At 48.0% G+C, this 113,934-nt stretch carries 108 protein-coding genes, 1 tRNA gene and 16 pseudogenes (2 of these 125 cut by a window edge); 51 read left to right on the top strand and 74 right to left on the bottom strand.

Translation table 11 applies throughout. The features are described from left to right. The 11 genes and pseudogenes from pyrC to QUE23_RS07770 form a co-directional block, all read left to right on the top strand. Positions 1-595, top strand: the 3' portion of a protein-coding gene (gene pyrC, locus QUE23_RS07820) for a dihydroorotase (protein ID WP_286348489.1). 413 nt of this gene lie to the left of the window's left edge; the window shows 595 of its 1,008 coding nt (coding positions 414-1,008); the start codon falls outside the window, past its left edge; its stop codon occupies positions 593-595. A gap of 106 nt (positions 596-701) precedes the next feature. Beyond that, on the top strand, positions 702-1,352 hold the full coding sequence (locus tag QUE23_RS07815) for an IS607 family transposase (protein ID WP_286348488.1): 651 nt from the start codon (positions 702-704) through the stop codon (positions 1,350-1,352). Next, positions 1,327-2,611, top strand: a pseudogene (locus tag QUE23_RS07810) (RNA-guided endonuclease InsQ/TnpB family protein). The gene QUE23_RS07815 and the pseudogene QUE23_RS07810 overlap by 26 nt, the downstream one beginning before the upstream one ends. A 123-nt stretch (positions 2,612-2,734) precedes the next feature. After that, positions 2,735-3,559: a hypothetical protein gene (locus tag QUE23_RS07805; protein WP_286348487.1), complete on the top strand. Its 825-nt coding sequence runs from the start codon at positions 2,735-2,737 to the stop codon at positions 3,557-3,559. Between the two features lie 4 nt (positions 3,560-3,563). Continuing rightward, positions 3,564-4,007 (top strand): sulfatase-like hydrolase/transferase, encoded by a 444-nt coding sequence (locus QUE23_RS07800; RefSeq protein ID WP_286348486.1) that lies wholly within the window; start codon positions 3,564-3,566, stop codon positions 4,005-4,007. 131 nt (positions 4,008-4,138) lie between these two features. Then, on the top strand, positions 4,139-4,582 hold the full coding sequence (locus tag QUE23_RS07795) for a hypothetical protein (protein WP_286348485.1): 444 nt from the start codon (positions 4,139-4,141) through the stop codon (positions 4,580-4,582). A gap of 37 nt (positions 4,583-4,619) precedes the next feature. Further along, on the top strand, positions 4,620-5,615 hold the full coding sequence (locus QUE23_RS07790) for a phosphoethanolamine transferase (RefSeq protein WP_286348484.1): 996 nt from the start codon (positions 4,620-4,622) through the stop codon (positions 5,613-5,615). Then, the gene (locus QUE23_RS07785) at positions 5,578-5,769 is read left to right on the top strand and encodes a hypothetical protein (RefSeq protein ID WP_286348483.1); all 192 of its coding nucleotides are present in this window, start codon (positions 5,578-5,580) and stop codon (positions 5,767-5,769) included. Before QUE23_RS07790 ends, QUE23_RS07785 begins: the two co-directional genes overlap by 38 nt. Positions 5,770-5,799: 30 nt before the next feature. Beyond that, positions 5,800-6,024 (top strand): hypothetical protein, encoded by a 225-nt coding sequence (locus QUE23_RS07780; RefSeq protein WP_286348482.1) that lies wholly within the window; start codon positions 5,800-5,802, stop codon positions 6,022-6,024. Between the two features lie 19 nt (positions 6,025-6,043). After that, positions 6,044-7,038, top strand: a pseudogene (locus tag QUE23_RS10230) (DNA adenine methylase). Next, a complete protein-coding gene (locus QUE23_RS07770) occupies positions 7,038-7,745 on the top strand; it encodes a TlyA family RNA methyltransferase (RefSeq protein ID WP_286348481.1) in 708 nt (235 codons plus the stop codon). The pseudogene QUE23_RS10230 and the gene QUE23_RS07770 overlap by 1 nt, the downstream one beginning before the upstream one ends. On the opposite strand, the pseudogene QUE23_RS10225 reads toward QUE23_RS07770, so the two are convergent. The 17 genes and pseudogenes from QUE23_RS10225 to rplU all read right to left on the bottom strand — a co-directional run bounded on the left by QUE23_RS10225 (position 7,728) and on the right by rplU (position 22,844). Then, positions 7,728-9,127, bottom strand: a pseudogene (locus QUE23_RS10225) (NAD(P)H-hydrate dehydratase). The gene QUE23_RS07770 and the pseudogene QUE23_RS10225 overlap by 18 nt on opposite strands. Then, positions 9,111-10,310, bottom strand: a complete 1,200-nt coding sequence (locus QUE23_RS07760) for a DNA translocase FtsK (RefSeq protein ID WP_286348480.1) — start codon at positions 10,308-10,310, stop codon at positions 9,111-9,113. Before QUE23_RS07760 ends, QUE23_RS10225 begins: the two are co-directional and overlap by 17 nt. Further along, on the bottom strand, positions 10,246-10,494 hold the full coding sequence (locus QUE23_RS07755; protein WP_286348479.1) for a hypothetical protein: 249 nt from the start codon (positions 10,492-10,494) through the stop codon (positions 10,246-10,248). Before QUE23_RS07755 ends, QUE23_RS07760 begins: the two co-directional genes overlap by 65 nt. A gap of 110 nt (positions 10,495-10,604) precedes the next feature. After that, complete coding sequence (locus tag QUE23_RS07750) at positions 10,605-11,087, bottom strand: hypothetical protein (protein WP_286348478.1); 483 nt, start codon at positions 11,085-11,087, stop codon at positions 10,605-10,607. A gap of 19 nt (positions 11,088-11,106) precedes the next feature. Further along, a complete protein-coding gene (locus QUE23_RS07745; protein WP_286348477.1) occupies positions 11,107-12,372 on the bottom strand; it encodes a RecB family exonuclease in 1,266 nt (421 codons plus the stop codon). A 56-nt stretch (positions 12,373-12,428) separates the two neighbouring features. Then, positions 12,429-13,406 (bottom strand): hypothetical protein, encoded by a 978-nt coding sequence (locus tag QUE23_RS07740; RefSeq protein ID WP_286348476.1) that lies wholly within the window; start codon positions 13,404-13,406, stop codon positions 12,429-12,431. Then, positions 13,403-15,314, bottom strand: a pseudogene (tkt, locus tag QUE23_RS07735) (transketolase). Before tkt ends, QUE23_RS07740 begins: the two are co-directional and overlap by 4 nt. A gap of 45 nt (positions 15,315-15,359) precedes the next feature. Continuing rightward, entirely contained in the window at positions 15,360-15,479 is a 120-nt protein-coding gene (locus QUE23_RS07730; RefSeq protein WP_286348475.1) for a riboflavin kinase, read from the bottom strand. Beyond that, positions 15,433-16,230 (bottom strand): riboflavin kinase, encoded by a 798-nt coding sequence (locus QUE23_RS07725; protein WP_286348474.1) that lies wholly within the window; start codon positions 16,228-16,230, stop codon positions 15,433-15,435. Before QUE23_RS07725 ends, QUE23_RS07730 begins: the two co-directional genes overlap by 47 nt. Continuing rightward, positions 16,230-17,195, bottom strand: coding sequence for a GTPase ObgE (gene obgE / locus QUE23_RS07720; protein WP_286348473.1), 966 nt, complete (start codon positions 17,193-17,195; stop codon positions 16,230-16,232). The genes QUE23_RS07725 and obgE overlap by 1 nt, the downstream gene beginning before the upstream one ends. A 14-nt stretch (positions 17,196-17,209) precedes the next feature. Next, entirely contained in the window at positions 17,210-17,980 is a 771-nt protein-coding gene (locus tag QUE23_RS07715) for an ATP-binding cassette domain-containing protein (RefSeq protein WP_286348472.1), read from the bottom strand. Next, positions 17,974-18,831, bottom strand: a complete 858-nt coding sequence (locus QUE23_RS07710; RefSeq protein WP_286348471.1) for an ABC transporter ATP-binding protein — start codon at positions 18,829-18,831, stop codon at positions 17,974-17,976. The genes QUE23_RS07715 and QUE23_RS07710 overlap by 7 nt, the downstream gene beginning before the upstream one ends. A 1-nt stretch (position 18,832) precedes the next feature. Then, positions 18,833-19,687, bottom strand: coding sequence for an ABC transporter permease (locus QUE23_RS07705; RefSeq protein WP_286348470.1), 855 nt, complete (start codon positions 19,685-19,687; stop codon positions 18,833-18,835). Continuing rightward, entirely contained in the window at positions 19,687-20,691 is a 1,005-nt protein-coding gene (locus QUE23_RS07700) for an ABC transporter permease (RefSeq protein WP_286348469.1), read from the bottom strand. Before QUE23_RS07700 ends, QUE23_RS07705 begins: the two co-directional genes overlap by 1 nt. 2 nt (positions 20,692-20,693) lie before the next feature. Beyond that, positions 20,694-22,256 (bottom strand): ABC transporter substrate-binding protein, encoded by a 1,563-nt coding sequence (locus QUE23_RS07695; RefSeq protein WP_286348468.1) that lies wholly within the window; start codon positions 22,254-22,256, stop codon positions 20,694-20,696. A 1-nt stretch (position 22,257) separates the two neighbouring features. Further along, complete coding sequence (gene rpmA / locus QUE23_RS07690; RefSeq protein ID WP_015106476.1) at positions 22,258-22,518, bottom strand: 50S ribosomal protein L27; 261 nt, start codon at positions 22,516-22,518, stop codon at positions 22,258-22,260. An 11-nt stretch (positions 22,519-22,529) separates the two neighbouring features. Then, positions 22,530-22,844, bottom strand: a complete 315-nt coding sequence (gene rplU, locus QUE23_RS07685; RefSeq protein ID WP_286348467.1) for a 50S ribosomal protein L21 — start codon at positions 22,842-22,844, stop codon at positions 22,530-22,532. A 125-nt stretch (positions 22,845-22,969) separates the two neighbouring features. Between rplU and flgL the strand changes: the two genes are divergently transcribed. Continuing rightward, the gene (flgL, locus tag QUE23_RS07680; protein WP_286348466.1) at positions 22,970-25,504 is read left to right on the top strand and encodes a flagellar hook-associated protein FlgL; all 2,535 of its coding nucleotides are present in this window, start codon (positions 22,970-22,972) and stop codon (positions 25,502-25,504) included. Between the two features lie 12 nt (positions 25,505-25,516). Here flgL and QUE23_RS07675 read toward each other — a convergent pair whose 3' ends face one another. From QUE23_RS07675 to QUE23_RS07635, 9 genes are all read right to left on the bottom strand, one after another. Further along, positions 25,517-27,622, bottom strand: a complete 2,106-nt coding sequence (locus tag QUE23_RS07675; protein WP_286348465.1) for an LTA synthase family protein — start codon at positions 27,620-27,622, stop codon at positions 25,517-25,519. Beyond that, the gene (locus QUE23_RS07670) at positions 27,622-28,377 is read right to left on the bottom strand and encodes an HpaA family protein (protein WP_286348464.1); all 756 of its coding nucleotides are present in this window, start codon (positions 28,375-28,377) and stop codon (positions 27,622-27,624) included. Before QUE23_RS07670 ends, QUE23_RS07675 begins: the two co-directional genes overlap by 1 nt. Before the next feature lie 67 nt (positions 28,378-28,444). Beyond that, positions 28,445-28,915: a cyclic pyranopterin monophosphate synthase MoaC gene (gene moaC, locus QUE23_RS07665; RefSeq protein WP_286348463.1), complete on the bottom strand. Its 471-nt coding sequence runs from the start codon at positions 28,913-28,915 to the stop codon at positions 28,445-28,447. Beyond that, positions 28,908-29,435 (bottom strand): molybdopterin adenylyltransferase, encoded by a 528-nt coding sequence (mog, locus tag QUE23_RS07660; RefSeq protein WP_286348462.1) that lies wholly within the window; start codon positions 29,433-29,435, stop codon positions 28,908-28,910. Before mog ends, moaC begins: the two co-directional genes overlap by 8 nt. Then, positions 29,432-29,869 carry a molybdenum cofactor biosynthesis protein MoaE gene (locus QUE23_RS07655; protein WP_286348461.1) on the bottom strand — a complete coding sequence of 146 codons (438 nt, stop codon included), beginning with the start codon at positions 29,867-29,869 and terminating at the stop codon, positions 29,432-29,434. Before QUE23_RS07655 ends, mog begins: the two co-directional genes overlap by 4 nt. Positions 29,870-29,871: 2 nt before the next feature. Next, on the bottom strand, positions 29,872-30,093 hold the full coding sequence (locus QUE23_RS07650; protein ID WP_286348460.1) for a MoaD/ThiS family protein: 222 nt from the start codon (positions 30,091-30,093) through the stop codon (positions 29,872-29,874). A 15-nt stretch (positions 30,094-30,108) separates the two neighbouring features. Further along, positions 30,109-31,299 (bottom strand): molybdopterin molybdotransferase MoeA, encoded by a 1,191-nt coding sequence (locus QUE23_RS07645; RefSeq protein ID WP_286348459.1) that lies wholly within the window; start codon positions 31,297-31,299, stop codon positions 30,109-30,111. Next, positions 31,299-31,874 carry a GTP cyclohydrolase II gene (gene ribA, locus QUE23_RS07640; RefSeq protein ID WP_286348458.1) on the bottom strand — a complete coding sequence of 192 codons (576 nt, stop codon included), beginning with the start codon at positions 31,872-31,874 and terminating at the stop codon, positions 31,299-31,301. Before ribA ends, QUE23_RS07645 begins: the two co-directional genes overlap by 1 nt. Positions 31,875-31,901: 27 nt before the next feature. Then, a complete protein-coding gene (locus QUE23_RS07635) occupies positions 31,902-32,510 on the bottom strand; it encodes a DUF3943 domain-containing protein (RefSeq protein ID WP_286348457.1) in 609 nt (202 codons plus the stop codon). Between the two features lie 202 nt (positions 32,511-32,712). Between QUE23_RS07635 and QUE23_RS07630 the strand changes: the two genes are divergently transcribed. Then, positions 32,713-32,868: a hypothetical protein gene (locus tag QUE23_RS07630; RefSeq protein WP_286348456.1), complete on the top strand. Its 156-nt coding sequence runs from the start codon at positions 32,713-32,715 to the stop codon at positions 32,866-32,868. A 116-nt stretch (positions 32,869-32,984) separates the two neighbouring features. Here the strand turns inward: QUE23_RS07630 and QUE23_RS07625 are convergent, their stop codons facing one another. Continuing rightward, positions 32,985-34,298, bottom strand: coding sequence for an NCS2 family permease (locus QUE23_RS07625; RefSeq protein WP_286348455.1), 1,314 nt, complete (start codon positions 34,296-34,298; stop codon positions 32,985-32,987). A 174-nt stretch (positions 34,299-34,472) separates the two neighbouring features. On the opposite strand from QUE23_RS07625, the gene tilS reads away from it, so the two are divergent. Continuing rightward, entirely contained in the window at positions 34,473-35,270 is a 798-nt protein-coding gene (gene tilS / locus QUE23_RS07620; RefSeq protein WP_286348454.1) for a tRNA lysidine(34) synthetase TilS, read from the top strand. Between the two features lie 105 nt (positions 35,271-35,375). Here tilS and ybeY read toward each other — a convergent pair whose 3' ends face one another. Then, positions 35,376-35,741 (bottom strand): rRNA maturation RNase YbeY, encoded by a 366-nt coding sequence (ybeY, locus tag QUE23_RS07615; protein WP_286349442.1) that lies wholly within the window; start codon positions 35,739-35,741, stop codon positions 35,376-35,378. Between the two features lie 128 nt (positions 35,742-35,869). Here ybeY and QUE23_RS07610 point away from each other — a divergent pair, with 128 nt between their 5' ends. From QUE23_RS07610 to QUE23_RS07560, 11 genes and pseudogenes are all read left to right on the top strand, one after another. After that, positions 35,870-36,862, top strand: coding sequence for an A/G-specific adenine glycosylase (locus QUE23_RS07610; protein WP_286348453.1), 993 nt, complete (start codon positions 35,870-35,872; stop codon positions 36,860-36,862). Between the two features lie 62 nt (positions 36,863-36,924). Then, positions 36,925-37,338, top strand: a complete 414-nt coding sequence (locus QUE23_RS07605) for a hypothetical protein (RefSeq protein WP_286348452.1) — start codon at positions 36,925-36,927, stop codon at positions 37,336-37,338. A gap of 86 nt (positions 37,339-37,424) precedes the next feature. Then, on the top strand, positions 37,425-37,982 hold the full coding sequence (locus QUE23_RS07600) for a hypothetical protein (protein WP_286348451.1): 558 nt from the start codon (positions 37,425-37,427) through the stop codon (positions 37,980-37,982). Positions 37,983-37,991: 9 nt separating this feature from the next. Next, complete coding sequence (locus QUE23_RS07595) at positions 37,992-39,833, top strand: AAA family ATPase (protein WP_286348450.1); 1,842 nt, start codon at positions 37,992-37,994, stop codon at positions 39,831-39,833. Between the two features lies 1 nt (position 39,834). After that, complete coding sequence (locus QUE23_RS07590) at positions 39,835-41,361, top strand: TrbL/VirB6 family protein (RefSeq protein WP_286348449.1); 1,527 nt, start codon at positions 39,835-39,837, stop codon at positions 41,359-41,361. A 205-nt stretch (positions 41,362-41,566) separates the two neighbouring features. Then, the gene (locus QUE23_RS07585; RefSeq protein WP_286348448.1) at positions 41,567-42,349 is read left to right on the top strand and encodes an alcohol dehydrogenase catalytic domain-containing protein; all 783 of its coding nucleotides are present in this window, start codon (positions 41,567-41,569) and stop codon (positions 42,347-42,349) included. A gap of 17 nt (positions 42,350-42,366) precedes the next feature. Continuing rightward, a complete protein-coding gene (locus tag QUE23_RS07580) occupies positions 42,367-42,666 on the top strand; it encodes an MDR/zinc-dependent alcohol dehydrogenase-like family protein (protein WP_286348447.1) in 300 nt (99 codons plus the stop codon). 9 nt (positions 42,667-42,675) lie between these two features. Continuing rightward, positions 42,676-43,356 carry an NAD(P)/FAD-dependent oxidoreductase gene (locus QUE23_RS07575; RefSeq protein ID WP_286348446.1) on the top strand — a complete coding sequence of 227 codons (681 nt, stop codon included), beginning with the start codon at positions 42,676-42,678 and terminating at the stop codon, positions 43,354-43,356. After that, positions 43,305-43,781: an NAD(P)/FAD-dependent oxidoreductase gene (locus QUE23_RS07570; RefSeq protein ID WP_286348445.1), complete on the top strand. Its 477-nt coding sequence runs from the start codon at positions 43,305-43,307 to the stop codon at positions 43,779-43,781. The genes QUE23_RS07575 and QUE23_RS07570 overlap by 52 nt, the downstream gene beginning before the upstream one ends. Before the next feature lie 76 nt (positions 43,782-43,857). Continuing rightward, a tRNA-Asn gene (locus QUE23_RS07565) sits at positions 43,858-43,932 on the top strand. 165 nt (positions 43,933-44,097) lie between these two features. Further along, a pseudogene (locus QUE23_RS07560) lies at positions 44,098-44,695 on the top strand (outer membrane protein). Positions 44,696-44,708: 13 nt separating this feature from the next. Here the strand turns inward: QUE23_RS07560 and hemE are convergent. The 3 genes and pseudogenes from hemE to QUE23_RS07545 all read right to left on the bottom strand — a co-directional run bounded on the left by hemE (position 44,709) and on the right by QUE23_RS07545 (position 47,688). After that, the gene (gene hemE / locus QUE23_RS07555) at positions 44,709-45,734 is read right to left on the bottom strand and encodes a uroporphyrinogen decarboxylase (RefSeq protein ID WP_286348444.1); all 1,026 of its coding nucleotides are present in this window, start codon (positions 45,732-45,734) and stop codon (positions 44,709-44,711) included. Continuing rightward, positions 45,721-46,404, bottom strand: a complete 684-nt coding sequence (locus QUE23_RS07550; RefSeq protein WP_286348443.1) for a 3-methyladenine DNA glycosylase — start codon at positions 46,402-46,404, stop codon at positions 45,721-45,723. The genes hemE and QUE23_RS07550 overlap by 14 nt, the downstream gene beginning before the upstream one ends. Then, positions 46,401-47,688 (bottom strand): annotated as a pseudogene (locus QUE23_RS07545) (M99 family carboxypeptidase catalytic domain-containing protein). Before QUE23_RS07545 ends, QUE23_RS07550 begins: the two are co-directional and overlap by 4 nt. Positions 47,689-47,787: 99 nt before the next feature. Here QUE23_RS07545 and QUE23_RS07535 point away from each other — a divergent pair. From QUE23_RS07535 to QUE23_RS07505, 7 genes are all read left to right on the top strand, one after another. Then, on the top strand, positions 47,788-48,294 hold the full coding sequence (locus QUE23_RS07535; RefSeq protein WP_286348440.1) for a flagellar FLiS export co-chaperone: 507 nt from the start codon (positions 47,788-47,790) through the stop codon (positions 48,292-48,294). A 296-nt stretch (positions 48,295-48,590) separates the two neighbouring features. Then, positions 48,591-48,842 carry a hypothetical protein gene (locus QUE23_RS07530; protein WP_286348439.1) on the top strand — a complete coding sequence of 84 codons (252 nt, stop codon included), beginning with the start codon at positions 48,591-48,593 and terminating at the stop codon, positions 48,840-48,842. A gap of 136 nt (positions 48,843-48,978) precedes the next feature. Beyond that, positions 48,979-49,161: a hypothetical protein gene (locus tag QUE23_RS07525; RefSeq protein ID WP_286348438.1), complete on the top strand. Its 183-nt coding sequence runs from the start codon at positions 48,979-48,981 to the stop codon at positions 49,159-49,161. Positions 49,162-49,400: 239 nt separating this feature from the next. After that, positions 49,401-49,613: a hypothetical protein gene (locus tag QUE23_RS07520; RefSeq protein WP_286348437.1), complete on the top strand. Its 213-nt coding sequence runs from the start codon at positions 49,401-49,403 to the stop codon at positions 49,611-49,613. Positions 49,614-49,990: 377 nt separating this feature from the next. Then, positions 49,991-50,602 (top strand): metallophosphoesterase, encoded by a 612-nt coding sequence (locus QUE23_RS07515; RefSeq protein ID WP_286348436.1) that lies wholly within the window; start codon positions 49,991-49,993, stop codon positions 50,600-50,602. 30 nt (positions 50,603-50,632) lie between these two features. Further along, positions 50,633-52,075 carry a glutamate decarboxylase gene (gene gad, locus QUE23_RS07510; protein ID WP_286348435.1) on the top strand — a complete coding sequence of 481 codons (1,443 nt, stop codon included), beginning with the start codon at positions 50,633-50,635 and terminating at the stop codon, positions 52,073-52,075. A 464-nt stretch (positions 52,076-52,539) separates the two neighbouring features. Next, positions 52,540-52,767 (top strand): DUF1104 domain-containing protein, encoded by a 228-nt coding sequence (locus QUE23_RS07505; protein ID WP_353622220.1) that lies wholly within the window; start codon positions 52,540-52,542, stop codon positions 52,765-52,767. Between the two features lie 414 nt (positions 52,768-53,181). Here the strand turns inward: QUE23_RS07505 and QUE23_RS07500 are convergent, their stop codons facing one another. The 7 genes and pseudogenes from QUE23_RS07500 to QUE23_RS07470 form a co-directional block, all read right to left on the bottom strand. After that, positions 53,182-53,730, bottom strand: a complete 549-nt coding sequence (locus tag QUE23_RS07500) for a YtfJ family protein (protein ID WP_286348433.1) — start codon at positions 53,728-53,730, stop codon at positions 53,182-53,184. Positions 53,731-53,909: 179 nt separating this feature from the next. Then, positions 53,910-54,122 (bottom strand): hypothetical protein, encoded by a 213-nt coding sequence (locus QUE23_RS07495; protein ID WP_434801984.1) that lies wholly within the window; start codon positions 54,120-54,122, stop codon positions 53,910-53,912. Positions 54,123-54,775: 653 nt separating this feature from the next. Continuing rightward, on the bottom strand, positions 54,776-54,937 hold the full coding sequence (locus tag QUE23_RS10220; RefSeq protein ID WP_434801972.1) for a hypothetical protein: 162 nt from the start codon (positions 54,935-54,937) through the stop codon (positions 54,776-54,778). 6 nt (positions 54,938-54,943) lie between these two features. Then, positions 54,944-55,279: pseudogene (tnpA, locus tag QUE23_RS07485) on the bottom strand (IS200/IS605 family transposase); the annotation flags it as partial. 347 nt (positions 55,280-55,626) lie between these two features. Beyond that, the gene (gene dnaK / locus QUE23_RS07480) at positions 55,627-57,495 is read right to left on the bottom strand and encodes a molecular chaperone DnaK (RefSeq protein ID WP_286348432.1); all 1,869 of its coding nucleotides are present in this window, start codon (positions 57,493-57,495) and stop codon (positions 55,627-55,629) included. Positions 57,496-57,520: 25 nt separating this feature from the next. Next, positions 57,521-58,090: a nucleotide exchange factor GrpE gene (grpE, locus tag QUE23_RS07475; protein ID WP_434801983.1), complete on the bottom strand. Its 570-nt coding sequence runs from the start codon at positions 58,088-58,090 to the stop codon at positions 57,521-57,523. Beyond that, positions 58,087-58,890: an HrcA family transcriptional regulator gene (locus QUE23_RS07470; protein ID WP_286348431.1), complete on the bottom strand. Its 804-nt coding sequence runs from the start codon at positions 58,888-58,890 to the stop codon at positions 58,087-58,089. Before QUE23_RS07470 ends, grpE begins: the two co-directional genes overlap by 4 nt. A gap of 267 nt (positions 58,891-59,157) precedes the next feature. Between QUE23_RS07470 and QUE23_RS07465 the strand changes: the two genes are divergently transcribed. Both QUE23_RS07465 and QUE23_RS07460 read left to right on the top strand, forming a co-directional pair. Further along, positions 59,158-59,421 carry a TrbC/VirB2 family protein gene (locus tag QUE23_RS07465; protein ID WP_286348430.1) on the top strand — a complete coding sequence of 88 codons (264 nt, stop codon included), beginning with the start codon at positions 59,158-59,160 and terminating at the stop codon, positions 59,419-59,421. Next, the gene (locus QUE23_RS07460) at positions 59,421-59,687 is read left to right on the top strand and encodes a competence protein ComB (RefSeq protein WP_286348429.1); all 267 of its coding nucleotides are present in this window, start codon (positions 59,421-59,423) and stop codon (positions 59,685-59,687) included. Before QUE23_RS07465 ends, QUE23_RS07460 begins: the two co-directional genes overlap by 1 nt. On the opposite strand, the gene murG is transcribed toward QUE23_RS07460, so the two are convergent. Genes murG through QUE23_RS07445 form a run of 3 tightly spaced genes read right to left on the bottom strand, consistent with a single transcriptional unit; the run spans position 59,678 to position 61,916 of the window. Continuing rightward, complete coding sequence (gene murG / locus QUE23_RS07455; protein WP_286349440.1) at positions 59,678-60,751, bottom strand: undecaprenyldiphospho-muramoylpentapeptide beta-N-acetylglucosaminyltransferase; 1,074 nt, start codon at positions 60,749-60,751, stop codon at positions 59,678-59,680. The two genes, QUE23_RS07460 and murG, sit on opposite strands and share 10 nt — an antisense overlap. A 5-nt stretch (positions 60,752-60,756) precedes the next feature. Further along, complete coding sequence (gene fliW, locus QUE23_RS07450; protein ID WP_286348428.1) at positions 60,757-61,161, bottom strand: flagellar assembly protein FliW; 405 nt, start codon at positions 61,159-61,161, stop codon at positions 60,757-60,759. 47 nt (positions 61,162-61,208) lie between these two features. After that, positions 61,209-61,916, bottom strand: coding sequence for an outer membrane beta-barrel protein (locus QUE23_RS07445; RefSeq protein WP_286348427.1), 708 nt, complete (start codon positions 61,914-61,916; stop codon positions 61,209-61,211). Between the two features lie 176 nt (positions 61,917-62,092). On the opposite strand from QUE23_RS07445, the gene QUE23_RS07440 reads away from it, so the two are divergent. From QUE23_RS07440 to QUE23_RS07430, 3 genes are all read left to right on the top strand, one after another. Next, complete coding sequence (locus tag QUE23_RS07440; protein ID WP_286348426.1) at positions 62,093-64,417, top strand: TonB-dependent receptor family protein; 2,325 nt, start codon at positions 62,093-62,095, stop codon at positions 64,415-64,417. Between the two features lie 110 nt (positions 64,418-64,527). After that, the gene (locus QUE23_RS07435) at positions 64,528-65,553 is read left to right on the top strand and encodes a pirin family protein (protein WP_286348425.1); all 1,026 of its coding nucleotides are present in this window, start codon (positions 64,528-64,530) and stop codon (positions 65,551-65,553) included. 79 nt (positions 65,554-65,632) lie between these two features. After that, complete coding sequence (locus QUE23_RS07430; protein ID WP_286348424.1) at positions 65,633-66,043, top strand: tetratricopeptide repeat protein; 411 nt, start codon at positions 65,633-65,635, stop codon at positions 66,041-66,043. Between the two features lie 129 nt (positions 66,044-66,172). Here the strand turns inward: QUE23_RS07430 and QUE23_RS07425 are convergent. Both QUE23_RS07425 and QUE23_RS07420 read right to left on the bottom strand, forming a co-directional pair. Next, a pseudogene (locus tag QUE23_RS07425) lies at positions 66,173-67,527 on the bottom strand (outer membrane family protein). 48 nt (positions 67,528-67,575) lie between these two features. Beyond that, positions 67,576-68,934 carry an outer membrane family protein gene (locus QUE23_RS07420; RefSeq protein WP_286349439.1) on the bottom strand — a complete coding sequence of 453 codons (1,359 nt, stop codon included), beginning with the start codon at positions 68,932-68,934 and terminating at the stop codon, positions 67,576-67,578. A gap of 52 nt (positions 68,935-68,986) precedes the next feature. Here QUE23_RS07420 and QUE23_RS07415 point away from each other — a divergent pair, with 52 nt between their 5' ends. Continuing rightward, positions 68,987-69,394 (top strand): hypothetical protein, encoded by a 408-nt coding sequence (locus QUE23_RS07415; RefSeq protein WP_286348423.1) that lies wholly within the window; start codon positions 68,987-68,989, stop codon positions 69,392-69,394. On the opposite strand, the gene mnmA is transcribed toward QUE23_RS07415, so the two are convergent. The 9 genes and pseudogenes from mnmA to QUE23_RS07370 all read right to left on the bottom strand — a co-directional run bounded on the left by mnmA (position 69,391) and on the right by QUE23_RS07370 (position 77,473). Continuing rightward, positions 69,391-70,428 (bottom strand): tRNA 2-thiouridine(34) synthase MnmA, encoded by a 1,038-nt coding sequence (gene mnmA / locus QUE23_RS07410; RefSeq protein WP_286348422.1) that lies wholly within the window; start codon positions 70,426-70,428, stop codon positions 69,391-69,393. The two genes, QUE23_RS07415 and mnmA, sit on opposite strands and share 4 nt — an antisense overlap. Next, a complete protein-coding gene (locus QUE23_RS07405) occupies positions 70,428-71,153 on the bottom strand; it encodes a MotE family protein (RefSeq protein ID WP_286348421.1) in 726 nt (241 codons plus the stop codon). The genes mnmA and QUE23_RS07405 overlap by 1 nt, the downstream gene beginning before the upstream one ends. After that, complete coding sequence (locus QUE23_RS07400) at positions 71,146-71,580, bottom strand: flagellar FliJ family protein (RefSeq protein ID WP_286348420.1); 435 nt, start codon at positions 71,578-71,580, stop codon at positions 71,146-71,148. Before QUE23_RS07400 ends, QUE23_RS07405 begins: the two co-directional genes overlap by 8 nt. Further along, positions 71,577-72,782 carry an adenylosuccinate synthase gene (locus QUE23_RS07395; RefSeq protein WP_286348419.1) on the bottom strand — a complete coding sequence of 402 codons (1,206 nt, stop codon included), beginning with the start codon at positions 72,780-72,782 and terminating at the stop codon, positions 71,577-71,579. The genes QUE23_RS07400 and QUE23_RS07395 overlap by 4 nt, the downstream gene beginning before the upstream one ends. A gap of 11 nt (positions 72,783-72,793) precedes the next feature. Then, positions 72,794-73,729 (bottom strand): ribose-phosphate pyrophosphokinase, encoded by a 936-nt coding sequence (locus tag QUE23_RS07390; RefSeq protein ID WP_286348418.1) that lies wholly within the window; start codon positions 73,727-73,729, stop codon positions 72,794-72,796. Beyond that, on the bottom strand, positions 73,730-74,224 hold the full coding sequence (locus QUE23_RS07385; protein WP_286348417.1) for an HIT family protein: 495 nt from the start codon (positions 74,222-74,224) through the stop codon (positions 73,730-73,732). 9 nt (positions 74,225-74,233) lie between these two features. Next, positions 74,234-75,699: pseudogene (locus tag QUE23_RS07380) on the bottom strand (Mur ligase family protein). After that, positions 75,693-76,430 (bottom strand): EstV family lipase, encoded by a 738-nt coding sequence (estV, locus tag QUE23_RS07375; RefSeq protein WP_286348416.1) that lies wholly within the window; start codon positions 76,428-76,430, stop codon positions 75,693-75,695. Before estV ends, QUE23_RS07380 begins: the two are co-directional and overlap by 7 nt. Beyond that, a complete protein-coding gene (locus QUE23_RS07370) occupies positions 76,430-77,473 on the bottom strand; it encodes a D-alanine--D-alanine ligase (protein WP_286348415.1) in 1,044 nt (347 codons plus the stop codon). The genes estV and QUE23_RS07370 overlap by 1 nt, the downstream gene beginning before the upstream one ends. A 225-nt stretch (positions 77,474-77,698) precedes the next feature. Here QUE23_RS07370 and prmC point away from each other — a divergent pair, with 225 nt between their 5' ends. Next, a complete protein-coding gene (gene prmC / locus QUE23_RS07365; RefSeq protein ID WP_353622248.1) occupies positions 77,699-78,532 on the top strand; it encodes a peptide chain release factor N(5)-glutamine methyltransferase in 834 nt (277 codons plus the stop codon). Here the strand turns inward: prmC and nspC are convergent. From nspC to QUE23_RS07315, 10 genes and pseudogenes are all read right to left on the bottom strand, one after another. Further along, positions 78,529-79,728, bottom strand: coding sequence for a carboxynorspermidine decarboxylase (nspC, locus tag QUE23_RS07360; RefSeq protein WP_286348413.1), 1,200 nt, complete (start codon positions 79,726-79,728; stop codon positions 78,529-78,531). The genes prmC and nspC overlap by 4 nt on opposite strands. Continuing rightward, complete coding sequence (locus QUE23_RS07355) at positions 79,728-80,699, bottom strand: chemotaxis protein (protein ID WP_286348412.1); 972 nt, start codon at positions 80,697-80,699, stop codon at positions 79,728-79,730. The genes nspC and QUE23_RS07355 overlap by 1 nt, the downstream gene beginning before the upstream one ends. A 38-nt stretch (positions 80,700-80,737) precedes the next feature. Then, on the bottom strand, positions 80,738-81,838 hold the full coding sequence (ychF, locus tag QUE23_RS07350) for a redox-regulated ATPase YchF (protein WP_286348411.1): 1,101 nt from the start codon (positions 81,836-81,838) through the stop codon (positions 80,738-80,740). Further along, positions 81,839-83,280 (bottom strand): annotated as a pseudogene (locus QUE23_RS07345) (leucyl aminopeptidase). Positions 83,281-83,292: 12 nt separating this feature from the next. Further along, complete coding sequence (locus QUE23_RS07340) at positions 83,293-83,892, bottom strand: DedA family protein (RefSeq protein ID WP_286348410.1); 600 nt, start codon at positions 83,890-83,892, stop codon at positions 83,293-83,295. Positions 83,893-83,895: 3 nt separating this feature from the next. After that, positions 83,896-84,444 (bottom strand): adenine phosphoribosyltransferase, encoded by a 549-nt coding sequence (locus QUE23_RS07335; RefSeq protein ID WP_286348409.1) that lies wholly within the window; start codon positions 84,442-84,444, stop codon positions 83,896-83,898. A gap of 8 nt (positions 84,445-84,452) precedes the next feature. Then, positions 84,453-84,785, bottom strand: a complete 333-nt coding sequence (locus tag QUE23_RS07330) for a hypothetical protein (RefSeq protein ID WP_286348408.1) — start codon at positions 84,783-84,785, stop codon at positions 84,453-84,455. Beyond that, positions 84,779-85,213: a ribose 5-phosphate isomerase B gene (gene rpiB, locus QUE23_RS07325; protein ID WP_286348407.1), complete on the bottom strand. Its 435-nt coding sequence runs from the start codon at positions 85,211-85,213 to the stop codon at positions 84,779-84,781. The genes QUE23_RS07330 and rpiB overlap by 7 nt, the downstream gene beginning before the upstream one ends. Position 85,214: 1 nt before the next feature. Then, positions 85,215-86,095, bottom strand: a pseudogene (lepB, locus tag QUE23_RS07320) (signal peptidase I). Between the two features lie 19 nt (positions 86,096-86,114). After that, positions 86,115-86,963: a bifunctional 5,10-methylenetetrahydrofolate dehydrogenase/5,10-methenyltetrahydrofolate cyclohydrolase gene (locus tag QUE23_RS07315; RefSeq protein WP_286348406.1), complete on the bottom strand. Its 849-nt coding sequence runs from the start codon at positions 86,961-86,963 to the stop codon at positions 86,115-86,117. A gap of 59 nt (positions 86,964-87,022) precedes the next feature. Here QUE23_RS07315 and QUE23_RS07310 point away from each other — a divergent pair, with 59 nt between their 5' ends. Continuing rightward, positions 87,023-87,391, top strand: coding sequence for a c-type cytochrome (locus QUE23_RS07310; RefSeq protein ID WP_286348405.1), 369 nt, complete (start codon positions 87,023-87,025; stop codon positions 87,389-87,391). Here QUE23_RS07310 and thiC read toward each other — a convergent pair. After that, positions 87,388-88,722, bottom strand: coding sequence for a phosphomethylpyrimidine synthase ThiC (thiC, locus tag QUE23_RS07305; protein WP_286348404.1), 1,335 nt, complete (start codon positions 88,720-88,722; stop codon positions 87,388-87,390). The genes QUE23_RS07310 and thiC overlap by 4 nt on opposite strands. Positions 88,723-88,888: 166 nt before the next feature. Between thiC and ispF the strand changes: the two genes are divergently transcribed. Then, positions 88,889-90,070 (top strand): 2-C-methyl-D-erythritol 2,4-cyclodiphosphate synthase, encoded by a 1,182-nt coding sequence (gene ispF / locus QUE23_RS07300; protein WP_286348403.1) that lies wholly within the window; start codon positions 88,889-88,891, stop codon positions 90,068-90,070. Next, the gene (locus QUE23_RS07295) at positions 90,063-90,980 is read left to right on the top strand and encodes a response regulator transcription factor (RefSeq protein ID WP_286348402.1); all 918 of its coding nucleotides are present in this window, start codon (positions 90,063-90,065) and stop codon (positions 90,978-90,980) included. The genes ispF and QUE23_RS07295 overlap by 8 nt, the downstream gene beginning before the upstream one ends. 12 nt (positions 90,981-90,992) lie before the next feature. Here QUE23_RS07295 and QUE23_RS07290 read toward each other — a convergent pair whose 3' ends face one another. Genes QUE23_RS07290 through tsaD form a run of 3 tightly spaced genes read right to left on the bottom strand, consistent with a single transcriptional unit; the run spans position 90,993 to position 94,220 of the window. Then, on the bottom strand, positions 90,993-91,550 hold the full coding sequence (locus QUE23_RS07290; RefSeq protein ID WP_286348401.1) for a ComF family protein: 558 nt from the start codon (positions 91,548-91,550) through the stop codon (positions 90,993-90,995). After that, a complete protein-coding gene (locus QUE23_RS07285) occupies positions 91,551-93,146 on the bottom strand; it encodes a methyl-accepting chemotaxis protein (protein WP_286348400.1) in 1,596 nt (531 codons plus the stop codon). A 54-nt stretch (positions 93,147-93,200) separates the two neighbouring features. Beyond that, the gene (gene tsaD / locus QUE23_RS07280) at positions 93,201-94,220 is read right to left on the bottom strand and encodes a tRNA (adenosine(37)-N6)-threonylcarbamoyltransferase complex transferase subunit TsaD (RefSeq protein ID WP_286348399.1); all 1,020 of its coding nucleotides are present in this window, start codon (positions 94,218-94,220) and stop codon (positions 93,201-93,203) included. Positions 94,221-94,281: 61 nt separating this feature from the next. Here tsaD and QUE23_RS07275 point away from each other — a divergent pair. The 4 genes and pseudogenes from QUE23_RS07275 (at position 94,282) to hypE (ending at position 98,473) form a co-directional block, all read left to right on the top strand. After that, a pseudogene (locus QUE23_RS07275) lies at positions 94,282-95,281 on the top strand (agmatine deiminase family protein). Positions 95,282-95,287: 6 nt separating this feature from the next. Beyond that, the gene (locus QUE23_RS07270; protein WP_286348398.1) at positions 95,288-95,950 is read left to right on the top strand and encodes an acylphosphatase; all 663 of its coding nucleotides are present in this window, start codon (positions 95,288-95,290) and stop codon (positions 95,948-95,950) included. Between the two features lie 17 nt (positions 95,951-95,967). After that, a complete protein-coding gene (locus QUE23_RS07265) occupies positions 95,968-97,473 on the top strand; it encodes a Kae1-like domain-containing protein (RefSeq protein WP_353622247.1) in 1,506 nt (501 codons plus the stop codon). A 10-nt stretch (positions 97,474-97,483) separates the two neighbouring features. Next, a complete protein-coding gene (gene hypE, locus QUE23_RS07260; RefSeq protein WP_286348397.1) occupies positions 97,484-98,473 on the top strand; it encodes a hydrogenase expression/formation protein HypE in 990 nt (329 codons plus the stop codon). A 181-nt stretch (positions 98,474-98,654) separates the two neighbouring features. On the opposite strand, the gene QUE23_RS07255 is transcribed toward hypE, so the two are convergent. After that, complete coding sequence (locus tag QUE23_RS07255; RefSeq protein ID WP_286348396.1) at positions 98,655-98,885, bottom strand: hypothetical protein; 231 nt, start codon at positions 98,883-98,885, stop codon at positions 98,655-98,657. Between the two features lie 162 nt (positions 98,886-99,047). Next, positions 99,048-99,441: pseudogene (gene tnpA / locus QUE23_RS07250) on the bottom strand (IS200/IS605 family transposase). A 35-nt stretch (positions 99,442-99,476) separates the two neighbouring features. Here tnpA (QUE23_RS07250) and QUE23_RS07245 point away from each other — a divergent pair. Continuing rightward, positions 99,477-100,754: pseudogene (locus QUE23_RS07245) on the top strand (RNA-guided endonuclease InsQ/TnpB family protein). Between the two features lie 1,282 nt (positions 100,755-102,036). Here QUE23_RS07245 and QUE23_RS07240 read toward each other — a convergent pair. The 5 genes and pseudogenes from QUE23_RS07240 to QUE23_RS07220 form a co-directional block, all read right to left on the bottom strand. Then, positions 102,037-102,279, bottom strand: coding sequence for a TdeIII family type II restriction endonuclease (locus QUE23_RS07240; protein WP_286348395.1), 243 nt, complete (start codon positions 102,277-102,279; stop codon positions 102,037-102,039). 71 nt (positions 102,280-102,350) lie between these two features. After that, positions 102,351-103,976 carry a LeoA/HP0731 family dynamin-like GTPase gene (locus tag QUE23_RS07235; protein ID WP_286348394.1) on the bottom strand — a complete coding sequence of 542 codons (1,626 nt, stop codon included), beginning with the start codon at positions 103,974-103,976 and terminating at the stop codon, positions 102,351-102,353. Next, complete coding sequence (locus QUE23_RS07230) at positions 103,964-105,946, bottom strand: GTPase (RefSeq protein WP_286348393.1); 1,983 nt, start codon at positions 105,944-105,946, stop codon at positions 103,964-103,966. Before QUE23_RS07230 ends, QUE23_RS07235 begins: the two co-directional genes overlap by 13 nt. A gap of 159 nt (positions 105,947-106,105) precedes the next feature. Continuing rightward, positions 106,106-107,178, bottom strand: a pseudogene (locus QUE23_RS07225) (DNA-methyltransferase). Between the two features lie 3 nt (positions 107,179-107,181). Further along, positions 107,182-108,393, bottom strand: coding sequence for a saccharopine dehydrogenase family protein (locus QUE23_RS07220; RefSeq protein ID WP_286348392.1), 1,212 nt, complete (start codon positions 108,391-108,393; stop codon positions 107,182-107,184). Positions 108,394-108,480: 87 nt separating this feature from the next. On the opposite strand from QUE23_RS07220, the gene gltS reads away from it, so the two are divergent. From gltS to QUE23_RS07200, 4 genes are read left to right on the top strand one after another with little or no spacing between them, the layout of a single operon-like run. After that, the gene (gltS, locus tag QUE23_RS07215) at positions 108,481-109,725 is read left to right on the top strand and encodes a sodium/glutamate symporter (protein ID WP_286348391.1); all 1,245 of its coding nucleotides are present in this window, start codon (positions 108,481-108,483) and stop codon (positions 109,723-109,725) included. After that, positions 109,726-110,748: a bifunctional diaminohydroxyphosphoribosylaminopyrimidine deaminase/5-amino-6-(5-phosphoribosylamino)uracil reductase RibD gene (gene ribD / locus QUE23_RS07210; RefSeq protein ID WP_434801982.1), complete on the top strand. Its 1,023-nt coding sequence runs from the start codon at positions 109,726-109,728 to the stop codon at positions 110,746-110,748. It abuts the gene before it with no gap. Further along, on the top strand, positions 110,745-111,452 hold the full coding sequence (locus QUE23_RS07205; protein WP_286348389.1) for a tRNA1(Val) (adenine(37)-N6)-methyltransferase: 708 nt from the start codon (positions 110,745-110,747) through the stop codon (positions 111,450-111,452). Before ribD ends, QUE23_RS07205 begins: the two co-directional genes overlap by 4 nt. Beyond that, on the top strand, positions 111,445-113,823 hold the full coding sequence (locus QUE23_RS07200; RefSeq protein WP_286348388.1) for a heavy metal translocating P-type ATPase: 2,379 nt from the start codon (positions 111,445-111,447) through the stop codon (positions 113,821-113,823). The genes QUE23_RS07205 and QUE23_RS07200 overlap by 8 nt, the downstream gene beginning before the upstream one ends. On the opposite strand, the pseudogene pseC reads toward QUE23_RS07200, so the two are convergent. Next, positions 113,798-113,934 (bottom strand): annotated as a pseudogene (gene pseC, locus QUE23_RS07195) (UDP-4-amino-4,6-dideoxy-N-acetyl-beta-L-altrosamine transaminase) (it continues 987 nt past the right edge of the window). The gene QUE23_RS07200 and the pseudogene pseC overlap by 26 nt on opposite strands.

Raw genomic sequence — 113,934 nt, 5'->3', positions numbered from 1 at the left:
CTTTGTGCTAGACAGAGAATTTGAGTTTGCCCCCACCATCCACACCCTAGCCCAAAGCTTTAAAAAACTCCCCATTATCTTAGAACACATGAGCGATAGACGCTCCATTGCCCTATTAGAGCAATACCCCAATCTCCACGCCACTTTGACCTTGCACCATTTAGCCCTAAACCTAGACGCTTTGGCTGGGGGTGCACTCTCCCCCCATCTCTTTTGTAAACCCCTTTTAAAAACCCCTAAAGACCAACAAGCCCTGCTAGAGCTTGCCCTAAAAGCCCATCCCAAAGTGTGCTTTGGCTCGGACAGCGCGCCGCATTTAGTTGACACCAAGCACGCCTGCGGCTGTGCGGCGGGGGTGTTTAGCGCGCCCTTGCTGCTTAGTGGGCTATGCACCCTCTTTGACAAACACAACGCCCTAGAACACTTACAGGATTTTGTCAGCACCAACGCCATGCGCATTTATGGACTCAAAGATTTGCCTCAAAAGAGCATCACCCTAGAGAGAAAACCGCCTAACTTGCCAAACTCTATTTTAGACGGACAACTCATCATCCCCCATTTCATGCCCCTAGAGTGGCGCGTAAAGACTATTTGAAGCCTACCCTTATGGGTTAGAAACAGCAAGATAAACCCTATAAAATCCTATAATTCTCTGTAAATTTTTTATATGTTTTTAAGTTTCTAGGTGCTACCATGTTGGCATGAGTAATTTACTATCCATAGGTCAAGCAAGCAAGGTTTTAGGTGTCAGTATCCAAACCCTAAGAAATTGGGAGAAAAAAGGCTTACTTAAACCCGATAACTACACAAAAGGTGGGGAGCGGAGATACAAGCTAGAGAGCCTTAAAAATATCAACAAAAACATTGTTTTTCATAACGATAACCGCAAGACTATTGCCTATGCCCGTGTTTCTAGTGCCGACCAAAAAGAGGATTTAATCCGCCAAGTGCAGGTTTTGGAGCTGTATTGTTCGAAACTGGGCTTTAATTACGAAGTGATACAGGACTTAGGCTCTGGGATGAATTATTACAAAAAGGGCTTAACCAAACTTCTTAACCTTATCCTAGAGAGCCAAGTCAAAAGGCTTGTTTTGACCCATAAAGACCGCTTATTGCGTTTTGGTGCGGAGCTGGTGTTTGCCATTTGTGAGGCTAAAGGTGTGGAGGTGATTATCATTAATCAAGGCGATGAGAATATCCGCTTCGAGGAGGAGTTAGCTAAAGATGTGTTGGAAATTATCACAGTATTCTCAGCTAGACTTTATGGAGCTCGTTCCAAGAAAAACAAACAGCTTTTAGAACAAATGCAGGCGGTGGTAGAGGACAATGTTACAACTGACCCACAAGATTGAATTAAACCCTAACAACAAGGCAAAGACCCATTTTAAAAAAGCCTTTGGGTGTGCTCGATTAGCCTATAATTGGGGACTAGCCAAGTGGAAGGAAAACTACGAAAAGGGCATTAAATCTAACCACCTTGCCCTAAAGAAAGAGTTTAACGCTCTTAAAAAAACGAATTATCCCTTTGTCTATGAGGTTACAAAATATGCCACCGCACAGCCTTTTACGCATTTAAACCTAGCGTTTCAAAAGTTCTTTAGAGATTTAAAGTTAGGGAAGGTGAGCTATCCTAGATTTAAACGCAAAAGAGAATATCAAGGGAGCTTTTATATTGGGGGCGACCAAATAAAAATTATTCAAGGTGGCACAAAAGACTATCTCAAAATCCCCAATTTGCCTAAAATCAAAATGACCGAAAGGCTAAGATTACAAGGCAAAATCAATGGAGCGACCATTAGCCAAAAAGGCGACAAATTCTATGTTTCAATCCAAACAGACATTACACAAGAGGAGTTTAACCGCACACATAAACCCATAGCAAACAACCACACTCTAGGCATAGATACAGGGATAAAGGCTTTTGCTAGTCTATCTAATGGCTTACAGATACAAGCACCCAAGCCCTTAAATAGGCTGACAAGACGGCTCAAAAGACTTAGCAGACAACTTAGCAAAAAACGGCATTCGAAAACCAAGAATGACGGAGTTAAGAAAGTCGCGCAATTATCTTAAAGCCAGCTTGCGGCTGAATCGATTGCATACCCGTATAGCCAACACCCGTAATAACTTTTTACACAAACTCAGCACCGCCCTAGTCAGGCACGCTAAAACCCTTTGTATGGAGAGTTTGAAAGTGTCTAACATGCTCAAAAACTCTAAACTAGCCAAAGCCCTTAGCGATGTCAGTATATCTGCCTTTAACACGCTCTTAGAGTATAAGGCAAAGTATTATGGGCGGAAAATTTTAAGAGCCGATGCCTTTTACCCGAGCTCTAAAACTTGCTCTAGCTGTGGCAGTGTCAAAAAAGACTTAACGCTTAGTGATAGGGTGTATCGGTGCGATGTGTGCGGTGTGGCGGTGGATAGAGATTTTAACGCAAGCGTCAATCTTGTAAAGCATTTAGTAAGTGGAGTTCCCACTGAATTTACGCCTGCGGACATGACGGCTCTATTGGTTGATTTGTCAAAAAGTCAGCTAATAACCAGCATGGTGGAAACAGGAATACAGCAAAAACCGCTAAAAATTTTTTCTATTGATAGAATTTTATAGAATTTTATGCGGTTTTATAGGTTTGTAGGAACGGATCGGACCAAACTCATGGCATCTTTATGGCGACTAACCTTTGCTTTAGTTTTGTTTGTCTAGAATTGTGGGCTTTTGCAAGGAAGTGTTATGCTTGTTTTAGACAATAAATTTTGGCTGATGGTCTTAGCCCCTATTGTGGGGGCATTCTTTGCCCCCGAAGTGCATAGCGTGCAAGAAAGTTTATGGCATGCGCTCAAAGTTGCCTTTTACAGCTTTTTGATCTTTTACGCCTATTATTTTCTCCTGAGTTTTCTTAAATACCCCCGTTTGGTGCGTGGGGCACAAAATTTTATGCTAGGGTTTAGCCTCATTCTTGCCTTCATAGATTTATTCGCCTCTTACTACTGCCAAATGGCTTTCACGCCCTCTTTAGTCGCCACCATTTTAAGCACGAATCCCAAAGAAAGTGCAGAGTTTTTTGAAAGCATGGTGCGCCCCCATTTAGGCTTTGTGGGGCTGTATTGGGGGGCTTGTGCGGTGTTTTTATATTTTGTGCGCTTGCAAGTGGCTTTAAATCGCTCTTACAGCCTTAAGACTTTTGGAGTGCTTTTTGGGCTCTTTTGGGTGCACAATGTCGGGGCGTTTTATTTGCAAGCGCGCCACAGCTTTTTAATCAACCCCAACATCCCCACAAGGGTGATGCCCGTGGTGAAGGAAGTGTACGCCATCGCCACTACTCTAAAGGTCTACAAGCAAAGAAAAGCGATTTACACAAGCTTAAAGCAGCGCATCCCCAAAGACTATCTCAGCGTGGATACCGACAGTGTGCCTAATGTGGTTTTAATTGTGGGGGAGAGCGCATCTAGGGATTTTATGCAACTTTATGGCTATGGCGTGCCTAATAATCCGGCGTTGCATGGGTTGCTAAGAGAGAGAGAGAGAGAGAGAGAAGGCAAACCTCTTCATCTTTGACAATGTGATTTCTCCCTTTGCCAACACTTACGCCGTTTTTCAAGTCCTCTTAAATTACAGCGATAGAGAAAATGCCAACATCCCCTGGCACCAACAAAAGAATTTAGGCAGTGTCTTTAAGGCAGCGGGTTATCAAACCTTTTGGCTAGACGCACAAGACGATTTAGAAAACAACCCTTCGTTTTCCCTTTGGTCCTACCCCTTTGATAAGCGTTATTGGAGCAATGGCCCGACAGATGTGCCCAACGCCAGCCTAGATGAGTGGCTCATCAAGGCATTTAACGAACGGGCAAAAAGCCAGCTGGGGGCTAAAAATTTCTTACTTTTTCATCTCTTTGGAAGTCATGCGGGTTACAAATTAGAGAACAAGGATTTATTTAGCCCCAAGTTTGGCACGCATAGAAAAAGGGGGTATTGCGGGGGGCAGACTTATCTTACATTGCACTAGATCACAGCTTAACTCTTGCCTCGCCTTAATCTTTTTGGCTTGGACAAACAACAAGCACCTAATCCCCAAACAGGCAAGACTCTGTCTTAAGCTCCCCTAGTTTAGAATAAAGATTTTTGCAAGGGAGTTTAATGGGTAAAGTTGTTTTAGACAATAAATTTTGGCTCATGTGGTTTGTACCAGTGGTGGCGAGTGTTTTTTCTGTCGCGGTACAAGAAAGGGGGGAGTTTGTGGGGCAAATGCTGTTGGTGGGTTTTTATGGCTTTGCCTTCTTTTATCTGTGTTATTGGCTCTTAAGTTTTATCCCTTTGCTTAGAATTGCGGATACTCTCAAAACGGCTCTATGTGTTTTGAGTCTTGTGCTGACAAGCATTGACCTTTTTTGTGCCTATTATCTGCATATGGGTTTTACCCCTGCTTTGGTGGGGACTTTACTAGCTACTAATTTTAGAGAAATCCACGGGTTCATACATGCGATGTTGTTGCCCCATTTGGGTTTTGTGTGCCTTTATGTTCTGTGTTGCTGTAGTTTCTTGTGGATAACGGGGGGGGGTAACCTTAAGCCGCAAATCTAGCCACTGGGTTTTGGCGGGGGTTTTTGGGATTTTTGGAGTGCATACGGGCGTTGGTTATTATTTGCAAGGCATGCACGGGGTTGTGATCAATCCTAACATCACCACACACAGCATCCCCGTGGTGAGAGAAATCCTTGCAACCCTCACCACCATCAAAGACTACACGACAAGTGCAACAATGTATAAAAATTTCAACCAACCCTTGGCCAAAGATTATTTAAGTGTGGATAAAGACAGCGTCTCCAATGTGGTTTTAGTGGTGGGCGAGAGCGCGTCTAGGGATTTTATGGGGATTTATGGCTATTCTGTGCAAAACACCCCTCTAGCCCATGCCCTGCAAAAAAGCCAAAATCTTTTCACCTTCACCGATGTCATCTCAGCCCAAGTCATCACGGCGGCCGTCTTCCCCACTTTGCTGAGCTATCAAGATTCTGAAGATAAAAACACTTCTTGGTACACCTATAAAACCATTGGAGCGGTGTTTAAACGAGCGGATTATGAAACATTTTGGATAGATGTGCAAGATGACTTGGCGAGAAATAATGTTTTTGCCCACCTAGCCCATCCTTTTGCCCATAAATATTGGACCAACGCCCCCCTAGACATTCCACAAGCTACGCAAGACATGTGGGCGTTTCGCATGTTAAAACACATACAGCCACAATGGCAACGCAAAAACTTCATCCTTTTACATCTTTATGGGAGTCATTTCATTTATAACCGGCGTTTCCCCAAATCTTACGCCAAATTCACCCCTAAAGACATTGACTATAAAAATCTCAAAGTCAAAAACGACAAGGATAAACAAATTGTGGCAGATTATGTCAATTCTCTTTACTACACTGACCATGTGTTAAGCGAAATTTTTAAGCTTTTTAAAGACAAGGACGCCATCATCTTTTATCTCTCGGATCACGCCCAAGACATTTTTCAAAGTGGCAACACCTACGGGCATAAGTGTTCTCAATATGGGGTAGAGATTCCCTTTATGATCTATGTTACAGGTAAAACTCATAGAACAAGCCGTGCATAAACCCTTCATGAGCGATGATCTCATCCACACACTTTTACCTATCGTGGGGATACACACCAAGGACAATTTAGAGAGCAAGGATTTATTTAGCCCCAAGTTTGACATAAAAAGAAAAAGGGTTTATTGCGGCCATTTGGAGTATAAAAAACCCTAGCCTATTTAATTTTTGCTACAATAGCCCCTTATGACAAAAGAAAATAAAGCAAAAATCGCAAGAGGGCTTGAAAGGCTGGCGGGGGGTTTAATGGGCGTGGCGTGTGTGAGTGCGCTCATTTGGGCGGTTGTGGTGCTTTTTAAGCCCATTAAGATCGACACCATTTTGCATGTGAGCTACACCTTGCCCCCTTTTATTTTGGCGCAATGTTGTTTGCATTTTGCAAGGGTGTTAAACCCCCCTAAAAGCCCCTAGTTTATGCTATTCTCTTGGCATGAACTACATAGGCTCAAAGCACAAATTATTAGGGTTTTTGCTTGCCGGCGTGCAAGAAAGTTTAAGGGCACGGGGCGTAGATTTAAAAGAATGTGTCTTTACAGATCTATTCTCAGGCACGGCGGTGGTGGGCCGACTCTTTAAAAACCACGCCAAACAAGTGATCAGCAACGACAAAGAGTTCTATAGTTTTGTGCTCGCCAAACACTACATAGAAAACACCAAACCTTTAAAGCGGGCACAAATGCTGATAGATGAGCTCAACCACTTACCCCCTTTGGCGGGTAAAATCTACCAACACTACGCTTTGGGGGGCGGAGAAGGCAGGCAGTATTTCAGCGACCACAACGCCTTAAAAATCGATGCCATGCGTACCCAAATCGACAAATGGCACACACAGGGGGCGACAAGTTTAGCCGAACATTATTTTTTACTCACTTCGCTTTTAGAAGTGGCGGATAAAGTCGCCAACACCGCTTGTGTCTATGGAGCATTCTTAAAGAAGCTCAAAAAGAGCGCACAGCAAGATTTGATCTTGACCCCCGCCCCTTCATCTTAAGCCCCAACCCCCATCATGCCTACCACACAGACGCTAAGGACATCATCTGTCAACTACAAACCGACATTTTATACTTAGACCCCCCCTATAACCAACGCGAATATGGGGCAAACTACCACATCTTAAACAGCATTGCCCTATATGACAACTTCACTCCACAGGGCAAGACGGGGCTTAGGGCGTATGACAAGTCTGCATGGTGTAAGAAATCTTTAGCCCCCCAAAGTCTAGAACATGTGATTAAACACACGCATGCCCGCTTTGTGTTTTTGAGTTACAACAATGAGGGCTTATTGGATTTACGCCATATACAAGAAGTGATGCGCCGCTATGGCGACTACACGCTTTTAAGCCAAGAGCACCCCCGTTTCACAAGCAGCCCCAACATTAAAGAGCACACCACGGAATATTTGCATGTGCTGGTGAAGGGCTGATGCGTTTGGATCAATTCTTAGTCAACAGGGGAGTCGCTGCAAGTAGAGAGCATGCCAAAAGCTTGATTTTACAGGGGCAAATCGGGTTGGGCTTGAAGCCTAGCTTGCAAGTTACGCAAGAATTAGCCCAAAAGTTGCAAGATTTAAAGCCACAGCCTAAACGCTTTGTGGGACGGGCGGGGGCGAAGTTGTGGGGCTTTTTAGAGCAACATCCCCTAGAGTGCCACAATAAAGTCGTTTTAGATGTGGGCTCAAGCACGGGGGGGTTCGCCCAAGTCTTGTTAGAAAAGGGGGCGGCTCGGGTGGTGTGCGTGGATGTGGGACAGGGGCAATTAGCCAAAGAGCTTAGGGCAAATCCTAAGATAGAATTGCACGAATCTTGCGACATTCGGGCGTTTCAACCGAGCCAAATTTACGATTTGCTGGTGTGCGATGTCAGCTTCATCTCTTTGTCTTTGTTGCTTGCCACACTTGCCCCCCTAAGCCCCTTGCAACTTTGGCTTTTTAAACCGCAATTTGAAGTGGGCTTAAGGGTTAGGCGTAATAAAAGGGGCGTGGTGCTCGATAAACAAGCCATAGCGCAAAACCTAGAAGGGTTTTTATTGCTGGTGCGAAACTTGGGCTTTAAGGTGCTGTGTGTGTGTCCTTCTACCCTAAAGGGCAAGGAAGGCAATACAGAGATTTTTATCTTAGGCGAGCGTGGCTAGGTTTTCTATGAGTTTTTGGGGGGTTAGGGCGTAGCTTGTGGGCTTTAGGCTACCAGCTAGAGCGTGGGCTAGGCTAGCGTGGATGCTGGCATCTAGTGAGCTGTAACCTTGTGCGAGTAAGGCGGCGATCATGCCGCTTAAAATGTCTCCACTGCCTGCCTTAGCCAAAGCACTAGAGCCCAAAGGGTTGAGATACATTTGTCCGCTGTAGACAATGAGCGGGTTTGCGCCTTTTAAAAGTAGGACAATGTGGGGGTAGGTTTGGCTAAACTCTAACGCCCATTTGAGCTTAAAGCGTAAAAGCTCAGGCATGGTGGTTTCATAGCCGAGCATGCTGAGTAGACTTAAGAACTCTTTAGGGTGTGGGGTCAGCACCATTTGGTAGGGCTTGTCTAAAATCTGCACCAAGCCCCTTTGGTAAAACACGCTGGCATCGAGCACACAAGGGGCAAGCTCTAGCATTTCTTCTAAATTTTTAGGCAAACTCTCTAGTCCCATGCCTAGAGCAAAGGCACTTGCATTCGGCGGGATTGTGGGCGCATACATAATCTCGTGGGGCTTGCTGTGCTGCAAGCTAGATTCGCCTAAAACGCTCACTAAACCTGCCCCAAAGGCTAGGGCACTTTGTGCGCTTAAAAAGCCCGCCCCACTTTGCCCCCCACCACCACGCCCACATGCCCAAAGTAGCCTTTGTGGGTGTTTTGTTTCAAACGCCAAGGCAACACCAAATCGCTTCTTTCTAGTAAGAAAAGCCCGCTCTCTTCTTCATACAAGCCCCGCCCCACGCCTAAATCCCCCACCACCACTTCGCCCACAAAGTCCTTGGCAAAGTCGCTAAACAAGCCGCTTTTTAACGCCCCCATAGACACGCTCATGTCCGCCCTAAAAGCAACGCTTTCGACAAAACCTTGCGCGTCTAAGCCGCTGGGGATGTCGCAAGCGATTTTCAAGGCTTTTAGGGCGTTTAGCTGGGCGATTAAATCTTGCAATTCAGGGCTTAGTGCCCCCTTGAGCCCCGAGCCAAACAAGCAATCCACGACAACTTCGGGCTGTTCGCACAATTCTAGGCGGGGCAAAATTTCTACACGGCTGGCTAGGGCTCTTTGGTATTGGATTTGGCACAAGGGGCTTTTAGGCTCTTTGACGCTCAAAACTTGGACGCTAAATTTTCCCCCTTGTAGCCGCCTTGCCAAAGCGTAGCCATCGCCCCCATTATCGCCCCCCCCACACACGACAAGCACCTTTTTTAAGCCCCCTGCCCTTTTTTCTAGCGCTTGGTGCAAGCTAGAAGCGGCGTTCTCCATAAGGATACTTGGCTCAAGCCCATAGAGCGCACAAGCGCGGTTGTCTAAATCTTGGGTGCTTTCATACAGATTTTGCATACTCTTGCCTTTCAATGAAATCCACAACTCTTTCTATTTCGTCCTCACCCACAAATGCCCCGTGTAGCCTAATGGGTGTGCTACTACCCGGGGCGATTAAAAGCATGTCCCCCCTGCCTAAGAGATTTTGCGCCCCTTCAGTGTCTAAAACCACCCGTGCATCCACCTTAGAGCCGACTTTAAAGCTGATCTTGCAAGGCAAGTTCGCCTTAATGAGCCCTGTGAGAATATCCACACTGGGGCGTTGGGTGGCGATAACTAAATGCAAGCCGCTCGCCCGCCCCATTTGGGCGAGCCGAATAATCGGGGTTTCTATGTCCTTACCCCCCACGAGCATTAAATCTGCTAATTCGTCTATCAACACCACGATAAAGGGCAATTTTTGGGGGGATTTTTGGTTGTAGCTGTCTATGTTTTTGGCTCTTTTGGCACTTAGGAGATTGTAGCGTTGCTCCATTTGGGCGACTAAATTCTCTAGGGCATTTTGTGCTTCGCTTAAGTCGGTGATGATGGGGGTTTGCAAATGGGGCAAGTTGCCATAGAGGCTAAACTCTACCCTCTTAGGGTCGATCATCACAAATTGCAAATCTTGGGGGCTGTGCTTGTAAAGCAAAGACAAAATCAAGGCGTGCATGCAAACACTCTTGCCGCTGCCCGTGCTGCCTGCTATGAGTAAATGGGGGGCGCTTTTTAAATCCAAGACATAGGGCTGCCCTGTGGTGCTTTTGCCTAGAGCGAGGCTTAAACCCGTGCCTTGCAAGTAGTCTGGGCTCTCTAGGATTTCTTTAAGGCTAATGGGGGCTAGGTGGTCGTTGGCGATCTCAATGCCCATGACATCTTTGCCCTTGATGGGGGCTTGTATGCGGATAGATTGGGCGCATAGTGCCATCGCCAAATCATCGGCTAGGCTTAAAACCTTACTCACCTTGACATGCCCTGCGGGGCGAAACTCAAAGGTCGTCACCATCGGCCCCACACAAGTATGCACCACCTTGCCCTCAATTTTAAACATCTTAAGCTTGTTTAAGAGATTGTGGATTTGTTCTTGGTGGTCTTGCTCTTGTGGGGCTTTTGGGCTAGGGGAATTGAGTAGGTCTAGGCGTGGCAAAAGGTTAAATCTAGGTTTTTGCAAGGCGTGGCGTTGCTCTAGTAAATCCTTGTGGGCGGATAGGTCTAAAGGCAAATTGGGGGCTTTGCTTGGGGGCTCTTGTGGGGGTTGTGGGGGTGGGGGGGTCTTTAGGCACGAGGTGGGGTAAGGGCTCTGGCTCTTGGGGGTCTTTAGGCTCTTGGCTGGTGTGGCTCTCTTGAGGAGGCACAAGACGCACGCCGTAATCTTGCTTGGCTTGGGCTTCTTGGTAGTGGCTCACCTTGATTTTAAAGCTTTTGGGGGCTCAAACTTCGGGGGTTGTTCTTGAAACTTTTTAGGCTCAAAGGGGGCATGGGTGGCTTTTGGGGCAAAGGGGGTTGCTTTCTTGGGCTAAAAGGCGTTTTTTGGGGGGGCTTTTAACTCTTGCAAGAGATTTAACAAGCCCTCGCCCCACTCTTGGCATTTGTTTGCACTTAAGGCGATTAAGCCGGGTAGGTGTGCCTTAAGCCTTGTAAAAGTTTTAGGAAAAAGCACCATAAAAGCGTAAAATAGGGCACACAACACCACAAGCCACGCCCCAAGTGCCCCAATGGGCTTGGCGATTAAACTAAGCAAAATCGCCCCCACAAGCCCCTGTTTAAAGAGAAGTGCCTGCCCCACAAGCAAGCCCAAAAACCCGATCAAACTTGCTAAAATGGCCTCTAGTCCCTTTAAACTTTTTAAACTCCCCCAGTGCCACACAAAGAATAAATAAAGTGGGTCAAGGTAGGCGATTGTCCCAAAGTAATTGATGTGCCATGTGGCAACCCCCACGCCCACCGCCCCCAAAGCCCCACTTTTACCCAAACAAGTGGCTAAAAAAAGCCCGATCAAAAAGGCAAAAACCCCGAGTTTAATAGCCCTTCCTTTCTTGATACTCCACTCCGCAAATGTCTTGATAGGCACAATACTGACAATTTTTCTTGCTAGGGTTCTTAACAAAGTCTAGGGGTTGCTTAAAGGCGTTTAAAATCCCCTTTAGCCGTTCTTGTTTGGCGTGTAAAACCTCAGCACTCTCTGTTTTGAGTTCCCCCTCTTTTAAGCTGTAAAAGGACGCTTCTAAAGGGGCACTGCCTAGCTCATTTGCCATCGCCAAAGCGTATAGGCTTAATTGGAAATCTTGGCTGGTTTCTACACCATCTAGGCTGTCGGGCTTTAAATCTTTGGCATTTTTAAACTTATAGTCAATGAGCGCATACGAGCCATCATTAAGCGCATCTATGCGATCGATTTGCCCCCTTAAGACAAAGCCTTCAAAGGCAAAGCTAAAGGGCTTTTCACACGCAAACACCCGCCCATGCATTAATCTTTCTTGTTCCCTTTTAAAGAAGTTTTTCATTTTATCCACTGCCACTTGAAAGCTTAAGTGCTCTAAGGGGCTCATCTCTTGCCATGTTGTCAGTTCAAGGGGGGCGAGCTCTAATAGGTCCTCAGCAGTGATGGGGGTGGCGGGGTTGTTCGTGTAGTGGTTCTTTAACAGGGTATGCAAGAATGAGCCTAAATTGACGCCCTTATCTTGGGGGGGGATGAGCCCTTGTAAATAGTGCAAGTAAAAACGCCTAGGACAGATGAGAAAATCGTTCAATTTCGTGGCACTGAAGGTGAAGCTGGGCGGGATTTTTGCCATGCAAGTGTCCTCGGTGTAGGGGTGCTTGTTTTCAGGCGGAAAAAGGGCAAACGCCCCCTCTTGAATTTGCCCCTCAAGCCCGAGCTCTAAGAGCATTTTAGAGTGGGTGGCGTCGTTTGCGCTGTGGTAGGCAATATCCACCTCTTGGCTGTTTTGCAGGATTTGGTAGTAGTAGTGCTTTTGTAGGTTCTGTTTGTCTTTTAAGGTAGGTATGTTTAAGTGCGCGCGGATCTTGCTGTTTAAAAAAAGGTCGTAATCGCCCAAATTGGGCACGAGTTTGTCGGTGAAATCTAAAATAACGACCTTGTCAAACTCTAGCCCGCGGCACTCTAAGACATCTAAAACCTTGACTTTACCCCCTGTAGTGTCGTCCACTCTCTGTTCTTTGAGTGCACGGGTGTAAAGCTCCATCCAATCGGCAAAGGTGTAGCTAGACAAAATCTCTTGCACCTTAAAGTGTGCGCTGTAAAACTCTTGGTGGAAGTCTTGCAAGGCACTAGGGGCGTTTAATTGCTCTAAAAGGGCTAAACATTGCGCGTTTAAATCTTCTAGGGGGGCGTGTTGGGGGTGGGCTGCAAGTTTTTTAGGGCTTCAAAGTAGTCTTGATACACCCATTTAACATTTTGCCCGTGGGCGAAGTTTAAATTTCTCTGTGTGTCTAATAGGTGCAAATGGGCGGTGAGGCTCGAATCGGGGGTGATGATGGCTAGCTTCGTAGGCTCTAAACCGGCTTCTAGCCACTCTTGCACTTTGGCTAAAGCAAGCCCAACTTGTTCTAAACGGGTGTTGAAGTGGTGGATTTTGATATTTTTTGTGAGAGGTTTGGGGGTGCTCTGTATCATGGGGTTCTCACCCTTTAGCAAGGCCTGCAAGTCAATTTTATAGCGGTGGTCTTCTTTAAGCTCTAAGTGCAAAAAGTCTAAAAACCTTTGATTGTAGCGGTCCACGCTAAAGTGCAAGAAAATAGGCACAAACGACCCCATATCAAAGAGTAATTTCTGCTCGTAAAGGTTCAACGACCCGCCTAAATAAAACTCAATCCTTAAAAACTTTTGTAAGACTTGTGGGATGATCTCAGGCTTTAGGCGCAAAATGGGGTCGTAAAAGCCCAGCTCTTTTAGCTGTGTAGTGTAGTGGGTGTAAATGTTTTCGAGCACCTCTAAATGGTGGGTGTAGTCGCCGTAAATGTCGCGCTCTTGGATGGCAAAAATGTCTAAATCAAATTTAGCCAGCTCATTGAAAAAGCGCCCCACAAAGTTACTGCTCTCTAAATAGCCCAAAAAACTACGCTCAAAGACCAATAAATGGTTTTCTTTTTCGGGCAAGTCTTTAAGCACCCTTTCAATGGCATTAGCCAAGAGAAGTTGGCGCACGCCTTTAGGGATTTTGGCAAAGTTTGGGACATAGCTTACTTGGTCGTAAAAGTCTTTTGCGCTTAAAGTGGGAGGCAAAAAGCCATCGGGTTGCTTGGCTAAAAACGCCTTACACGCCCTTTGGTGGCTAAAGACATACAGGGGCTCTTTCATAGCAACGCCTTAGCCTTGTTGGCGATATTTTCAGGGCTGAACCCAAAATGTTTAAACAAATCCCCCCTTGCCCGAGCACCCAAAACTCTCCATGCCAAGCACGCCATCAGCTAATCTAAACCACTCCAGCCCCCTGCTTGCCTCCACAGCCAAAACAGCCCCCACTAAGAGCGTGTTTAAATACTCTGATTCTTGTTGCAACAAGAGATCAAAACAAGGCACGCTCACCACCTGCGCCCCGATCCCTTGAGCCTCTAAAAGGGCAAGGGCTTTTAAGCAAGGCACAACCTCACTCCCGCTTGCCAGTAGGCTAATTTGTATGGACTTGGTGCTTTTTTGCAAGACATACCCCCCCCTTTGCACCTGCTCTAAACTAGCCGTGCTTGCCACTTCTAAATCCTGCCTAGAGAGCACAAAGGCGGCACTCTTGCCCCGTTTTAACGCCACTTGCCAGCATAAGACATTTTCGTGTGCGTCCATAGGGCGGTAGACTTCAAAATGAGGGATCGCCCTTAAGTGGCTTAACTGCTCTATGGGCTGGTGGGTCGCCCCGTCCTCGCCCACGCCGATGCTGTCATGCGTGAAAATGTAATAGACTTGATTTTGCATGAGCGCACTTAGGCGTAAGGACGGGCTTAAATAGTCGCTAAAGACAAAAAAGGTCGCACAAAAGGGCACAAACAAGCCGTGATTAGAAATCCCATTACAAATCGCCCCCATGGCGTGCTCTCTGATGCCAAAGTGCAAATTACGCCCACACACGCCCTTTAAAAAATCCCCCCCCTCTTTTAAACGGGTGTTGTTAGACGGGGCTAAATCGGCACTGCCCCCCACAAAGCCCAAATACGCTTGGCTGATGGCGTTTAAAATCGCCCCATTGCTTGCCCTTGTGGCGCATTTTTGCCCTAGCTCAAACGCAGGGTAAGCCACTTGGCTAAAGTCTTTGGCTTGCAAATGGGCGATTTTCTCTTTTATCTCAGGGCTTAAAGCTTGCTCCCAAAGCTTTTCTTGTGCCTCCCCTCTTTGCATGCGAAAATTTAGGGCAACTTCTTCGGGGATATAAAAGGGGGGGTGATCCCAGCCCACAGCCTCTTTGGCTTTCTTCAACACTTCAGCCCCCAAAGGCGCGCCATGCGTCTTGGCACTGCCCTCTAGCTCTAGCGCCCCCTTGCCAATCGTGGTGTGGGCGATGATTAAAGTCGGCTTGTCGCTGCTTTTAGCGGTGTTTAAGGCTTTATCAATGTCTAAGAAGTCATGCCCTTGGCACTCAAGCACCGCCCACCCCTGCGCCTCAAAACGCAAGCGGACATTTTCGCTAAAGGCTAAATGGATGTCCCCCTCAATGGTGATGGCATTGCTGTCGTAAAGCACTATGAGATTGTCTAGCCCCAAATGCCCGGCTAAGGACGCGCTCTCATAGCTGACCCCCTCTTGTAAATCCCCGTCCCCACATAGACAATAAACCTTGTGGCTAAACGCCTGCCCTAGCAAGTCCTGTGCCATTTTGCCCGCAATTGCAAAGCCTATGGCGTTGGCAAAGCCCTGCCCTAGCGGACCTGTGGTGACCTCTATGCCTGCGGTGTGCTTGTATTCAGGATGCCCCGGGGTGAGCGAGTGTAGCTGTCTAAAGGCTTTTAAATCCTCTAGGCTCAAATCAAAGCCCCATAAATGCAAGAGCGCATACACCAACGCACTCGCATGCCCTCCGCTAAAGACAAGGCGGTCCCTGCCTAGCCACTTGGGGTTTTTAGGGTTTAAGCGCACATGCTGGCTTAGCACCACCGCCACATCGGCTAAACCCATCGCCACACCGGGATGTCCGCTGTTGGCCTCTTGCACCATGTCGGCACACAAAAAGCGCAGAGTGGTTGCCATTTTTTCTAGAGTGGAGATGTCTTTGGAGTCCATAAAATGCCTTTAGTGAAAATAGGGGCTATTCTAACAAACTTGCTCTTACTCGGGCTTTAAGAGGGTTTTTGCCCTGTCTATGTCAGTGCTAATTTGCATTTTGAGCTCTTGCAAATTGTCAAAAAAGGCGTTGTCGCGTATCTTTTGGATAAAAGAGATTTGCATAGAAAGGGGGGGTGTGGATTTGGGCGTTTAAAATGTGGGTTTCTAGGGCTAGGTGTCTGTCTGTGCTAAGGCGTTCGCCTAAAAAGCTCACGCCCTCAAAATGCGCCGGGTTGTTAGGGAATTTGACCCGCACGGCATACACCCCAAAGGCGGGCAGTAAGGCGTGGGGGGGGATTTCCATGTTGAGCGTGGGATAAAGGGCGACACTGCCTAAGTGCTGCCCTGAGATCACCACCCCCTCTAGACTAAAGGGGCGGGTGAGAAATTGTGTGGCTAACGCCACTTCGCCCCTTTTAATGCACGCCCTGATATGCCGTGCGTGCAAGGCCATGCCCTTGATTTTAAACGCCGGCATGACCTCTAGGCGGATTTTCGGGGGTAGTAGGGCTTTTAAAGTTTGAGTGTCCCCGCTTCTTTGTGCCCCAAATTTAAAATCATAGCCCACCACGACTTTTTGCAAATGCGGACATTGAGACAATAAAAGCCTACAAAATGCGTCCGGCAAGAGCGTACAAACCTGCTCTAGGGGCAAGAAATACACCCGATCGGCATATCCTTGCAACAAGCGTGTGCGTTCATTAAAGGAAGTCAGCACCTCTTTAGCCCTCTGCCAATCCACCACCAACACCGCTCCCTTGGAATCTAGCAAGCCTAAGAGCTGTTGGTGTGCCAAATGCACGCCGTCAAACTTGCCGATGGCTAGGCTTGTACTGGTGTTATCTAAGAAGTCGGGGGCTAAAAAGTCTAGCATCAAGCCAGTTGCAAGGCTTGGGCTAGAAGTTGCAACAACTGCCCCGTGTTCTCAGTGGTGGCGGCGGAAATGGGCAACACGAAACGGGCATTTGGGGCGTGAAACTCAGCCACTTGCCCCGTATCCATTTTGTTTAAAGCCACGCCAAAATCCCTTTGGGCGAGTGCGCTAGAAAAACGGGCTAATTCGTGGCGTAGTTGTGTGTATTGCTCGTGTATATCATAAGTCATGTCTAACACAAAGAGTAAAAACTTGGTGCGTTCCAAGTGGCGTAAGAAATCTAGCCCCAAACCCTTGCCCTCGCTCGCCCCTGAAATGATCCCCGGAATGTCTGCCATCACAAACTCTTGAAACTGCCCGGCTTGCACCACGCCTAAATTGGGGATTAAGGTGGTGAAGGCGTAGGGGGCGATTTTAGGGCGGGCGTTGGAGAGCACACTAATGAGCGTGCTTTTACCCGCATTTGGAAAGCCCACTAAGCCCACATGGGCGATGAGTTTAAGCTCTAGGCGTAAGTTTAAACTCGTGCCGGCAATGCCCTTTTGGGCGTAGGTGGGGCGTTGTTTGGACGCGCTCTTAAAGCGGACATTGCCAAGCCCCCCCTTACCCCCTTTTAATAAGGTCGTTTGCGTCCCACTCTCTATCAAGTCGCAAAGCAACTCCCCCGTGTCGCTGTTAAAAATCTGTGTGCCCGGGGGGATAGAAATGATTAAATCCTGCCCCCGCTTGCCGCTGCAATTTTTAGGCCCCCCGGGCGCGCCATTTTGTGCCTTGTAGTGCTTCTTGCCCCTAAAGGCACTTAAGGTGTCGCTATTGCTATCCACTTTAAAGACAATATCGCCCCCATCGCCCCCATCGCCCCCATCCGGTCCGCCCTCCATGACGAATTTCTCCCGTCTAAAGCTCACACAGCCCGGTCCGCCCTTGCCCGAAGTGGCGGTGATCTCCACACAATCTACAAACATTTAAATGAAATCCTTTAGTCTTGAAAGCGTTGCAACATTTTATCTAGGTGGGGGATGGCGTTTAAAAGCTTCTTGGTGTAGGGGTGCTTGGGGGCACTTAACACACTCTCTGTGCTGCCCTCTTCCACAATCACGCCCCCCTCCATCACCAAAATGCGATCGCTGATGTGCTCCACCACGCCCAAATCGTGGCTGATGAAAAGATAGCTTAAACCCAGCTGGGCTTGCAAATCCAAGAGCAAGTTTAAAATCTGCGCTTGGATCGACACATCTAAAGCGGACACGGGCTCATCGCAAATGAGCACTTTGGGGTGTAAAATCAGTGCCCTTGCAATCCCCACCCTTTGGCGTTGCCCGCCGGAGAATTGGTGTGGATACCTTGCCGCCCACTCTTCTTTCAGCCCCGTTTGCGCCATGATTTCTAGCACCCGTTTACGCCTTTCACTCTTGCTTAAATTCGTGTTTAACAGCAAGGGCTCGGCGATGATGTCTTGGATACGCCAGCGCGGGTTCAAGCTAGAGTAGGGGTCTTGAAACACCATTTGCACGCTTTGACGGTAAGCACGCCACTCTTTTGCTCTAAATTTGCTTAAAGGCTTGCCCTCAAAGAACACCTCGCCTGCGCTGGCTGGGTGCATCCCGACACAAATTTTAGCCGCCGTGCTCTTGCCACACCCACTCTCGCCCACGAGACTTAGGATTTCTTGCGGATTTAGGGTGAAGTTGATTCCTTTGAGCACCTCAAACGCCCCATAGGATTTTTTAAGATTTTCTGCTCTTAGCATCGGATCTCTTTGGGGAAGTCTAGGTAATTGATGTTTTCATCCACGCTGGCTAGACGCACCTTGCGTTGCCCCGGCTTGGGGATTGCCTCTAGTAGTGCCCTTGTGTAGGGGTGGCGTGGATCGTTAAATAAGTCTTTTGCGCTCGCTTTCTCCACCACCTCGCCCTTGTAAAGCACAACCACGACATCGGCAAGTTGTGCGACCACACCCAAATCATGCGTGATGAACAGCATGGCCATTTGTTTGCTTTTTTGCAGGCCTTGCATTAAATCTAGGATTTGAGCCTGGATCGTGACATCTAGGGCGGTGGTGGGCTCATCGGCAATGAGTAAATCCGGCGCACACGCCATCGCCATGGCGATCACCACCCTTTGGCGCTGCCCTCCGCTCAAGTTAAAGGGATAGGCGTTGAATTTATCCGCTCCAAGCCCCACTTGCCCCAAAGCTTGCATGGTTTTTTCTTTCACTTGCGCCGCGTTTAGGGTGGGCTGGTGGATTTTAAAGACCTCGGCGACTTGAAAGCCAATGGTGTAACTGGGATTTAGGCTTGTCATGGGCTCTTGAAAAACCATGCCAATTTGGCTGCCCCGCAGAGCCCGCATTTGTTTAGGGCTAAACTCTAAAAGATTTTGCCCCTTAAAAAGGATCTGCCCGCCCACGACCTTGCCCGGGGGTTTGACAAGCCCCATGACAGACCACGCGCTCATGCTCTTGCCACTTCCGCTTTCGCCCACTAAGCACACAGTTTGCCCGGGGGCGACAGAAAAGCTCACCCCATCCACCGCTTTAACCAGTCCGTGCTTGGTGGAAAAGTAGGTTTGTAAGTCTATGACTTCTAAGAGATTTGCCACACTAAGCCCTTTTAGGATCGAGCGCGTCCATGATCGCATCACCCACAAGGTTAAAGCCCATCACGGTTAAGAAAATCATGCACCCGGAGAACACCAAAGTCCATGGTGAAGTGGTGATGAACTGCAAAGCGTCCATGAGCATCGCGCCCCACTCGGGGCTGGGCGGTTGCGCCCCTAGCCCCAAAAAGCTTAAACCCGCCGCCTCTAAGATGGCTCCGGCAAGCCCCATCGTAGCTTGCACGATGATGGGGGCGGTGCAATTAGGCAAGATCACCACGAACATTAAGCGCAAATGCGAAGAGCCGTTGAGTTTAGACGCTTGGGTGTATTCTTTTTGCTTTTCGGCTAAGACGCTGGCGCGCACAATGCGGGCAAACCCGGGCACGCCCACAATCCCAATAGCGAGCATGGCATTGGTAAGAGAGGGACCTAAGATCGCCACCACGATGATGATGAGCAAAATAGAGGGCAAGGAGAGCATTAAATCCATGAAACGCATGATCAGCATGTCCGCCAAAGCACCAAAATACCCCGCCAAAAGCCCAAAAATGACCCCAAAGAACACGGCAATCCCCACCGCGACGACACCAATGGTTAAAGAAATGCGCGCCCCATAGAGCAGGCGGGAGAGAATGTCGCGCCCTAAATCGTCCGTGCCTAGCCAGTGCGTGCCACTGCCCCCCTCTATAAAGAAGGGCACCACAAGCCGTGTTTTTGCGTCTTGCAAAGTGGGATCATAGGGGGCTAAGATCGGGGCAAAGAGCGCACAGATCACCAAAACCACTAGCAAAAACAGCCCGACTAAACCGGCTTTGTTTTGCTTAAAATTCTCCCAAAAGGTCTTGAAACGCTCCATTAACTTAGCCTAATCTGCGGATTGATGAAGGCGTAGAGAAGATCCACGACCAAATTCGCCCCCACGAAAATCACCGCCACAATCAGGCTTGAGGATTGGATGATGGGAAAATCCCTTTGATTGAGGGCATTGACCATCCAGCGCCCCACGCCCGGCCACGAAAAAGTGGTTTCGGTGAGGATGCTTCCAGCCAAAAGCCCAGCCAGCATGAGCCCTACCACGGTGGTAACGGGGATTAGGGCGTTTCTTAAAGTGTGGATCAACACCACACGCCAAGGGGGGCAACCCTTCGCCTGTGCGGTGCGGACATAGTCCTCTTGCAAAACCTCGAGCATGCTCGCACGGGTCATGCGCGCGATGATGGCGGTGGGGATCGTGGCTAGGGCAATGCTGGGCAAGGCTAAATGGCGCAGTGCATCCCAAAAGGCGGGCAAATTGCCGGCAATGAGGCTATCGATCAAATAAAATCCCGTGGGTCCGTCTAAGTAGTAGGCATCGTTAAGCCGCCCAAAGACGGGAAACCAGCCCAACTTCACGCTGAAAAAATAGATGAGCAACAGCCCTAGCCAAAAGACGGGCATGCTCACTCCAGCAAGCGCAAAACCCATGCTTAAATTATCAAACAAACTATAGCGTTTAATGGCGGCGATGATGCCCGTAGCCAGCCCCACAACGATCGCAATAAACAAGGCACTTAAAGACAGCTCTAAAGTCGCCGGAAAGCGTTGCAAAAAGGCTTCTAACACACTCTCGCCAGACACCAAAGAAGTGTCTAAATCCCCGTGCAAGATATGCCCCATGTAGCTTAGGTATTGCTCTAGTAGGGGCTTGTTTAAGCCCATTTGCTCCCTTAAGGCCTCGATCGCCTCTTTATTGGCATGCTCGCCCAAAATCACAAGGGCTGGATCGCCCGGGACTAAATGCACCATAGAAAAAACCAAAACACTCACCCCAAACAGGGTGGGAATCGTCCACAAAAGCCGTTTGAGCAAAAAAAGCAACATTGTTATTTAGAGAAGTAGACATGTACAAAGCGGTTGATCTGCACTCCGCTCACTTGATAACCCTGCACGCTCTTAAGCCGCGCCACAATGCTGTAGGGGTAGGCTAGGGGCACCCAGGGGGCATCGTTGTGGAAGACCTCTTGGGCTTTTTGATAAAGAGTGGCGCGTTTGGCTTGGCTTGAAAGATATTTGGCTTTTGTGACTAGCTTAGAGTAGACATCGCTCTTATAAAAGGAGCCATTGCGCGTAGGGATTTCTGCCGCCGCCTCTTTGCTCCACAGAATGTATAAAAAGTTGTCCGGATCCGGCGTGTCTGCCTTCCAACCACTAAAAGCCATTTTATGCTCGCCCATCGCCACCTTTTTAAGGTAAGTCCCCCACTCAAAAAATTCGATCTTCACTTGAATGCCGATTTTGGCGAGTTGCGCTTGGATAAACTCCGCCGCTTGCTTATTGTATTTGGATGCTGTAAAAAGCGTGGTTTCAAAGCCATGGGGGAAGCCGGCCTTGGCTAACAACTCTTTTGCCAGCTTTAAATCGTAGCCATAGGGCTGGATGTCCTTATTATAGCCCCACATGGAGGGAGGCATGGAGTTGATGGCGGGCGTGGCGTAGTTTTCATACACAATTTTGACATAGTCTTTTGTGTTGATGGCGTGGTTGATGGCTAGGCGCACGAGGCGGTTGTCAAAGGGCTTTTTTTCTAAGTTTAAACTCATCCAAGTGACAAAGAGCCCCGGTTTTTCATCCACGGCCACCCCGGGCAGGCTTGCCAAATGCGGGATTTCATTGCGGTTAGGCGCACTGATGATCGACACCTCACCTCGCTGCAGCGCCAAAGCGCGCACAGAAGGATTAGGGATCACCCTTAGAACCACGCGGTCTAAATGCGCTTTAGAACCCCAGTAGTCGTTGTTTTTTAAAAGCACAATTTTATCGTCCCTAAACCAAGTCGCCAACTTAAAAGGTCCCGTGCCTATGGGCTTTCTCGTGAGTTCGTCCTCTTTGTTTAGACTCTTTAAGTGGGCGGCGTAATCGGCACTCAGCACACTTAAAAAGTCCATCCCCAAATCCGCCAAAAACGGGGCTTCGGGGTGCTTTAGAGTGAAACGCACGGTGTAGGCATCTAAGGCTTCAATTTTTTTAATGATCGAAGACATGCCCATGCTCGCCCAGTAGCCATAGGACTTCGCCCCCTTGTAGTAGGGCACTTGCCCCATTTGCCGCTTGAAAGAAAATAGAACATCTTTGGCGGTCAATTCGGCCTTTTTGTCCCAGTAATGAGTTGTTTGGAAATAAACACCATGCCTTAAATGGAAAGTGTAAGTTAGTCCGTCCTTAGAAATCTCCCAGCTGCTCGCTAGCGCAGGCTCAATCTCTGTAGAGCCGTATTTAAAACGCACAAGGGTTTCATAGATGTTAGAAGTGGCGGCGTAACTTTCCCCGTCTACAACCAAAGCCGGATCCATCCCAGAGCCATCCGCTCCCCTTGCGTAAATCAAAGTCCCGCCCTCTTTAGCCCACAAGCATAGACAGCTGAGGCAAAAAAGGGTTAGGGTTTTCATATCACGCCAATTTGGGGAACACAGAAACTTGTTTGCGGTGCTTGTCTTTGTGGCTAAAGTGCACCACGCCATCTACAAGAGCAAAAATGGTGTGGTCTTTACCTAGCCCTACATTTTTGCCGGGGTGTACTTTTGTGCCCCTTTGGCGCACAATGATATTGCCCGCCCGCACAAACTCTGCTCCAAACTTCTTAACGCCTAGTCTACGCCCCGCGGAGTCGCGGTTATTTTGGGTGCTGCCTTGTCCCTTCTTGTGTGCCATGCTTTAATCCTTTATGCTACGATTTTTGTGATTTTGACGCGGGTGAAGTCGCGGCGAAAGCCTCTTTTGGTCTTGCTGTCCTTGCGGCGGCGTTTTTTGAAGATCACGACCTTTTTGCCCCGCCCCTCGTTGATGACCTCAGCCTCAATTTGTGCCCCATTGACAAAGGGGCTACCATAGGACATTTGCCCCTCTTGGCAGACAGCCAGCACCTCGTGAATTTGAAAGTGTGCTTTAGGCTCTAAGCCCAGCCTGTCTAGCAAGACAACATCGCCCTCTTGCACCTTGTATTGCTTGCCCCCATTCTTAAAGACCGCGTAAAACATATCTCCGCCTAAAATTAGAAATTAAAACTAGAGTCCATTCTAGCATAAGAAACCTAAAATTTTACCTTAGCAAAGTGGTATATATATTGCATGTTTGGGATGAGTTACATTGAAAAGGAAGTCTTATGCGCATCACCGATGGCAACCGCTACAACCAAATCAACTACTACCAAAATGCGCTCCAAAACAAACTCAACACCGCCAACAACCAAATCGCCTCGGGACTCAAAGCCGAGTATGGCTACCAAAACAGCCAAGTCAATAACCAAAACTTGAAGTATGGCTTTGAATCCAACACCCTCGATCAAGCCCACGATGTCGCCCAAAGTGCCTACACTTCCACACTCAACACCGACAAAGCCTTAACCGAGCTTTCCAGCACGATGGAGCAGTTTAAAACAAAACTCATCCAAGCCGCCAGCGATGCGCACTCCACGACCTCTCGCCAAGCCATCGCCCTAGACTTGCAAAAACTCAAAGAACACATGATCAATGTCGCCAACACCTCAGTGGGGGGGGAGTATATTTTTGGGGGGAGCAAGGTCGATCGCCCCCCTTTTGATAAGGCAGGCAATTACTACGGCAACAACGAAAATTTAAACGCCCTGATCGGCTCGCATAATTTAGTCCCCTACAATGTCAGCGGGCAAAATCTCTTTTTAGGTAAAGATGTAGACCGCCAAAAAATCATCACGGCCAACATTAAAAAACTCAACCAAAGCAAGCTGCACCCAGACATCATGGACTCTTACAACCGCACCCAAAACCCGCAAGAAGTCTACATCAACGCTCAAGACACTTTGCGCGATTTGATCGGCGATACCGACAACGACCCACGCAACGACAAACCCGAGATTTTTTATTTGCAAGGGGTGCGCCCCGATGGCAGTGCCTTTAAGGCAAAATTTGCGCTAGACAAGGGCTACAATAATAAGGACGATGCCACAAGAGTGCAAGATTTGCTCGATCAAATCGGTAAGGCGTATGGCAACACTTCCACAAACCAAGTCGTGCAAGTGTCCTTAAACGCATGGGGGGAGATTGAGATCAGGGATTTGACCCCAGGGCGGGCGACTTTGGACTTTCATATGGTTTCTAGTGAGAAAAATGTAGACGATTTAAATGATTTATTCACCAGTGGGGCTCGGGTGAGCACCTATGTCAAAAGCGCATTTGTGGCTAACCGCGCGCTAGAGAGCTTGCAAAGCACGCTGGACCCCTACGATCACCGCATGCACGACATCAAAAGCGCGTTCATCACCACAGAAGGCAACACCCCTGCCACAAGAAACACCCCAATCAAAGACATTCTAGGCCCCAGTGTCGCTAGCCTCAAACTTGAAGGCACACGCCCCAACAAGCCCGATGGCCACATAGATGACACCCCCCTAGAGCCTTTGATTTTAGCCATCACCCCCACCACCACCATGCAAGATTTAATGGACGGCATTAAAAGCCACTTTGGGGGGAAATTAGATGTTGAGCTTTCCAATGATGGGCATTTAAGAGTCGTCGACAACAATGTCCGCAACAAGGCGCATGACAGCAACAAACCCCCTTTTGATGGTGAAAGTGGCTTTAGCTTGAAGATCACGAGCCTAGATGCCAAGGGCGTGCCCACCAAGGCCCTACCCCTAGATTACGCCGACACCTACAAGCAAACCTACTTCAGCCGACAAGGGGCGTATTTACACAGCAATGTGTCTCAGATCGTGCCTAAAACGATGGACTACGCCACAGGGGCCAGCACCCTTGCCTCCGCCATGGGGGCAAAAATCACCCAACAAGACTACACCATGGTGCTTAAAGACAACAACGGCGTGGATGTCAAGGCCCAGCTGCATTTAAGCCCCGGGGGAGCGTTTTTAGACTTGCCTAAAAAAGGCGGGGGGGTGTATCACATCCCCCTTTACAACCGCGATGACAAAGCCCCCGCGCTCACCAAGCCCAACGACTTCACCTACCGCCAACTGATGGACGCGATGACTTTAGCTTTTAACTTCAGCAACAGCGATCCTAAAGAATACGAGCAAGCCCAAAGCAATGCTCCCTCTAAGGCGAGCAAGGATGCCTTCATGTCCCTTTTAAAGCAAGCCGATGATCGGGTAGATGTGCGTTTTAACGACCGCGGGCAAGTGCAAATCCACGATAAAATGCACTCCAAGACCCCCATGCAATTCATGTTTTACGACAACAAGGCGAGCGACTTTAGTCCTGAGAGTTTAAGACGCGACACGCCCGCTATCCGCCTCAATGCCAACAACGCCCCCACGATCGACACCCCCCACATCCACTTTTTTAAACAATTGGACCAAGTGATTGAAGCGGTGAAGGAGGGGATCGATCGCCCAGACACCTTGCAGGGCTATGGCCCTGAAATGCGCAACACGGGGATACAAAATGGGATCGCCCTCATCGATCACTTGAGCGACCACATTGAAAAGATCATCGCCTCTAATGGGGCGCATAGCCGCAACTTCTCCCATGTCATGCGCCGCAATGAAGTGTTGAAGAACCAAGTCGAGTCGATTCGTGCTGACACCACAGGCACCGATGTCGCCCAAACCTACAACAAGTTCGCCCAACTGCGTAACAATTACGATGCCTCTTTAGCCTCTGCGAGCAAAATCAACCAAATGAGCTTGACAAACTACATGTAAGGGCTAAGCCCTCTATTTGACAATGGGGCCTTTGAAGAGATAATACCAGCTGAGGCCATTAGCGATTTGTTTTTTGTCTTTGAGCTCCTTAGCTAGGGCCATGTCTGCCTTTAAAAGCGGGGCTTTGATCCAAGCGTGGTTTTTGACATACAAGAGCGCGCCGCCATCTGTGTAGATAAAATCCAGTCCGCTTTTTTGGCTCTGTCCTGCCACCGACTCAAAACCCAAAGCAAAATCTTTAGACTGCCCCCACACAAAGGGTCTTCTCACGCTGCAATCTTTGGGCGTGTCGGCACTATTGGCAGTATTTCTAAAAAGGGGTTTGCCAAAGCTGGCGTATGGATAGCCCTTGGGGGCGACCAGCTCCATGATCGTGGGGGCAATGTCAATGTGTGCGCCAATGCACGCGGCAAGTTTAGGGCTTAAACTGGGGGCATAAAGGATCAAAGGCACACTTTTAGTCCAATAGTGATTATCTTTGGCGTAGATGAAACTGCGATCGAAGTGATCGCCGGTGATGACAAAAAGAGAGTTGGGGAATTTAGCGCGGGCTTTTTTAATGAAGTCCACTAAAATTTTGTCGTACCAATACACATGCCCTAAGAAATTGGCATTTGGCATGTTGGGCTCTTTAGAGTGCGCCACGAAGGCTTGTATTTTCTTAACCGGCACGCCAAAGGCCTTTAAGTTGACATTGCGGGTGGGGTGGTTGCTTAAGGTCATCACCATGCTAAAGGTTTTTTTGTGGGTGGGGGTGTTGTTTAAGATGTAGTCAAAAAGCACATTGTCGTGCACGCCCCAGTTGGTGGTGATGGGGCTTGGGTAGGCTTTGGAGTTGGCTTTAAGCTGTGCTTTGGCAAAGTCCATTAAGTAGGTGTTGAAGATGAAGTGATCGAAGCCTTCTTTCTTACTAAAGCGATCGAGTCTGTTCCAGATCCCGCTGCCCCCGTAGTAAAAGGTGGTGTCAAAACCTAAGCCCTTCATTTGGTTGCCTATGGCGGTGGGTAGGCTAGGGATATTCACGCCCATGTTGACAAAATTTGTGTCGTTGATGTCAAACAGCCCTGTGAGTTGCACATCTAGGCTTTTGACCGTGCGTCTAGCGTCCTCCAAAAAAAGGGGGAAAATAAAGCCATGTTGCTGGTCGTTGAGGCTTTTTAGGGCACTTGTTAAGTGGATCGCGTCAAATCTAGGGTCAAAGTGCCAGCTAGAAAGCGACTCGGACACGATGTAAAAGACATGCTCTATGGTGGGGGCAAGGGGGTTTTGGCTGGTGTGGCTTAGAAGTTTTCTTAAGTCTAGGGGGAGTTTGGTGTTGGGGGGCAGGTTGAAATAATCTATGCTTGCTTGCAGCAGGCTTTTACTCGTGAAATTAGAAAAGTGGATATTTTGGCTCTTTTTATAGTCCCTAAAGACCAAATACAAATCCCTAAAAGCCCCCGGAGTGATCTGACGCAAAAAGGGATTTTTAGCGGGCCTAACAATGAAGTCGAGCGACACACCTTTTAAGGCGAGGCGGGAATTGATGCAATAGAGAGTCCACACAGAGAAACTAGTCACTAAAAAGCCACACACGGGCTTAAAAGGCAAGTCTTGCAACACCCCAGCAAGCCCATCGCTTGCACGCCCCAGTTTGTGGTAAACAAAGCCTGCCAGCACGCTGCATACCAGCCACACAAACACCTTAGTGGGGATGTGGTATTCGCTATGCAGCGCCATGCCCACTAAAATTTTGGGGGTTTGGTTGAAGGCATCTAATAAATTCGAGTCAAACACCACGCCGTAAATCTCGTAGTAGGTGATGTTGGCCACTTGTAAGAACAAGCAAAGGACCAGCACAAACAAAGCGAAAATGTGGGCGGCTTTGGCGCGCACAAAGGCCAACAATAAGAAAATCAAGGAGGCGGCTGCCACAACACGGTTGTCGTATTTAAAGCCATCTTTGAGCACTTGAGCGATTTGATCGAAGGGTAGGGGATGGGCGAGCGCACCCTCATAAAGCCCACTATAAACGATGAAGCCTAGACGCAATAGGCTTAAAAATAAACTTAAAAACAGACTAAAGACAAAAGCACTAAATAGGGCGCATACCGCCCTTTTGGTGAAATAAGACAACATCAGTACTTGCGTTGGGCTTTTAGATCGGCGATGTCTTTGGAGTAGGCTTGGATTTTTTCTTGGGTCATTTTGGCGTCAATTTTAGCGAGCACGGCACTAAAGATGGTGTTTAAGGCCTTTTTTACAGCGTCATTGGAGTCGTCCTTACCCTTATAGAGTGAGCTTAAAAGCCCGCCGGTGTGCTCGGATCGGCTAGAGCGCACAAAGGGCTCATGCACATCGATCTCGCTAAGATCGATCATGAACGAATCGACCGCCTCCCCGCTCTCAGGCTCAATGAAGACGACCTTAATATAACCCATCGCCAAGAGCGCGCCTTTTGTAACGTCCATGCCTGTGGAGAAAATAAGCCCGGGGCTGGATTTCTTTTGCTCTGTGGTTTTAGGGTCGGGTCTTAATACCACTTCTCCGCTGATCTCTAGCCCTAAATAGTTGTCGCGTTTTTGTGAAAAAGTGAGATCGTTTTTATCGCTCACATCTAGGATTGTGGCTTTGTAGCCTTGATTGTCGAGCAAGGCTTGGATTTTCAGGGTGAGCTGCTTTTTAAAGCTGTTTTCATACTCCCTAGCGATGTTGTCGCTGTATTGCAACAAGGGCTTTAAGATCATGATCTGTTTGTGCGTAGCCGGGGCTTTGGCGGTTTGGCTCTTGTAGGCCAAGCGCAGGGGGACATTGTTTGTGACAATAATGTCAGGGCCACAGCCCGCAAAAGCGGCCGCTAGCCCCAATCCACATAACCATGTTTTAAACTGCATTTATTCTCCTTGAAATCGTGTTATTTTTTAGGTAAAGTTCTCATTATAGCGTATTTATGCTAACAGCTTAAGGACGCTCATAATCCCCGCTCTTGCCCCCGCTTTTAGACTCTAGACGCACATCGCCCATCACCATGCCCTTATCCACCGCTTTAGCCATGTCATAAATGGTTAAAAGCCCTACACTCACACCCATCAAAGCCTCCATCTCCACGCCCGTTTGCCCCGTGTGTGTTACAGACACGAATAGTTTAAAAGCGCAAAGATCTTTTAACTCTTGCACCTCTACTTGCACGCTTGAAAGGCTTAAGGGATGGCATAGGGGGATTAAAGAGCTGGTTTGTTTAGCCCCCATGATGGCGGCAATGATAGCGGTTTGTAGCACGGGGCCCTTTTTAATCTTTTGCCCCACAATGGCGTCGTAGGCCTTGGCACTCATAGAAATTTGCCCGCTGGCAACGGCTTTGCGCTCTGTGTGTGCCTTAGCCCCCACATGGACCATTGTAGGGTTTTGGTTGCTGTCTAAATGGCTAAGCATTTTTGGGGCGAAAGACCTTAATGTTTTGGGCATTTGCCTCAATGTAGGGGCCACCGATCAAATCAATGCAGTAAGGGATGGCAGGAAACACCGCCTCTAAACACTCCCTAATGCTCTTGGGTTTGCCGGGCAAGTTGACAATAAGGCTAGAGCCGCAAATGCCCGCACTTTGGCGCGATAAAATCGCTGTGGGGACATACTTTAAACTCGTGGCGCGCATCAGCTCGCCAAAGCCGGGCAACATCTTAGAACAAACCGCCTTAGTTGCTTCAGGCGTAACATCTCTAGGTGCCGGGCCCGTGCCCCCTGTTGTGGCGATGAGCGCACAGCTTTGGCTAAGCTCTATTAAAGTTTGCTCCAATAAGGCCTGCTCGTCTGGCAGCAAGCGGTAAACAAACTCTAGGGGATTTAAAATATACTCACCCAGCACCTCCTTAATGGCTAGCCCGCTCAAATCCTCGTAAATGCCCGTGCTGGCCCTGTCGCTCGCCACCACCACACCGATGTTGATTGTTGTCATTGCAGTAATCCGCTCCCTTTCAAGGGATGGCTTCGATCCTTAGCGTAAATCCTTTGCCCGTTTCTTAAATCGTATTTATAAATAGGGGCGTTGTGCTTGAAATCCTCAACGAAGGGGGCGTACAGCTCCAACGCCTTTTGGCGGTGTGCGCCCATCAAACCTGCCATGTAAGAGCTTTGCCCCACTAGCACATCGCCTCTTGAGTGCGCCAAACATAAATACACCTCTTGAGCCTTTGCCCGCTCTTGCCATGCGCCAAACCACGCCTCAAATAAAGGCATGAACACCTCAAAGCTTAGCCCCTCTAGCCCACTCTCAGGGCGCACAAAGCCGCTAAAGACGCACAACGCCCCTAGGTTTTTTGCAGCACACAGCTTAGACCACGCCCCATAAAGCGCGTTTGTGTCTAGCGCCCCATCGAAAACCTCAAGCACTTTTAGCCCCCGCACACGGGCGGTAAAATGACGACCTCATCGCCCGCCTTCAAGGGGGTGTTGGCATCCTCCACAAGCACGCCATTGATAGCAACCGCGCTCATCGCCAGCCACGGCTTGATTTGCGCCTTTTCGTGCAAAATTTGGCGCAAGTCTTGCAAATCCTTAATGTCTAACTCTAGACTTTCCTCTTTGATCGGCCCTAAAAAGTGCACAGACACCATAAAAACTCCTTAAAATCAAAAAATGTGGTGTAACAAAAGCGCCACACCACTGCCCTTTTTGTAAGTCCGTCCGCCTTCCTCTAGCACCAACAACCCACTATGGCCATCGTGCAAATGTGTCCTAGGGTGCAAGCGGGCAAAGTAACGCCCCTCTTTTAAGTGCACCGCACACGCCAAAAATTCCATGCGTTCCTCATTCTTGGTGAACTCCTCTTCTAAAATGGCTTCTTGGAAGGGGGTGTAGGGGGTGTTGAAGAGTTTGGCAAAGACCGCCGCGCCGAAGAGATAAAAAGTGAGCGCAGCAGCGGGGGGGTTACCTGGCAGTGCCAATAAGGGCTTGTGCGTGCCGTCCTTGGCACAAATGCTGTAAGCCACGGGTTTGCCCGGCTTGATCTTCGCACCCTTGAAAGCGATTTCGCTCACATTAGCAATGGCGTGCTGGGTGAAATCAAAATCCCCCTTGCTCATCCCCCCCGTGGTTACAACCATGTCGCAGTCCCTAAAAGCGTGGCAAATGGCTTGTTCGATGCTCTCTTGCTTGTCGGGCAAGAGCGGGTAGAGCACCCCCTCGCCCCCTAGTTGCTCTGCCATGGCCTTGAGCATGTGGTTATTCACGCTACGCACCCCCTCAATAGGCGCACCCACCTCCACAATCTCCGCTCCCCCGCTTAAAATCCCCACGCGCGGCCTTTTATACACTTGCACGAAGACTTGGTTGTGCTCGGCTAAGGCACCTATGGCATAGGGTGTGATTTTATCCCCTTTAGCAAGCACCACCGCCCCCTTTTTGTACTGCGAGCCTATGGGGCGAATCCAGTGATAACGCCCGCTCTTATGCGTCAAGAAGATCCGCTCGGCCTGCTCTTGCACTTCCTCCACAATGACAAGCGCATCCGCGCCTATGGGCATTTTTGCCCCCACAAAAGTTTTGAACGAGTGGCCGGGCTTTAACATAGGGGGTTCTTGCAAGCTGGCAGGATTGATTCCTTGCACGGGCAACCCTTGCGTTTGCAACAAATCCAAATCTTCTAATCTAAAAGCGTAGCCATCCATGCTGGCTGTCGGAGAGTCAGGGTTGTCCTTGGGGGCTAAAATATCCTCAGCCAACACCCGTCCCAACGCCTCTGCAAACAAGACCTTTTCGCTACCCAGCGGAGTTAAAAAACTCGCCCCAATGACCTCTAAAGCTTCGTTAAAACTTAACATTAGAGCAAATGCCCCATCTTGAGTTTTTTGGTTTGCAAATAGGCGTGGTTGTGGCAGTTGCTGGGCACCAAAATACTGCACCGCTTGATTTCTACAAACGCCTTTAACGCCTCTATTTTCTTGGGGTTATTGGTGAGGAGACGGATTTTACGGATGCCATAGTGTGTGAAAATGTGCTTAACGATGGTGTAATCGCGCTCATCGTCCTTAAAGCCAATCGCCTCGTTTGCCTCTATGGTGTCGTAGCCTTGATCTTGTAAGGCATAAGCATTGATCTTGTTAAATAACCCGATGCCCCGCCCCTCTTGGCGCAAGTAAATGAGCATGCCCCCCTCCTTGCCGATGCGCTCTAACGCCATTTGTAACTCCCCTCCGCAGTCGCACTTTTGCGAGCTAAAGACATCGCCGGTGAGGCATTCAGAATGCACCCGCACTAGGGGCGACTCGCCCAACTCTTTGGTGAAAACCACCAAATGGTCTAACTCCAAAGCCCCTTGTTGTTCTTTAAACGATTGCAAGCAGAAGTCGCCAAAGGGGGTCGGCAACTTGGCTTGGTTAGAAACTTGAAATTGCATTAAAACCTCACTTCGTAGGGGGATAATCTAGCATTTTGGGGTGTCTTGTTGGTAAACGGCGTTTTTGTTGCAAATCCCACAGGCCCTAGCAAAGCCAAGTTTTTGGATGCTAAAGCCGATAAAATCCAAGAAAAAGAGCGCACAGCCCACGAAAAACTTAGGCAATTTGTTGGGCCTTTGTAACCTTTGGCTTGTGCGGTAGAACACCTCGCCCACAAGCGGGCCTAGGGTGGGGGTGCAGATCAAGTCTTGGATGCTGGGGATTTCGACAAACGCCTCTAGTCCATACTCCCAAAAAAAGGTCGACACCAATGCTGTAAACAACACCCCCGTAAAAAATTTATACCCCGCCACGCGGGCTTGCATGAAATAAATCGCTCCAAAGTAGGGGTGCAAAACCCAATTAAAAATAAATAGATCGTTGTCAAATACAGGGCCCAGGTGGACATTTTCTAGCCAACTCATCAGCCCGAATTTCTGCTTCGTCCAATGTGTCACGCTCTCAGGCATCAAATACAGCCCAATGATGCCTAAGATAAAGGCGATCCCCAAACACGCCACGCTTAAACTTAAGTAGCGCAAGCGGTGGTTAGGTACGAAGGCTAAATCTTCTTGAAAGAAATAACGAGATAACAAAAAACACCTCTCAACTTAAGTTTTAGCCTAATAAGGAGCGATTTTTACACAAAGAAACTTAAAACAAGCCCAAATCCTCGCCATGAAACACCTGTGTTGCGATCGCCTTATTTTATAATTTTTTACACCTTATTACTAAGGGGTGTTTGTGTTGAAACACAAGATTCTTAAGATGGTGTTGTTGGAGCTTAGGGCCCTTGTTATGCCAAGCTTGACATACAACTACACCACTAGCCAAGCCCCCGCATTTAAAGAAACCGACAAGGTGCAAGACTGCCTAGACAGACAGATCCAAAGTGCTAAGCTACCCATGGTAGACTCTTTGCTCTATCTACAACCAGGCAATTTAGACATATAAGGCGACCCACCAAGCACTCCAAACCCACCACAAAAAGGCGCGCAACATGGGCAACCTTTGAAAAATCCGCCCAAATGGGGGACACTGATGTAAAAGAGGTTTTAGAGGGGCTACAACTACCCGTGCATGTCGATCACAAACTGCACCACAAACAACGCCCCGAAGAGATAGAGCAGGGGATGGACTTGTTTAAACTTGCCCCGAGCGATTTTAATGAGTGGGTAAATGATGAGCCCCATACCCACGCCATTGGTGATGCTATAAGAGATGGGAATCCAAAAGAGCACGAAAAAGGCGGGCAAGGCTTCTTCTAGGTCATGCCAATCAATTTCGCTCAAATGGCTCATCATCATAAAGCCCACGATGATGAGAGCCGGGGAGGTGATGGCGGGCACGCTGGCTAGGGCTTTGGCTAAGGGGGCTAGAAAGATGAGGCATGCAAAGAGCAGGGCGACAACCACACAAGTAAAGCCCGTGCGCCCGCCCACGCTCACCCCTGCCCCCGACTCGATATAGGTCGAAGTGGGCGAAGTCCCCGCCAACGCCCCTATGGTGCTGGCGATCGCATCCGCACTTAAGGCGCTTTTGGCATTTAAAAAGCGATCGCCTTGCATCAAGTGCGCTTGTTGCGCCACGCCGATCATGGTCGCAGTGGTGTCAAAGAGCATGACTAAAAAGAAAGTGAAGATCACCGCCCCCAAGTCGGGCTTAAGCGCGCTTAAAATATCCAGTTTAAAAAAGGTGCTCTCTATATGTTTAGGCAATTCAAAGAGATGATCGGGCAGTTTTAAATGCCCCAAGAGCACCGCCAAAATTGCGGTGATTAAAATGCCTAAGAAAATCGCGGCTTTGACGCGATTGACCAATAAAACAATGGTGATAAATAACCCAATGAGCGACATGTAGGCGATGGGTTTAGAGAAGTTGCCTAGCGTGATGATCGTGGCGCTGGAGGGCTCGACTAAATGGGCGTTTTGCATGCCAATGAAGGCGATGAAAAGCCCAATGCCTGCCGTGATCCCCGCTTTTAAAGAAGTGGGGATTGCCTTAATCAAGGCTTCTCTAAAGCCCGTTAAAGACAGGGTTAAAAAAATCAAAGAAGCCCAAAAGACGCTCCCTAAAGCAGTGTGCCAAGACATGCCCATACCCAGCACCAAGACAAAGGTAAAATAGGCGTTCATGCCCATGCTCGGGGCGATGGCGATGGGGTAGTTGGCGACAATCCCCATGATCAGCGTGCCTGCAATCGTGGCGATCAAGGTCGCCACAAACACGCCGTCAAAGTCCATGCCTGCCTTGTGTAAAACAGCGGGATTGACAATCGCAATATAGGCCATGGTGAAGAAAGTGGTTAAGCCAGCCAGGGTTTCGATGCCTAGCGAAGTATGGCGCTCTTTGAACTGAAAAGACTGGGACAAAAACGCTAACATGACGGGGTTGCTCCTTATTGTAGAATGGAATTAAGTTAATCTAGGGTAAATGGAGCAACAATGCGCGTATTCTAGGCGACACAATCTAAATTAGGGCTTAAATGCAAATCATTTTAGAGGGCGTGGAAAGTTTAAGGGGGGCGGGGGTTACTGGGCTTTTCTGGGGGCGATTCTGTGGCGTTGTTTTTCTTGTTGCTTGAAAGGGGCTGTAACTTTGATTTAGCCATTTTAGATCACGGCTTAAGGGCGCAGGCACAAGATGAGATCGCCTATGCCAAAGAGCTAGGCGCAAGGCATCAAAAACAAGTCCACACCAAAAAAGTAAGCCTAAAAGGGGGCAATTTAGAGGCACAAGGGCGTAAAGCCCGCTACGCCTTCTTTGAGGGCTTGATTAGGGAGTTTGGCTACACCCATTTAATTTTAGCCCACCATTTCAACGACAAATTAGAATGGTTTTTCATGCAACTAGCCAAAGGGGCAAGTTTGCAAACCTTGCTGGGCTTTCACGCCCTAGAGCTGCGCCAACACTACACCTTAGTGCGCCCCTTGATTTACACCCCCAAATCCGCCCTGCTAGACTATCTACACGCCCACAACCACCGCTACTTTGAAGACGACACGAATCAAGACACCCGCTTTAAACGCAATTTGATCCGCCACAGCCTAGCCACGCCTTTTTTAGATTTAATGGGGGTTAGCGGTTTGGTGCGTAGCTTTAAGGCGTTAGAGTTAGAAAAACATGCCCTTTATCCGCCCCTAAACTATCTTAAGCTTAATGGGGTGTATGTCTTTCAAACAGGGGGGCAAAATCTTTACTACATAGATAGCTTGCTGAAAAAATTAGGCTATGTGTTGAGCGGCAAACAACGCCTAGAGTTAGAGCAACAAGGCTTTAATGGGGTCGTGGGGGGGGGGCTATGTCGTGGGCTGTGGAGGGGGGCTTGTTTATGTGGGAAAAGCCCTAAACTCTAAACCCCCTATCTAAAGCCTATAAAGACGCGTGCCGCAAGTTACACATCCCCCCCTTAGTGCGCCCCCTTTTCTTTACCCTTAAGTGGGCGGACACTTTCAAGCAGCTTAAAGACTTTCGCTCCGCACAATCAAGCTAGCAGGCAAGTTAAAGGCTTGTATGATTTCTTGCTCTAACGCCCTTTGCTCCCCGCTGTCTGTTTCATGGTCGTAGCCCAGCAGGTGCAAATAGCCATGCAAGAATAAAAGCGTTACTTCATCTAAAAGGCGATGCCCCCACTTTGCCGCTTGCTCTTGAGCCAGGGCGACATTCACCACCACGCTGCCTAAAAAGTCGCTAAAGGGCATATCAGTAGGAAAGCTCAAAACATCAGTGGGCTTATTGACCCCCCGATACAAGGCGTTTAACTCTTGTATGCGCTCAGGGCTCACCAACACCACTTCCACCCCCCCTTTTTTGCCTAAATGCGCCATCAGGGGGGTTAAGTGCTCTCTTAAATCCCCTAGCCCGCTTTGCACTTCATCGATCAAATCTATTTGAAACTCCACAACACTCCCTTTAAGAGAAAAGCACTATAATAGCACCTTTTGGAGAGCAAGGCATGTTTGAACCCCTACACAACGCCCTTTTAAAGTGGTATGCCACCAGTGGGCGCATTGACCTACCCATACGCCATTTAAAGGGCGCAAACGCCCCCTATGAAGTCTATGTCAGCGAAATCATGTCGCAACAAACCCAAATCGGCGTGGTGTTAGACAAATTCTACCCCCCTTTTTTAAAAGCCCTGCCGACCTTAAAAGCCCTAGCAGAGGCGAAATTAGAGCAGGTTTTATTGTTGTGGCAGGGTTTGGGCTACTACGCTCGGGCAAAGAATTTACACAAAAGCGCACAAATTTGTTGTGAATTGCATGGGGGGCAGCTGCCTAACGACTACCAAGCCCTAAGAGCCTTGCCGGGTATCGGCGATTACAGCGCAAACGCGATCTTGTGCTTTGGCTACAAACAAGCGGTAGGCGTGGTCGATGCCAATGTTTCACGGGTGCTTTTACGCCTATTTGCCCTAGACCCTAAGAGCCCAAGCCTTGCCAAACTCTTGCAAGCAAAAGCCCTAGAGTTTTTAAACCCCAACAACCCCTTTGATCACAACCAAGCCTTGATCGACTTAGGCGCGCTGGTTTGCACCCCCGCTAACCCCGCCTGTCTGCTCTGCCCCCTGCAACAAGCCTGCAAGGGCAAGCACGATTTAAAAAGTTTCAGCGTCGCTAAAAAGCCCCCCAGCACGCCCATCACCAAGCATTACGGCGTGTGTCTGCAAGGGGGGTTTTTATATTTAACTTGTGCCAAAAAGGGGCTATACGCTCACTTGCACCAAATCCCCCTACTCAAAGAGCAAGAGCAAATCCACTTGCCCCTTTTAGCCCAAGTGCGCCACAGCTACACCAAATACCGCCTGAGTGCCAAAATCTATGAAGCCACTTTGGCGGATTTAGACCCCAACGACCTTGTCAAAATCCCCCTAAAAGACTTCAAAAACGCCCCCAAAAGCGCCCTTAGCCTTAAAATCATGCACGCTTTGCCCCACCTAAATCTCTAAGCCACAAGCCTAAGTTAAAATATCCTAGAATAAGGCTTTTTATTTTAGGTAAGGAGTGATCCATGAAGTTAGCCAAGTTTGCCCTAGCTTGCGATGGGGAAAGAGTTACGAGTTTAGAGCAGCTCAAAGAGCATTTTAATTTGCTGGATATTTTGGAGCATTACCAAAGCCAAACTCTGCACCGCTGGTTGCGCTCAAGGGTAAGCGAGAAAAGCAAAGAGGGACGGGAGTGTGCAGAGCTGTTACAAGGCGTGGAGGGGATTACAGCCACCACAGACGCAGAGATTTTAAATGCGTTATGTGGGGTGTTTGGGATTGAGGAGAGCAAGGAGAGTATCCAAGACATGCTAGAGGCACATAAAAAGGCAGAGGATAAACAAGCCCTAGAGGCAGAAAAAGAGGCATTAAAAGTCGAGATTGCAAGCCTAAAGGCGCAAATCCAAACCCTGCAATCTCCCCCCCCACTCCCAGCCTAGAGGCAAGGCGAAAAACTTACAACACGCTTAAAGAAAAACTTCTCAACGCCAAAGATTTAGCAACAGGCAAGGCGGCTTTAAAAGAGTTGCTCAAAGATTACGCCGACTTTTTGGAAAAAGACAAAACCGGGATTGTCGAGCATTTATATGTATCAATGATGACATGTATAGACGAAGCAATAGATAAAATGGCCGCCCCCAGACAAAGAATGGGACTAATTAATCATATCTATTTTAGCGCAGCTGATTTAAACAACCCTGTATTTACACAGAACAGCCACCAAGCCCTGCTAATTTATCTTTTAGCTCATCCTATATTTACAGCACATGAGATTGAGCAATTTAATCATGTTTTACCCCATTCTTTGCCATATATTTTAAGCGATATGGCTCAACTTTTAGGCACAAGAATCCATACGCTTACTTTGGACTTTGACACCTTACGCACAGAGCACTATGATTTTGGCAAAATTGTTTGTTTTGAAAGTCATTTAGGAGCTGATGAGATACAGTTTGTGGATAAAAATAACAAACCACTTAAAAACAATGTGGTTTTATTTATCTCAAACACCCTAAAAATTGTATCTGCTAATAATACAAGACTAGGCAAACAAACTTTGCAATACCTAGAACTCGACCTTTAAGGACCCCCCATGACCCCCACAAATTTAGCCCAACAACTCCAGCAACTCATAGACACCCACGCCCCCATTTTGTATCTGCAATGCCAAGACAAGGACGCGCTAGATGTGCTGATAGAGCAAGTCAGAGAGGGCAGGGCGTGTTTAGAATTTGACAACGCCCTAGGCGCATTAGATTTTCAAAGCAAACGCCCCCTAGATTTAGAGCACCCCCAAGATTTAACAAGCTTTTTAAAAGCCCACTACGACCGCCCCTTTGACACCGAGCTGTTTTTGGTGCTTAAAGACATTGAGAATGAGCTAGAGCAAAGCCCTAGTGCGGTGGCTTTGTTGCAACGCATGGCGCGTTTTATTTTAAACAACGCCGATTACAACGCCACGATTTTTATTTTCTCCAGCCATTTAGGCACGCCCACCATCCCCAAAGAGCTAGAGATTTACACCCGCATTTTTGATGTCCCCCTACCCGATAAAACCCAAATCCTAGCCACCCTTAAGAAGTTTGCCCAAGCCAACCAAATCCCCCTAGAGGAGCAAGTGGCAAAGGAGCTTGCCCTAGATTGCAAGGGCTTAAGAGAGGTGCAAATCGAGCAGATTTTACGCCTAGCCTACTACGAAAGGGGGGGTATCAACGCCCAAAGCCGCGACTTTGTGATCCAAGAGAAAGAACAACGCATTAAAAAGACCAATCTCTTAGAAATGGTGCGCCCTAAGGAGGGCGAGGACTTAGCCCACATGGGCGGGCTAGAAAAGCTCAAACACTGGCTACAAGCGCAGGCGCACATCATCGCCAATTTGGATCAGGCTATGCAAAAGGACGTGGATATGCCAAAGGGCGTGTTGGTTGTGGGCGTGCCCGGGTGTGGGAAGTCTTTAAGCGCGAAGGCGTGTGCGGGGTTGTTTAAGCTCCCCTTAGTGCGCCTAGATGTGGGGCGGTTGTTTGGCAAGTTTATAGGCCAAAGCGAGGAGAACATGCGTGCGGCTTTGCAATTAGCCGAGGCGATCAGCCCCTGTGTGCTGTGGATCGATGAAATCGAAAAGGCGTTTAGCGGGATGGGGGCAAACGAGGGCGCACACGAGGTGAGTAAGCGCTTATTCGGGCATTTTTTGACATGGATGGAGGAGAAGACCAGCATGGTGTTTATCGTAGCCACAGCCAATGACATTACAAGATTTCCCCCTGAGTTTTTAAGAAAGGGGCGCTTTGACGAGCTCTTTTTTGTGGATTTGCCCGGCGCAGCAGAGCGAGAGCAGATTTTAAAAATCCACCTACAAAAACGCCAGCAAAACCCAGAGCCCCTAGACTTAGCAAGCCTTGCTAAAGAGTGCGAGGGCTTTAGCGGGGCGGATTTAGAAAATCTTGTCAAATTAGCGGTGCAAGAGGCGTTTATTGAAAAGCAGAGCTTAACCCTAGACTTGCTAAGAAGGGCTTTACACGCCACCACGCCCATCACCAAGACCATGCACGCTAAAATCCACGCCATTCGGGTGCAAGCACAAAAATTGCACCTAAAAAACGCCGGCGAGGCTGTGGCGCACGAGGAGCTAATCCGCGAGGGGCGAGATTGTAATTACAGCAGTCAATTACGCGAGAAAATCCGCTTGAATGTGCGTAATAAATTAGTGGGGGCTTTGGTGCGTTTAGACAAACACGCCGGTAGCGAATACGATGCGGGCGAGCTTAGCGACATATCCACCATGTTAAATTTAGTACAATCCATTGACAGCTTTTACCAGTCCATAGATAGTCTTGTGCTTTCGGCAAGTAACAAAGATTACGAATCCATGCCAACAAAAGGCTTGAGATACGAGGCAAAACGCCCCAATAACCTAAGCTACGACCAAAAGGACTAGCATGCAATCCATAATTTTTAACCCCACACCCCTACCTAGCCTTTTGCCCACCTTCACCCCCGAGCAAGCCCATGCCTTTAGCGAAATACTAGGACGCTTTTTAGAGGCAGAGGCAAAGGGCGGAGCGGAGGGCATTGAAAAACAATTAGCACAAGAATTGCCCGGATGCGATGCGAAAGAGATTCGAGCAGAGATTGAGGCAGAGCTCAAAATTTACGAGCAAAAGCAAGAATCTTTAGAAAAAGCCCTAGAGAATGGACGCACTAAGGAGCAATGGCTAGCTAGCCAAATCAACAAAGCCAGCCAAAACCTAGCCACGCAAGAGGTCGTGCCCTACTTAAACAACCTAGACAACGCCCTGAAAGAGGCAAATTACAAAATACAAGAGGCATTACTTACTAATGAGGGGCTCATTAACCAAAACCCTAATTTAGACGGCTTTATCGCCGAACAACAGCATGCCAATAGCTTTAATCTCAACGCCACCGCCAAAGGTTCGTCATATCGGGCGGAGGTGCTGACCCCTGAAGGGCAATATTCTAAAAATGGTGTAGATCTTGTGATTAAGGACGCAGAGGGCAAGGTAGTTAAGCGTTACCAATCCAAATACACCCAAGACGCACCAAGCACACAAAAAGCCTTTGAAAAGGGCGACTATCGGGGGCAACAAAAATTAGTCCCCAGCGATCAAAAAACGCAACTGCAGGAGCAGGGCTTAAAAGTTACCGACAAGCTAGAAGCCCCCGATGGCACGACCAGCACCCCCTTAAGCAAGCAAGAGGTCAAAGAGCTACAGAGCAAAGCCCAACAAGAGGGCAAACTCCCCCAAGCCGATTACAACGATTACAAAATACGGGACTTAACTTTAGGGATCGGCAAAGAGGCGGGTAAGGCGGGGCTCATTAGTGCCGGGATTTCTTTAGGAATCGATGGCGTTGCGCTCATGTGCTCTAAAGAAAAGCTAGACAAGGGCAAGGCACAAGAGATGGCTAAAAGGGCGATCACCACAGGCGCAGACACGACCGCCAAGACCGCCGCCGCTGCTGCCATTAAGGTCGCCGCTGAAAAAGGGATTTTACCTAAAGTGTGTGGGGCTAAAAATGTCTTTGTGGCACTAGGCACGCTTGCCATAGACCATGCGAAAGTGTTTTACAAATTAGGCAAGGGAGAAATCACGGGCGAGCAGGCGATCGAACAACTCCATATAAACTCCCTATCCACCATCGCCGGCATTGTGGGGGCGGCTGCGGGCGAGAGTGTGCTTGCGGCAGCCCTTACAAGTTTGGGCGTGGCTTTTGGACCTGTAGGCATGGCTGTGGCGGGCTTTGTGGCTGGCACTTTGGGCTATATGGCAGGCTCAAGCGTGGGGCAGAAAATCGCCGAAGCGTCTAAATCCTTTGTATCTAGCGTGGCAAATGGCCTAAAATCGGCTTGTCAAGCTGTGGGTAGTGCCATTAAATCTGTGGCGAGCTCTGTGGCTAGCGGGGTTAAAGCCGCTTTTAGTGCTGTAGCGGGGTGGTTTAGTTAGATTTGCAAAAAAAGCACACCAACCAAGCACATAACAATAGCTTTTGCAGACCAACAAGCGGCACACACATGTTTGAAAGAACTCAAAAGTTGTTACAGAAATTAAAGAAATCGTCAAAAGTCAGGGCCAAAAGCAAAGCCTATGGAGCGATCGTTACCTTAAATCGTTATAATTCCTTGTTTTAAATTTACAACGGAGGTTTTTTATGGTGAAAGGTTTTGCGATGTTAGGCATTGGTAAGGTGGGGATCATTGAGAAAGAATCTTTGGAGTGTGTGGTGCCCGTGCGTCAAAAGCTGGAGTTGGGTCCTAAGGATGCCTTTGTGCGCCCTTTGGCGGTGGCGCCTTGCACTTCGGATTTACACACCTGCTATGAGGGGGGGATTGGCGAGAGGACTGACATGTTTTTAGGGCATGAGGGTGTGGGGGAGGTCTTGCAAGTGGGGGCCCTGGTGCAGGATTTTAAAGAGGGGGACATTGTCATTATCCCGGCGATCACGCCCGATTGGAGCTCTTTAGGGGCGCAAAGGGGTTACGCCCAACACGACCACGGCGCGCTTTCTGGCTGGAAGTTTTCTAACTTTAAAGACGGGGTGTTTGCTGAGAAAATCCACATCAACGATGCGGACGGCAATTTGGGGCATTTGCCAGAGGGGGTGGAGATCACCGATGCAGTGATGCTTAGCGACATGATCACCACGGGCTTTCATTGCGCCGAGCAAGCCGCGATCAAACCCGGCGATCGTGTGGCGGTGGTGGGCTTAGGGCCTGTGGGGCTGATGGCACTAGCGGGGGCAAATCTCATGGGGGCGAGCGAGATTTACGCCGTGGATTGCGTGCCTTTTAGATACGAAGTGGCGCACAAGCACTATGGAGCAACCCATTTTGTGGACTTTAGCAAAGCCCCCATGCACGAACAAATTTTAGAGCTCACTAAGGGTGTGGGGGCGGATAAAATTTTGATTGCTGGGGGGGCACGGGCATTTTAAGCGAGGCTTGTGCTTGTTTGATCAATGGGGGCGTGGTGTCTAATGTCAATTACTTTGGCAGTGGGGAGGTGTTGCCCTTATCGCGCGAGGCGTGGAATGTGGGCATGGGGCATAAGACGATTAAAGGCGGCTTAACCCCCGGGGGGCGTTATCGCATGGAAAAGCTTGCCAGATTGCTGCAAACCCAAAAACTGAGCGTCAAACCCATCATCACACACCATTTAGAGGGCAAGTTTGAGGAGATCGCACAGGCTCTAGCGTGGATGAAAGACAAGCCGGCCAACTTCATCAAGCCCGTTGTCAAAATCAAATGGTAGAGGTTTGGGGTGCAGGAGATTTTGATTTTAGGGGCAGGGTATGCGAGCCTAGCGTTTGTCAAGTCTTTGCCTAAAGAGGTGTTGCAAGCCCACTCTTTCACGCTCGTGTCTAAGACCTACCAGCACAGCGTGCAGGTCTTGTTGCACGATGTTGTGGCGGGTTTGCCCGGACGCCACGCTTTAAACCTTATGGAGATTTTACCCCCACAAGTGCGCTTGGTGCAAGATGAGGTGCTGGAGATCAAAGAGGGGATAGTGGTGGGGCGCAAACAGGAATACCCTTACACAAAGCTAATCGTAGGCTTAGGTTTTGCGAGTGAGAGTTTTGGTGTGGCGGGGGTTGAAGAACACGCCCACGCCTTGCTAGATCACCGGCAATGCCAAGAATTGCATCAAAAATTACAAAGTGCCATGCAAGAGAGTCAAAAGCCGCTAGAGGTGGTGGTGTGTGGGGCGGGCTTTAGCGGGGTGGAGTTGGTGGGGGCGTTGGCAGATGCCTTTAAGGGCAGGGTTCATCTCACCTGCCTAGAGGCGATGCCTAAGATTTTACCCATGTTCTCGCCTAAACTCGCCAACAAGGCACAAGAATATTTGCAACAGCTAGGGGTGCGCCTAAAAGTGGGGGCAAAAATCCTAAAGTGTTTAGAAAAAGGGGTCATTGTGGAGGCGGGGGGCAACAAGAGCAAGTAGAGGCGGATTTCATCTTTTGGACTTGTGGGGTGAGGGGCAGTGTTGTCGTTGACCATTCGCCCTTTTTTAAAAGTGTGCGTGGCCGTGTGGAGGTCAATAGCTTTTTAGAGCCTGTGGGGTTAGAAAAGCGGGGGGTGTTTGTGCTGGGCGACTGTGCGCTTTTTAAGGACACACATAACCGCCCCACTCCGCCCACAGCACAACTAGCCACACAAATGGGGGCATATTTGGGAAGGCATTTTAAGAGCATGGTTGCAAATAAGCTCCCCACAAGCCCCTTTATTTACAAGCCAAAGGGGACCATTTGCTCTTTGGGGACTCGTTATGCCATCGGACAGATTGGGTGCTTTTGCATCACGGGCAGGCCTGCGCTGTGGCTTAAGAGCATGATTGAGTACAGGCATCAAAGGGCTTTAAAGAACTAAAAATTTAAGGGCGGGTCTTGACAAGCCCTAAAAAAAACGCTAGAATGGGGTTTTTGTTTTAGATTGTTCTTAATGTTCCAGATTAGCTCAGCGGTAGAGTAGGCGGCTGTTAACCGCTTGGTCGTAGGTTCGAATCCTACATCTGGAGCCACTTGCTTTCCCATTTTACTTTCCTGAGATTTTTAGAACCTTTGAAAAAAACTTGTTTACTCAACATTTACCGCTTTGGTCGATTTTAACCCCGCTTGTTTTATTAAGCAAGGGTGGAACACTCTTAGCTTGTGTATCCACACCAACTTTTTTATAAGGAGATTTTATGGTTTCTAGTTTCAAGCGCACTGTGAAGGGGTTGGCTCTTTCTAGCTTGGTGGCTGTTAGTGCTGTGTCTGTGGCCCAAGCGGATGAAAAAAATGGTTTCTTCATGGGTCTTGGCTACCAACAAGGTAAGGCCGGTTATAAAAGCTACAATGAAGGTCTCACCACCGGTATGCCCATCTATGGTATGGGCGTCCAAATGGGGGGTGTGGGCTTTGCGAATAAATGGTTTGGCGGTCAAGTTTATGGCTTCTTTGATTGGAACAACACGGCGCAATATGGCCAGCAACAAAGATAAAGACAATATCTACACCTATGGCGGTGCGGCGGACATGATCGTTAACTTCATCGCCACTAACCCCTTTGCAATGGGTCTTGTGGGTGGGATCCAACTTGCCGGTAACACATGGCAATTTGGCAACATGGGCTCACACACCGGCTTTCAGTTCCTCTTTAATGTGGGCGGACGCATTAGGGTAGGCACCCACTCAGCGATCCAAGCGGGCATTAAATTCCCCATGATTCCCCAAAAACTTGGTCCAAATTTCGCCGTGATGCGCCACTACTCCTGGTACGTCAACTATGTCTTCACTTTCTAGCTAGCTTTTGTGCCTAACGCCGGCTCTGTGCACGCACCAAACGCACAAGCTCAAGGGCGTTGGCGCGGGGCAGATCGGGCAACATCCCATGCCCTAAATTAAAAATAAAGCCCGCTTCTTTACCCATCACTTCAAAGATACGCTTAACACCCTCCACCATCGTTTCATGGCTATACAGCCTTGCCGGCTCTAAATTGCCCTGCAAGACATGGCGATCGCCCAGCACCTCTTTAGCTAAGGCTAAAGGCACATCCCAGCCACACCCAAAGACTTCAAAACACCCCCCCTTGAAATGCGCCAAATACGCCCCCACGCCCTTAGGGAACACGATTAAAGGGATTTTAGGGTGCTTAGACTTAAGGGCTTTGGTGATTTTGTGGATATAGCTCCAGCCAAATTCTAAATACGCCTCCAGCTCCAAAGCCCCCGCCCACGAGTCAAAGAGCATGAGCGCATTCGCCCCCGCTTGTGCTTGCATGTCTAAATAGCTGGTGATCTCTGCACTTAGGGCTTCTAACAAGGCGTGGGCTGTGGCCGGCTGGCTATAAAGGATTTTTTTAGAGCGGCTGTAGGTCTTGCTGCCTTGCCCCTCGAGCATATAAGTCGCTAAAGTCCAAGGCGCGCCGCTAAAGCCAATGAGAGCTTTAGACTTATCCAGTTGCGATCGCACACTAGCGACAATCTCATAGACAAAGCCCAAATCTTGAAACGCCCCCCTCTTTAGGGCTTTGATGTCCTCTAGGCTTGTGATGGTTTGGGGGAATTTGGGCCCAAAGCCGGGGATAAACTCTAGGGGCAAACCCATTTTATGGGGCAAAAGCAAAATATCGCTAAAGAGAATGGCGGCATCCACATCTAAAATCTCAATGGGCTGGAGCGTGACTTCTGTGGCAAGTTTGACATTGGCGCATAGGTCTAAAAAGTTTTTAGCTTTTTTACGCACCGCTTGGTATTCGTGTAAATACCGCCCGGCTTGGCGCATCATCCAAATGGGGGTGTAGGGGGTTTCTTGTCTAAAACATGCGTCAATGAAGACCATCGCAATCCTTTAAATGGGGTTTAAGAGCAATTTTAGCTTGCATGCAAGCGACAATCTTGCCATGCAATCTTGCGTAAATGCCCGCCAGCTCTAATTTATTCTCATAAAGGGCGCAAACTTGGGGCAAATCTTGCGCTAGCCCTTGGGTGAAAAAGCTTTGCAATTCGTGGTAATCCTCGATCTCTAGGCCCAACGCGGCTAAGAGTTTATAGGTGTAGGCATCCACGACAAAGACGGGGCGTAAGCAAGCGTAATTTAAAATGCTATCCGCGCTCTCAAAGCCCACGCCCTTTTGCGCCAACAGCCATTCCCGGCTCACCTTAAGCCTAAAGCTTTCAAAGTCTGTAAAATCCTTTAGGATATTGTGGCTTAAAGCTTGCAAATAGCGGGCTTTTTGGCGGTAAAACCCACTGGGGGCAATGAGTTTAGCTAGATTATCTAAAGGGATTTGGGCGAGATTTTCTAGGCTCTTGGTGGGGTCTGGCTCTAGGACACTTGCGGCTTTAAGATGATCTAGGCTCTCTTGTACCTTGCTAAATTTTATGCGCTGGGTGAGGATTGCGCCTAGCACCACCTCTACACCCCCGGCACCGGGCCACCATAAGGGCGGGGCGTGGTCTAGTAAATTTAAAGATTTTAAGGCTTTTAAAATACAAAAGGCTAGGCTCATAAAAAGCGCGCCAACACCATACCGCTAAAGGCATCGCCCTTGTAAAACTCAATGCGGAAAATGCGCCCCTCTGTGTCTATCGAATAGCGTTTGTCTAGGTCTTTGTGGGTGATTTTAAAGCCGGCCTCGTCTTTCGCCCCCATATGCGTGAAGCCGATGACATTCACCCGATAACCCTCTTGTGCCAAAACTTTAAGGGATCTGTGCACCTCCACGATTTTTGCCGGCGCGCTCTCTTCTAATTTGCCATCAATCTCTAGTTTGACGCTCTTTAAGCTACCATCAAAAGGCAAATACAGGGGGTGGAGTCGGGTCATCAATTTATTGCCGTATTTGAGCCACACTTGCTTTTGTTTAGGCAGTAAGCCTAGGATATAGCTTTTAGACTTTAAAGAGATTTGCTCTAGGGGGGTGTTTTTAGGCAGGGGGAAAAAGTTTAAATGCCCCCGCAAGCCATAAAGGGGCAAAATGGTGTTGTCGTTTAAAACCACGCTTAGGCTTGGGTCGTTGATGAGTTTATAAAGGTTTTCAGGGCTTAGGGTAAAATCCTTGCTGTAATGAATGCCTAGCTCTTTTAGCAGGCCCTCAATGGCTAGTAGGTGGTAATACACTCTTGCAGGCAGAGGCAACTCTTTGCTTGCCTCGTTGGCAAAGGCGGGCTTTTTGTGCTTAATGGCAAAGTAAGTCAGAGCCTTTTCCATTTCTACATTGCCCTGTGCGGTGTGGGTGTTGCGGATATAGTAGCGGTGCAAGGGCTTTAATAGGGACTTGTTGACATTGGCGATGATGCCTTGCGACACTTGTTTTAAATGCCCGAAGGGCACGCCGGGCAGTTCGTCTTGATCTATAATGGACGAATTGCCCCAGCGCCTAGGGTTTAAAAGGGGGCTTTCATAGTGGGGGCGGTAGAAGCCACTGCCATCGTGCAGGTGCAAGATTACATCTACCTCTTTGGCGGTGATGATTTTCTTGATAGACTGGATGAGGGGGTATTCCGGGTCTTTGCTGCTTAGATAAGCAAACTTACGGTTTAAATCCCCATACACCCCCCGATGGTTTCTAAGCATGGAGTAGCGGTTTAATACCGGCACCACCCACACACTCCCGGATAAAATCTTGTAGTGCATTAAGAAAATATCTGTAGTGTTAAACCCCCCCGGCTCATCGCCTTGAATCCCCCATTAAAAGCAAAGTGGGGGCGTTTTTAGAGCCTTCTTTTTTCACCAACTGTAAGGGCATGGCGTTTAAAGACGCACACAAGAGTAACCATACAATAAACTTCATCAACAATCCTGCTTAAAATCCGCCATTATACCTAAAAAACCCCTAAGTGTTAAGGAATAAAAAATGCTTGTAGACAGTATCTTGCTACAAAGGATGGACATGTTAAAACAAGACATTTTACAGACTCTCCAAAAACATCTAGGGGCGGTCGACACGCAGTCGCTAGGCATGCTAGACACCCAGCACAAGGCGCATAAGATTGAAAAGTTTAACCACGAAATCAAGGGGATTAACGAGAGCATCGGAGCACTGCAAACCTTGCAAATCGCTTGTCAAAAAATCCTAAAGCTTGAAACCTTGAGCGTGGATAGCGTGCAGGAGTTGGTGCAAAAGGCGCAGTTCATGGGTAAAGCCCTCTTTAACAGTACCCTTAGCGTCAATTTAGGCGAAAGTGTGTTGGAGCTCAACGCCCCAAACCCCCTGGATTTGCTAGAAACAGGGGCGGATTTAAAAGCGGCCTTGCAAGAGAGCTTAGGGCAAATCAAGCAAGCCCTAAGCGCAATCCAAGAGAGTGTGAACCAAAAACAAGTCTTTAAAAAGCCCCCCACCTTAAACACCCCCAGTTTCAACAAAAACACGTTGTTGGATTTGATGAAAAGTTCGTAAAACAAGCTTGGTGGGCTTGTTACCCTTCCCCTTTGGGGAGTGGTTGCTACAATCAATGCAGCTTAACAGACACGGACACGGGTGTCTTGTGTTTAAAAACTTGAGGAATTTGAGGTTTATGGTTTTGATCAAACAGAAATAAGGTTCGGTTTGGGCGTGATTGGGGATGGGAGGATTCGTTTGCCGCGTTGATGCAAACCCTAAAATTGTAGTACAAGACTTTAAAGCCCCCTTGACATTAGGACAAACAAAAACTAGAATGAGAGTTTTATTTTAGGCATCGATAGGGAGTTTTGATGACCAAAGCAGACAAAAACAGTGTAGTAAGGCAAATCCATAACCAGCAAGAGCTTATGCAAAAAATGCAACGCATGCACGAGATACAAACTCAGTTAGAAAAGGCGGGGATTATAGATTTGGTGCACGAGTTCATGGGGATCAGAGAGCAAATCAACATGTTGTTTGAAAAACCCAAACGCATCAGGCGCACTAAAGCCCAAATGCAGGCTGAGAGAGAAAAAATACAAAGAAAGCAAGAAAACGTCTAGGGTTTTTGGTTGATAACCCTTGCAAAACCCACCAGTCCTTTTAACACTAAAAAACGAGCCTAAGTGCACTACACCCTACTAAGCAAAGACCGCCCCGTTTTAGAGTTTGGGGTGTTGGACGGGGGTAAACCTACAAGTGGAGACACTAAACGATGCTCTAATGCCCCACCTACGCCTTAATGGAGCAGATGAAGAACGCTTGTTGGTGTGGCTTTTAGAGCAAAACCCCCCACAGTCGCTCTTTTTCCAGCAAAATTTTAAACGCCCTAGAGGGAGGCTTAAGATGCTGATAACAAAAACCCCTAGCCCACCACGCTAATTCTATCGTTAAAAGACAACTCAACCCCCTTAACCCCATTTTGCAAAGAGTGGCGATCACAGGTGCTTTAAGGGGCACACAGAGGGACAAATTCGAAGCTCCGAGCCCACCACCGATAGCATGAGAGCACTAAGGGCATTGAGTTGGTAAAGGGGGTGGGAAGGACAATGTCTACTTGCAAGTGTCTATTTGAGAGTGCTTGCGTACCTATATCTTTATCTTTGCAGGCAAGCTTGATGATGAGAGAGATAGAAGCTGTGATGGGCGCGCAAGCCTTAAGCGCTTTAGTCTTATTTGATGCGATCATCGCCAATCGCAATACGCATTTAGGTAATTTTAAGATGTTGGTGGACAACAACTTACTTTTAAGATCCGCCCCCATTTTTGACAATGGGCGGGCGTTTTTTAACCACATTAGAGGGTTTTCTAAAGGCGGGTTGCCAAGTATTTGAGGTTGACTAACCCCTACCTCACAGATCACCTTGATCGCCACTTTGACAAACTGGTCGCCACACACGCCGCACATAAGAGTTTAGAAGTTTTAGACAAACTCTAAAGTTTTACCTCCACCCCACATCCAAAATACCGCCCCAAGCAAAGTTTAGTCAAGGCGTGTCGTGAAGTGATTCGGGGCTAAGGATACGCAAAAAGTGGCGCATAAAGTTTTAAGAAAGTAGGGGCTGGTGTGTTAGAAGGCCCTCTAGGGCATTTGTGCGTGCCATCAAGGCATTACAACACGACACACGCTCTTAGAATCTTTCCCCATTGTTTAACATTTTAAGAAGTCTATTGTGCTAGATTTCAGGTTAATAAAATATGGAGAAACCCCATGAAACATTACGCTGTTTCGGATTTGCACCTCTTCCATAAAAACATCATCAAATACTCTACCCTGCCCTTCAAGTCGGTGGAGGAGCTGAATCAAACATGGGCACGCATGCTAGATGGGGTGCAAGCAGAGGACATCGTGTGGTTTTTGGGCGATTTGGCTTTGGCAAAAACAACTTCTAAAGCGTTAAACAATGTGTTTTCTAGTTTCAAGGGGCAAAAATTCTTAATCAGGGGCAATCACGATCTTTTGCCAGACAAGGCGTATATCAATTGTGGCTTTCAGGTGCTAGACAAGCTTTTTGCTCTTGTGGATATTGAAATGAACGGGCTTTACCGCTTCATTTTGTGCCACTACCCGCCCGATTCTAAGGAATACGACCAGCTCGTGGCCGAAGACATCTTAAACGCGTGGGTGCAACAAGAGGCTATAAACCCTGCCCTTAAAACCTTTTGGCTACACGGGCACACGCACACCCGCACCCCACAGCCCAAAAACCCCGATGCGATCAATGTCTGCATTGATTTTCGCTACCACGCCAAACAGCCCATTTTTTGCTTTGAGGATTTTATCGCCACACATTTAAGAAACCCACCATTGACTAATTGCTAGTACCATACATCTTATTTCACGGAGGTTTGTATGCTACACAAAAAAAGCCACATAGATAGAGACAGCGAAAAGTTTGTTTTCAAGGCGGACAACTCATCCACACCTATTTTTGGCAGTATAGAGAGCGATGTTTTGTTGCCCCGCGAGAAAATCGGGCACAAAATGATGGATCCGCGCATCGCCTACCAGCTGGTCGCCGATGAGATGATGCACGATGGCAACCCCCGTTACAATCTTTGCACCTTCGTGCAAACCTACATGGAGGAGGAGGCGAGAAAAATCATGCTCGATTCAATGGCAACCAATGCCATTGACAAGGCCGAATACCCCCAAACCACAGAGATCGAAAAGCGGTGCGTGAATATCATTGCCAACTTGTGGAGTGCAAACCCCGATGAAGACTACATGGGCACTTCCACTGTGGGCTCTTCTGAGGCGTGTATGCTGGGCGGGATGGCGATGAAATTCCGCTGGCGCAAACGCGCTGAGGCTCTAGGCATAGACATCAACGCTAAAAAGCCTAATCTCATCGTGAGCTCAGGCTATCAAGTGGTGTGGGAGAAATTTTGCGTGTATTGGGACATTGAGCTACGCGAAGTCCCTTTAAGTGATTTTAACAACCTCACTCTAGACCCACAAAAAGCGGTTGGTCTTTGCGATGACTACACGATTGGCATTGTGCCGATCATGGGCATCACCTACACGGGCGGGTTTGACGACATTGTCGCTTTAGACCAGCTCTTAAGCGATTACAACCAACATGCCAAATTGAGCGTGCCCATCCATGTGGATGCGGCTTCTGGGGGGCTGTATTTGCCCTTCATGCAACCTAATTTGGCGTGGGATTTTCGCTTAAAAAATGTCGTGTCTATCTCCACTTCGGGGCATAAATACGGGCTCATTTATCCGGGGATTGGCTGGGTGTTGTGGCGGGATAAGGAGTATTTGCCCGAAGAATTGGTTTTCAAGGTGGCGTATTTGGGCGACTTTGAGCCGACTTTCCAAATCAATTTTTCCCGTTCAGGCTCGCAAATTTGGGCACAATATTATTGCTTTGTGCGCTGGGGTTTTGAGGGCTATAAAGCTGTGCATGCTAGAACCCGCGATGTGGGGTTGTTTTTGGCAAAGGGCATCAAGTCTTTAGGTTTGTTTGATATGGTAAATGAGGGGCAAAATATCCCTATTGTGTGTTGGAGTCTCAGTAAAAAGGCACAACAAGAGAAGCAGTGGGATTTATACGATTTGGCGGAGCATCTGCGCTTTAATGGCTGGCAAGTGCCCGCCTACCCGCTCCCGGCAAATTTTAAAGAGGTGTCGGTGATGCGTGTGGTCGTGAGGGCCGATCAAAGCATGGAGCAAATGTCTTTATTCTTAAAAGACCTCAAACAAGCGATTAAAGAGCTAGATAGCGCGCGCATCACACGTCCCAAGCGTGAGGGGAATAAAATTGTCCCCGTAGGGTACACACACTAAGTATTTAGAGGGGTTTATTGCGTAAAGGAGTGTTCATAAACGCAGCGCGAGAATCCCCAAAGTCTCCCACACGACATAGCCAACTTCTTTGAGAGTGGTCCATAAGTGCTTAAGTTGGGGTGTCTGCCTATGTCGGCAATGGTGTGAAACCCAAGCGTCGTTTTGCCCTTGTTTATACTTTCTGTGAGAAAAAATGATTGCAGGCCGTTGGGGTGCGTGGACCAAGCTATTTAAGCCATGATAGATACAAAAAAATTAAATGATTGAATAGTCGGATTTTTCTATAAAATTTAGGACTTTTAAGGCATGGGTCTTGATGTTTACTCAAGGTTTACAAATGTGGATTAGAACGTTGACATGTTTTTTAATTTTTTTACAAAGGATGTACGTGTGGTCTTTTAAATTAGGAGTTTCTGCTTTAGTTTTAGCAGGTTTGTGCACCACTTTACCGGTTACCGGCAAAAGTGGTTTCATTAAACGTCGAAGATAATGCAGATCCCATCAAGTTGGTGAGTCAAGTTGCTCCAGACAAGGTGCCTGATTATGACATGGAACTTCACAAACGGGCTGAGAAAATGAATCCCGAACAACGTAAAGAGTTTTATAAAACTGCCGGGATCATCATGGACAATATCAACAAACGCATGGATGAGCTATCCGCATGGCAATCCAAGCTAGAGTACTCAAGATAACCTACACAATTAGGACGAGCAGATTGTGCTTAGAAAGGCTGTCTTTTCCCCCTCGTTTGTCTTTTAAAATCGCTGGATAAACGACACCCCTTAAGAGGGGGTATTTGTAGTTTTGCCTAACTTGGGTGATTTACCACTTAGGTGCGCAAGGGCTTGGGTCAGGGTTATGATTAAATCAGTCGCCAATCTTATGTAAGCTTGCCTTGCGTCTTTGCACATGTCCGTAGCGGCTTACAAACCACAAAAAGCCAAAAAGCTCCTAGAGCCTTAAGGAGCGTTATAGGGCAAGGACACAACCACAGCGCTAACCGTACCCCATTAAGCTTAAGCTAAAAACGCCCAGGACAGCCACGCGAAAAAGCCGTGAGCACCCCAAAAGGCACTCACCCTACGTACTGGAAATGGCCAAAACCCCTATTCTTGTTGCAACTTCTTGGCCAAATCGAGCACCTGCTGCATTTGGGCATCGCTGAGCTTACCCTCGTGCACAAAGCGCACCTTGCCTGTTTTATCAAGCACGACAATTAAGCTTTCTTGCTTTTTTAAATCCCACGCCTTTTGCACCACACCTTCATTATCCATCACTACTTGACTGTCGGGGTGCTCTTTTTTTGCCTTCTTGGTTTCCCCCTTGACAAATAGCCCTGTTCCCATGATGGCATCGTCTATGTTGATGATGTTGGTCGTTTGGTATTTGTGCGCATCAAAGTGGGCGGCCACGATTTTGTCCATGAGAGGTTGGTTCTCCGCCTTGACGCTTTTGCGCCCCGCCATGTGCTGCAAAATCCGCACCTTACCCACTAAGTTTTTGCTGTCCCACTTTTTGTAATCTATGGAGTTGCCATGCAAGACAAGCTCACCCTTGTCCTCAACCACGACTTCCTTTAAGGGTTGGTTTAGGGTGATGTTCGTGGCTTGCACCACGCCGACGACCAACAAAAGACTTGAAAATACTTCTCTCATTTTGCACCTTGGATTAAATTTGGAGATTATACTATAACTTGTCTAAACTCTAGCCTTTCTAACTCTAGAGCGTATCAAAACTTAGGTCTAAAGCTGTGGAGGCAACAGCCTGCTAGAGCACTTCAGCGTGTCAGGGTGCTTAAATTGCAACTAGGGCGTGGGTTAAAAAGTTAGGCGGGTTAGCGGGGCGGATTAGGGGAATACTCTTGCCCCCCGCAATAAACCCTTTTTCTATGCGTGTCAAACTTGGGGCTAAATAAATCCTTGCTCTCTAAATTGTCTTTGGTGTGTATCCCCACGATAGGTAAAAGTGTGTGGATGAGATCATCGCTCATGAAAGGTTGATGCACGGCTTGTTCTATGCGTTTCACCTTTTGTTCTATGCGTTTCACCTATTCAGGGTGTTTTTGCCTTCTCTCTCTCTCTCTCTCTCTCTTAACAACCCATGCAACGCCGGGTTATTAGGCACGCTATAGCCATAAAGTTGCATAAAATTTCTAGATGCGCTTTCCCCTACAATGAGCACCACATTTTTTCTTTTTAGAGATTTAGAACAAGATTTCATCAAAGGCAAATATTTAGAGAAAAATAAAGGTGAGGGGATTTGTGCGCCATGAGAGCAGGTGAGAAATGTCTTTAACCCAGCAAGCCCCACGCTGTTAGTGCCTGCAGGTTTAGGGGAAACGCTTGGCGTTTTTCTCCACACACCAGGCACAAGAAAACATCGCCTAGATTATCTCTTTTTATGGTTAAGGTCTTAGGTTTGCCATTGAACTCGTAGGTTTTAACAAACTTAAAGCAACAACCACTAAAAGAAATAATATTGTCTTGGATTTTATAACCCGTTTTCCCTTTAAAAGTGAAAGATTGATATAGAGCCACTCTTTTAAATCTAGGAGGTCTGCCTTGTTTTTAAAAAAATCTTTGATAAGCCTTGTCTATCCTCTCTACTAACTCCTGCAAGGTTTGAGAACCCAAAGTTTTAAAAAAGCAAAGTGTGTTGTTTTCATTGAGTTTGGTGATGTGCTTTGCAGAGTGTAGAGATTTAAGTGTTTCTTGTAGAGCCTTCATATCTCTTATGCCAAGCCATACCATGGTTGTAGCAAATGCCATAAAAGCGTAGAAGCTTGCTGATGTGCTTGTGCTTGCTTGCATGGTAGAGTTTCTGCTTGTAGGCGATTAACATCGTCTTTCCACTTGTTTTCAAAGGCGCACCCCCCTATAGAAGAAATCAAACAAGAGTTTGTCCATGGTGTGGGTAGTCTTGTTCTCAAATGCACAAACTCTTGCCTTAAAAGCCGACTGCTTCTGCCTTTAGCTGTTCTAATAAACTTCATCACTCCAAAATGAGCGCAGCGGAGTTTCTATGGTCCTTATCTGTTTCCATTTCTAAAATCTCCACCTCTAATTCTTGTGCCACTTCTAAAACAATTTGTTTCAATCTTATCTCTACCTGATTTACAAGAACTTTTCTCTTGTATTTAGGACACCACACAGCATGGTATTTGCAAGTATAGACAAGATTGTTGTTGCTCTTGTATTCTTGTATTTGATAGTTTGCATGCAGTGTATGATTTATATAGAATTAATGATATGATTTATACAGAATTATCTTAGCTGACACTTTAAGATGATTGTCTTTTGTTATGCTCTCAAGAGCATGCGTGGTAATCCCCTTAGCTAAAGAGCAAAGCATTCTGCTTTGTGGGGCTTTAGGGCGCGGTTGGTAAGGGCTTAATTGTTGTGTATTCCACCACTAGGGTAGCTTGAGAAGATGGACCACCCTCTCGCATAAAGCCAACAAAACACCGCTACCCCCACGACTTAAGGGGAAATTAAAGAGTTTTAGGGGGTGTGCTAACCCCCCTTAAAAGAGCCATAAGCAGGGCTTAAAGGCTACTCTGCCTCCACATCGATCACATCATCGTCTTTTTTCTTGGAGGCTTGTGCGCCTCCTTGCTCTTTTTGCATCATCGCCTCGGTGAGTTTTTGCGCGCTTTCGGCAAGGGCCTTCATTTTCGCCTCCACTTCCTCTTTGTTGGCGTTTTCGTTTTTGAGTGTGCTTTCCAAATCGCTTAAAGCTTTTTGGATTTTTTCCACTTCGCTAGGCTCTAAGTTTGCCTTGTGTTCTTCGAGGTTTTTCTTGGTTTGGTGTGCGAGGCTTTCGGCTTGGTTTTTGGCCTCCACCACTGCCTTGCGGCGTGCGTCTTCCTCTTTGTGTAGCTCAGCATCTTTGACCATTTTGTCAATTTCGCTATCGCTAAGCCCGCTGGAGCCGGTGATTTTGATTTCTTGGGATTTGCCGGTGTTCTTGTCTTTGGCCGACACGGTCAAAATCCCGTTCGCGTCAATGTCAAAGGTTACCTCAATTTGGGGCACACCTCTAGGGGCGGGGGCAATGCCGGTTAAGTCAAACTTACCTAGAGATTTGTTGTCCTTGGCAAATTCTCTTTCCCCTTGCAAGACAAGGATAGACACGGCGGGTTGGTTGTCCTCAGCGGTGGAGAACACCTGCGCTTTTTTAGCCGGGATGGTCGTGCCTTTTTCAATGACTTTCGTCATCACGCCCCCTAAAGTTTCAATGCCCAGGCTTAAGGGGATCACATCAAGGAGCAAGACATCTTTGACATCGCCTTTAAGCACGCCCGCTTGGATACTCGCCCCCACAGCCACGACTTCATCGGGATTGACAGACTTGTTTAAGTCTTTGTTAATGAAGTTTTTCACCCGCTCTTGCACTTTGGGGATACGAGTCGATCCGCCCACCATCACCACTTCGGCGATGTCGCCACGGCTTAAGCCCGCATCTTGGATCACGCTGTCGATTTTTTTAATGGTGTCCTCGATCAAGTCGTCGATCAAGCTTTCAAACTTCGCACGAGTGAGTTTTTTCACCAAGTGCTTAGGTCCGCTGGCATCGGCGGTGATGAAGGGCAAATTGATCTCCGTTTCTTGAGCGGAGCTCAGTTCCTTTTTGGCGTTTTCGCTCGCTTCTTTCAAGCGCTGCAAAGCCATGATGTCCTTTTTAATGTCGATGCCATTTTCCGCCTCAAACTCTTTGGCGATGAAGTCAATGATGCGGTTGTCAAAGTCATCGCCCCCTAAGAAAGCATCCCCCCCTGTGGCAAGCACTTCCACGACATTATCGCCTGTTTCTAGCACCGTAACATCGAAGGTCCCTCCGCCAAGGTCATAGACCATGATTTTTTCAGACTCTTTTTTATCCAACCCATAAGCCAAAGCCGCCGAAGTGGGCTCGTTGATGATCCGCAAGACATTTAGTCCGGCAATCGTGCCCGCCTCTTTGGTCGCCTTTCTTTGGCTGTCGTTGAAGTAGGCGGGGACTGTGATCACCGCTTCATTCACGGGTTCGCCCAAATAGCTCTCTGCGTCCTCTTTGAGTTTCATCAAGATTTTGGCAGAGATTTCCTGCGGGGTGTAGACTTTACCCGCGATTTCTACGGCACACGCCCCATTGCGGTCCACAATTTTGTAAGGCAAGCGCTTTTTTGCCTCTTGTGCCTTATCCTCATTACTCATAAGCCCCATGATGCGTTTAATGGAGTAGATGGTTTTTTCGGGGTTTGTGACCGCTTGGCGTTTCGCGCTCTCGCCCACTAAGATTTCGCCCTTGTCGGTGAAAGCCACGATGGAAGGCGTGGTGTTTTTGCCTTCTTTGTTGGCGATGATTTTTGCCTCATTGCCCTCATAAACCGCCATTGCGGAGTTGGTGGTGCCTAAGTCGATTCCGATCACTTTTGCCATTTTGTATCCTTTGTGTTGAGATGAATTAATTTTTTGCAATGCTCACCATTGCGGGGCGCAACAAGCGTTCTTTATACTTGTAGCCCTTTTGAAAGACCTCTACGATCTGCCCTTCCTCTTGCCCCTGGGCCTGCACTTGCATGATCGCATTGTGTAGGTGGGGGTCAAAATCCGTATCACACTCCACGCACTCAATGCCGTGTTTGGCGAGCACTTCGTGCATTTTTTGCAGAGTGAGTTCCAAGCCTTGACACACCGCCTCGCTGCCCTCTTGCTGTGCGCTTTTTAAGGCGGCGTGCAAGGTGTCGATCACGGGCAGTAAATCGTTGGCGATCTTTTCATAGGCGTACTCTAAAGCCATCGCCTTATCTTTTTCCAACCTTTTCTTGGCGTTTTCAAAGTCGGCGTGGGTGCGTAGGTATAAATCCTGCGCCTCTTTAAACTTCGCTTGGTAGTCGATTTGCGCCTCTTTAGGCTCGGCTTGTGTCGCGCCTGCCTCGTCTTGCGGATGCATTGCGTCCACCTCGCCCACGGCTTCTTGCTCTCTTAGTTTTTCCACTTCTAGTGCTGTGTCTGTCATTTTCTCCTCTTTCATAGTGATAACCCCCTAATCGCGCCATAAAAGCCCTCAAAATCCTGCTCGAGCCCCCCTAAGCAGAGCATACGGCTAGTCTCCCCCTTGAGCTTAATGGGGCAAAGCACGCCCAAAAACCCCAAGGGCAAGACCTTTTCAAAGTACAGCCCCTGCTTTAGTCCCCTTAGCAAACTCCCCTCTAAGATTTGCCTAAATAGCCCCTGCGCTCCCCTGCTTTGGGCAAGTTGCCCCAACACACGCAGCCCAAAGTAGAACTTTTCCAAATACAAACGGTCGATCTGTTTGGCTAGACTCGTGGCGCACACAGACATGGCAAGCTGTTGGATCGCCTTACACTCTAGTCCGATCAAGTCCTTGATGAAGCCCTCTAGTTTTTTGTTGTAGGCAAGCAAGGCGGGCGTGCTGTTGCCAAAGTCCAAAATCAAAAACTGCCCGGCGTGGTTATGCACCGCTTGCAAGGTCGCCTTTTGGTAGTGCTCCACCATGCTAAAAATCCCATAATGCTCGCTCGCCCTTTGCAATTTGTCTAAATCCACTTCTAGGGGGGTGCTCGGGTTTAATTTTGAGCGCCAATAATCCTTTAGGGCTTTGGCGGTGGGGATGCGTCCGCTGCTGCTGTGGCTTTGGCAAATCGCCCCCTCGTTGGTGAGCCGTTTGAAGTGATTGCGGATCGTGGCGGATGAAATTTGCACGGCTTGGGCTTGTAGGGCTAAACGCAAACTCTCAGAACCCACGGGCGCATGGCTGTAAAGATAGGTTTTGATGAAAGTGTCTAAAAGCCACTCTTTTTTCACGCCCATGCGTTCCTTTCTTAATAAATTTCGGCGAGTATAGCATAATTTTTGCAAAAATTAGCAATGTTTTTACAATAATGCTAAAAATCCCCGTATTTTGGGCGTTTAAAAGCCAAACTTTATAGTAGTCATATCAATTTAACTAAGAAAATTTACTAAAAATATTTGCTATGAGTGGCAAGTGTTAAAGCTCAAAAGGGATTTTCAAGACGTTAAAAGCGGGTTAAAAAAAGTGAGCTAGAATGCGCTCATCAATTTAATAAGGGGGTTTTCTTGCAGTGGTTGTGGGTGTTTTTAATCCTAGATTTTTTGCAAGCCGATGGAGGGGATCATTTCTTTAAAGCCATTGAGGCGCAGCTGCAGAGCAACACGGCTAAGGGCATTTTGATGTTGATTTTTATCGGCATTGCCTTTTATGTGTGGCGCAATTTAGATCGCTGGCGGGACATCTTCTTCACGATTTTGGGTGTGGTGCTGGGCATCATGCTCTTTTTTAAAGCCCCGGCTTTGGCTTCGTGGTTCATGGGATTGTTTTGATGGATGCTCCCTTATTGGTGGTGTCCATGCCAAATTTGCAAGCCATTTCTACCAAAGATAAATTCTTGTGGCTCAATGCTAAATCGTGGATTGTATCGATCTTTATCCCCTTTGTGTTGTGGCCGTGGCTAGGCACACTGTGGGCTTTGGCGTTGTATGGGGGGTTTTTAGCCCTTTTTAGCGTGTTGGAGTTCTTTGACGAAGACATCGCCGACATCATCATCGCCCGCTCTAAACTCACGGGGGCGACAAGTTTCTATGCTTGAGGCTGGATTTGTTCTAAAATGCGATCCACAATTTGGCTTGCTCCATCGCTAGAGACTTTTTGGCGTAGGCTCGCGCTCACTTTAGTGATCTCTAGACCCTCTTGTGTGGGGGTTTCGAGCCGCTCAATGAAACGAAAAAGGTGGTCGGGGTGCAGGTGGCTCTGCTCCACGATTTGGGCAAGCCCCTCTTTTTCAAACTCTAGGGCGTTGTAGTATTGGTGGTTTTTAGCGGCAAAGGGATAGGGCACGAAGAGCGTGGGGAGGTTGTTGGCGCACAGCTCCCACACACTGCTCGCCCCTGCGCGGCTCACGCAGATGTCGGCTTGGCGCATTTTTTCCACAAGCTGCAAGTCAAAGGCAAAAAGATCGACTTGCTCTAAAATGCCCAAACCTTGATACACGCTAGCGACTCTCTCGTAGTCCAACTTGCCGCATTGGTGAATCACCTTTAAGCCCCTTTTGAGGAGTTTTCTAGCGCATAAAATGGCGAATTCATTGATTGCCCTAGCCCCCTGCGATCCGCCTAAAAATAAGATGCTCTGAACTTCTGTGCGGATGCGTGCGCTTTCAAAAAAGCTGTGCTGGATAGGATAGGGGGTGTAAATCCTTTTGGGGTTTTCCTCTGTGCCTTTAAAGCTGCTAAAAATGCATTTGGCATAGGGGGCGATGAGTTTGTTTAGCGCCCCTTGCACGGCGTTTTGCTCGTGGATGTAAAGGGGGATTTTAGAGAGAATGCCCGCAAAAGAGCCCGGCCCTGCGCTAAAGCCCCCCACGCTGATCAAAGCTTGTATGTGGTGTTTTTTTAAAAGACCTCTAGCGGTTTGGGTGCAGCGCAGTTGCTTGTATAGGGCTTGGATTTTCTTTAGAAAGCTTTTATTGACAACGCCCGTGGTGTTTAAAAAGAAGCATTGCTTGAATAGGGGGCTGTTTTCAAACCACACCCGATCTTGCCCTGAAGTGCTGCCGATGTAAAGCAGGTCTAGCCCCCGATTTTGCAACTCCTGCGCCAAAGAGCGCACGATGCACAAATGTCCACCTGTGCCTCCTCCTGTGATCGCCAACATGGAATTCAAGAGCTTAGGCGCGCACTTTTGGTTTGCACAAAGGATTTTAGGGTATCCCTAAAGCCAAAGTCTGGGTAGTCCATGATGGATAGGGCGATTTGGGCAGCGTAGCCGTTGTCTGGATTAAAGATGAGGGGGGCTAGAAAGTTCACCATAGAGTCCTCTAGGTTTTTTTGCACCACGACCACGCAATACACCTCCACATGGGATTTGGCGTTGAGCTCTAGGAGCAACTCTATGTACTTGGGGATGCTAAAGCTGTATTCGCGCAGTTTATAAGGGTTGGCTAAGACCATGCTGATGGTTCCATCTACACTGCTCACACGGCTAAAGAGATCATCAATTTTTGTTAACTCCACCTCCATGATTTTCTCAAACCCGAGAATGGGGGCTTTCAATGTGTAATGCATGGGCTTCCTTTGGCAAAATATGCCCTAACCTAGCAAAACCTGTTCCACTAAAACGCATAGGTGTAGTTGAGGTACACCGAAAAATCTCGGTGCACGGTTAGGGTAGCGCTGTCTTTATTGTGGTTCAAGTCCTTAGCGTAGCGGGCAAGGGGGAAGTATAAAAAGGGCATCACGATTCCTAAGTCTAGCCCTTGGTGTTTGTCAAAGTTTAAACGCAAGCCAATGTTTAGGGGTAATTGAAACTGCACGGGGTAGGTCTTACGTGTAAAACCCCTGCCTAAATCCGCCGTAAGCTCCTCTTGAAACGCCAAGGCCGCCCCTGTTTGCCAAGTTTGCACGCTAAAGAGCAAGCCCACAAACCCCCCAAAGGTGAAATTTTGCCCTCTCCATTTTTTCTCCATAAAATTTAGCATGGCATCTACCCCCAAGCCATAGACAAATTGCGAAACCCACGACCCGCCATTGCCCCCAAAATTAAAATAATAGCGCAGTCCGATCTGCTTATTCTGCCCAAAGAAATGTTTAAACCCTAAACGCACATTGCCCCCACCCATAGGGGCCACACTATCTTGTAGCTCCCTGCGATCCTTGATCACAATAAAATCCATGTTTTGCGACACAAGCGCATTGCTTCTGACGAGGCTAAATTGCGGGCCAAAACTCAAATACCAGCCCTTATTTTCCGCACACAAGGGTAAAAGATTGAACACCAAACCCACGAGATGGATGAGGCGTTTTGTGTTAAACTGCCACATGGGCATTCCTCTTACATAAATGCTCTAGTTTAGCCAAATCCTTTGAGTTCTTGTTAATTTTTAGAACACTTTAAGGGGCTTTTTCAACCCAAATGTGGTGCAATCCCATACTTTAATTTTTAATATAATTCTTATAATTATTTTTATAGAATAGCGCCTTTTAGCAAAGGATGATGATGTGTAGAAGCAGTTTTATTTTATTTGTGTGTGCGTGCGTGCCCTTATGGGCGATCAAAACCCACCGCTTGCAAAGGGTAGAAACCACGGGTCGGGTTTTGAATGAGGAAGCTCCAAAAAGTTGGCGCAGTGAAGAAGTGAAAAATTATTTAGGCAGCCAAACCGTCATTTCACATAAACAGCTCACCCAGCAGGCCAACCAAAGCATTGAAGAAGCCCTGCAAAATGTCCCCGGTGTGCATATTAGAAACGCCACGGGCATTGGGGCCGTGCCTAGTTTCTCGGTGCGCGGCTTTGGGGGCGGGGGCTCGGGGCACAGCAATACAGGGATGATTTTAGTCAATGGCATCCCCGTGTATGTTGCCCCCTATGTGGATATTGGCATGCCCATTTTCCCCGTAACTTTTCAATCGGTCGATCGCATCAGCGTGATTAAAGGCGGGGAGAGTGTGCAGTATGGGCCTAACGCCTTTGGGGGCGTGATCAACATCATCACCAAGCCCATCCCCTATAAATGGCAAAACCAGGTGGCTGAGCGCATGACGGCGTGGGGGCGGGCGAGCAATGGCGGCTTTGTGGGGCCTGAGAGTAAGGGGCAACCTTTCATCAAAACCCTAGCCAACAACTTTTTATACAACACCTACCTCAAAAGCGGAGGCATGATCAACGAGCATTTTGGCGTGCAGGCACAGGCCAACTACATCACAGGGCAAGGCTTTAGGGCCAATAGCCCCACCAATATCCAAAACTATCTCTTAGATGCACTTTATCAAATCAACGAAAACCATAAAATCACGGCTTACTACCAGTATTATAAGTTTTTCCTCACCGACCCGGGGTCTTTGGGGGTGCAAGCTTACGACACCAACCGCTTCCAAAATAACCGCCCCAACAACGACAAAAGCGGGAAGGCCATGCGTTGGGGGGCAGTTTATCAAACCTTTTTTGGAGACACCTCTAAAGTGGGCGGAGATTTCACCCTCACCTACTATGGGCATGATATGAGTCGGGATTTCCAATTTGACTCGAATTTCTTAAATGTCAACACAAACCCCAACCTAGGCCCCGTTTACACCGACCAAAACTACAAAGGCTTTAGCATTGGCGATCACCCCCGCGATTATCTCATCAATGCCGTTGCGCCTAATGCCAACATTGTGTTCCACACCAAGCACATGAAGCACACGCTAAAAGTGGGCATGCGCTACATGAACAGCGACATGTGGTTTCGGTTTTTGCAAAACAAATGCCTTTCTGTCAATAATGGCACTTGCCAAATGTCGGGATTTTTATACGACACCAAGGCGAGCCAAAATTTGGAAATGTTTAACAACTACATTGTGGGTTATGCCAGTTATAAAATGGAATTTTTTAAAGGCAAACTCACTTTAATCCCGGGGTTTCGCTACACTTTCTTGGACTACAAAAAAGTCTTGCCTGAAAATGTTAACTCCATCAATGGGGATTATAGCCTTTCTAAGAGCATTAAAAAGACAGACAACCAATACAGCCCCGCTTTCAATCTAGGCTATAAACCCTTAGAAAACTGGGTCATGTATTTTAATTACCGCCGCAGTTTCATCCCGCCTCAAGCCAAGTCGGTGAGCATTTTCTCCACCAATTACAACCAGATTTTTAACGAGTTTGAAGTGGGATCGCGTTATTCCTACAAAAATATCCTAAGCTTTAACGCAGATTATTTTGTGATCCTCGCGCACCACTATTACAGCGGGGGATATGGGAGCAACAGCCTAGACATCAACGCCAAAAGTCAGGGTGTGGAGCTGGAACTCTACTACGCTCCCATCAGAGGGCTACAAATGCACCTTGCCTACACCTACATAGACGCACGCATCACCAACAACGCGCAGGACAACCCTAGCTATTTTGAGGGCATCGTCGATCACCCCTTTAACCTCAAAGGCAAGAGATTGCCCTATGTCAGCCCCAACCAATTCATCTTTGACATGAGCTACACCTATAAAAACACGACTTTTGGGCTTTCTAGCTATTTTTACAGTCGGTCTTATTCCTCCATTCTCAACCAGGCCACCCCCAAAACCGTTTGTTTCAACTTTGGCTACAGCATCGACGGGGCCACCTATGGCTGCAACAGCGTGGGGCTCTTGCCATGGTATTGGGTGTGGAATGTCCAGCTAAGCCAAGTGTTTTGGCAAAGTGGGCGGCACAAAATCACAGGCAGTTTGCAGGTGAATAATCTCTTTGACATGAAATACTACTTTAGGGGCATTGGCACCAGCCCCACAGGCAGAGAACCCGGCCCAGGGCGATCGGTGACCGTGTATTTGAGCTATGAGTTTTAAGCGCACACCTCAATGCGCCTTGACGCTGTCTTGACAAAGCACGCATTTTATGCTAAAAGCCCCTACTTTTAACCGCCTTACTAAAAAACGAAAGGAACAAAATAGCAACCTTGGTTGTTTTAGCCCGCCCTGATTTGCAAAAGTCCCGTGTCAATCAGGCTTTAAAAGAGAGGGATAAACACACAGGGCATTTTGTGGCTTTGGGGCTTTCACTTTGCGCGATCAAGATTGAGCCACGCGCTACCAAAATTATCAAGGGTTTGTTCAGTCAAAGGAGAATCATGAAGCAAGTAGACAAGGTTTATGACGCACCCTCTAAACATTGGGTGGGCAATGGGTTTTATGTCGCCTCGATGTTTAGTTACCACGACACACACAAAAATTGCGACCCGTTTTTGCTTCTAGACTACAACGCGCCCTACTATTTTAAAGGGGGCGGAGGGGAGTTTGGGGTGGGATCACACCCCCACAAGGGCTTTGAAACGGTGACCATCGCCTATAGCGGTGAGGTGGAGCACGCGGATTCGCACGGGGGAGGCGGGGTGATCACCCCCGGGGACGTGCAATGGATGACAGTAGGTTCTGGCATTTTGCACCAAGAGTTTTACTCTAAGAAGTTTGCCAAAGAAGGCGGGGTGTTTGAAATGGTGCAACTTTGGGTGAATTTGCCTAAAGCCCATAAATTAACCTCCCCCAAATACCAAACGATCCTCGCGCAAGAAATCCCAAGTGTGGCCCTAGAGGGCACAAGCAAGGCGCGAATCATTGCGGGGGAGCTAAGGGGTGTTAAGGGTCCAGCAACAACCTTTTCTCCCATCAACCTGTGGGATTTAGAAGTTCATAGCGGAGATGCTTTGCTTTTAGAGGTCCCAAAAAGCCACAATGTCTTGATGTTGGTGCTCGATGGTGTGCTGGAGTTAGAAGGGCAGCGTGCGCACAAAGAGCAGCTCATCACCTTCCAAAAGGGGGGATCGCAAATCGATCTTTTGGCCCTTGAAAAAGCTAAGGTCCTTGTGCTCACAGGCGAGCCGCTCAATGAGCCCATAGTCGGCTATGGGCCCTTTGTCATGAACACCCAAAGGGAGATCGAACAGGCCATGGCCGACATGCGCTCGGGGCGTTTTGGGGAAATTTAATGGAAATTTTAATGAGCAAAATGCCCTTAAAGTTGGTAGAATTAGAGTCCACTTGTTAAAAATGACAGAGGAGTTTTTCATGATTAAAACAAAAGAAGCCAATCCAATAGAAGCCGATGGGGGCACCGAAGGGATTGTTTACCTGAGTACGGCCAAAGTGGCTTATCATAACAAGGATTATGCAAAGGCTGCAGAATACTATCTCAAAGCAGGAGAAGCGGGGGAGGCTATGGGGTACTACGAACTAGGCGGCATGTATTGTTGTGGTCAAGAGATGGAAAAGGATTTTGTCAAGGCCTTTGAGTGCTTCCAAAAAGCTGCACTGATGGGGGATGCTAGAGCGCACCACGCTTTGGGAGTCATTTATGAATACGGGCATGGCAGAGCGCAGGACATAGCTAAAGCTAAAGAACACTACCAAAAGGCTGCAGACATGGGAGACTTTATTGCCCAAACGGCTTTGGATAGAATGCATTACAAAGAACATTGACTTTTGTTGAACCACAAACACGCTAAATCAACGTTTGGTGGGTGGGGTGTGGGCTTCAAAAACACACACGATCAGTCCAAACAAGGGTACGCACACACGCCCCCACAGAACTTAAACGCCCTTGAGGGGTTAAATCTCCAAATCGTAACTCACCGAAGTCATCACATAACTACGATCCTGTGTCGTGGGGGCAAATTTAGGATTGGGTGCACCAAAGTAAGCGACTTTATAACCTCGATGCATCATCACTTCGTAGCCATTGAGACGCAACATTAAGTGGATGTGCTTGCCTAGGTTGTATTCGCAAGTGATCCCTAGACTTTGGGCGTTGGCTCTAGGTGCAAAGGTGAGTTTGCCGAGCAGATACCACGAGAAGTTACGAAACTTGCCCCCCACTCTGGCGTGCACGGTTAAGGCATTGGCATCATAAAGGTTGGTGTAAGCGTCCTCATAAGGGGTGTCATCCGTGGTGTCAAAGGATACAGGCGAGCCATTCCAGCCTAACTGGGCATTAGAGTTGCCAAAATTCTTATACACCCCCCCAGCCAGCGTAATAATTTTTGTAATACAACCTTTGGCGCACGAGCAACGTGGCGGTGGCTGTGCCGATCAAATTGCCCCTGTAATAAGTCTTGGCTAGAGCGTGGCTATAAATGGGAAACCACGCATAGACATCGCTTTGGAGTTTATACTGCCCCCGCTCAAATACAGCGCTCGCTTGGATGCCCGGGGCGTTGAAGTTCTTAGGGTAAAACCAAAAGAAAGGCATGAGGGTGTAGTGCTTGGTAGTGTAGGCTAGACTTATAGCGTGCATGCCATAATTCACCCGTCTGCCATCGCTAAACGCATAGCTCACGGGGGCGTAGAAGTCGCGGATAAACTGGATGTTGGCTAAACCCCGCCCATAGGTGCTAAACCATCTAAGCTTGAATTACCAAATGCAAAAAGAGGGTAAAGCCTTGATTGTATCCACGCAAAAACAAAGCTTCGGGGCTTAAGTAACGTCCCGCCTTGATCCCAAATATGTCTTTGTAGGTGTAGCTTAGATAGGCGTTGTATAAAATGTAGTTTTTAGCATGCGATTCGTCTTCTTCACGCACATGCCGCCAAGGAGCGTTCATTAAATAGCCCTCCCAACGCCCCATGTAATACCAGTTGGCTGGCTGAAGCACTCCGTTTTGATCTCTAAGACCCCTAGTGGAGTCGTAAGCCAGCCCGCCGATCTCCCCCCCAAGCCCCACTTCTAGTTTTTGATTCTCCACAGATTTTGGCAATAAATTGGCATTCACTTCTAGTGCCCCGATGGTGGTTACATAGCTGCCTGTGGGGTAAAGTCCTTTGTCTGTATTGATGGGAGCATTGTTAAAGCCGATGCGCGAGAATGAGCCGACACGCCCTGAGATTTTGTAATCTAGGGCTTGCAGGTGTGGGGCCAAAGGGGAGAGAAAAAGGTGAAAAAAGCCAGGACTTTTTGTGTCAAACAAAGCCCCCTTATGAGATTATGTAAAAGCTAAATTATATAATAAACGCCCTTAAAAATCATAACCCATCGAGGTCATCACATAGCTGCGATCTTGTGTGTTGGCTTGAAACTTAGGGTTATACCCGCCTGAAAAATAGCCCACTTTATAACCCCTATGTATGGTAACCTCGTAGCCATTGATTTTAAACATGAGATGGATGTGCTTACTGAGGTCATATCTTAAAGTCAGCATGAGGCTTTTGGAGTTGGCTCTGGGTGATTGGATGATTTTGCCTAGAAGTTGCCACGAAAAGTTTTGCACCTTAAAGCCCACATAAGCAAAAGCCGTGAGAGAGTTGGCGTTATATAGATTAGAATAAGCTTTGGCGTAAGGAGTGTTGTCTTTGGTGCCAAAGGGGACGGGCAAACCAGTCCAGCCGATACACGCGCTGGCGTTGCCAAAGTTTTTATACACCCCCCAACCAAAGTTGTAATGGTTGGCAATGTCAAAATGCTGGTAGACGAGTAGGCTAGCCGTGTCTGTCCCCACCAATGCGCTTCTAAAATATCTGTGTGCCATATAGGAGTCATAAATGGGAAACCACGCATAAAAGTGGGTGTGGACTCTCCAATTGACACGGGCTAATTTAAAGTCAAGCTGCAACCCCGGGGCCGTGTAAAGCTTGGGGTAAAACCACACAAAGGGCATCACCGTGATGTGGTTGTATTTGTAGTCGTGTCTATAGACAAAACTTAAAGAGTGTAGGCCGTAGTTGATGTGCTGGCCATCGGAGAATTTGTAGCTAATGGGGGCGTAGAAGTCGCGGATATACTGGATGTTGGAGCGCGCCCGTCCATAGGAGCTAAACCATTGTAAACTCCAGTCGCCGAAGTGTAAAAAAAGTTGGATGCCTTGATTGTAGCCACTTAAAAACAAGGCGCGGCTGCGGTAACGCCCGAGCTTAAAGCCAAAATGATCTTTATAGCTGTAATCCAAATACAAAGTGTGGAGCACAAAGTCGCGCGTGTGCATGTCAGTTTCATAGCGGGAGTGTTTCCAAGGCGCGTCCATAAAATAGCCTTCCCAACGCCCCATGTAGTAGTAGTTAGCAGGCAAAAACCCTTTTTCTAGTCCGCTGGTGTCTGTGAGCGTCTGTGTCGAGTCGTAGGCCAAATCCCCTAATTCTGCACCTATGGCGGCTTTGAGTTTATGATTGCTGACAGATTTTGGCAAGAGATTGACACCCAGCTGCAAGGAAGCCACCAAAGTGACATAGCTGCCTGTGGGGTAAATGCCTTTGGCTGTGTTGATGGGGCTGTTGTTAAAGCCGATGCGCGAGAATGAGCCTCCAAGTCCAGAGATTTTATAATCTAGGGCGTGGACACAATTAAAAGTGCCAAAAAGTGCTGCTAAAAGTCGTTTCAAAATCTTGCCTTTTTGAAAACCACCTTCACAAAATCCTAAGATTACCCATGCTAGAATGTGGACGAAATTTATTTTACCACAAAGGAGTTTTAATGGGGCATTTAAGCCATTGATTTTTGCGGCTTTGGTGAGCCGTCTAGGTGCTTATGTAGAAGTGGGGTACGCTGAAGGGCGGCAGGCACCTTTGCACCCCGTGAAGTTGAGTGTGCTGAGCGTCAAGGCTTTGGCAAACGCCAAAAGGCGGCAGCAGCTGTTGGAGAAGCGGGCGGTGCAGGAAGCAATTTTGGCGACCGAGCAGATTCTTAAGCGTTTAGCTAATTATAAATCTTTAGACATCCGTGCGGGGCAGTATGACGGGTTTGTAGGCAAGTGCCAAAAGCATGTCAATGTTTACTTTCCCATCAGCAACGCCTCCACGGAGTTGCAGAGTGATTACCATGTCAGCTTCCATTGGCGCTTTTAGGCGCTCTTGGTGATGATCCCTCCGCCCAGCACGCAATCGCCCTCGTAGATCACGAGGGCTTGCCCTAGGGCGACCCCATAGACGGGTGCGTCAAAGGTGGCTTTAATGGTGTCGCCCTCTAGGTGCACTTGTGCCTTAGTGGGCGTGCTTCGGTAGCGCACTTTTACTGAGTATTTCCCCTCTTTAAAGTTTTCGGGCAAGGATTTATTTTGTGCCTCTAGGTTAACAACGGCCAAATCTTGCTTTTCGCCCACAATGATCTCGTTTTTGGCGGCATCAATGCCCACGACAAAATGCGGGGTGTGTGCGCCTTTCACGCTAAAGCCCTTGCGTTTGCCGATGGTGTAGTGCATATAGCCCTTGTGTGTGCCCACCACTTGTCCGCTCAAATCCCTAACTAGCCCCTCACAATCCACCTCAACATGCTCTTTGAGCGTATCTATGTAAGATTTTTCCACAAAGCAGATTTCTTGCGACTCTTTGTAACTCTGTAAATCCCCCAAAAAGGGCATCGCCCCTAGGGCTTTGGGCTTGATCTCACTTTTGAGTAAATCCCCTAGGGGGAAGATGAGCGCATCTATCGCCCTTTGGGGCAGGGCGTATAAAAAATAGCTCTGATCCTTGCTTAAATCCATGGCCTCCCTAATCCTTAGCACTCCACGCACCTGCTCTAAGCGGGCGTAATGCCCCGTGGCGATTTTTTCACAGCCCTTGCTTAGGGCAAACTCTAAGCCCAACCCAAATTTCATCAAGGGGTTACACAGCGCACAGGGGTTTGGGGTTTGTCCGCTTTTGTAGGTGTCTATGAAGGTTTGATAGACTTTTTCGTAAAACGCCTCTTGAAAATCCACCACCTCAAAGGGAATCTTTAAGAACTTTGCCACCGCCTCGCAGTTTTTAATGTAGTGGGCGTGCTTCTCTTCCTTGCCATGCAATCTCAAATACACCCCTAAAAGGTCGTGTCCGGCTTGCTTCAACAAATACGCGCTATAAGAGCTATCCACCCCTCCACTCATCAAAACAGCAACCTTCATCATTCATCCTCATCTTTAGGTTTGGGTGGGGGCGGGGGTGGGGGCGGGGCTTTAAAAAGGGGGCCTTTTTGCAGCATTTCGGTCAAACTCGCCGCCTTAGCCGGGTCCATTTTGGCAAGGATTTTGCCCATGTCCTTTGCCTCTAGCTTAGATAGAATCGTGGCGGCTTTGTCCATGGGCATGTCTTGCAAAATGGGCGCAGCTTTAGAGTCTTTCATTTTGGCATAAGTCGTGGCGACCTTAGAGTTGCTGCCCTCTTTAATCTCTTTTAAAAGCTTCTCGTTTTGTGCGATGAGCTTCTTGAGGTCTTTTTCTTTTTGTGCCTGCAGGTCCTTAAACGCCTTTTCTTTGGCCTCAAATTCTTTTAAACGGGTGTCTAAAGCTTTTTCCCTTGCGGCAACTTTGGCGTTGCGTTGATCGAGCAGACTTTGAGTCTGCTCTTGCAAATTCTGTAAAGTCAATGCCCGCTCTTGTAAGAGCTGTAGTTGGTTACTTAGCTCCGCCTTACGGGATTCAAAAATCGCGTTGCACTGCAAAAACTGCTTGGATTGGGCATTTGTCCCCTTGGGGGTTTCTAGGCTAGGGAAAGGCTTTTGTGGGGAATTTCCCTCCCCACTGGTGCGGGGGGTTAGGGAAGATCCCCCCCCGTTGGGGTCAGCAGAGCTATGGCTTGCCTCGCCTAAGAGCAAACCCACACAGAGCGTGAAGAGCCATAACCTACGCACGGCGTGCCTTTTGTTTTTGATAAAAGACCTCAGCCCCGATCGCGTCCATTTGTTTTGCCTCTTCTTTTTCAAGCTTTTGCGCCCTTTTCTTGAGCTCTAGGGTGTATAAATACTGCAACTTCTCGTATTCAATGCACGCATTTTTGTAGAGTTCCCTTAAGTGGGTGTCTATGTTCTTAAGCTCGCTGATTTCTAGCCCCACTTGATCGATGGCATATAGGTAGTTCTTTTTTAGGCTGTTGCACTGGGCAAAAGCGGCCATGTTGGCCTTAGCGGGCACGCTTAGGGTGTTTAGTTCCCCTAGCAAATCCTGTTGTTCCTCTTGCTTGGCGTGGATTTTGGCAAGGTTAGCGGCAATATCGGCCTCGCAGCGTTGCATGGCTTGTTTTTTGGCCTGCACGAGAGCTTTAAAGGTCTTTAAGTTCATGGCAACAACACCATGTTTTCGCGCTGCGGGCTGGTAGACACCACCCCGATTTTCACCCCAATGAGTTCTTGCAAGGCGAGGATATAGTCTTGCGCTTCTTTAGGCAGGGCGTTAAAATCGCTCACGCCTGCGCTGCGCTCCCATCCCTTAAAGCGCTTGTAAAGGGGCTTTGCCCCCTCTAAACTGGGGTGTGCGTCCTCATAGCCAACGCCCACTAAAATTTCCTCTAGGCCATCCAGGACATCGAGTTTCATTAAGGCAAGTTCGCTGCACCCATTGAGTCGGCAAGCGTATTTGACCGCCACCGCGTCAAAATACCCGCACCGTCTAGCTCTATTTGTGGTTGTGCCATACTCATGCCCCTTTTCTCTTAAATGCGCCCCCACCTGCCCTAAGTCCTCGGTGGGAAAGGGCCCTAACCCCACACGGGTGCAATACGCCTTAGCCACCCCGATGATTTTATCAATGTCTTTAACACTCAGTCCGCTCCCACTGCACGCCCCCGCTGCTATGGTAGTGGAGCTAGTTACAAAAGGGTAAGTGCCAAAATCCACATCGAGCATGCTCCCCTGTGCGCCCTCTAGTAAAATCTTTTGCCCTCGATCTATGGCCTCCCATAAAAGGGCGGTGGTGTCGGTGATGTAGGGCAGCACTTTGGGCGCATAGGACATCAAATAATCCTCAAGGGCATCTAGCGTGGGTAAGTCTGGGGTGTTGGCGTGTGCGCTCAAGTGGTGGGCGAGCTTGTCTTTTAGGCGTTTGGGCTCTCTTAAATCCCCCACCCTAAGCCCTACACGCCCGACCTTGTCTTGATAAGCCGGCCCGATGCCCTTTTTGGTCGTGCCGATCGCGCTTTGCGTGTTCTCAGTGCGGACATCTTGCATGGGGTGGTGGGGCAAGATCAAATGTGCTCGATCGCTCACAAACAGCCGTTCCTTTAAATCTCCAAAGGGCTTCATTTCCTCCACCAAAGCATCCAAAGCCACCACCACGCCATTGCCGATCACATTTTTGCACTGCGGATATAATACACCCGAGGGGATCAAGTGCAGGGCGTGGGTTTTCCCATCTGCGACGATCGTGTGCCCCGCATTGTGTCCGCCTTGAAAGCGCACCACAAACTCGTAATTGGGGGCTAGGCGGTCCACTAATTTACCCTTGCCCTCATCGCCCCACTGCACCCCCACAACTATATCAGCCATTTCATTTCCTTTCACATAAAGAGCGAATGCACGCTCTCGTTGTGGTAAATCCTGCGGATCACCTCAGCAAACAAGGGGGCCACACTTAGCACCGTGATTTTGGCATGGTTGCCCTTATGTGGGATCGAATTGCTCACCACCACCTCATCGAGCGCACTCTCTTGAATGCGTTTAATGGCGTTGCCACTCAGCACTGCATGCGTGCCTATTGCCATCACCGAGTGCGCCCCCCTAGCCTTCAACATCGCCGCCGCCTTGCAAATGGTCCCGGCGGTGTCGACCATGTCATCGATCAAAATCACATCGCGCTTATGGACATCTCCGATGATATTCATCACTTCGGCTTCATTCGCCCGCTCACGGCGTTTATCCACAATGACTAAATCTAACCCCATTTGGCTGGCAAAATACCTAGCTCTTGAAACCCCTCCAATGTCCGGGCTAGCCACAATGGGGTTTTTAAACGCCCGCGATAAAATATAATCCCTAAAGACGATCGAGCCGTAGAGATTATCTACGGGGATATTAAAAAAGCCTTGAATTTGCCCGGCGTGCAAGTCCATGGTGATGATTCGATCGATCTGCACGGTCTGCATTAAATCCGCCACAAGTTTAGCACTGATGGGCACTCTAGGGGCGGCTTTGCGATCTTGTCTGGCGTAGCCAAAATAGGGGATCACGGCGGTGATCGAGTTAGCGCTGCTGCGCTTGAGCGCGTCCACCATGATTAAAAGCTCCATGAGGTTGTCGTTCACCGGGGCGCAAGTGGGCTGGACAATACACACATCACGCCCCCTAACCGACTCGCTGATTTGCACATTGATCTCCCCGTCGCTAAAATGCCCCAAAATCGCCTTAGACAAGCCCACATTTAAATGCCTTGCCACTTCCTTGCTAAAACTCGGGTGCGCACTCCCGCTAAAGATTTTAAAACTGCGCGTTTTCATTCAAACTCCTGTAAAATAATCCACCGCTTTTGCTTGAAGCGTGCTGTAAATCTTTTCAAAATCTACTCCATAAACACGGGTTTGGGCGATGCTTGTCATAAAATTCGTGTCCTTGGCAAAGCGGGGGACCAAGTGCCCGTGCAAATGCGGTGCGATGCCCGCCCCCGCCACATCTTTGATGTTAAAGCCCAAATTCACGCCCTGTGCTCCAAAGGCATAGAGTAACTGTACCCCCTCATACAAGCGCTTTTGTAGATGCAGCCACAACTCTAGTCCCAAGCCTTCAGGGCTGTCTTGGTGGGTGTGTGGGATCACCATGAAATGCCCGGGAGTGTAGGGGTAACGATTCATCACCACAAAACACAGAGAATCCCTAAAAAGCACATGGTTTTTAAGGTCGTCTTTAGGGTTCTGGCTAATGGCGCAAAAGACGCATGCAGGCGCGTTTTCTCCCACGAGGTAGGGGCTGCGCCATGGGGCGTATAAATGATCCATCACAGCTCCTTAAATGTAATTGGGGGCATCGTTGGCAAACAAGATCAAATCTTTGGCAAAGGTGATGGTTTGCAACACCTGCTCCAACTGGCTTTTATCCTGCAAGAACACCTTCTGGGGGCGGTTTAAGTGCTTGGTGAAAAGCTCGGCGTTGAGTTCTCCTGTAACCACCACGATGTCAAACACCTCTTCAATGGCCTGCGCTAGCGTGATGTTAGACTCTGTATCGCTTTCTACCAAGCCCGGCGTAACAATCACCTTGCGCCCCGGATATAGGCTAGCTAGGCGCACGCTTTCTAACATGCCCTTTAAATTGCCATTGAAGCCATCGTCGATGATGAATTTGTCGTTTAAATGCAGGGGGTGCAGGCGGTGGGGCACGGGTTTTAATTTAGACACGAGCCGCTGGAGTTGTTCGGTGGCAAGCTCAAAGTAACGCCCTACTAGCACCGCTAGGGCGATGTTATCCACATTGAACGCCCCGAGGATCTTGGTTTCAAAGGGAGTCCATTTATTGTCTAAAAAGAGCTCAAAGCTGGTCCCCTCTAAATTGGCAACCACAGAGCGCACTTGCCCGGGGTAGGGCTGGATGCGGTTTTCGATTCCGCCATAAAAGGGTTCTAGGGGGTTGTTTTCGTGGCAAAAGGCGCGGATGAGGCGGGAAGATTGCAAAATCTCGGCCTTGGTTTGGTAGATGTTGTCTATGTTTTTAAAATACTCAATGTGTTGGTTGCCGATCTCGGTGATGATGGCGTAGTGATGGGCTAGGAGTTTAGAGATCGCCTTGATGTCGCCCTTTTGGCGCGCTCCGGCTTCAGCGATGTAGAGAGTCGCGCTCTCTTCTAGATTGTTGTTGATGTCCTGACTTAGGCCTAAAAGTGTGTTGACACTGCCTAGTGAGCTGTAGATTTTATAGCGGCTTTGCAACATTTGGTAAAGGTAGTTTTTCACGCTGGTTTTGCCAAAGCTGCCCGTGATGGCGATGATTTGTAAATCCTTCATGCGCCTTAGTTTATCCTTAGCAAGGCGGACATAGCCCTTAGAGATCAAACTCTCAAGGGCTATGTAGGCGGTGTGTACGAGCGCGATCAATAAGAGATACAACCCAAAAAAACTTTGGTTGTAGGCGTGGGCTAACAGCGCGTCCGTAGATAAAAAAGCAATAAAAGCGCAAAAAAGCGCACCACCCTGGGGGTGAAAACCAAGGGCTTGTCTAGGCGCATGCGCCAAATGAGTAGGGCGGGTAGCTGCACGGCCCCCACATAGACCATGAACGCCAAATCCCACCCCTTAAGCTGGGTCATGACAAAAACTGCTAGGGGTAAAAAGGCGTGCAACAGGTGCCAACGCCGCTTGTGGTGCTTGGTGAGCACTCTAGCAAAGCTGTAATTGTACCACTGCAACAAAGTGATTAGGTAGTAATTCAAGCCCAAAATAAAGCCCCAAAGGGCCATCCATCTTAATGTGTCTAGCATACTTCACCCCACTCTTTTAAACATTGCAAAAATTCCCCTTCCACCCGTGCTCCCTGCTTGAGAAAAAAGTAATGATCCCCTTTAAGCACTACAAAGCGGTTTGTTGGCATTAAGGAGACGATTTGTTGCCCCGCTTCTAGGGGCGTGGCCATGTCCTCTTGCCCCCACACAATCAAGGTCTTTTTCGTGCAAGCTTGAAACGCGGGGCTAAAGTCCTCTTGTACCGTGTATTTAAAGGTTTCATACATGGCGGGGTTGAGGTTGTCTGCGTCTTTGCTTCTAAGCAGGCTTAGGGCTTTTTTAAGCCCGATGGACTTTAAGGCTTTGGCAAATTTGATTTTCAAGCGGGTTTTAAAGGGCTTAGGCATTAAAATCCCCGCACTGCTAAGAAGGATGAGATACAGGCTCTCACACAGCAGAGCAACCTTGCCCCCAAAGCTGTGCCCCATGGCAGTGTTGATTTCCACTTGCAAAGAGCGGCAAAACGCGTCCACGATCTTGGCATAATCTAGGGGGGTTAAAAAGGTGTGATTGGGGCTTTTACCAAAGCCGGGCAAATCTAGGTAGAAGTGGTTAAAGGCTTGAAAATGAGACTTAAAGGCTAGTTGCATGAGTTCTTTAGAGCTGCCCCAACCATGCAAGATGAGAAGATTTTTTGGAGCTTTATGATCGCAAAAATCGTAGGCGATCTCAAAATCTACTCCCTTGTAAGAGATGGTGCGTTTAGCCATCACTTGGCTTTTTGGATTTGGTGGATGTAGTTATAGGTGATGGGGATGGGGGTGGGCTTGGGGAGTTCTAAACATTCTAGGATATGGCTAAAGTCTTCAAAGAGATAGTGGGCGAGGCTACCGGGAATGGGGTTGATCTCGTTTAAATAGACCTCATTGTCGATCACAAAGAAGTCGCACCTAATGATCGCCCCCACAAACAGCGGATCGTAAAGAGCCTTAAAGATGGCGTGCATTTTGTCCTCTAGGGCCGGGCTAAGATCGGCTTTTGCCACCTTAGCGGTGCGCCCAAAGTCCAAATACTTTTGATCAAAGCTTAAAAAATCCTTCTTTTGAGGCTCTTCAATGGTGGAGAAAACAAAGACGCTTTCGCCCTTCTCTTGGATTTTGCACCCGGCCAGATTGTACTCTTTAACCCCCTCTTTAAAGGGCTCGATCAAGACTTCACTGTCAAACTCAAAGACCTCGTCTAAGACAAAGGCAGCCTCGCGATCCTCTTTAATCACCCCAATGCCAAGAGAGCTGCCTAGGCGGTTGGGCTTGACAATCAAGGGATAGCCCATGGATTTTAGGGCGTGTTTGTTGTGATGGTCTAAAAACACATAGGGCAAGGCATTCACGCCCTTTTCTTTGGCAAGCATTTTGGTGAAGTGCTTGTTAAAACTTAAAACGCTTGCCTCCACTCTAGGGCCGATGAATTTCACACCAAAAAAGTCCAGCAAAGAGGCGATCTTGCCATCCTCACCATCTGCCCCATGAATCAAATTAATGAGCGTGGCAAAAGCAACTTTTTTAGAAGCTAAAAAGCCCTGCGTGTAAAAGCCGTGCATTTTTAAAGTGAGCTCGGGGCATTTCTTATACTGCCCACTGGAAAAGAATTGCGCACGCATGTCTTTAGGCTCGATCAAATAGAATTTATGCATCCCATCTAAAAAGATAAAAGCCTTGATTGACGCGCCCAACACCTCTTTAAGCGCGATCGCACTCACAATGCTGATTTCGTGCTCAAAACTCTTACCGCCAAACAATAGCCCATACTCCACTTAAATCATCCTTGCAACAACGACCTTAAGAAAAAGCCCCATTATACCCAAATCTTATAAAAATAAGCCCCTTAAACAGATATAAGGTTGTTTAGGGTACAATGGCACGCTAAATTTTAAAGTAGGTGCTAGGGTGTTTTTTAATAAAAGTCAAGCCTCTTTTGCGCTTTGGTGGACGGGGGGGTGTGTGTGTCTCCCATAGAGAATGTCAACGAAGCGAGTCTCATCAGCACGAATATTTCAAGGGCCCTTCACGAAGCCAAGAAAGTGTTGAGAGATAAAGGCGTACGCAGTGCTTTAGAGTCCGAGTTGCTCTTAGCCCATATTTTGGGGGTGGATCGGGTGTATTTACACATACATGCCCAAGAAGAGTTAGACCCCTTTGCCTTTGAGCGTTTCATGCACATGGTTAGAGTCCGCGCTAAGGGCAAACCCATTGAGTACATCACCCACGAAGTGAGTTTTTACGGCCGGACCTTTTTTGTCGATGAACGGGTGTTGATCCCAAGACCAGAGACTGAGATTTTAGTCAACCAAGCCTCAAAGTTGATCCAAGACAATGGGATTAGAAGTGTCGTAGAAGTGGGGATTGGCAGTGGCGTGATTGCTGTAAGTTTGGCGATGGCAAATCCTAAAATCTCTATTTTAGCCACAGACATATCGATGGATGCTCTAGAGGTGGCGAGCATGAACATCAGCACCTTTAATTTGCAAGATCGCATCGAATTGTTCCAAACTTCGCTGTTAGAAGGTGTAGACATTAAAACCCGCACTTTAGTGGTCAGCAACCCCCCCTATGTCCCCCTAGATTACCCTCTAGATGAATCTGTGCGCTACGAGCCGGAGATCGCGCTGTATGGGGGCGAGCATGGCGATGAGATTTTAAAAGTGTTGATTGAGGAGGCGGCTAATAAACGGGTCAAGTATTTGGCGTGTGAAATGGGCTACAACCACAAGGCATCCATGAGCGAGCATTTGGGTTTACAAAAGTACCACCCCAATTTTTACACCGACTACGCTGGGCTAGATCGGGGCTTTGTCGCCACAAGGCAAGTCTAGTTGCGCTCCTTGTAATCCGCGTATTCAAAACTCTTTAAAAGTTTAAACGATTCCCCGTCCAGTAGCCCCAAAGAGGGCAGGGCGATCCCGTTGAAGGTGCTGTTTTTCACAATAGTGTAATGCAGCATGTCTTCAAAAATCAAGCGATCGCCCACTTGTAAGGGGCTTTTAAAGCAATAAGGGCCGATAAAATCGCCCGCCAAACAACTCGTTCCCCCCAGCATCACGCCCCCTTGTGGGTCAACCTCCACTTTCTCTAAGCCCTCAGCACCTAGGTGCAAGACCTGCGGGGTGTAGGGCATCTCTAGGCAGTCTGGCATGTGATTGGCGATGCTGATGTCTAAGATGGCGATGTCTTTTTCGTTATGCACAATGTCTATGACGCTGGCAAGCAGAAAACCCGTTTGCCAACCCACCGCCTCCCCGGGCTCTAAAAAAATGTCTTGGATGTGGGGGTACTTGGCCCTAAAATCGTGAATCGTGTTTTTAAGCACTTCTAGGTTGTAGCCCTCTTTGCTGATGTGTTGTCCGCCTCCAAAGTTCATCCACTCCATTTTTTCAATCGTGTCCCCAAAGTGCTTTTGGACATGCTTTAAGGTTTCTTGTAAGGCGGGGGCATCTTGTTCGCAATGCGTGTGGAAGTGCAAGCCGCTAATGCCCTCTAACCCGTATGCTTGCACGCCCTCAATAAAGGCGGTAGGCGTGATGCCTAGGCGGCTAAAGGGGGCACAGGGGTTGTAAATGGCGGTGCTGACTTCACTATAAAGGGGATTGACCCTTAAGCCCATTTTAATGGGGGAGAGTCCTAAATTGTGGAGTTTTTGGTTTTTGAGTAAAATTGTGTCCTTATAGCGTTGGTATTGGCTAAAAGAGTTAAAAATGATGTGCGAAGCAATGGGTAAAATCTGTTGCATATCGCTCTCTTTAAAACCCGGGCTAAAAATACAAATTTCTTTACCGCTCTCCCTTGAGCCAAATTCCTCATAAGCGAGCACCGCCTCATACACCCCACTCGCACAACACCCCCACAAACTCGCCCTCACCCACTCAAAGCACCGCCAAAAAGCAAAGCCTTTTAGAGCCAATAAGATTTTAATTTGTGTCTCTTGCTGCACCCTCTCTAATAGGGCTAAATTTGCCTTGAGCTTGTTTAAATCCAAGACATAACAAGGGGAGGGGATGGCGTTGTAGTCCATTAGGCAGGCCTAACATGCATGAATTGTTTGACAATACGCTCCACATCTAGGGGGTTGGACTTGGAGATAAAGTCATCGGCGTGCAGAGAGCGCGCCATTTCTTCATTGCTGCTCCCGCTCATGGAGGAATTGACTACAATGGGGATGTTGATCGTGCGTTGGTCTAATTTCGCCCGTCTAATCACCTCAAACCCGCTCGCCTCGGGCATTTCTAGGTCAGTGATGATGAGCCCCACTTCCTCAACAAGAGTCTGTGGGTCGAAGAGATAATCTAACAGCTGTTTGCCATTGATAAAGTCTAAATGCTTGATGCCTAGCTTGTCTAAAATCACCTGCATGGTCTTTAAAACGCTGGGTGAGTCATCGGCTAAGAGCACGATTTTATCGCTGTAAAGTTGCTTGAGTTGATCTAACTCCTCGTGGCTTTCTTGCTCGATCCAAGGGAAGACATCCACCAACATTTTTTCAATATCCACGACTTGCACCAACCGCCCATCGAAGTAGCGGGTACGGCTGACTAATTTAGAATTGCCCGTGTTGCCCCCCACGCCCGCACTCTGCTCGATCTCTGTCCATTTTTTATTTAAAATGCGATCAGCTTCATAGATTCGTACCCCAATGGTCCAGCGCGAGAACTCGCAAATCATCACAATCTCATCGCCATTTTCCGCCTTTTCAATGCGGTAAGGGCGCAAATCCCGCTGTTTATTGGCGCTGTCGTAGTAAAACCATTTTTTCATGTCAATGAGGGGGATGGTGAGCTCTCTTATGATGATCAAGCCCTCCACCAAGGAATTAGGCTCGTGGCTGATGATGGTTAAGCTCCCATTGTACTTCACCACCTCGCGGATTTTGAAGACATTGACCGCGTATAAATCCTTGTTCTTGCCTAGCCTAAAGCAGAGCAGTTGCAACTCATTGTTTTTATGCAGGCTCGTGACTTGATCGATGTGGGCTAAGTTGTTGGGCATCCTCTTCCTTTAGCTACCAAAATAGGCTATTATAACACCTAAACATTGAATCTAAAGTGCATCACATCGCCATCTTGCACGATGTAGTCCTTGCCCTCCACACGCAGTGCTCCCTTAAGCTTTGCCCCCGCCTCACCTCCATAGGTGATGAAATCCTCGTAAGCGATCGTTTCGGCTTTAATGAAGCCCTTTTCAAAGTCTTTGTGGATCACTCCGGCGGCTATGGGCGCGCTAGAGCCCTTTTTAATCGTCCAAGCCCGAACCTCTTTGACCCCAGCCGTGAAGTAACTCATCAGCCCCAAAGCCTTAAAACCTAGGTGAATGATTTTGTCTAACCCGCTGCTTTGCGCGCCCAAACTTTGCAAAAACTCCAAAGCTTCGCCCTCTTCCATCCCCACAAGCTCTTCTTCTAATTTGGCGCACAAAGCCACAAACCCCGCCCCTCTCGCTGTGGCTAATTCTTGCACTTTCAGGGCGTGATCGTTCAGTCCGCTTAAGCGCGCCTCATCCACATTTGCCACAAAAATGACCTCTTTTGCACTCAAAAAGCGCAGTTCTTGATTTAGGGCAACAAACACGGGATGCTCTCTATCTTTAAAGCTGCTCGCGGGTTTTAATTCGTTCAAATGCGCTAAAAGGGCGTTGGCAACTTCTAGGCTAGCTTGGGCTTCTTTGCTGGTTTTAGCAAGCTTAGCCAGCTTTTCTAGGCGTTTTTGCAAGGTTTGTATGTCGGCTAAAATCAATTCCACTTCAATGGTTTCAATGTCGCTTAAAGGATTGACCTCTCCGCTCACATGCGTGATGTCATCGTCCTCAAAACAGCGCACCACATGCAAAATCACGGCGCACTCTTTGACATGGGCTAAAAACTGGTTGCCTAGCCCCTCGCCCGCACTCGCCCCCTTGATGAGCCCCGCAATGTCCACAAACTCCACACTAGAGTGTTGGATTCTCTCAGGTTTGACAATGTCTGCCAAAACCTTTAAGCGGGCATCGGGGACATCTACGATCGCCTTATTGGGGTCAATGGTGCAAAAGGGGTAGTTTGCACTCTGCGCGTTGGCACTCTTGGTTAAGGCGTTAAATAAACTAGACTTACCCACATTGGGCAAGCCCACAATGCCGATAGACAGCCCCATTTACGCCAAAATATCCAAAACAAATTGCACGCACATACGCACACCCACACCGCTTGCTCCCGCCACATTGACATCCCATTCTTTTTCAAGGTAGGCAGGTCCGGCAATGTCGATGTGTAGCCATTTGTCCTTGTATTCCTCGCGAATAAATTCGCTTAAGAAAACTCCAGCTGTGACAGCCCCGCCGTAACGCCCGGGGGAAATGTTAGCGATGTCTGCCATTTTAGAATCTAAAAGTTTGCGTAAATGGCGGTTAAAGGGCAATTTGCCGACCAACTCTCCACTTTTAAGGGCGGATTCTTCAAATTGCGTTTTAAGCTCCTCGTTATTGCCCATGATCCCACTGGTGTAAGAGCCCAGTCCCACCACACAAGCCCCCGTGAGCGTGGCAAAATCCACGATCAAATCGGGCTCTAAATCTTGGGCGAAACTGAGGCAATCGACCAGCACCAAGCGCCCCTCGGCATCTGTGTTGCGCACCTCAATGCTCTTGCCCTCTTTGGAGATCAAAATGTCATCGGGGCGGTAAGAGCTACCCGAAATCATGTTTTCAGCCAAACCTAGCACGGCGTGCACCTCTGCCTCAGCGTGCAGGTGGGCTAGGGCGTTGATCGTGGCAAGCACCGCACACGCCCCACCCTTATCGGCTTTCATGGTAAGCATATACTCAGCGGTTTTAATGCTAAGCCCGCCACAATCATAGGTCAAGCCCTTACCCACTAAAACGATCTTTTTCTTGGCATTTTTGGGTTTGTAAACCAAATGCACGAGTTGGGGGGGGTTGGCTGATGCGGCATTGACAGCTAAATAAGCGTTCATGCCCTTTTCTTTGAGATAGTCCTCCCCGTGAATAAAGCACTCTAGCCCGTTCTTTTCGGCTAAATCTTTGGCTTTCTTGGCGACATAGGGCGCGCTGGCGACATTGGGGGGGTGTTGACAAGATCGCGCGCCAAATTGACATGTTCGACCACGATCGCAGATTTATCTAAAATTTTTTGCAAAGTTTTTAGATGTTTGTCTCCCCCTAGGGCGACAAAAACTTCTTGTAAATGGACTTTACTTTTCTTTTCTTTGTAGGTTTCAAATTCATACATGCCAAATTGCAAGCCTGTGAAAATCGCCTCCATCGTTTCCTCTAAGGCGTGTTTATGCACGCTGTGTTTGGCGGTGTAAAGCCCGATTTTTGCGCTTTTCACGCACTTTTTGAGCGCACGCACAGCGTGAAACGCGGCTTCTCTAAACAAATGCACGTCATTTTTAGCCACGCCCACATATAAAACCTCGTTTTTTTGATCCCAAAACACACCCTCCCCCTCATAGTTATGGCTTTGCAATAAATGCGGATCAAGGGCAACGCTTAGGTCTTTATCAACAATAAAAACAATGGCAACATCCGCCTTAAGGGCATCAAAAGCACTTGTCTCTAACTTCAGTGAAAACATTCGCATCCTTTACTATTGAATTTCTTGGATTTTTTTATCCATCTTCTTGGTGTGGGATTGAAAATACCACACGACAAACCCCACAGTCACCAACAATATTAGTATAAGAAGCCAAGGATAATGCTTAATCAACCTCAACAAATCAAAAAGTTGTTCGCCAAAACACCACGCCAGTGAAATGGTGATCGAAGCCCACACAAAGGCACTTAAAAGATTGATGGCGGCGAATTTAAAGGCGCTGTAACGGGTGAGCCCAATGCTGATGGGGATGATGGTGCGCATGCCATACATATAGCGCTGGATGAAGATCACAAACCAGCCGTATTTTTGCAAGAGCAAATGCGCTAGAGCGAGTTTACGGCGTTGTTTTTCAAGCTTTTTGTTTAAATAGGTCTTGCTTGTGCGCCCGATGTAAAAATATATTTGATCCCCGCTAAAGCCCCCTAAAGCGGCCACACTGATTGCCAAGAACATATTCATGTGCCCTGCATAGCAAGCCATGCCCGCTAAAATCAAGCCGATCTCCCCCTCTAAGATGCTCCAAAAAAAGAGAATCACATAGCCCCAGCTGGCGGCGTAATTGTTCCATAAATTCAAAATATGAGCTTCCATGCCCTAAGAATCGTACTCCAACACGCTAAAGGCACTCACTTTTTCAGAGACCTTCTCCAAGCCCCCAAATTCATTTAACGAGATCAAAAAGCACGCCTCCACACAGTGCGCCTGTAACTTCTCCAGAAGTCCTAAGCTTGCTAAAGCCGTCCCCCCCGTGGCGATCAAGTCATCGATCAGCACCACATGCGCATCGTTGAGCTCCCTAAAGGCATCGGCGTGGATTTCTACGGTGTCCGTGCCATACTCCAGCTCATAAGATGCGCTTAAAGTTTGGTAGGGCAGTTTGCCCTGTTTTCTGATCGGCACAAAGCCCGCTTGCAGGGCGTAAGCCAACGCCGCGCCTAAAATAAACCCCCGCGCCTCAATCCCCACGACAAAATCTACATTGTGTAATTTATACCGCTCCCTCAAGGCATCTATAAGTGCGCCAAAAAGCACGGGGTGGTTGATGAGCGGGGTGATGTCCCTAAACAAGATCCCGGGCTTGGGGTGGTTTTGTACCTCTCTAATGGCTTCTCTTAGCTGGGCTTTTAATTTTTGGCTAAACATCAATGTCCTTATAGCAATGCCTCAATTTTTTGTTCTAACTCTCTAATACGGGCTTTGTATTTGTCTGTTTCTAGGCGGTATTGGGCGTTGCGCTGTTTTAAGACTTTAACTTCATCTTTAAGGGCATTCATTTCGTGGGTGAGAATGTCAATATTGCCCAAAGAGCGTTGTAATTGCAACTGGTGTTTTTGGATCAACACCTCCGCCTCTTGCAAAGTGAGTTTCATGGAAGCCGAGTATTTTTCTTGTCTTTTTGCCACCGAGCGGTAAAAGAAAGTCCGCACCGCCATGTAACAGACAAACAACACCATAAGGGTGATGACCATCCATTGCGCTAACACTTGAGAGCCTCAATTTTGTCTAGGCGCGCCGTGTGCCGCCCGCCTTCAAACCCTGTTTGTAAAAAGACCTCCACCATGTCTAAAGCCGCTCCAAAACCCACGATATTCTGCCCCACACATAAAATATTGGCGTTGTTGTGTAGCCTAGACATTTTTGCCATGTAGGCATTGGTGCATAGGGCGGCTCTAATGCCCGCAAAGCGGTTAGCCGCAATGCTCATGCCAATCCCACTCCCACAGACCAAAACCCCACACGCATGCACTTGTGTCAAAAGCCTTTGGCAAACTTCTTTAGCGTGATCGGGATAATCCACCCTTTCACCCAAAGGGGGCTTATACACCTCTAGGCTGTGGCTGTTTTTGAGCTGCTCCTCTAAAAAGGCGCACAAGTCTAACCCGGCATGGTCGCAACCCAAGATCACATGCATTTTAGTCCTCCTGTGTTGGCAAATGGTGTCTTTCTGTCATTTGTGCCTCTAGCCCTTTCACGCTTTTAAACATGCGCTGCCAGCGCACGGTGAATTTATCTCTAGGTTTTTCACCCGCCTCTATGCTATTAGACAAATTTAAACTAAAGTAAATGAACCACGGCGTGCCGACAATGTGGCTATAGGACACACTCCCCCAAAAGCGCGAGTCGCTGCTGTCATCGCGATTATCACCTACCATAAAGTAATGGTCGGGAGCGATTTTAGAGTAAAAGGCGTTTTCGCCATCTAAGTCTATGAGTTCCATGCTCACGCCCATTTGGCTTTGGATTTGGTGGCTAGCTAGAGCAAGCATGATCGGATAGGCTTGGTTGTGTTTGCTGTAAAAAATCCCCAAATGCTTGTCCTCATAGGGGCAAAGACAAAGTCTTTGCCCAAAAATTGCTGCACCTTATGCTTGGCAAAGTGTTTAGAAATGTAGTTGGGGTCGGTGTCGCTCTCTTTGGGGTGCAAATAAAAGCCATCTTGTTTAAAAATGACCTCATCGCCCCCAGTGGCAAAGAGCCTTTTGACATAGTAGCCCTTGTTGGTGGGCGGGATAAAGACCACCACCTCACCTCTTGTGGGGCGTTTGCCCTCGATTAAATGCCCGTTGTGCTTGAAGTCGGGAAAGAGCGGAATGTCTAGCCATGGCAAGCGTGGAATGGGGATGCCATAACTAAATTTTTTCACAAAGAGCATGTCGCCCTCGTAAAGGGTGCCGACCATAGAGCGGGAGGGGATGACGAAGGCTTGCGCTACAAAGAAAATCGCTAACAGCACTAAAATGATCGTCCCCGTCCAGCTCATCACAAAACGGCGCAACGCTTGAAAGAAACCCATAAAACCCCTTATTTAAAATTTAAGCACAGCCCTTAGCGGCGTGCAAAGTGTTTTGTAAAAGGCAGGCGATGGTCATCGGCCCCACACCCCTAGGCACGGGGGTGATGAAACTCACTTTATCCTTTAAACTCTCAAAGTCCGCATCGCCCACGACCTTGCCCTCCACTTTATTAATGCCAATATCCACGACCACCGCCCCCTCTTTGACCATGTCCGCTTTTAATAATTTGGGTTGCCCCACCCCCACGCAGACAATGTCCGCTTTTTTGGTGTATAGGCTGATGTCTTTTGTCAAAATGTGGCAGAGACTGATGGTTGCTCCCGCGTTTAACATTAAAGACGCTAGGGGCTTGCCGATGATGTTGCTCGCCCCCACAATCGCCACATCTTTGCGCTTAACTTCAATGTTGTAATGCTTTAAAAGCTGCATCACCCCCATCGCGGTGGCAGGCAAAAAGCCCGTGTATAGGCTATTAGAGTAAACACGCCCCACATTGAGCGGGTGGAAGCCATCCACATCCTTATGCGGGGCGATCGCCTCGATCACCCGCCTCGTGTCTATGTGTTTAGGCAGGGGCAGTTGGACTAAAATTCCATGCACACTTTTATCCTGGTTGTGGGTGTCTAGCAAGTTTAAAAGCTCTTCTTGGGGGGTTTGCTCGGGTAAGGACTCTACGATACAATTAATCCCCACCCGCACGCAGGCTTTGGCTTTCATGTTGACATACAACACGCTGGCGTTGTCTGTACCCACCAACACCACCACCAACTTAGGGCAAAGTTGCAGGGTTTGCTGCAAGGTTTGCACCTCATGGCGCAAAGCCTCTTCCTTTAAGCGTGCTAGTGCGTAGCCATCTAGTAAAACCATCGCCCAACTTACTTTGAATTTTTACGCTATTATAGTCAAAAATTATTGAAAGAAACGGCTTGCTTAAACAAAGTGTGCTTTTGATCGGCGTTTTGCTCGTGGGTCTTTTTGGTGCAGACAAGCCCAAAGACGGCAGTTTCATCACCATTTTAGAGTACGGCAAGGAACTTTACAACAACCCTAGAAACATCAGCTGTGTGAAGTGCCACGGGATCAGCGGGCAGGGGAAGGTCATCACCCGCTACACCACCGCCACCAACCAAGAGCGCATTTTTAAAGCCCCTCCCATCAACAACTTTGCCAGTGTCGTGGACTTTGCAAACGCCCTAGAGCGGGCTAAATCCATCATGCCCCGCTACAATCTCACCCCCGATGAGATCAAGGCGATTTACTATTACATCCGCTCCACCAAGGACAAGCAGCCCTAAGCCCCCTTGTAGTTCTTAAAAATGTCTTGGCTCACTTTGTAGCTGCAAAACTTAGGGCCACACATGGAGCAAAACTCGGCTTCTTTGAAAACTTCTTGGGGCAAGGCTTCATCGTGGTACTCTCTTGCCCGATCGGGATCTAAGGCAAGCTCAAATTGCTTGTTCCACTCAAAGGCATAGCGCGCATCGCTCATCAAATCATCGCGCACGCGGGCATGGATGCGCCCCCTGGCGATGTCGGCGGCATGGGCGGCGATTTTATAGGCTAAAATCCCTTCTCTAACATCTTTGGCATTAGGCAAGCCTAAATGCTCTTTAGGTGTCACATAGCACAGCATCGCCACGCCCTTGTAAGCCGCCAAGCACGCTCCGATCGCACTGGCGATGTGGTCGTAGCCAGCCGCGATGTCTGTCACCAAGGGTCCTAGCACATAAAAGGGGGCCTCGTTACACAATTCTTTTTGCAATTTGACATTGCGCTCGATTTGATTCAAGGGCACATGCCCGGGGCCTTCAATCATCACTTGCACATCTTTTTCATAGGCTCTCTTAGCCAGCTCACCAAGCACCTTTAATTCGGCGAATTGCGCGGTGTCGCTGGCATCAGCAAGGCAACCCGGGCGCAGCGAATCGCCTAAACTCAAGGACACATCATACTCTTGGCAAATGGCTAAAATGTCGTCAAAGGCTTCGTAAAAAGGGTTTTGTTTGTGATAATGCATCATCCATGAAGCCATTAAACTGCCCCCCCGGCTCACAATCCCCATTTTACGGCGGCTCACAAAGGGCATGTGCTCGAGCAAAAACCCGCAGTGGATGGTGAAGTAACTCACGCCTTGTTTGGCTTGTTTCTCCAGCACTTTTAGCATGGTGTCGATGTCTAAACGCATCACATCGTTGTTGACATCGTGTAAGATTTGATACATCGGCACCGTGCCAATAGGCACGCTTGAGGCGGCGATGATTTCTTTTCTAATCATGTCTAAATCCCCGCCTGTGGATAAATCCATCACCGTGTCCGCGCCGTATTTAATGGCAATTTGCAGTTTTTCTACTTCCCCTTGGGCGGAGTGGACGATCGCCGAACTGCCAATGTTGGCATTAATTTTGGTCTTGAGCGCAATGCCAATACCCATGGGCTCTAAATTCCTATGTTGTATGTTGGCGGGGATGATGAGCCGCCCCCTAGCCACTTCTTTACGCACCAGCTCAGGGCTGATTTCTTCAACATTTGCAATGTAGGCCATCTCTTCAGTGATGATCCCCTTTTTGGCGTAATGCAGTTGGGTCTTAATGCGATCTGTGCGCTTGTCTATATAATCTCTTGGCATGCTTCTCCTTTGTTGAAAAAGCACCACACTAACACAAGCGTGTAAATGTAGGCTTAAAGTCTGCCCTAACACCCCTTTAAGCTAGAAAATACTAAAATCTGCCTTTGGTTTTTTTTGGTTTAGCTAGAGTCGATGGATGGGGGTAAAATTCACCTAAAGGGTCCATTTGCAGCCACGCCAAGATCTTTCGCTCATTTTAGCCGCCGCAGGGACAAGCAACCGCTTTAGTCCCCATTTGCCCGATTTCCCCCACATTAAAAAACAATTTTGGCGTTTAAACGGCGTGCCCTTGGTGCAAAAAGTCTATGAAGATTTTGCGCATTTAGGGCTGTTCGCACAAGTGTTTGTGTTGGTGTCTAACCGCTTAGAACAAGTTTATTTAGAACAGCTTTTATGCGGCATCAATTTAAGCATTTTGGTGGGCGGGGCCAGCCGCCAAGAGTCGGTGCAAATCGCCCTAGAGCGCGTGCAAACCCCCCTGGTGATGGTGAGCGACATTGCCCGTTACCAAATAGACTTTAGAGTGCTAGAGCGGCTCTTAGAGCGCATGCAAGGCGGACTAGATTGTGTCGCCCCGGCGATCAGCTCTACGGACACGATGGTCTATTACAACCCCACCGCCATCCCCCCCTACCAAGCCCTAGATCGCAAGCGGGCTTTAAGGGTGCAGACCCCCCAAATTTGCCGCACTTCTGTGTTGAAGCAAGCCTACAAGGCGGGGGAATTCACCGATGAAAGCAGTGCCATTTTAGGCATCGGCGCGCATGTGGCCTACATTGAGGGCAGCCCCACCCTAGACAAGCTCACCTACGCCTACGACCTGCCCCCCCACAGCACCCGCACCACGACCCACACCGGGCTAGGCTTTGATGTGCATGGCTTTGAAGTGGGTCGGGTGATGAAGCTGGGAGGGATTGTGATCGATCCTAGCGATTGTGTAGATTGCGGGTTTAAGGCGCATAGCGATGGGGATGTGCTCTTGCACGCGCTCATAGACGCGCTCTTGGGGGCCATTGGCGGCGGCGACATAGGGCTGTATTACAGCGACAAAGACCCTAGTTTCAAAAATAAGGATTCGGCACAAATGTTACAAGAAATTTACCAACTCGCACAGAGTGTGGGGCATTTTGTAGAAAGGATAGACATGACTCTTTTTGCCGACATGCCTAAAATTGCCCCTTATAGGGCGTTGATTAAGCGAAATTTGGCAGAATTGCTAGACATGAAAGCAGCAAATATTAACCTAAAAGCCACCACCTTTGAGGGGCTGGGCTTTGTGGGTAGAAAGGAAGGCGTGGGCGTGCAAGTCTTGGTGCAAAGCCGCGCTCTATGGGTTACCCATGAATAAAGTTGGCAGTGTTTTAATCATTGAGGATGAGGTGCATTTGGCCCAAAGCATTCACTCCGCTCTAAGCAGTGCGGGCTATCAATGCCAAAGTGCCACGAGCATCTTCCATCATTTCAAAGAGGATTACGATGTGATCTTGCTCTCGTCTAAGGCGTGCGTGGATCGGTGTGAGCTCTTTGTGCGCAAGAACGCCGGGGCGATCATCATCATCATGTCCTCTTTTGTGAGCGAGGATGGAGTCAACCGCCCCCTAAAAGCGGGGGCCAAAGACTACATTCTAAAGCCCTTTAAAATGGAGGAGCTCTTAAGAAAAATCACCTACCACCGCTCTTACCAAAAGGCGATCGAGCGGGCGAGTGTTTACGAAAAATATTTGGACTTCAGTGCCCAAAATTGTGAGGTAGACATGCGCGCCGATCACAGCTTCCCTTTGATTTTGCAAAGCCACGCGCAGATCGGAGCAGACATGTTCGTGTTAAACTACGCCCGCTTGCACGGCTTTTACTTGGAGTTTTTCTCCTTAAAAAACCTAGAGGATTTGCCAAAGCAGCCCAAGTGTTCTAAACACTCCGAGCGCTCTTGCATCGCCTACTTCACGCATTTGGAAGTGCTGAGTTTAAAGGAGAGAGAGAGGTTTTTAAGCACTCTTGAAACCCACAACGCCATTGTGAGCTTTGTGGGGCAAGAGAGTTTAGACTACGCGAATTTGCTCTCTTTAGAGAGCAGCCAGCCCACCTTGTCCTTCAATTTGCTCTCCATCCAAGACTACGAGAAAAGTGCCATCCAGCAATTCAGTGCGTCTTACACCGACACCGAGCTTGCCAAGCGCCTAGGCATCAGCCGCAAGTCCCTTTGGGAAAAACGCCGCCGCTACAACCTGCCTAGAAAACCGCCCCAATTAGAGGCTTAAGTTTTACGGATGCTAGGCTTTTGCTAGCACCAGCGCAAAGGCGACTTTTGCCCCCGCCGCTTTGAGGGTTTGAATCGCTTGGCGTAGGGTCGTGCCTGTAGTTAAGACATCATCCACCAAAAAGTAAGCCAAACGAGAATCGCCTTTAAAAACAAAACCCTTGGGGTTTTGCTTGCGAAACTCCAAACTTTGCCCGGCGTAGGTGATGTTTTTTATGGCGCGTAATTTGTTATAAACGGGTTTGCAAGGGCTGTTAGCGCAGAGCGCGCGGGCGATGGCGGCGGTGTGGGAATAGCCCCGCTTGATGTGATCGTCAATGGGCAGGGCATAAAGCGACTCTTGTAGCAATGGCTTTAACAAGCTCTGCACCCTTGAGGCCAAAAGGGGCAAAAGGCGGCTGCCTACAAGGCTGTATTTGCTCTTTAACAGCAGCTCAATGTCATCATAGGTATAAAAGCTCAAAACGGGGATGTGCTCTAGTCTGTGGGTCTGTAGACGCGGGGCTAGCTCAGTGTAGCAGTGCTTGCAAAGGGGTTTAAAACTCCACACCCCGCAGCTAAAACAGCGCATTTAGACCTTGAACTTTTGGAACTCCCCAGCCAGTTCTTGGTTTTTCTGTACAATTTGGGTGCTGTGGTTCTCTAAATTGTTGCGCACTTCCTTGACTTGCGCAAAGATTTGGATGAATTCGTTGATGACATGGTTCAACTCTTCCATTTTTGCCACCACGACCTTATTCTGCTCCACGGTGTTTTGAGACTTCTTTTTGGTTTGGACTAAATTGTCCTTTGCGTTTTGCGCATCCGTGATGAGCAGAGAAGTTTTTTCAGACACTTCTTGCGACTGCATCGCTCCATTTTGTACCCGTTCGCCCATGTTCTCAATGCTTTGAGTCACCATATTCACCATGGCGGTGATCTCGCCTAAAGACTTTTGTGTTTTTTCGGCCAAATTACGCACTTCATCGGCAACCACCGCAAAGCCCCGTCCGTGTTCTCCGGCTCTAGCTGCTTCAATGGCGGCGTTTAGAGCCAATAAATTTGTTTGGTTGGCAATTTCCTCAATGATGGAGAGGACATTTTTAATCTCAGAGGCATGTTTGACAAGGGCACTTGAGTCTGTGGCGATCTCTTGTTGCATTTGCACGGACACTAAGATCGAATCCACAGAGTTTTGGATTTTCGTGACAAACTCGTTTAGGATGATGTCGGTGGCGTCTAAATTGGCGATCGTTTCGCTCAGGTTGTTTTGCGCAAGGCGCAAGCTCTCTCCAGCTTCTTGGTTAATGGCTTTTAGGTTTTCCACCGAATCTAATTCCTTGCGTCCCGCTTCTTTTAACCGGCCCGTGGATTCTCTCAAGGCCTGCCCCACTTGGTTGTTGTCCTCCACAATGCCCTTACCGATGGAAACGATCCCGGCAATTTTGGCGATGAATTGGTCCACGTTAGAGGAAACCGCAGCGATCTCATCGCTGCCTACAATGTTTAAACGGCGCGTTAAATCCGCTTCTTGCGAGGACACCAAATCCTTGGCGGTGTTTTTCAAGCGGTTTAAGGGGCGCACGACTTGTTTTTGCACCACAAATAAGAGCAAAAGAATGATGACGATAGAAATGCTGACCATCCACGAGAGGGTTTTTATACTAGAGACGTTGGCGTTGTTGTAGGCCTGCTCTAATGAGAGCTTAACCTCCATCACCCCAATCATGTCTCCTGGCTTGTTGTTGACATGGCATTTTATGCAAGTCGCATCGCCCACCAAAGGCTGCAAAACCAACACATGCCGCCCATTGCCCTTGCCCTCCACCACCACTTCTTGAGGGGTGTTTGGGTTATTGAAATAGTTGCGGATACGTGGGTCCTTTGTAAACTCCGTGTTTAAGGCAAAAAGCTTGATGTCGCCCTGTCCGGGGTAAAATTTCATTTTAACGCCCGGTAGTTTGTTGCTGTCGTCTATGGCTTTATAAATGGCTTTGGTTGTCCCCACTGTGATGGCTTGCACAATGGTGTTGATGATGGAAGCGTTGATGCTTTTAGCCACAGCTTTGCCCTGTGCTTCGGCCAAATTTGCGTAATCTCTTTGGATCAACATAAAGATCAGCAGCGCAAAGAGGCTGAGTAAAATCACCAAGTATGTTAAAGCCCGGGTTTGCAAACTCTTAAACACTTACACTCCTCGTATTACAAATGATAAACGCCTATCGTAGCATAGCAAATAAAATCAACCCACATAGGGTAAATAGGTGTGTGGGCTGATGTCTAGGGCGTGTATTGGGGAAAAATCTTTATTTTTATAGCACTCCACGCCCAGCCGCGCCACCATCGCTGCATTGTCGCTGCAAAACTCTAAGGGGGCTAAGAGCAAACCACACCCAAACTCTTCACAAAGGGTGTTTATGCACTCTCTTATATAAGCATTTGCGCTCACCCCCCCCACAAGCCCCAAAGTTTTAATGGGGCTGTTTGCCAAATGGCGGCGTAAATTTTGGAGCAAGTGGGCGGTGGCTGTCTTTTGAAACCCGGCACACAAGCGGGCTTTAAAACTCTCGCTTAAACTTCCCCTTTCTCTCTCTTGCAAAATAGCCAAACGCACGGCGTTTTTCAGTCCCGAAAAGCTAAACGCTAAACCCTTGTGGTCTTTAAGCGGGAGGGTGAAGTTTAAGGCTTCTTGGGGGGGGCAAGCTTTGGCTAATCTTTCTACGACAGGCCCACCCGGATAGCCTAAACCTAGCATTTTAGACACCTTGTCAAAGCTTTCGCCTAGACTGTCGTCCATGCTTTTGGCAACGATTTTCATGTCTTTGGGGCTGTGGGCTTCTATGATTAAAGTGTGTCCGCCCGACACGAGCAACACACTTAGGGGGAACACCAAAGGCCTATCAATGAAGAGCGAAAAGATATGTGCTTGCAGGTGGTCTATGGAGATTAAGGGGATTTTTAGCCCCAAAGCTAGAGCTTTAGCCAGCATAAGCCCCTCTAAGAGTGTTACGCTAAGACCGGGACAGGCGGTGATGGCAATGGCCTTAAGCGCATGAAAATCACCTAAAAAGTCCTTTGCCCTTTGGGCTAAAAGGGGGAGGTTTAGCGCGTGTAGGCGCGAGGCAAGTTCAGGCACCACGCCCCCATAGGGGCTATGTGCGCTCTCTTGAGAGATTTTAGAGTGCCAACACAATTTGGCGCTACACAGGTCCGTGAGCGCAAGCGCGCTGTCATCGCAACTGCTCTCAATGCCAAGCAACATGATACTCCTTGTGCGCTATACTTGTGCGCTATAATATCTAGCATTATACTAAAGGGACGCTATGAAGAGATTAAAGGCCGAGTGGGAAGAGCAAACAGCCGTTTTAATGGCATATCCGCACGCTGCCACAGATTGGGGGGCGTATTTGGACGAGGCGCAGGCGTGCTTTATCAACATCATTAACGCTTTGAGCTACTACCAAGAAATGATTGTTTGCGTGCATCCTAACGACACTGAAAGCCAAGATCGCCTAGCCACAATGAGCCAAGTGCAGATCGCCTTGTGTGATAGCAACGATACATGGGCGCGCGATTTTGGTCCTTTGTGCGTGGAAACAAATGGCATCGCCCTTTATTTAGATTTTATCTTTAACGCGTGGGGGCAAATACCAAGCCCACTTAGACAATGCGATCAGCTCCAAGCTCGCCCAAAAGGGATTGTTAAAGCACCCCCTGCGTTTTGTCAACTTCGTGTTAGAAGGGGGGAGTGTAGAGAGCGATGGAGCGGGGACGATCTTAACCACCACTTCTTGTCTTTTAAACCCCGATCGCAACCCTAATTTTGACCAAGCCCAAATCGCAGGGGTTTTAAAACAAGAGCTCGGGGCGCAACAGATTTTATGGCTGGATGTGCAACCGCTAGAGGGGGATGACACAGACGGGCATATAGACACTTTGGCACGCTTTTTAGACTCAAATACGATTGCCTATGTGCGCTGCGATGATAGAAACGACCCGCACTACGACAATTTAAAGAACATGGAGGCGCAATTACGCCACTTTAGAAATATAGAGGGGGAAAAGTATGAACTCTTGCCTTTACCCATGCCTAGTCCCAAAATTTATCAAGACACCCGCCTTCCTGCCACTTACGCGAACTTTTTATGGGTGAATAATAACAACCAAAAGGTTCTGTTTGTCCCCACCTATGACGACCCCGCCGACAACAAAGCACTGCAAATCCTAGAGAATCACACAGGGGTTGAGGTTGTGGGCGTGGATTGCTCTGTGCTGATTCGCCAAAAGGGGAGTTTGCACTGCGCCACTATGCAACTTTACTAGGGCACTTTGGTTAAGCTCATCATCAGCGGACGGGTGCAGGGTGTGGGCTTTCGCCCCTTTGTTTACAACACCGCTAAGAAACTAGGCACAAAGGGCTTTGTCTGCAATGTGGGTGGACAGGTGGAGGTGGTGCTAGAAAAGGCGCATTTAAAGGCGTTTTTAAAAGAGTTGGAGCACAAGCCTAACAAAGCCCACATCACAAGCATTAGCCAAGAAGACACGCCCTATCAAGATTGCGCCTTTTACATCGCCCCAAGTCGGGGGGTGGATTTAAGTCTAAAAGACAATTTGCCCCTGGATTTAGCCATTTGTCAAAGTTGTTTAAAGGACACGAAAGACCCCAAAAGCCGTTTTTATCGCTACCCTTTCACGGCGTGCGCCCATTGCGGACCGCGTTTCAGTTTGCTTGAGAGTTTGCCCTACGATCGCCCCCAAACTTCTATGAAGGATTTTCAACTCTGTAAAGATTGCGCTAAGGATTATAACGACTCCACAAGTCGGCGTTTTTTCGCCCAAACTTTAAGTTGCCCCAAATGTCCCATCACTTTAAGCTTTTACGACAAAGAGGGCACAAAGCATGAAAACGCCCTAAAGAAAACCATCAATGCCCTAAAAAGGGGGGAGGTGGTGGCACTTAAGGGCGTGGGGGCTTTGCGCTCACCGCTCTAGCCACAAATAAAGAAGCCATAGAGCAAATCCGCACACTCAAAACCCGCCCCTTTAAACCTTTAGCTTTAATGGTTGCCAATACACAAGAGGCGTTAAAAGGCGTGTATTTAAGCCCTCTAGAGCTAAAAGCCCTAAGGTCCAAAGAAGCCCCCATAGTGCTCGCCCAAAAAAAGACAAATCTTTATGACCACTTAGCCCCTAATCTAGACACTTTGGGCGTGCTCTTGCCCTACACGGCTTTACACCATTTGGTTTTACAAAAAGTTAGGGCTATCGTCTTTACCAGCGCAAATTTAAAGGGTGAGCCGATCATCACGGATTTCAAAGAATTGCAAGCCAAATTGCCTCATCTGTGCGTTTTAACACACAACCGCCCCATTTTGCACGGCATAGACGACAGTGTGGTGCGCCTTGTGGCGGGGCAAATGCGCCTTGTGCGCCTAGCTAGAGGCTTTGCCCCCTTGCACCTGCCCTTAAGTGCTCCCAAAAACACTTTGGGTATGGGCGGACACAACAAGGCAAATTTATGTTTTATCCATAGAGGCTGTTTGGTTACGCCAGAACTTAGTGGACTTTCTAGCACTGAGAGCTGTGGACGCTACCAACAAGCTTTAAATTTTTACACAAAGCTTTACCACAAACCCGAAATTGTGGGGATAGATTTGCACCCACGCTATCTCTCTAGCCAAATAGGTAAAGCACAAAACACCCATTTTAGAGAAGTGCAACACCACCACGCCCATTTACACGCCTTATTGGCCGAGTGGGGATTAAAACATCCCTTTAAAGATAGGCAGGCCGTGATCGCTTTTATTTGCGATGGCTTTGGGCTGTCGCAAGCAAAAAGCCTTTGGGGCGGGGAAGTCTTTTTAGCCACCTACAACAAAGGCCACTTCCACACCAAACATCTACATAGCTTACAAGCCACCCTTTTACCCAGTTCTGAAGTGTTGTTAAAAGATTCTAACAGCATAGGCTACGCTTTGGCATGCCAGCACAATCTAGCCTTTGCCCCCTTGCTTTTAGAGCCCACAAAAGCACAAAACATCGCCACTTTACTGGCTAAACAAATCGCCACAATCCCTAGCACTTCTGTGGGGCGTCTATTCGACGCTGTGGCGAGCTTTTGCAAAGTGGGCGGGCTCAACACTTATGAAGCCCAAAGCGCTATGCAATTAGAAAGCCTAGCTAACACCCACAACAGCACAGATGCCTACCCCTTTGCTATCCAACAAGACATTTTAATCGCCCCCATGCTAAAAGCCATGGAGGCAGACATTTTAGCCGAGCGTTACGCTTTGGTGGCTAAGAAATTCCACAACACCCTAGCCCACATCGCCCTAAGCCTGTCCATGCGCTACAGCTTGCCTTTACTCTTAGGCGGGGGGGTGTTTTTAAACCGCCTGCTAGGCGACACTATCAAAGAAATTTTTAAAAAGAGGGTGTTCTTTTTGCCTGCGCTTTTACCCCCACAGATGGGGCTTTGGCTTTGGGGCAAGCGCATTTTGTGGCAAATTCGTTAAAAGGGTAGGCATGCAAGTTGTGGGTTTGAGTTGTGGCAATGGGGGCAAGGAAGGTCGAGACTTTGTCGATCGAGTCTTTAAGCCCTATTTGCAAGATTTTTTAGTGGCTGAGGGTGAAGATGCAGGGGTGTTTAAGGCTAAAGGGACAACCGCTGTGAGCACCGATAGCTTTGTGATCGACCCGCCTATCTTTAAAGGGGGAGACATTGGCAAGCTTTGCGTGTGTGGGAGTGCAAACGATGTCGCAATGGGCGGCGCACGCCCAGAGTATCTAAGCATGGGCTTTATCTTAGAAGAGGGGCTGGAAATCAAGTTATTGCAACAAATTTTGAGCTCGATTAAAGAACAACTACACTTAGGCGGGCTCAAACTGCTCTCTTTAGACACGAAAGTCGTGCCTAGGGGTTGTGTGGATAAAATTTTTATCAACACCACCGCCTTAGGCCCCGTGCTTTATCCAAACTTAAGTGCAAAAAATTTAAAAGAGGGGCAAACCATTATTGTGAGCGGATCTGTCGGCACACACGGGGCGTTGATCTTTGCCCAGCGTGCCGAAGTCCAACTAAACACCCCTTTAAAAAGCGATTGTCGGCAATTATTCCCCTTGTTAGAGCCCATTTTTAAGAGTGGATGCAAACTCCACGCTCTAAGGGATGCGACAAGGGGGGGGTTAGCATCCGTCTTGCACGAGTGGGCACAAAGTTCAGGCGTGGGGATAGAAGTAGAAGAGGAGAAAATCCCCATTTTGGAGGGGGTTAGAGGGGTGTGTGAGATTTTGGGCTTAGAGCCCTATGTTTTGGCGAATGAGGGGATGTGTGTGTTGGGTGTTGAAGCGGGCGATGCACCTAAAATTTGTGCTCTTTTGCAGGAGGGAGGCGCTAAGGAGGCACGCATCATCGGGCAGGTTGTGGGCGGGTGTGGCGTGTCTTTAAAAACCCCTTGGGGCTCTAAGCGGCCTTTAGACATGCTAGAGGGCGAGCTGTTGCCTAGGATTTGTTAGATGCTAAGTTAACAACTCTTTAGATGCCTTTGGGTTTTTAAAACTCTTGCCCGATTCTAATGTGGATTTAGCCATGATAAACCCATTTCATCATCTCAAGATGGCTAAGTGGAACTGCTTTAAAAGCGGACAAGAGTTTTTAAGTTTAGTTAGGCGTGGTTTGGTACGCTCTTGCCAGTGCTCAAAACCACATGTAGCCATACTTGGTGACAGCCACGTGAGAGGGGCAAGCGTTGCACTTGCTTCCACAGCATAGTTTCTCATATTGATGCGCGCATTGAGGTCTCTTAAGGTGGAGTGTTTGACAACATGGGCAGACAAAATTTCTAAGACGCAGTGGCTTTTTATCAGTGTTGCTCCCACAAGTGCCGCAGATTTGAGAGCTGGGAAAGTATTGGTCAATCTTTGGCAAAGTTTTGCCTTTCCAATCAGCTTTGTGTTTTAATAGACTAATCAGTTGAGACCAACGCGCATTGGCAACTTTTGGCCAACTTACCTACCCGCGCGTAAAACTCCGCCCTTCAGGGCGGAGATGTAAGCGCCTAAACGCTAAGTAACCAGTGACCAATACAACTTAGATAGGTGTTTCTTGTTCTTGAATATAACGTTTAATCAGCTCCAAAGGAGCGCCGCCACAACTGCCGGCAAAATAACTAGGCGACCACAAGTGATTGCCCCACAATGTATTACAAATACTCTTAAACTGCTGGGTACGCGCTCTCCTAGAACTCACACCCTTTAAAGAATTGACTAGCTTAGAAATGCTTACTTTGGACGGGTACAGACTCTCCATCAAACTCTACTAACTCGCTTTCAAAGTCCTCACACACTTTTTTAAAGACTTTGCCTAGAAAATCTATCACCTCTTTGCTGAAAGCCTTACGCCTATACTTAGTTATAAACACCAAATGCATATGCAAGACAAAAACACAGTGTCCACCGTGCCTTACATCATCAATTTTTCTCATAGACCAATATTAATATAATTGTGCTAAACTCAGGAGTGCGGATCAATAAGGGCTTTAAATACTGCTTGTTCCCTACAAAAGAGCAAAAGGCTTGACTCAAGCACCATTTTTTCGTTTACAACCAAGCCTATCACATCTGCCTAAACTTGCAACAAGAGCAATACAACACCAACAAAACTCTAGAGAAAAGCCAAAGGCGGTGGTTAAGTTCTAGTGCCCTAGATACAAAGGTCAAGTACCATCTCAAGCAAAGAGATTTAAATTTTTCTAGTGTCGTGGCGCAACAAAGCCGTATCAACGCCCAAAAGGCCCTCAAAAGTGCTTTAACCCTCAAAGATAGAGGTTTCCCTAGATTTAAAAACTCCAAGATTACTAAACAAAGTTTCAATTGGAACAATCAAGGTTACTCCATTAAAGATTGCAACACACGCTTTAAGATTTTAAGACTCATGCGCCAAGACTTTAAGGTGCGCTAGTCTAGGGATTTGCCCAAAGATTGCACCATTAAACAAATCACTTTTTCTTGTTTGAATGGACGCTATTTTGTGAGCTTTGGTGTGGAATACCATAAGGACATCACACCTTTAAAGACTTTAAACCAACAAGACAAAGCCATAGGTTTAGATTTGAATATCCATGACATTGCTTTAAGTGATGGGACTCTCATCCCCACATACTCTAAGACATTTAACTTAGCCAAATACGATTTAGCCTTTAAAGACTACAAAGAAAACAGAGCCGTAGGGTTTAAAGTCCAAACAGACCAAAACAAAACTAGGAAGGAATTTTTACAAATGCCAAAATTCTTTGAATGCCATTTTTACTAAATCCAAATCTCAAAAAGAGGATAGGTATCACAAAATCACAAGCGGACTTTCTGACAAGTTTGAATTGGCAGTCGTTGAGGACTTGCAAGTCAAGAATATGACAAAGCGAGCTAAACTCAAAAATGTGAAACAAAAGGGTGGCTTGAATAGGTCTATCCTCAATGCCTCATTCTACCAAATCACTAAATTCTTAGAATACAAACAACAGCACAATGGCAAACCTTTTGTGAAAGTCCCTCCGCAATACACGAGTAAAACTTGTCATCATTGCGGAAATATCAACCACCAACTTAAGCTAAGTCATCGAGAGTATTGCTGCCTTGTATGTGGATACACAGAGCATAGAGACATCAATGCCGCCAAGAATATCTTAAGAGCGGGGTTAAAGTCTTTTACTAAAGAAGCTGTCGCTTTGGGTTAGGAACTAGCCTTGCAGACTCTAAAATACAAAGCCTTTCGAGCTTAAGAAACGCTGGTTTCTGTTAGTTAGGAAGCTCCTCCCTTTAGGGAGGGGTGGTTCACAACCCCTTAACCATCTCTCGTTAGTTTTTTTGCTACGTTGTGTTCTTTTGCTAGAAACCAATTGTCTCATATTCCTAGCACCTCTAGGCATAGGGAATTTACCTCTTTTAAAAGCTAAAACGAACTTCGTTTAAGACTAGGTAATCGACCCGGATCATGAACCCGATCATAAATCTGTTTGTCCCAAACGAAAGCCACGCGTTTGTGTTCAAATCCCTATCTTCACCCAGCTTATATGGAATTTGCCATTTAAGGTCCGGTTATCCACAATGAGCAGAGGGCAGCCATCGGCTAATATTGATGATGCGTCAAGCAACATTAAGTCTTTTAATTTGAGGGTAGAGCACTTAAAGTTTGCGGATCTTAAAAGATACCATACCTGAAACCCATATTTGTACTTTTACACACTTTGGATTGCATTTTTCCATCATAGTTCTAGAGGTGGATTTGTAGTGAGCTACAAATAAACAGAATCTTTACTCTGTAATTGGTGACATGCTCAGTGCTATAGCTTGAGGAAAGTTGCTTGTGGATAAGTTCTCGATGTTTTGCATTTGCGCTTGAATGTCTGCAAACTTTCTTTTGGCGTGGGCGTTTAAGCTATCTTTTTAGAACATCAAGTGTGTTTTTAAAATACATGAATCCGCTAACACAACCTCTCTTGCTCTTTGTTCCTCTGCCTCCTTTGCTATTCACTTAACTCTCTTTCTCTTTCCACCATCAACTGAGTTTCTCTTAAGTTCCACGGCTCATCTTTTTCCCTTCTTTTTGTTTTTCTTTATACTGCTGATTGTTCTCTGAGTTGGCACATTGCACCTTGAAGTCAAAGTACTGCACTTTGTGGTCCAAATTATCATGGCAGTAGATCACAATAAGGTTTTCACAAATTTGCTGTGGGGTTGATCCCAAACCCTCCACTAAATTTTTTGCCCCAAAGGCTTTAATATTTGTATCACTATCGCAAAAGTGTGCTAGATCGGCTTCTAGCTCTGTGTAGCGTGTACTTAAAAATGTGCCCTTCTTTTTTTATTGCAGTAAAACAAAATAGGCACAAGTGTGTTGGGCGTAGTGATGGACAAGTCACGCAACAAATAGACATAGGTTTTGATGAATTTGCGGTTAATGTCCATGAATTTACCCGTGTCGTGGTCGTCATTGTATGTATTTCTAAATAGTAGATTTTTTGGCTTTCTTGGTCTTTAAAAAGCATGTCGATGTCGTGGGTGAAGTGGATCAAAGTGGCGTTTTAGCCGTTTTGTAAAATTTGGGCGCAAAGTTGCTTAAAAGCACTTTCCAGCTCTAAGTTTTCTGTTTGGCATTGGGTGATGTATTGGTCTATAAGAGTTTCGTTAGCCTTGCTTAAAGCAAATTTGTTTTTCTTTTGCCTGCTGTATTGCTCTAAGATTTTATAGTGTGGCTCTTTAGCGATTAAGTTTTTCGTCAGCACTTCGATAAAGTTGCCAAATTGGATATGCGCTGTGTTAAGCAAGTCTAGACACATTTGACCCGAGGATTACAACCTGCAGAGGTGGCCCCAATGTAAGTTTTAGTGCTTGGAACTTAAGGACGGATGTGTGCCTCTATGTCTGTGCCCTTTTTCAGCCAACTTTCCAAAGTTTCTTTATAGTCTTGGCACTCTTGAATCCTCTGTTTGAGTTTTTCAAGATCGGTGTCTTGTGAGGCTTGGCAAGCTTGAAGGACTTGGGCATGGTGTTTTCTAATGAGCGCAAGAATGTCTTCTTGTAGGGTTTCTAATTTTGCCTTGAGCTCTTTTTTAAATTCCTCTAGCTCCGCTTCTGCCTTCGCGCGCATCATCAAATCAATCAACTCTAGCAAAAGAGTTAAGGCAGCTAAGATGGTTGTCCCCTTAATGAAACTTGCAGCCTTTCCAAGAATCCCCCCCAAAGCTTCAACAAAGCTTGTCAATACCGCCGCAAATGTTGCACTCTCAAAGAGCTTTTTGAGCATGCTTAAAAATTCCTCAAATTTGGATTCTTGATAATGAAAACCATAAGCCCCGCCCATCCCCTCTTCTTTCCATTTGTTGCCAATTTCTGCAAACTCCAAGCGCAACTCATCCTCCTCTAGCTTAAATCTTTCCTCTAAGACGCGCCTAAGCACCTCACCCTCCTCGCCTATCCAGCGTTCTATAAAGTCTTTGATGTTGTGAAGGTCTGTTTGGCTAAGGGCCTCTAGCAAACGCTCAAAATGTTGCTTGCAAAACGCCTCTAAAGATGTCTTGGCGTTGTCTATGGTTTCTTTGAGATGCTCAAACTCTAAAGACATGCCTCGGCACTTCTCATCTAAAGTCTCAATCTCTTGACACACCGCCTCTAGTGCTGCTCTGCCTTTTTTAAGTGGGGGGTGCAAGAGCGCAATCATGGTGCTCTTTACAGATTCTAAAGCCAAGCGCTGTGCCCCATTGGCCTTAATTTTTGCCTCTGTGGCTTGCTGTAAAAGACCTATACGTGAGAGTTGCCCAAACTCTTCAGGGTGTTTGAGCCAATGATCGATGCCCTCATCATAGGGGTTAGCCGCCACAGCCACAATGTCTAGCTTTTGGGCTTGCTCGAGACTAATGATCCTCTGTAACTCCTTGCACACCGTCTCTTTTTTGATCTCTAATGTGCGTTTGTAGCCTTCTTCGTTTTTGAGATTCACCACCTCATCAAATTTAGAGAGCACAAACACGCTTCTAGGCAAGAGATCGAGCTCTTGAAACAGCCAGCGCAACTCTTCGTGCTGACTCTCTTTAATGGGGTTACTTGGGTCCATCACATACAGCACTAAATGCGCCTCGCTCACATACTTGTGGGTGATGTCCTTGTATTTTTGCACGCCATCTGCCCCGTATTTCTCTTTAAAGCCAAAGAGTCCGGGGGTATCCACCAACACAATGCCCCCCTTGACTGCGTAAGTTTTCACCTCATCCGTAGATTCCTCATGGGCGATTTTCATTTTTTTAGCTTGCTCTAAATCCCCAAGCCACGCCGCTGCAATGGAGGTTTTGCCACAAGAAAACTCCCCCACCAGCACTACCTGTAATATACCCTGCTCTTTGGCATGGGCGATCTTTTCCTCAAAGCCCCTCTCTTCAACCATCCCCAGCCCCTCCCCCTCGCGCATAAATTCCGCCAGCGCATCTAAGAGAGCCCCCATTTGTCCGCTCTTGTCTAATCCTTGCACCCTTCACTCCCTTCTTTAAATGGTTGGCTACACGCTTTTAAGCGCGCCACACTTGTATTTAAATCCGCACACAACCCCTCCCCCTGCTCCAACATCTCCTCTAAACGCTTGCCAATGGCCTGTTGGCACTTCTCTAGTGCTTGGCGCACCCCCTCAAGAAGCACCCCCTTCTCTAGCACGCTTAACAATCCTTGAGCCAGTTTTAGTTTGCCCTCCAACTCTTGTTTGTCAGAAATATTCCAAAAATGCAGATCCTCGAGCTTAGCCTTAGTCTTTTGGATTTCCTCCTGCACCTCTTTACGACCCATAAGACCCACGGCACACTTTAGGCATTTAAGGGCATGATCTAAGGTCTTATCAAAAGTCTTGCGTTGTTCGCTTCTCTTATAATCATCATCAACGGCTTTTCTCAACGCCTTATACAGCAAATACACCCCAAGTGCCGTAAAAACTGCAAGAGCAACCACCCCCTCAAGCATAAACAAGCTCGCAAAGGTCATCCCTGCACCCAAAAGACTGGACCAATCAAATCCGCTGTCCGTCTTAAAAGTGTGGTCGCTAAAGTTATGGCCATGCTTGTCAAAATCCGCGCCATGGCGCTTAAGCACGCCCGCTTTGAGCCGGATTTCACGCAATAAATCCTCCACACCCGCTTTGAATTGACGCTCGCACACCTCTAGTGTGTTTTTCACCTTTGCAGCAAACACTTGGGCTTGCTCTTTTAAAACCTCCTTAGTCTTTGCCTCAAAGCCCTCATCGCTTAATGTTGGTATGGGTAATATTGTGCGTATGGGTAATATGGATATGGGCATATCTCCATAGATGCATCTATACATGGCATCTTCGCTGGCATTTTTAAAGCGCACAATGAGATTATCCAACTCTTTTTTTAAAGATACAAGCGTTTTTTGGCACAACAGATCAAGCTTGGGGATTTTTAAATCCACGCTTTCTTTAAACGCCTTGTGGCACTCTTGCATGGTGTGCAGGGCTTGGTGGGCACTCTTGGTGCAACGCTGCAGGGCACAAAAGGCCTTGTAACATTGGGCTTGATAGACGATCTCTTGCTGTTGCTTGGCGATGTGGTGGAGTAGATCGCATGAGTCGTTGAAGTGGCTCCACTCTAAAAGTTCTGGCGCACTTTTATGCCTTAAAAATTCTTGTTGATCGAAGAGAAAATCGCATCCCTTGGGGTCTTTGGGGTCCAAACACTTTGCTAGTGCCAAAAACGCCACATAGGCACACACGCTTCTATGCCCTTGGTAGTGTGGCCCTAACACCTCTCGCATTTTAGCGTCCGCATCCTCTAGGGCGTGTTTTTCACCGCCAACTAGGGGTTTTTGTAACAACTTAGGGTTTGTTACGCCCCTGTTGTGGAAAAAATAAACCCGGCTTTGGTCGTTTAAGTAGCTCTTGATCTTTTGAAGTGTGCCCTCTTGAGGGGGTGTGGGATTTTTAGAAATATAAAAAATGACATGGGCTTTGGCGCAAGCCTCCTTAATAAACTCTTCAACCTGCGCCTCATCGCCCTCGATTCCGGGCATGTCTAATAGGGTAACCTCCCCCCCCCCATTAGCAAGGGTGAAGGTGTAAGGGGTGATCGCTTGGGTAAAATCTATGTGGGCATCAATGATCGCCCCATCGGCTAAAGGCGCTGTGTCCTCTTGCGCTTCTTGAAACAAGCGCTGTTCTAATGCTTTGCTGGGCTCGTTGAAAAAAAGGCGCAACGCCTCAATGAGCGTGGATTTGCCCGCATTGGTCTCGCCAAAAAGGGCGATCGTAATCTTCGGCTCTTGCTCTGTTTCTAAGTCTTCTAGCCGTCTTAAACTTTGGGATTTCAGCTCTTCAAAATCTGCTCGCGCGCTTTCCAACCACGCCCCAAAGATTGGGTGTTTCTTTGATTGGCTAAAAATCTCAGTGATTTTAGCTAATTCTTCTCTCGCACTAGCAGTGCTTGGGCGTGAGCGCATCGTTAATCCTCGATCACCACTTTTGCCAAAAGATACGCCCCATACCCCAACAACCCAAAGAGCAAACAGCAGTCAAAAACCTTCTGTTGTTGGCCGTTTAAAAACCAAAGTGGCATGCAAACCCCCTTAAAAATTTCCGCCCATTGTATCTAATTTTGTCTAACTTTTTTCCAAATCACAGGATTTAGCCCACAAATAGCGCAACTCATTTAAGGGGATCAACTCCCCTTTGTGGTGGGTGTAGAAGTAGTCCCAGCCATTGTGGTTAATCTTATTTAAAAGTTTTGCGCTCATTTTGTGAATCGACAACACCGCTTGGCTACTATCTTGCACCTGTCCACTGGCGAGGACTTGACATGCCCTAGCTTTGCTTGGGGTGTATAAGACTTGCCCCACTTGCAAATACCCACTATCCACTAGGGTTTTCATCGCCACTTTGGGGGGTCTTTTCTCAAACTCTAGGGCACTGAAAGCGTCCATTTTTACGGGGGTGCTTGCTATCCTCTCTAAAGCGGCTTGTATATAAATAGGGTCTTTTTCCATGCCTAAAAAGTTGCGCCCTAAGCGTTTTGCCACAGCCCCCGTAGTGCCCGTGCCAAAGAAAGGGTCGAGCACCAAATCCCCCGGCTTAGTTGCCATTAAGAGCAATTTTTCTAAGAGTTTTTCGGGCTTTTGGGTGGGGTGGAGCTTTTGCCCCTTGTTGTCTTTGAGCCTCTCTACCCCCACGCATAGGGGGATTTCCCAAATGGATTTTTCTTGTTTGCCCCCATTTAGGGCTTTTAGGGTTTTGTAATTGAAGGTGAAGGGGGTCTTCTTGTCCTTAGCGCACCAAAGCAGGGTTTCGTGGGCGTTGCATAGACGCGTGCCATTAAAATTTGGCACGGATTGGACTTCGCCCATATCATGTCGTTGATGATCCAAAAGCCCAAATCCTGCATCAAAGCCCCCAGGCGGTGAATGTTTTGAAATGAGCCGATCACGCAGATACTCCCTTTTAAAACCCGTTTGCACTCACTAAGCCAAGCCTTACTAAAGCCGTCGTAATGGGCGAAGTCTTTAAACTTGTCCCACTCTGCAGCCACCCCGCTAAACTTTGCGCCCCCCACTCTCAATAACTCCCCCTCTGTTTGCATAAAATAAGGCGGATCGGCAAAGATAAAATCCACACTTGCACTAGGCAAGGTTTTTAAAAGCTCAAGGCAATCGCCTTGTAAAATGGTGTTGGTCTGCAAAGACTAGCGTTCGATCACTTCGGTTTTTAAGCCCTGTTTGGCAAGCTCTTCTAAGAAAGGGTCTGGGTCGAGTTGCTCTAAATTAAACACGCCCTTAGCGTTTTCACCCCCCCAAATGCCCTTACAAATCATCATCGCTCCCACCACGGCGGGCACACCCGTGGTGTAGCTGATGGCTTGTGCGCCCACTTCTTCATAGCATTTTTGGTGGTCGCAGACATTGTAAATGTAAAGGCGTTTTTCTTGCTTGTTTTTATTGCCGTGTATATAACAACCTATGTTGGTTTTGCCCATGGTTTTGCCCGCTAGGCTGGCAGGGTCAGGCAAGAGCTGTTTTAACATTTGAATCGGCACAACCTGTCCCATTTTGCCATCGGTTAAAGGCACTTCAATCGGCTCAATGCCCAGCATCCCCACATTGGCTAAACAGCGCATGTGGTTTAGATACTCATCGGAGAAAGTCATGAAAAAGCGGATGCGCTTTAAGCCCTTAATGTGTTTGACTAAGGACTCTAACTCTTCGTGATAGAGCAGGTAAGAAGCCCGCTCCCCTATTTCAGGGTAAGCCCAAGTTTGCTTAATTTCTAAAGGGGCGGTTTCGATCCACGCCCCATTTTCGTAGTAACGCCCCTTTGCGCTCACCTCTCTTAAGTTGATCTCGGGGTTAAAATTCGTGGCAAAAGGGTAGGGATGTGTACCCGCATTGCAATCTAAAATGTCAATGTTATAAATTTCATCGAAGTGGTGCTTTTGGGCGTAGGCACAAAAGACATTAGTCACCCCCGGATCAAAGCCACTGCCTAAGAGCGCAAAAATTCGGGCATCTTTATACGCCTTGTCAAACGCCCATTGTTCTTTATATTCAAACTTAGCCAAGTCGGGATGTTCGTAGTTAGCGGTGTCTAGGTAGTTCGTCTTAGTCTGTAGGCATGCTTGCATGATGGTTAAATCTTGATAGGGTAGGGCAATGTTTAGCACCACTTTGGGCTGATATTTTTCAATCAAGGCCACGACTTCTTGCACGCTGTCAGCATCCACTTGCTCGCATAGGATCTCCCCTAGCCCTTTGGCCTTCACGCTGTTAGCAATGGCTTGGCATTTAGATAGGGTGCGGCTGGCTAGCACCACCCTTTCAAATAAGTGGCGGTTTTGGGCGAGCTTGTGCGCCACAACACGCCCCACGCCCCCCGCTCCAATTTGCAAGACTGTCAACATTCTATCCCTTTGTCAAAGATTGGGTTACGAACATGCTATTATACAAGTTATATTTTACCCTTTGATTAAACAGGAACGAGAAGCGCGATGACAAATGTGATCAACTTCAATGTTTATGCGACTTTAGTTTGTATGGTGGGAGTCTTGCTCTTGGGGCGCTTTGTGATCCGTCATGTAAAGTTTTTAAAAGATTACGACATCCCTGAGCCGGTCGTGGGGGGGGTGATTGTCGCGTTTGCGATCATGCTCGCCCACCACGCCTACAATTTCAAGCTCATGCTAGACTCCAGCCTTAAAGAGCCTTTAATGCTGACATTTTTCATCACCATAGGCTTGAGTGCAGACTTTGCCTCTCTAAAAAAAGGGGGCAAAATGCTGGGGCTGTTTTTGATTGCTGTAGGGGTCTTTGTCATTTTGCAAAACTTAGTGGGTGTGGGTGTGGCAAGCCTGATTGGTGTAAACCCCTTAATGGGTCTGCTTGGGGGGTCCATTTCGCTTACAGGCGGGCATGGCACGAGTGCCGCGTGGTCTTCCACCTTTTCGCAAGCCCCCTACAACTTCCCCCAAAGTTTAGAAGTATCTATTGTGTGCGCCACCTTTGGGCTAGTGAGCGGGGGGATCATCGGCGGTCCCGTGGCGCATTATCTCATTAAAAAGCATCGCCTAGAACCTAGCAAACAAGAAAAGCAGGAGCGAGAACAAGGCCCTAAACCTGTTTTTGAATCTCCTAAACAAGAACGCCTCATCACCGCTAATAGCTTCATTGAGAGTTTAGCCTTGGTGAGCATTGCGTTGTTAGTGGGGACTTTTGTCGCCAAACATGCCACTTCGGTGCATTTGGGCAGTTTTACTTTACCAACCTTGCCGACCTTTGTGTGGTGCTTGTTTGTGGGGGTGCTCTTAAGAAATATCCTAACCTATGGCAAAATCCACAAAGTCTTTGATCGCGAAGTAGGCGTGATCGGCAATGTGAGCTTGAGCCTATTTTTAGCCTTTGCCTTAATGAGTATTAACTTAATGGAGCTTGTTAATCTCGCCCTGCCTATTGCCATCATCTTGACTGTGCAAGTTGTCGTCATGATCCTTTATAGCGTGTTTGTTACCTTTCGGGTGTGTGGCAAGAGTTATGACGCAGCGGTGCTAAGCGCGGGGCATTGTGGCTTTGGGCTGGGGGCAACGCCCACGGCGATGGTGAATATGCAAACCATCACCAACCACTACGGACCTAGCCATGTCGCCTTCATTGTCGTGCCCTTAGTGGGGGCGTTCTTTGTAGACATCATCAACGCCTTAACCATTAAAGGCTTTTTAGCCCTGCCCTTCCACTACTAAATGCTCTTTGAGATTTTAATGCGTGCATGCGTTAATCACGCATGGCAGAGCCAAACTTTAGCTTTGCCTAATCCTAGCGTGGCGTGTGCCGTGCTGAGTGGCAACCACGAAGTTTTAGCCTTGCAAACACACCGCAAAGCCCACACCCCCCATGCTGAAGTGTTGGCTTTAAGGCAAGCTTTCAATGCCCTAAGCCCCACACCCTACCCTAAGCACATAGACCCCCTAGACAAAGAGAGCAACTACCATTTTTTAGCCCAAAACCACAGCGATCTATTTAAAGATTGCACCCTTGTTGTAACCCTAGAGCCGTGCAACCACTTTGGCAAGACCCCCCCATGCGCCGCCCTTTTAGAGCAACTACACCCCAAAAAAGTGGTGATCGGCACACTAGAGCCTAGCATGAAAGCTAAGGGGGGGGGCGATCGTTTAAAAAAAGCGGGCATAGAAGTTTTAAGCGGGGTGCTTGAAAAGCCTTGTAATGACCTACTCATCCCCTTTACATGCCTAGAGAGCAAGGGGGCGTTTAATCTCTTTAAAATCGCCATGCGTTTAGACGGGGACTATACTGGCAAAATCTCAGGGCAAGAGAGCCAAAACTTCACCCATAACCAACGCACCATCGCCGACCATTTAATCATCTCGGGCAAGAGTGTCCGCACCGATCGCCCCACTTTAAGCACCCGTTTTGCCACCCCGCCCTATGAAGGCTTATGTAATGTCGCCATTTTAACCAGAGATAAAACCCCCTTTGAGCCCACCATCCCCCTTTTTGGTGTCAAGGGGCGTGGAGTGCAAATTTGCCACGAAGTCAAGCAACTCCCCCTAGATAAGGGCTTTAATGTTATAGAAGGGGGGTGGGGCTTGTTTGCAAGCTTACAAGAGTATGTAGACATGCTCTTAATCCACGCCAACGCCAGTTTGCAAGGGGGGGCACAACATGCCACCCACCAACTCAACAAACGCTTTTTGCCTTTGCATAGCCAAGTCTTAGGGCAGGACATTTTGGCGTGGTTTGCATGAGATTTTACCAGCCTCTAAAGGGTTATGCCTACAACAGCGCGAGTTTATTTTTAGCCCACTTTGCCACGCCCTTCATCAAAAGGGGCGACAAGCTCTTAGACATCGGGGCGGGCTGTGGGGTGGTGGGCTTGCTCTGTGCTAGGGAGTTTAACAACCCCTTAGACTTAGTAGAAATTGACGCTGAAATGGCGGCTTTTGCTACATTAAATTGCAAAAATATGCCCCACGCTAGAGTGCACCACAGCGACTTTTTAACTTGCCCCCTAGAGCCTAATTCTTATGCTGTGGTGCTTTCAAATCCCCCCTACTACCCCACAAACAGCCTCAAGAGCCCGCATAGCCAAAAAGCCCAAGCCACGAATCAAAGTTATCTACCCCTATTGGAGTTTTGCCATAAAGTGGCACAACTCTTAAAACCACAGGGCTACTTTGTGCTCTGCTACCACGCCAGCTTGACAGATAGCCTATTAAGTGCCCTAGAAAAAGCCAAACTCAAACCCACCTTACTGCGTTTCGTCCATCCCTTTCAAAGCCACAAGGCGAGCTTAGTCCTATGCACCGCGAGAAAGGGGGCAAAAAGCCCTTTAGAAATTGCCCCCCCTTTAATCACCCACAACTCCAAAGCCCAGCAGGACAACACCCCCGAAGTGGCGGCGATTTATGAAAAATTTAAAACCCACAGCATCAAGGCCTCCCTTGCCTAATTGCGCCCATTGTCAATTACCTTGCAAGGGCGAGCAGCTTACCCTAGAGCAAGAAAACACCCCCCCCCTTGTCTTTTGTTGCGAAGGGTGCCAGCAAGTTTATACGCTTTTGCACTCTTTGCAACTAGAGAGTTTTTATGACAAGCTAGGCACAAAGCCCCTAGCCCCCATCGCCCCCACCCAAGCCCACGCCAAAGAGCATTACAGCTCCCAAGCCTTTTTAGGCAAATTCACCACCCCCCTAGAAAATGGGCGGCTAGAAGTGGCATTATTACTAGAGAATATCCATTGTGCCGCTTGCGTGTGGCTCATTGAGCATGTGCTTTTAAAACAAGAGGGCATTGAGGGCGTGCAGACCAACTACACCACACAGCGGGCGTTTGTGCGTTTTAACCCCCAAGAAATAGACATCGCCACGATTTTAAACGCCATTGCGTCTATCGGCTACAAAGCTCAAGTCTATGACCCTAGGGTGCAAGACAACCATGCCAAAAAGCAACAAGAAAAAGCCTTCATCGCCCTTGTGGTGGGAGTGTTTGCGAGCATGAACATCATGTTCATCGCCATTGCCGATTATGCCGGCTACTTCTCGGGCATGGACTCTAACATGGCGTTTAAGCTCCACATGGCATCGTGGGTTTTAGCCACGCTTGCGCTTTTCATCACGGGGGCGGTGTTTTTAAGGGGGGCGTTTTACGGCTTAAAACATGGCGTGGTGGGGATGGATTTGAGCGTGAGCGTGGGGGCTTTAGGGGTGTATTGTTACTCCATTTACGCCGCCTTTAGCGGGGCACGCCCCTATTTTGAGTCGGTGAGCATGCTCGTAACCTTAGTCTATATCTCTAAATTCTTAGAGCTCAAAGCCACCTACAGAGCAAACGCCCTTTTAGATAGCCTACAAAGTGCTTTGCCCTTGCAAGTGGCGGTGTTAGAGACTGAGGGCACAGAAACTAAACGAGTGCTAAAAGACCCCCAAGACATCCAAGTGGGGGCGTTGATAGAAGTCTTGCCCGGGGAGTGTGTGGCCCTAGATGGCGTGCTAGAGAGTGCAAGTGCAGAAGTCAGCACGCAGGCTTTTAATGGGGAGAGTTTGCCCAGCCACTTAGAAAAAGGGGCGTGTTTGCTCTCTGGCTGTGTCAATGTGGCGGGGGCGTTCACCTACAAAGTGAGTGCCCCTTTTAAAGCTTCGTTTTTAAGCCAAATGGTGGAGCTCGTGCAAAAAAGCTTTATAGAAAAGCCCCACATACAAGATCAAGCGGACAAACTCGCCCGCTACTTTGGGGGGGTTGTGCTCGCTTTAGCCGGGCTTGGCTTTGTCTTTTGGGCGGTTTTTGCTAGCCTAGCCAAAGCGTTTTTTGTGGCGATGGGCGTGGTGGTGGTGGCGTGCCCTTGTGCCTTTGCCCTAGCCGCGCCCATTGCGCTCGTGCTGGGCAGCCAAGCCGCCTTTAAGAAGGGGGTGTTGTTTAAGAAAAACAGCAGTTTAGAAAGCCTAGCTAAGGCAAGCACTTTATTTTTAGACAAAACGGGCACGCTCACCAAGAGCCTTTTAAAGGTGCAAACCCACACCACCCACGCCCCCTATGATTTAGGGCAACTCTTAGGCTTGCTGTGGCACAACCCGCACCCCATCGCCAAAAGTTTATGTGCGTTCTTAAAAGAGCAAGCACAGCCGGCAATCGTGGAAAACTTGCAACAAGAAAACGGCGGGTTAAGGGCGTGTTGCAAGGGACATGTTTTGCACGGGGGGTCTGTGGCTTACTTAGCCCGTCAAGGCGTGGCTGTGGGAGATTTAAAGGCGGACTTTGCCTACAGCGTGGATAAGCACCTCGTGGCAAGTTTCACCTTACAAGCCAGTTTAAAGCCTAAAGCCCTAGAAGTGGTGCAGGGCTTGAAAGATAGGGGGTTAAAAATCGCCATTTTGAGCGGAGATGGCTCGCCTAGCGTCTTTGCCCTTGCTAAAGAGCTCAATTTGCCTTGTTTTGCCCCCCTAAGCCCCCAGCAAAAGCTAGAGCATGTGCAAAATGCCCTCGCACAAAAAGAAGTCGTGGTGATGGTGGGCGATGGCTTGAACGACACGCTAAGCCTTGCACAAAGCCAAGTTTCTATGTGCATGCACGAGGGGCATGACTTGAGCCTACTTTATAGCGACATCATCTTATTAAACAACAGCATAGAAGGGGTGCTCATCGCCTTTAAAGTGGCAAAACGCACGCATCAATGCATTCAGCAAAATCTCGCCATTAGCCTCTGTTACAACGCCCTATTTATCCCCTGTGCGCTATATGGCGTCATCACCCCCTTAATCGCCGCCCTTGGCATGGGCATAAGCTCGCTCTTAGTCGTGGCTAACAGCTTTCGGCTACGCTTTTAAGGATTCCTAGCACCTTTTTAGCGGTGTCTTTGGTTTGCTCTAGGCTCATTTTTTGGTGGCAGGGCAAAGAGATCTCCGCCTTGTAGAAGTCTTGGGCTTTAGGTAATTCTT

It is taken from the genome of Helicobacter felistomachi, from assembly GCF_030296895.1.
In the GTDB taxonomy this organism is placed as follows: Bacteria; Campylobacterota; Campylobacteria; order Campylobacterales; family Helicobacteraceae; genus Helicobacter; species Helicobacter felistomachi.
The sequence above is the reverse complement of the archived record's forward strand: the minus strand, read 5'-3'. Positions and strand labels throughout refer to the sequence as shown.

What these genes read in the sequence shown, in the direction of transcription:
- QUE23_RS07230 (WP_286348393.1), bottom strand. Translation starts at nt 105,946, where the DNA reads ATGCGCTCACGCCCAAGCACTGCTAGTGCGAGAGAAGAATTAGCTAAA.
- QUE23_RS07390 (WP_286348418.1), bottom strand. Translation starts at nt 73,729, where the DNA reads ATGAAAACGCGCAGTTTTAAAATCTTTAGCGGGAGTGCGCACCCGAGT.
- ychF (WP_286348411.1), bottom strand. Translation starts at nt 81,838, where the DNA reads ATGGGGCTGTCTATCGGCATTGTGGGCTTGCCCAATGTGGGTAAGTCT.
- QUE23_RS07700 (WP_286348469.1), bottom strand. Translation starts at nt 20,691, where the DNA reads ATGTTGCTTTTTTTGCTCAAACGGCTTTTGTGGACGATTCCCACCCTG.
- QUE23_RS07805 (WP_286348487.1), top strand. Translation starts at nt 2,735, where the DNA reads ATGCTTGTTTTAGACAATAAATTTTGGCTGATGGTCTTAGCCCCTATT.
- rplU (WP_286348467.1), bottom strand. Translation starts at nt 22,844, where the DNA reads ATGTTTTACGCGGTCTTTAAGAATGGGGGCAAGCAATACAAGGTGCAA.
- QUE23_RS07715 (WP_286348472.1), bottom strand. Translation starts at nt 17,980, where the DNA reads ATGCTAAGAGCAGAAAATCTTAAAAAATCCTATGGGGCGTTTGAGGTG.
- QUE23_RS07795 (WP_286348485.1), top strand. Translation starts at nt 4,139, where the DNA reads ATGGGTAAAGTTGTTTTAGACAATAAATTTTGGCTCATGTGGTTTGTA.
- QUE23_RS07695 (WP_286348468.1), bottom strand. Translation starts at nt 22,256, where the DNA reads ATGAAAACCCTAACCCTTTTTTGCCTCAGCTGTCTATGCTTGTGGGCT.
- QUE23_RS07335 (WP_286348409.1), bottom strand. Translation starts at nt 84,444, where the DNA reads ATGTTTAGCCAAAAATTAAAAGCCCAGCTAAGAGAAGCCATTAGAGAG.
- QUE23_RS07290 (WP_286348401.1), bottom strand. Translation starts at nt 91,550, where the DNA reads ATGCGCTGTTTTAGCTGCGGGGTGTGGAGTTTTAAACCCCTTTGCAAG.
- moaC (WP_286348463.1), bottom strand. Translation starts at nt 28,915, where the DNA reads ATGCTTAGCCATTTAGACAGCAACCAAAACCCTACAATGGTCCATGTG.
- QUE23_RS07295 (WP_286348402.1), top strand. Translation starts at nt 90,063, where the DNA reads ATGAATAAAGTTGGCAGTGTTTTAATCATTGAGGATGAGGTGCATTTG.
- QUE23_RS07220 (WP_286348392.1), bottom strand. Translation starts at nt 108,393, where the DNA reads ATGTTGACAGTCTTGCAAATTGGAGCGGGGGGCGTGGGGCGTGTTGTG.
- QUE23_RS07340 (WP_286348410.1), bottom strand. Translation starts at nt 83,892, where the DNA reads ATGGAAGCTCATATTTTGAATTTATGGAACAATTACGCCGCCAGCTGG.
- rpmA (WP_015106476.1), bottom strand. Translation starts at nt 22,518, where the DNA reads ATGGCACACAAGAAGGGACAAGGCAGCACCCAAAATAACCGCGACTCC.
- QUE23_RS07355 (WP_286348412.1), bottom strand. Translation starts at nt 80,699, where the DNA reads ATGCCCAACAACTTAGCCCACATCGATCAAGTCACGAGCCTGCATAAA.
- QUE23_RS07670 (WP_286348464.1), bottom strand. Translation starts at nt 28,377, where the DNA reads ATGCAGTTTAAAACATGGTTATGTGGATTGGGGCTAGCGGCCGCTTTT.
- QUE23_RS07315 (WP_286348406.1), bottom strand. Translation starts at nt 86,963, where the DNA reads ATGGTTTTACTAGATGGCTACGCACTAGCACGCTTAAAGGAAGAGGCT.
- ybeY (WP_286349442.1), bottom strand. Translation starts at nt 35,741, where the DNA reads ATGGCGCATTTAGGCAAAAAAGGGGGGGTGGAAGTGGTGTTGGTGAGC.
- QUE23_RS07440 (WP_286348426.1), top strand. Translation starts at nt 62,093, where the DNA reads ATGTGTAGAAGCAGTTTTATTTTATTTGTGTGTGCGTGCGTGCCCTTA.
- obgE (WP_286348473.1), bottom strand. Translation starts at nt 17,195, where the DNA reads ATGTTTGTAGATTGTGTGGAGATCACCGCCACTTCGGGCAAGGGCGGA.
- mog (WP_286348462.1), bottom strand. Translation starts at nt 29,435, where the DNA reads ATGACAACAATCAACATCGGTGTGGTGGTGGCGAGCGACAGGGCCAGC.
- flgL (WP_286348466.1), top strand. Translation starts at nt 22,970, where the DNA reads ATGCGCATCACCGATGGCAACCGCTACAACCAAATCAACTACTACCAA.
- QUE23_RS07610 (WP_286348453.1), top strand. Translation starts at nt 35,870, where the DNA reads ATGTTTGAACCCCTACACAACGCCCTTTTAAAGTGGTATGCCACCAGT.
- QUE23_RS07725 (WP_286348474.1), bottom strand. Translation starts at nt 16,230, where the DNA reads ATGCTAGACTTTTTAGCCCCCGACTTCTTAGATAACACCAGTACAAGC.
- QUE23_RS07205 (WP_286348389.1), top strand. Translation starts at nt 110,745, where the DNA reads ATGAGATTTTACCAGCCTCTAAAGGGTTATGCCTACAACAGCGCGAGT.
- QUE23_RS07385 (WP_286348417.1), bottom strand. Translation starts at nt 74,224, where the DNA reads ATGGATCATTTATACGCCCCATGGCGCAGCCCCTACCTCGTGGGAGAA.
- QUE23_RS07430 (WP_286348424.1), top strand. Translation starts at nt 65,633, where the DNA reads ATGATTAAAACAAAAGAAGCCAATCCAATAGAAGCCGATGGGGGCACC.
- murG (WP_286349440.1), bottom strand. Translation starts at nt 60,751, where the DNA reads ATGTTGGCGATCACAGGAGGAGGCACAGGTGGACATTTGTGCATCGTG.
- QUE23_RS07645 (WP_286348459.1), bottom strand. Translation starts at nt 31,299, where the DNA reads ATGTTAAGTTTTAACGAAGCTTTAGAGGTCATTGGGGCGAGTTTTTTA.
- QUE23_RS07650 (WP_286348460.1), bottom strand. Translation starts at nt 30,093, where the DNA reads ATGGTGTCTGTGCACTTTTTAGGGCCGATCAAAGAGGAAAGTCTAGAG.
- QUE23_RS07550 (WP_286348443.1), bottom strand. Translation starts at nt 46,404, where the DNA reads ATGAGCCTAGCCTTTTGTATTTTAAAAGCCTTAAAATCTTTAAATTTA.
- QUE23_RS07520 (WP_286348437.1), top strand. Translation starts at nt 49,401, where the DNA reads ATGAGAGAGATAGAAGCTGTGATGGGCGCGCAAGCCTTAAGCGCTTTA.
- QUE23_RS07770 (WP_286348481.1), top strand. Translation starts at nt 7,038, where the DNA reads ATGCGTTTGGATCAATTCTTAGTCAACAGGGGAGTCGCTGCAAGTAGA.
- dnaK (WP_286348432.1), bottom strand. Translation starts at nt 57,495, where the DNA reads ATGGCAAAAGTGATCGGAATCGACTTAGGCACCACCAACTCCGCAATG.
- rpiB (WP_286348407.1), bottom strand. Translation starts at nt 85,213, where the DNA reads ATGCATGTGATCTTGGGTTGCGACCATGCCGGGTTAGACTTGTGCGCC.
- QUE23_RS07590 (WP_286348449.1), top strand. Translation starts at nt 39,835, where the DNA reads ATGCAATCCATAATTTTTAACCCCACACCCCTACCTAGCCTTTTGCCC.
- ribD (WP_434801982.1), top strand. Translation starts at nt 109,726, where the DNA reads ATGCTCTTTGAGATTTTAATGCGTGCATGCGTTAATCACGCATGGCAG.
- QUE23_RS07395 (WP_286348419.1), bottom strand. Translation starts at nt 72,782, where the DNA reads ATGGCTGATATAGTTGTGGGGGTGCAGTGGGGCGATGAGGGCAAGGGT.
- estV (WP_286348416.1), bottom strand. Translation starts at nt 76,430, where the DNA reads ATGGCTAAACGCACCATCTCTTACAAGGGAGTAGATTTTGAGATCGCC.
- gltS (WP_286348391.1), top strand. Translation starts at nt 108,481, where the DNA reads ATGACAAATGTGATCAACTTCAATGTTTATGCGACTTTAGTTTGTATG.
- QUE23_RS07445 (WP_286348427.1), bottom strand. Translation starts at nt 61,916, where the DNA reads ATGTGGCAGTTTAACACAAAACGCCTCATCCATCTCGTGGGTTTGGTG.
- QUE23_RS07785 (WP_286348483.1), top strand. Translation starts at nt 5,578, where the DNA reads ATGTTACAGGTAAAACTCATAGAACAAGCCGTGCATAAACCCTTCATG.
- QUE23_RS07535 (WP_286348440.1), top strand. Translation starts at nt 47,788, where the DNA reads ATGTTAAAACAAGACATTTTACAGACTCTCCAAAAACATCTAGGGGCG.
- QUE23_RS07625 (WP_286348455.1), bottom strand. Translation starts at nt 34,298, where the DNA reads ATGTTAGCGTTTTTGTCCCAGTCTTTTCAGTTCAAAGAGCGCCATACT.
- QUE23_RS07415 (WP_286348423.1), top strand. Translation starts at nt 68,987, where the DNA reads ATGTGGACGAAATTTATTTTACCACAAAGGAGTTTTAATGGGGCATTT.
- QUE23_RS07530 (WP_286348439.1), top strand. Translation starts at nt 48,591, where the DNA reads ATGACCAAAGCAGACAAAAACAGTGTAGTAAGGCAAATCCATAACCAG.
- QUE23_RS07630 (WP_286348456.1), top strand. Translation starts at nt 32,713, where the DNA reads ATGCCAAGCTTGACATACAACTACACCACTAGCCAAGCCCCCGCATTT.
- nspC (WP_286348413.1), bottom strand. Translation starts at nt 79,728, where the DNA reads ATGGACTACAACGCCATCCCCTCCCCTTGTTATGTCTTGGATTTAAAC.
- hemE (WP_286348444.1), bottom strand. Translation starts at nt 45,734, where the DNA reads ATGGTCTTCATTGACGCATGTTTTAGACAAGAAACCCCCTACACCCCC.
- fliW (WP_286348428.1), bottom strand. Translation starts at nt 61,161, where the DNA reads ATGCATTACACATTGAAAGCCCCCATTCTCGGGTTTGAGAAAATCATG.
- mnmA (WP_286348422.1), bottom strand. Translation starts at nt 70,428, where the DNA reads ATGAAGGTTGCTGTTTTGATGAGTGGAGGGGTGGATAGCTCTTATAGC.
- QUE23_RS07595 (WP_286348450.1), top strand. Translation starts at nt 37,992, where the DNA reads ATGACCCCCACAAATTTAGCCCAACAACTCCAGCAACTCATAGACACC.
- QUE23_RS07780 (WP_286348482.1), top strand. Translation starts at nt 5,800, where the DNA reads ATGACAAAAGAAAATAAAGCAAAAATCGCAAGAGGGCTTGAAAGGCTG.
- QUE23_RS07585 (WP_286348448.1), top strand. Translation starts at nt 41,567, where the DNA reads ATGGTGAAAGGTTTTGCGATGTTAGGCATTGGTAAGGTGGGGATCATT.
- QUE23_RS07705 (WP_286348470.1), bottom strand. Translation starts at nt 19,687, where the DNA reads ATGGAGCGTTTCAAGACCTTTTGGGAGAATTTTAAGCAAAACAAAGCC.
- QUE23_RS07815 (WP_286348488.1), top strand. Translation starts at nt 702, where the DNA reads ATGAGTAATTTACTATCCATAGGTCAAGCAAGCAAGGTTTTAGGTGTC.
- QUE23_RS07400 (WP_286348420.1), bottom strand. Translation starts at nt 71,580, where the DNA reads ATGAACTTAAAGACCTTTAAAGCTCTCGTGCAGGCCAAAAAACAAGCC.
- QUE23_RS07605 (WP_286348452.1), top strand. Translation starts at nt 36,925, where the DNA reads ATGAAGTTAGCCAAGTTTGCCCTAGCTTGCGATGGGGAAAGAGTTACG.
- tsaD (WP_286348399.1), bottom strand. Translation starts at nt 94,220, where the DNA reads ATGTTGCTTGGCATTGAGAGCAGTTGCGATGACAGCGCGCTTGCGCTC.
- QUE23_RS07470 (WP_286348431.1), bottom strand. Translation starts at nt 58,890, where the DNA reads ATGGGCGTGAAAAAAGAGTGGCTTTTAGACACTTTCATCAAAACCTAT.
- QUE23_RS07500 (WP_286348433.1), bottom strand. Translation starts at nt 53,730, where the DNA reads ATGAGAGAAGTATTTTCAAGTCTTTTGTTGGTCGTCGGCGTGGTGCAA.
- QUE23_RS07515 (WP_286348436.1), top strand. Translation starts at nt 49,991, where the DNA reads ATGAAACATTACGCTGTTTCGGATTTGCACCTCTTCCATAAAAACATC.
- QUE23_RS07675 (WP_286348465.1), bottom strand. Translation starts at nt 27,622, where the DNA reads ATGTTGTCTTATTTCACCAAAAGGGCGGTATGCGCCCTATTTAGTGCT.
- QUE23_RS07740 (WP_286348476.1), bottom strand. Translation starts at nt 13,406, where the DNA reads ATGAAAGAGCCCCTGTATGTCTTTAGCCACCAAAGGGCGTGTAAGGCG.
- hypE (WP_286348397.1), top strand. Translation starts at nt 97,484, where the DNA reads ATGCAAGTTGTGGGTTTGAGTTGTGGCAATGGGGGCAAGGAAGGTCGA.
- ribA (WP_286348458.1), bottom strand. Translation starts at nt 31,874, where the DNA reads ATGCAATTTCAAGTTTCTAACCAAGCCAAGTTGCCGACCCCCTTTGGC.
- grpE (WP_434801983.1), bottom strand. Translation starts at nt 58,090, where the DNA reads ATGAAAGAGGAGAAAATGACAGACACAGCACTAGAAGTGGAAAAACTA.
- QUE23_RS07730 (WP_286348475.1), bottom strand. Translation starts at nt 15,479, where the DNA reads ATGCAAATCTCTTTTATCCAAAAGATACGCGACAACGCCTTTTTTGAC.
- QUE23_RS07460 (WP_286348429.1), top strand. Translation starts at nt 59,421, where the DNA reads ATGGATGCTCCCTTATTGGTGGTGTCCATGCCAAATTTGCAAGCCATT.
- gad (WP_286348435.1), top strand. Translation starts at nt 50,633, where the DNA reads ATGCTACACAAAAAAAGCCACATAGATAGAGACAGCGAAAAGTTTGTT.
- thiC (WP_286348404.1), bottom strand. Translation starts at nt 88,722, where the DNA reads ATGCCAAGAGATTATATAGACAAGCGCACAGATCGCATTAAGACCCAA.